Annotated in this window: 106 protein-coding genes and 1 tRNA gene (2 of these 107 running past the window's edge); 44 read left to right on the top strand and 63 right to left on the bottom strand. The window is 69.7% G+C overall.

Annotation, left to right across the window (positions count from 1 at the left end; genetic code table 11):
- The 3 genes in view from sdhB to KF837_24565 are tightly spaced (at most 15 nt apart) and all read left to right on the top strand, a layout consistent with a single transcriptional unit that may run on beyond the window.
- A protein-coding gene (sdhB, locus tag KF837_24575; GenBank protein ID MBX3230521.1) for a succinate dehydrogenase iron-sulfur subunit crosses the window boundary here: on the top strand, window positions 1–545 show its 3' portion. 241 nt of this gene lie to the left of the window's left edge; only the last 545 of its 786 coding nucleotides appear in the window; its start codon lies beyond the left edge, outside the window; its stop codon occupies window positions 543–545.
- Between the two features lie 15 nt (window positions 546–560).
- Window positions 561–1,064, top strand: a complete 504-nt coding sequence (locus tag KF837_24570; protein MBX3230520.1) for a CAP domain-containing protein — start codon at window positions 561–563, stop codon at window positions 1,062–1,064.
- 15 nt (window positions 1,065–1,079) lie between these two features.
- Window positions 1,080–1,742: a hypothetical protein gene (locus tag KF837_24565; GenBank protein MBX3230519.1), complete on the top strand. Its 663-nt coding sequence runs from the start codon at window positions 1,080–1,082 to the stop codon at window positions 1,740–1,742.
- Between the two features lie 16 nt (window positions 1,743–1,758).
- On the opposite strand, the gene KF837_24560 is transcribed toward KF837_24565, so the two are convergent.
- On the bottom strand, window positions 1,759–2,064 hold the full coding sequence (locus KF837_24560) for a hypothetical protein (GenBank protein ID MBX3230518.1): 306 nt from the start codon (window positions 2,062–2,064) through the stop codon (window positions 1,759–1,761).
- Window positions 2,065–2,254: 190 nt separating this feature from the next.
- Here KF837_24560 and KF837_24555 point away from each other — a divergent pair, with 190 nt between their 5' ends.
- Both KF837_24555 and KF837_24550 read left to right on the top strand, forming a co-directional pair.
- Complete coding sequence (locus KF837_24555) at window positions 2,255–2,494, top strand: hypothetical protein (protein ID MBX3230517.1); 240 nt, start codon at window positions 2,255–2,257, stop codon at window positions 2,492–2,494.
- 5 nt (window positions 2,495–2,499) lie between these two features.
- Window positions 2,500–3,186: a hypothetical protein gene (locus KF837_24550; GenBank protein MBX3230516.1), complete on the top strand. Its 687-nt coding sequence runs from the start codon at window positions 2,500–2,502 to the stop codon at window positions 3,184–3,186.
- Here the strand turns inward: KF837_24550 and KF837_24545 are convergent.
- Both KF837_24545 and KF837_24540 read right to left on the bottom strand, forming a co-directional pair.
- On the bottom strand, window positions 3,183–5,234 hold the full coding sequence (locus KF837_24545) for a beta-galactosidase (GenBank protein MBX3230515.1): 2,052 nt from the start codon (window positions 5,232–5,234) through the stop codon (window positions 3,183–3,185). The genes KF837_24550 and KF837_24545 overlap by 4 nt on opposite strands.
- The gene (locus KF837_24540) at window positions 5,231–6,184 is read right to left on the bottom strand and encodes a phosphotransferase (protein ID MBX3230514.1); all 954 of its coding nucleotides are present in this window, start codon (window positions 6,182–6,184) and stop codon (window positions 5,231–5,233) included. Before KF837_24540 ends, KF837_24545 begins: the two co-directional genes overlap by 4 nt.
- A 157-nt stretch (window positions 6,185–6,341) precedes the next feature.
- Between KF837_24540 and rsmG the strand changes: the two genes are divergently transcribed.
- The gene (gene rsmG / locus KF837_24535) at window positions 6,342–6,941 is read left to right on the top strand and encodes a 16S rRNA (guanine(527)-N(7))-methyltransferase RsmG (GenBank protein ID MBX3230513.1); all 600 of its coding nucleotides are present in this window, start codon (window positions 6,342–6,344) and stop codon (window positions 6,939–6,941) included.
- A gap of 25 nt (window positions 6,942–6,966) precedes the next feature.
- Entirely contained in the window at window positions 6,967–8,046 is a 1,080-nt protein-coding gene (locus KF837_24530; protein MBX3230512.1) for a hypothetical protein, read from the top strand.
- Between the two features lie 111 nt (window positions 8,047–8,157).
- On the opposite strand, the gene KF837_24525 is transcribed toward KF837_24530, so the two are convergent.
- A complete protein-coding gene (locus tag KF837_24525) occupies window positions 8,158–9,087 on the bottom strand; it encodes a bestrophin family protein (protein MBX3230511.1) in 930 nt (309 codons plus the stop codon).
- A gap of 62 nt (window positions 9,088–9,149) precedes the next feature.
- On the opposite strand from KF837_24525, the gene KF837_24520 reads away from it, so the two are divergent.
- Entirely contained in the window at window positions 9,150–11,606 is a 2,457-nt protein-coding gene (locus tag KF837_24520; protein MBX3230510.1) for an ATP-dependent Clp protease ATP-binding subunit, read from the top strand.
- 39 nt (window positions 11,607–11,645) lie between these two features.
- Window positions 11,646–12,581: an aspartyl protease family protein gene (locus tag KF837_24515; protein MBX3230509.1), complete on the top strand. Its 936-nt coding sequence runs from the start codon at window positions 11,646–11,648 to the stop codon at window positions 12,579–12,581.
- A gap of 3 nt (window positions 12,582–12,584) precedes the next feature.
- On the opposite strand, the gene KF837_24510 is transcribed toward KF837_24515, so the two are convergent.
- Both KF837_24510 and KF837_24505 read right to left on the bottom strand, forming a co-directional pair.
- On the bottom strand, window positions 12,585–13,058 hold the full coding sequence (locus tag KF837_24510) for a MarR family transcriptional regulator (protein MBX3230508.1): 474 nt from the start codon (window positions 13,056–13,058) through the stop codon (window positions 12,585–12,587).
- A gap of 2 nt (window positions 13,059–13,060) precedes the next feature.
- Complete coding sequence (locus KF837_24505; protein MBX3230507.1) at window positions 13,061–14,827, bottom strand: radical SAM protein; 1,767 nt, start codon at window positions 14,825–14,827, stop codon at window positions 13,061–13,063.
- Between the two features lie 130 nt (window positions 14,828–14,957).
- Here KF837_24505 and KF837_24500 point away from each other — a divergent pair, with 130 nt between their 5' ends.
- Window positions 14,958–16,262: a hypothetical protein gene (locus KF837_24500; GenBank protein ID MBX3230506.1), complete on the top strand. Its 1,305-nt coding sequence runs from the start codon at window positions 14,958–14,960 to the stop codon at window positions 16,260–16,262.
- 2 nt (window positions 16,263–16,264) lie between these two features.
- On the opposite strand, the gene KF837_24495 is transcribed toward KF837_24500, so the two are convergent.
- Complete coding sequence (locus KF837_24495; GenBank protein ID MBX3230505.1) at window positions 16,265–17,329, bottom strand: Glu/Leu/Phe/Val dehydrogenase; 1,065 nt, start codon at window positions 17,327–17,329, stop codon at window positions 16,265–16,267.
- Window positions 17,330–17,388: 59 nt separating this feature from the next.
- Here KF837_24495 and KF837_24490 point away from each other — a divergent pair, with 59 nt between their 5' ends.
- The 3 genes from KF837_24490 (at window position 17,389) to KF837_24480 (ending at window position 20,114) form a co-directional block, all read left to right on the top strand.
- Complete coding sequence (locus KF837_24490; GenBank protein ID MBX3230504.1) at window positions 17,389–18,210, top strand: hypothetical protein; 822 nt, start codon at window positions 17,389–17,391, stop codon at window positions 18,208–18,210.
- Between the two features lie 32 nt (window positions 18,211–18,242).
- Window positions 18,243–18,890, top strand: a complete 648-nt coding sequence (locus tag KF837_24485) for a hypothetical protein (protein MBX3230503.1) — start codon at window positions 18,243–18,245, stop codon at window positions 18,888–18,890.
- 165 nt (window positions 18,891–19,055) lie between these two features.
- Window positions 19,056–20,114, top strand: a complete 1,059-nt coding sequence (locus KF837_24480; protein ID MBX3230502.1) for a Vps62-related protein — start codon at window positions 19,056–19,058, stop codon at window positions 20,112–20,114.
- 7 nt (window positions 20,115–20,121) lie between these two features.
- Here the strand turns inward: KF837_24480 and KF837_24475 are convergent, their stop codons facing one another.
- The 9 genes from KF837_24475 to KF837_24435 form a co-directional block, all read right to left on the bottom strand.
- Window positions 20,122–20,397, bottom strand: coding sequence for a S24/S26 family peptidase (locus KF837_24475; GenBank protein ID MBX3230501.1), 276 nt, complete (start codon window positions 20,395–20,397; stop codon window positions 20,122–20,124).
- 15 nt (window positions 20,398–20,412) lie between these two features.
- Window positions 20,413–20,913: a superoxide dismutase, Ni gene (sodN, locus tag KF837_24470; protein MBX3230500.1), complete on the bottom strand. Its 501-nt coding sequence runs from the start codon at window positions 20,911–20,913 to the stop codon at window positions 20,413–20,415.
- 10 nt (window positions 20,914–20,923) lie between these two features.
- Window positions 20,924–21,538: a hypothetical protein gene (locus KF837_24465; GenBank protein MBX3230499.1), complete on the bottom strand. Its 615-nt coding sequence runs from the start codon at window positions 21,536–21,538 to the stop codon at window positions 20,924–20,926.
- Between the two features lie 195 nt (window positions 21,539–21,733).
- The gene (locus KF837_24460) at window positions 21,734–23,992 is read right to left on the bottom strand and encodes a hypothetical protein (protein ID MBX3230498.1); all 2,259 of its coding nucleotides are present in this window, start codon (window positions 23,990–23,992) and stop codon (window positions 21,734–21,736) included.
- A gap of 82 nt (window positions 23,993–24,074) precedes the next feature.
- Window positions 24,075–24,464, bottom strand: a complete 390-nt coding sequence (locus tag KF837_24455; protein ID MBX3230497.1) for a VOC family protein — start codon at window positions 24,462–24,464, stop codon at window positions 24,075–24,077.
- A 5-nt stretch (window positions 24,465–24,469) separates the two neighbouring features.
- Window positions 24,470–25,543: a DUF4340 domain-containing protein gene (locus KF837_24450; GenBank protein ID MBX3230496.1), complete on the bottom strand. Its 1,074-nt coding sequence runs from the start codon at window positions 25,541–25,543 to the stop codon at window positions 24,470–24,472.
- 11 nt (window positions 25,544–25,554) lie between these two features.
- On the bottom strand, window positions 25,555–27,405 hold the full coding sequence (locus KF837_24445) for a GldG family protein (GenBank protein MBX3230495.1): 1,851 nt from the start codon (window positions 27,403–27,405) through the stop codon (window positions 25,555–25,557).
- Window positions 27,406–27,423: 18 nt separating this feature from the next.
- Window positions 27,424–28,401 carry an ABC transporter permease subunit gene (locus KF837_24440; protein ID MBX3230494.1) on the bottom strand — a complete coding sequence of 326 codons (978 nt, stop codon included), beginning with the start codon at window positions 28,399–28,401 and terminating at the stop codon, window positions 27,424–27,426.
- Window positions 28,398–29,495 carry an ATP-binding cassette domain-containing protein gene (locus tag KF837_24435; protein ID MBX3230493.1) on the bottom strand — a complete coding sequence of 366 codons (1,098 nt, stop codon included), beginning with the start codon at window positions 29,493–29,495 and terminating at the stop codon, window positions 28,398–28,400. Before KF837_24435 ends, KF837_24440 begins: the two co-directional genes overlap by 4 nt.
- A gap of 320 nt (window positions 29,496–29,815) precedes the next feature.
- On the opposite strand from KF837_24435, the gene KF837_24430 reads away from it, so the two are divergent.
- Window positions 29,816–31,066 (top strand): trypsin-like serine protease, encoded by a 1,251-nt coding sequence (locus tag KF837_24430; protein MBX3230492.1) that lies wholly within the window; start codon window positions 29,816–29,818, stop codon window positions 31,064–31,066.
- A 1-nt stretch (window position 31,067) separates the two neighbouring features.
- Here the strand turns inward: KF837_24430 and add are convergent, their stop codons facing one another.
- Window positions 31,068–32,192 carry an adenosine deaminase gene (gene add, locus KF837_24425; GenBank protein ID MBX3230491.1) on the bottom strand — a complete coding sequence of 375 codons (1,125 nt, stop codon included), beginning with the start codon at window positions 32,190–32,192 and terminating at the stop codon, window positions 31,068–31,070.
- Between the two features lie 21 nt (window positions 32,193–32,213).
- Window positions 32,214–32,642 carry a hypothetical protein gene (locus KF837_24420; GenBank protein MBX3230490.1) on the bottom strand — a complete coding sequence of 143 codons (429 nt, stop codon included), beginning with the start codon at window positions 32,640–32,642 and terminating at the stop codon, window positions 32,214–32,216.
- Between the two features lie 99 nt (window positions 32,643–32,741).
- Between KF837_24420 and KF837_24415 the strand changes: the two genes are divergently transcribed.
- Window positions 32,742–33,932 carry a hypothetical protein gene (locus KF837_24415; protein ID MBX3230489.1) on the top strand — a complete coding sequence of 397 codons (1,191 nt, stop codon included), beginning with the start codon at window positions 32,742–32,744 and terminating at the stop codon, window positions 33,930–33,932.
- A 1-nt stretch (window position 33,933) separates the two neighbouring features.
- On the opposite strand, the gene KF837_24410 is transcribed toward KF837_24415, so the two are convergent.
- A complete protein-coding gene (locus KF837_24410) occupies window positions 33,934–35,004 on the bottom strand; it encodes an alpha/beta hydrolase (GenBank protein ID MBX3230488.1) in 1,071 nt (356 codons plus the stop codon).
- Window positions 35,005–35,124: 120 nt separating this feature from the next.
- Window positions 35,125–36,963 (bottom strand): protein kinase, encoded by a 1,839-nt coding sequence (locus tag KF837_24405; protein ID MBX3230487.1) that lies wholly within the window; start codon window positions 36,961–36,963, stop codon window positions 35,125–35,127.
- A 130-nt stretch (window positions 36,964–37,093) separates the two neighbouring features.
- Here KF837_24405 and KF837_24400 point away from each other — a divergent pair, with 130 nt between their 5' ends.
- The gene (locus KF837_24400) at window positions 37,094–37,744 is read left to right on the top strand and encodes a CDP-alcohol phosphatidyltransferase family protein (protein MBX3230486.1); all 651 of its coding nucleotides are present in this window, start codon (window positions 37,094–37,096) and stop codon (window positions 37,742–37,744) included.
- A 3-nt stretch (window positions 37,745–37,747) separates the two neighbouring features.
- Window positions 37,748–38,386 (top strand): zf-TFIIB domain-containing protein, encoded by a 639-nt coding sequence (locus tag KF837_24395; protein MBX3230485.1) that lies wholly within the window; start codon window positions 37,748–37,750, stop codon window positions 38,384–38,386.
- Between the two features lies 1 nt (window position 38,387).
- Here KF837_24395 and KF837_24390 read toward each other — a convergent pair whose 3' ends face one another.
- The gene (locus tag KF837_24390) at window positions 38,388–39,272 is read right to left on the bottom strand and encodes a phosphotransferase (protein MBX3230484.1); all 885 of its coding nucleotides are present in this window, start codon (window positions 39,270–39,272) and stop codon (window positions 38,388–38,390) included.
- Window positions 39,273–39,327: 55 nt separating this feature from the next.
- Here KF837_24390 and KF837_24385 point away from each other — a divergent pair, with 55 nt between their 5' ends.
- On the top strand, window positions 39,328–39,933 hold the full coding sequence (locus KF837_24385; GenBank protein MBX3230483.1) for a hypothetical protein: 606 nt from the start codon (window positions 39,328–39,330) through the stop codon (window positions 39,931–39,933).
- Window positions 39,934–39,939: 6 nt separating this feature from the next.
- On the opposite strand, the gene KF837_24380 is transcribed toward KF837_24385, so the two are convergent.
- The 6 genes from KF837_24380 to KF837_24355 form a co-directional block, all read right to left on the bottom strand.
- Window positions 39,940–40,713, bottom strand: coding sequence for a hypothetical protein (locus KF837_24380; GenBank protein MBX3230482.1), 774 nt, complete (start codon window positions 40,711–40,713; stop codon window positions 39,940–39,942).
- 82 nt (window positions 40,714–40,795) lie between these two features.
- Window positions 40,796–41,704 carry a hypothetical protein gene (locus tag KF837_24375; GenBank protein ID MBX3230481.1) on the bottom strand — a complete coding sequence of 303 codons (909 nt, stop codon included), beginning with the start codon at window positions 41,702–41,704 and terminating at the stop codon, window positions 40,796–40,798.
- Between the two features lie 4 nt (window positions 41,705–41,708).
- Window positions 41,709–42,143 carry a hypothetical protein gene (locus KF837_24370; GenBank protein MBX3230480.1) on the bottom strand — a complete coding sequence of 145 codons (435 nt, stop codon included), beginning with the start codon at window positions 42,141–42,143 and terminating at the stop codon, window positions 41,709–41,711.
- A 14-nt stretch (window positions 42,144–42,157) separates the two neighbouring features.
- The gene (locus KF837_24365; GenBank protein ID MBX3230479.1) at window positions 42,158–42,544 is read right to left on the bottom strand and encodes a hypothetical protein; all 387 of its coding nucleotides are present in this window, start codon (window positions 42,542–42,544) and stop codon (window positions 42,158–42,160) included.
- Window positions 42,545–42,819: 275 nt separating this feature from the next.
- Window positions 42,820–43,425 (bottom strand): hypothetical protein, encoded by a 606-nt coding sequence (locus KF837_24360; GenBank protein MBX3230478.1) that lies wholly within the window; start codon window positions 43,423–43,425, stop codon window positions 42,820–42,822.
- A gap of 60 nt (window positions 43,426–43,485) precedes the next feature.
- Window positions 43,486–44,346, bottom strand: coding sequence for an SDR family oxidoreductase (locus KF837_24355; protein MBX3230477.1), 861 nt, complete (start codon window positions 44,344–44,346; stop codon window positions 43,486–43,488).
- Window positions 44,347–44,424: 78 nt separating this feature from the next.
- Here KF837_24355 and KF837_24350 point away from each other — a divergent pair, with 78 nt between their 5' ends.
- Window positions 44,425–45,003, top strand: a complete 579-nt coding sequence (locus KF837_24350; GenBank protein MBX3230476.1) for a hypothetical protein — start codon at window positions 44,425–44,427, stop codon at window positions 45,001–45,003.
- Here the strand turns inward: KF837_24350 and KF837_24345 are convergent.
- The 7 genes from KF837_24345 to KF837_24315 all read right to left on the bottom strand — a co-directional run bounded on the left by KF837_24345 (window position 44,983) and on the right by KF837_24315 (window position 50,490).
- A complete protein-coding gene (locus tag KF837_24345) occupies window positions 44,983–45,768 on the bottom strand; it encodes a homocysteine S-methyltransferase family protein (protein ID MBX3230475.1) in 786 nt (261 codons plus the stop codon). The genes KF837_24350 and KF837_24345 overlap by 21 nt on opposite strands.
- Before the next feature lie 205 nt (window positions 45,769–45,973).
- On the bottom strand, window positions 45,974–46,342 hold the full coding sequence (locus KF837_24340) for a hypothetical protein (protein ID MBX3230474.1): 369 nt from the start codon (window positions 46,340–46,342) through the stop codon (window positions 45,974–45,976).
- 66 nt (window positions 46,343–46,408) lie between these two features.
- A complete protein-coding gene (locus KF837_24335; GenBank protein MBX3230473.1) occupies window positions 46,409–47,029 on the bottom strand; it encodes a hypothetical protein in 621 nt (206 codons plus the stop codon).
- On the bottom strand, window positions 47,026–47,841 hold the full coding sequence (locus KF837_24330; GenBank protein ID MBX3230472.1) for a hypothetical protein: 816 nt from the start codon (window positions 47,839–47,841) through the stop codon (window positions 47,026–47,028). The genes KF837_24335 and KF837_24330 overlap by 4 nt, the downstream gene beginning before the upstream one ends.
- A gap of 125 nt (window positions 47,842–47,966) precedes the next feature.
- A complete protein-coding gene (locus KF837_24325; protein ID MBX3230471.1) occupies window positions 47,967–48,722 on the bottom strand; it encodes a hypothetical protein in 756 nt (251 codons plus the stop codon).
- A 145-nt stretch (window positions 48,723–48,867) separates the two neighbouring features.
- Window positions 48,868–49,755, bottom strand: coding sequence for a hypothetical protein (locus KF837_24320; GenBank protein MBX3230470.1), 888 nt, complete (start codon window positions 49,753–49,755; stop codon window positions 48,868–48,870).
- A gap of 141 nt (window positions 49,756–49,896) precedes the next feature.
- A complete protein-coding gene (locus KF837_24315) occupies window positions 49,897–50,490 on the bottom strand; it encodes a Uma2 family endonuclease (GenBank protein MBX3230469.1) in 594 nt (197 codons plus the stop codon).
- A gap of 297 nt (window positions 50,491–50,787) precedes the next feature.
- Here KF837_24315 and KF837_24310 point away from each other — a divergent pair, with 297 nt between their 5' ends.
- Window positions 50,788–52,569, top strand: a complete 1,782-nt coding sequence (locus tag KF837_24310; protein ID MBX3230468.1) for a serine/threonine protein kinase — start codon at window positions 50,788–50,790, stop codon at window positions 52,567–52,569.
- A 5-nt stretch (window positions 52,570–52,574) separates the two neighbouring features.
- On the opposite strand, the gene KF837_24305 is transcribed toward KF837_24310, so the two are convergent.
- The 6 genes from KF837_24305 to KF837_24280 form a co-directional block, all read right to left on the bottom strand.
- Entirely contained in the window at window positions 52,575–54,650 is a 2,076-nt protein-coding gene (locus tag KF837_24305) for an ABC transporter ATP-binding protein (GenBank protein ID MBX3230467.1), read from the bottom strand.
- Window positions 54,635–57,280 carry an ATP-binding cassette domain-containing protein gene (locus tag KF837_24300; protein MBX3230466.1) on the bottom strand — a complete coding sequence of 882 codons (2,646 nt, stop codon included), beginning with the start codon at window positions 57,278–57,280 and terminating at the stop codon, window positions 54,635–54,637. Before KF837_24300 ends, KF837_24305 begins: the two co-directional genes overlap by 16 nt.
- Window positions 57,281–57,286: 6 nt before the next feature.
- Window positions 57,287–58,378 (bottom strand): HlyD family efflux transporter periplasmic adaptor subunit, encoded by a 1,092-nt coding sequence (locus KF837_24295; protein ID MBX3230465.1) that lies wholly within the window; start codon window positions 58,376–58,378, stop codon window positions 57,287–57,289.
- 114 nt (window positions 58,379–58,492) lie between these two features.
- The gene (locus KF837_24290; GenBank protein MBX3230464.1) at window positions 58,493–59,482 is read right to left on the bottom strand and encodes a PEGA domain-containing protein; all 990 of its coding nucleotides are present in this window, start codon (window positions 59,480–59,482) and stop codon (window positions 58,493–58,495) included.
- A 182-nt stretch (window positions 59,483–59,664) separates the two neighbouring features.
- Window positions 59,665–59,847, bottom strand: a complete 183-nt coding sequence (locus KF837_24285) for a hypothetical protein (protein MBX3230463.1) — start codon at window positions 59,845–59,847, stop codon at window positions 59,665–59,667.
- Between the two features lie 199 nt (window positions 59,848–60,046).
- Entirely contained in the window at window positions 60,047–60,244 is a 198-nt protein-coding gene (locus KF837_24280) for a hypothetical protein (GenBank protein MBX3230462.1), read from the bottom strand.
- A gap of 319 nt (window positions 60,245–60,563) precedes the next feature.
- Here KF837_24280 and KF837_24275 point away from each other — a divergent pair, with 319 nt between their 5' ends.
- The 7 genes from KF837_24275 to KF837_24245 all read left to right on the top strand — a co-directional run bounded on the left by KF837_24275 (window position 60,564) and on the right by KF837_24245 (window position 70,436).
- A complete protein-coding gene (locus KF837_24275) occupies window positions 60,564–61,937 on the top strand; it encodes a hypothetical protein (protein MBX3230461.1) in 1,374 nt (457 codons plus the stop codon).
- A gap of 31 nt (window positions 61,938–61,968) precedes the next feature.
- The gene (locus tag KF837_24270) at window positions 61,969–63,513 is read left to right on the top strand and encodes a hypothetical protein (protein MBX3230460.1); all 1,545 of its coding nucleotides are present in this window, start codon (window positions 61,969–61,971) and stop codon (window positions 63,511–63,513) included.
- 67 nt (window positions 63,514–63,580) lie between these two features.
- Entirely contained in the window at window positions 63,581–64,735 is a 1,155-nt protein-coding gene (locus KF837_24265; GenBank protein ID MBX3230459.1) for a trypsin-like serine protease, read from the top strand.
- Window positions 64,736–64,921: 186 nt separating this feature from the next.
- On the top strand, window positions 64,922–65,614 hold the full coding sequence (locus tag KF837_24260; GenBank protein ID MBX3230458.1) for a hypothetical protein: 693 nt from the start codon (window positions 64,922–64,924) through the stop codon (window positions 65,612–65,614).
- A gap of 53 nt (window positions 65,615–65,667) precedes the next feature.
- Window positions 65,668–68,937, top strand: a complete 3,270-nt coding sequence (locus KF837_24255) for a lantibiotic dehydratase (protein MBX3230457.1) — start codon at window positions 65,668–65,670, stop codon at window positions 68,935–68,937.
- A gap of 168 nt (window positions 68,938–69,105) precedes the next feature.
- Window positions 69,106–69,699, top strand: coding sequence for a DUF4065 domain-containing protein (locus KF837_24250; protein MBX3230456.1), 594 nt, complete (start codon window positions 69,106–69,108; stop codon window positions 69,697–69,699).
- A 314-nt stretch (window positions 69,700–70,013) separates the two neighbouring features.
- Entirely contained in the window at window positions 70,014–70,436 is a 423-nt protein-coding gene (locus tag KF837_24245; protein ID MBX3230455.1) for a Fic family protein, read from the top strand.
- A gap of 8 nt (window positions 70,437–70,444) precedes the next feature.
- Here KF837_24245 and KF837_24240 read toward each other — a convergent pair whose 3' ends face one another.
- From KF837_24240 to KF837_24230, 3 genes are all read right to left on the bottom strand, one after another.
- Window positions 70,445–72,190: a serine/threonine protein kinase gene (locus KF837_24240; GenBank protein ID MBX3230454.1), complete on the bottom strand. Its 1,746-nt coding sequence runs from the start codon at window positions 72,188–72,190 to the stop codon at window positions 70,445–70,447.
- Between the two features lie 46 nt (window positions 72,191–72,236).
- Window positions 72,237–73,754, bottom strand: coding sequence for a sigma 54-interacting transcriptional regulator (locus KF837_24235; protein MBX3230453.1), 1,518 nt, complete (start codon window positions 73,752–73,754; stop codon window positions 72,237–72,239).
- A gap of 205 nt (window positions 73,755–73,959) precedes the next feature.
- Entirely contained in the window at window positions 73,960–75,336 is a 1,377-nt protein-coding gene (locus tag KF837_24230) for a serine/threonine protein kinase (GenBank protein ID MBX3230452.1), read from the bottom strand.
- A 165-nt stretch (window positions 75,337–75,501) separates the two neighbouring features.
- Here KF837_24230 and KF837_24225 point away from each other — a divergent pair, with 165 nt between their 5' ends.
- The 4 genes from KF837_24225 (at window position 75,502) to KF837_24210 (ending at window position 79,330) form a co-directional block, all read left to right on the top strand.
- Window positions 75,502–76,986: a GMC family oxidoreductase gene (locus KF837_24225; protein ID MBX3230451.1), complete on the top strand. Its 1,485-nt coding sequence runs from the start codon at window positions 75,502–75,504 to the stop codon at window positions 76,984–76,986.
- The gene (locus tag KF837_24220; GenBank protein ID MBX3230450.1) at window positions 76,983–77,438 is read left to right on the top strand and encodes a hypothetical protein; all 456 of its coding nucleotides are present in this window, start codon (window positions 76,983–76,985) and stop codon (window positions 77,436–77,438) included. Before KF837_24225 ends, KF837_24220 begins: the two co-directional genes overlap by 4 nt.
- Window positions 77,435–78,322, top strand: a complete 888-nt coding sequence (locus tag KF837_24215) for a LysR family transcriptional regulator (GenBank protein ID MBX3230449.1) — start codon at window positions 77,435–77,437, stop codon at window positions 78,320–78,322. Before KF837_24220 ends, KF837_24215 begins: the two co-directional genes overlap by 4 nt.
- Window positions 78,323–78,394: 72 nt before the next feature.
- Entirely contained in the window at window positions 78,395–79,330 is a 936-nt protein-coding gene (locus tag KF837_24210) for an MBL fold metallo-hydrolase (protein MBX3230448.1), read from the top strand.
- Window positions 79,331–79,335: 5 nt separating this feature from the next.
- On the opposite strand, the gene KF837_24205 is transcribed toward KF837_24210, so the two are convergent.
- Window positions 79,336–80,502 carry a hypothetical protein gene (locus KF837_24205; protein ID MBX3230447.1) on the bottom strand — a complete coding sequence of 389 codons (1,167 nt, stop codon included), beginning with the start codon at window positions 80,500–80,502 and terminating at the stop codon, window positions 79,336–79,338.
- Between the two features lie 86 nt (window positions 80,503–80,588).
- On the opposite strand from KF837_24205, the gene KF837_24200 reads away from it, so the two are divergent.
- Entirely contained in the window at window positions 80,589–81,065 is a 477-nt protein-coding gene (locus KF837_24200; protein ID MBX3230446.1) for a hypothetical protein, read from the top strand.
- Window positions 81,066–81,073: 8 nt separating this feature from the next.
- On the opposite strand, the gene KF837_24195 is transcribed toward KF837_24200, so the two are convergent.
- Window positions 81,074–81,144, bottom strand: a tRNA-Gln gene (locus tag KF837_24195).
- 69 nt (window positions 81,145–81,213) lie between these two features.
- On the opposite strand from KF837_24195, the gene KF837_24190 reads away from it, so the two are divergent.
- Entirely contained in the window at window positions 81,214–81,852 is a 639-nt protein-coding gene (locus tag KF837_24190; protein ID MBX3230445.1) for an MBL fold metallo-hydrolase, read from the top strand.
- A 5-nt stretch (window positions 81,853–81,857) separates the two neighbouring features.
- Here the strand turns inward: KF837_24190 and KF837_24185 are convergent, their stop codons facing one another.
- Window positions 81,858–83,999 carry a TIGR02266 family protein gene (locus KF837_24185; GenBank protein ID MBX3230444.1) on the bottom strand — a complete coding sequence of 714 codons (2,142 nt, stop codon included), beginning with the start codon at window positions 83,997–83,999 and terminating at the stop codon, window positions 81,858–81,860.
- Window positions 84,000–84,119: 120 nt separating this feature from the next.
- Here KF837_24185 and KF837_24180 point away from each other — a divergent pair, with 120 nt between their 5' ends.
- Window positions 84,120–84,500, top strand: a complete 381-nt coding sequence (locus KF837_24180; GenBank protein MBX3230443.1) for a PilZ domain-containing protein — start codon at window positions 84,120–84,122, stop codon at window positions 84,498–84,500.
- Here the strand turns inward: KF837_24180 and KF837_24175 are convergent.
- From KF837_24175 to KF837_24145, 7 genes are all read right to left on the bottom strand, one after another.
- The gene (locus tag KF837_24175; protein ID MBX3230442.1) at window positions 84,484–85,794 is read right to left on the bottom strand and encodes an amidase; all 1,311 of its coding nucleotides are present in this window, start codon (window positions 85,792–85,794) and stop codon (window positions 84,484–84,486) included. The two genes, KF837_24180 and KF837_24175, sit on opposite strands and share 17 nt — an antisense overlap.
- On the bottom strand, window positions 85,791–86,975 hold the full coding sequence (locus KF837_24170) for a deoxyhypusine synthase family protein (protein ID MBX3230441.1): 1,185 nt from the start codon (window positions 86,973–86,975) through the stop codon (window positions 85,791–85,793). The genes KF837_24175 and KF837_24170 overlap by 4 nt, the downstream gene beginning before the upstream one ends.
- A gap of 15 nt (window positions 86,976–86,990) precedes the next feature.
- The gene (locus tag KF837_24165; GenBank protein MBX3230440.1) at window positions 86,991–87,581 is read right to left on the bottom strand and encodes a GNAT family N-acetyltransferase; all 591 of its coding nucleotides are present in this window, start codon (window positions 87,579–87,581) and stop codon (window positions 86,991–86,993) included.
- A 75-nt stretch (window positions 87,582–87,656) separates the two neighbouring features.
- Window positions 87,657–87,998: a hypothetical protein gene (locus KF837_24160; protein ID MBX3230439.1), complete on the bottom strand. Its 342-nt coding sequence runs from the start codon at window positions 87,996–87,998 to the stop codon at window positions 87,657–87,659.
- Between the two features lie 5 nt (window positions 87,999–88,003).
- On the bottom strand, window positions 88,004–88,303 hold the full coding sequence (locus KF837_24155; protein ID MBX3230438.1) for a TRL-like family protein: 300 nt from the start codon (window positions 88,301–88,303) through the stop codon (window positions 88,004–88,006).
- Between the two features lie 229 nt (window positions 88,304–88,532).
- Window positions 88,533–89,087: a hypothetical protein gene (locus KF837_24150; GenBank protein MBX3230437.1), complete on the bottom strand. Its 555-nt coding sequence runs from the start codon at window positions 89,085–89,087 to the stop codon at window positions 88,533–88,535.
- Window positions 89,088–89,263: 176 nt separating this feature from the next.
- Complete coding sequence (locus KF837_24145) at window positions 89,264–90,265, bottom strand: hypothetical protein (GenBank protein ID MBX3230436.1); 1,002 nt, start codon at window positions 90,263–90,265, stop codon at window positions 89,264–89,266.
- Between the two features lie 485 nt (window positions 90,266–90,750).
- On the opposite strand from KF837_24145, the gene KF837_24140 reads away from it, so the two are divergent.
- Together KF837_24140 and KF837_24135 are read left to right on the top strand one after the other, a co-directional pair.
- Window positions 90,751–91,320, top strand: a complete 570-nt coding sequence (locus KF837_24140; GenBank protein ID MBX3230435.1) for a hypothetical protein — start codon at window positions 90,751–90,753, stop codon at window positions 91,318–91,320.
- A 68-nt stretch (window positions 91,321–91,388) separates the two neighbouring features.
- Window positions 91,389–93,500: a serine/threonine protein kinase gene (locus tag KF837_24135; protein ID MBX3230434.1), complete on the top strand. Its 2,112-nt coding sequence runs from the start codon at window positions 91,389–91,391 to the stop codon at window positions 93,498–93,500.
- Window positions 93,501–93,514: 14 nt separating this feature from the next.
- Here KF837_24135 and KF837_24130 read toward each other — a convergent pair whose 3' ends face one another.
- Complete coding sequence (locus tag KF837_24130; protein MBX3230433.1) at window positions 93,515–94,459, bottom strand: HD domain-containing protein; 945 nt, start codon at window positions 94,457–94,459, stop codon at window positions 93,515–93,517.
- A gap of 273 nt (window positions 94,460–94,732) precedes the next feature.
- Between KF837_24130 and KF837_24125 the strand changes: the two genes are divergently transcribed.
- On the top strand, window positions 94,733–96,166 hold the full coding sequence (locus KF837_24125; GenBank protein MBX3230432.1) for a hypothetical protein: 1,434 nt from the start codon (window positions 94,733–94,735) through the stop codon (window positions 96,164–96,166).
- Here the strand turns inward: KF837_24125 and KF837_24120 are convergent, their stop codons facing one another.
- Complete coding sequence (locus KF837_24120) at window positions 96,167–98,692, bottom strand: amidohydrolase family protein (GenBank protein ID MBX3230431.1); 2,526 nt, start codon at window positions 98,690–98,692, stop codon at window positions 96,167–96,169. It lies immediately after the preceding gene.
- A 125-nt stretch (window positions 98,693–98,817) separates the two neighbouring features.
- Here KF837_24120 and KF837_24115 point away from each other — a divergent pair, with 125 nt between their 5' ends.
- From KF837_24115 to KF837_24105, 3 genes are all read left to right on the top strand, one after another.
- Window positions 98,818–100,314 (top strand): radical SAM protein, encoded by a 1,497-nt coding sequence (locus KF837_24115; GenBank protein MBX3230430.1) that lies wholly within the window; start codon window positions 98,818–98,820, stop codon window positions 100,312–100,314.
- A gap of 47 nt (window positions 100,315–100,361) precedes the next feature.
- Window positions 100,362–100,706, top strand: coding sequence for a hypothetical protein (locus KF837_24110; GenBank protein MBX3230429.1), 345 nt, complete (start codon window positions 100,362–100,364; stop codon window positions 100,704–100,706).
- 169 nt (window positions 100,707–100,875) lie between these two features.
- Complete coding sequence (locus tag KF837_24105) at window positions 100,876–101,613, top strand: hypothetical protein (protein MBX3230428.1); 738 nt, start codon at window positions 100,876–100,878, stop codon at window positions 101,611–101,613.
- A 2-nt stretch (window positions 101,614–101,615) separates the two neighbouring features.
- Here the strand turns inward: KF837_24105 and hflX are convergent, their stop codons facing one another.
- The 3 genes from hflX to KF837_24090 are packed head-to-tail and all read right to left on the bottom strand — an operon-like array spanning window position 101,616 to window position 106,279.
- Window positions 101,616–102,965, bottom strand: a complete 1,350-nt coding sequence (hflX, locus tag KF837_24100; GenBank protein ID MBX3230427.1) for a GTPase HflX — start codon at window positions 102,963–102,965, stop codon at window positions 101,616–101,618.
- 18 nt (window positions 102,966–102,983) lie between these two features.
- On the bottom strand, window positions 102,984–104,477 hold the full coding sequence (locus KF837_24095; GenBank protein ID MBX3230426.1) for an AAA family ATPase: 1,494 nt from the start codon (window positions 104,475–104,477) through the stop codon (window positions 102,984–102,986).
- Window positions 104,477–106,279 (bottom strand): type II/IV secretion system protein, encoded by a 1,803-nt coding sequence (locus tag KF837_24090; GenBank protein MBX3230425.1) that lies wholly within the window; start codon window positions 106,277–106,279, stop codon window positions 104,477–104,479. Before KF837_24090 ends, KF837_24095 begins: the two co-directional genes overlap by 1 nt.
- Before the next feature lie 49 nt (window positions 106,280–106,328).
- Between KF837_24090 and KF837_24085 the strand changes: the two genes are divergently transcribed.
- Both KF837_24085 and KF837_24080 read left to right on the top strand, forming a co-directional pair.
- Window positions 106,329–106,517: a hypothetical protein gene (locus KF837_24085; GenBank protein MBX3230424.1), complete on the top strand. Its 189-nt coding sequence runs from the start codon at window positions 106,329–106,331 to the stop codon at window positions 106,515–106,517.
- 166 nt (window positions 106,518–106,683) lie between these two features.
- The gene (locus KF837_24080; GenBank protein MBX3230423.1) at window positions 106,684–107,490 is read left to right on the top strand and encodes a TlpA family protein disulfide reductase; all 807 of its coding nucleotides are present in this window, start codon (window positions 106,684–106,686) and stop codon (window positions 107,488–107,490) included.
- Window positions 107,491–107,585: 95 nt separating this feature from the next.
- Here KF837_24080 and KF837_24075 read toward each other — a convergent pair whose 3' ends face one another.
- Window positions 107,586–108,338 (bottom strand): polysaccharide deacetylase family protein, encoded by a 753-nt coding sequence (locus KF837_24075; protein MBX3230422.1) that lies wholly within the window; start codon window positions 108,336–108,338, stop codon window positions 107,586–107,588.
- Between the two features lie 316 nt (window positions 108,339–108,654).
- Here KF837_24075 and KF837_24070 point away from each other — a divergent pair, with 316 nt between their 5' ends.
- Both KF837_24070 and KF837_24065 read left to right on the top strand, forming a co-directional pair.
- Window positions 108,655–109,548, top strand: coding sequence for a sensor histidine kinase (locus KF837_24070; protein ID MBX3230421.1), 894 nt, complete (start codon window positions 108,655–108,657; stop codon window positions 109,546–109,548).
- 155 nt (window positions 109,549–109,703) lie between these two features.
- Window positions 109,704–109,892 carry a hypothetical protein gene (locus KF837_24065; protein MBX3230420.1) on the top strand — a complete coding sequence of 63 codons (189 nt, stop codon included), beginning with the start codon at window positions 109,704–109,706 and terminating at the stop codon, window positions 109,890–109,892.
- A 6-nt stretch (window positions 109,893–109,898) separates the two neighbouring features.
- Here KF837_24065 and KF837_24060 read toward each other — a convergent pair whose 3' ends face one another.
- The 4 genes in view from KF837_24060 to KF837_24045 are tightly spaced (at most 11 nt apart) and all read right to left on the bottom strand, a layout consistent with a single transcriptional unit that may run on beyond the window.
- Window positions 109,899–111,041, bottom strand: coding sequence for a hypothetical protein (locus KF837_24060; protein MBX3230419.1), 1,143 nt, complete (start codon window positions 111,039–111,041; stop codon window positions 109,899–109,901).
- Window positions 111,038–112,213: a PEGA domain-containing protein gene (locus KF837_24055; protein ID MBX3230418.1), complete on the bottom strand. Its 1,176-nt coding sequence runs from the start codon at window positions 112,211–112,213 to the stop codon at window positions 111,038–111,040. The genes KF837_24060 and KF837_24055 overlap by 4 nt, the downstream gene beginning before the upstream one ends.
- A gap of 11 nt (window positions 112,214–112,224) precedes the next feature.
- Window positions 112,225–113,100, bottom strand: coding sequence for a peptide chain release factor N(5)-glutamine methyltransferase (gene prmC, locus KF837_24050; protein MBX3230417.1), 876 nt, complete (start codon window positions 113,098–113,100; stop codon window positions 112,225–112,227).
- A protein-coding gene (locus KF837_24045) for a phosphomannomutase/phosphoglucomutase (protein MBX3230416.1) crosses the window boundary here: on the bottom strand, window positions 113,097–114,203 show its 3' portion. The gene runs 294 nt beyond the window's last position; 1,107 of the gene's 1,401 nt are visible here — the last part of the coding sequence; its start codon lies off the right edge, out of view — the gene reads right to left on this strand; its stop codon occupies window positions 113,097–113,099. The genes prmC and KF837_24045 overlap by 4 nt, the downstream gene beginning before the upstream one ends.

Raw genomic sequence — 114,203 nt, 5'->3', positions numbered from 1 at the left:
AGGTCCGCCAGGCCTGCTCCGCGCTCATCGATCAGGTCGCGCCGAACGGGGAGACGGTCACGCTCCAGCCGATGACGAAGTTCCCGCTCATCCGCGACCTCATCGTCGACCGCGCGCGCATGTTCGAGGACCTCAAGCACATCAAGGCGTGGGTCCACCTCGACGGCTCGCACGAGCTCGGCCCCGGCCCGCGCCAGGCCTCCGACAACCAGGAAGAGGCCTACCCCCTCTCGCGCTGCATGACCTGCGGCTGCTGCCTCGAGGCCTGCCCGCAGATCCCGGTGCAGGACGCGAACGGCAAGAGCAGCGGCTTCATCGGCCCGGCCGCGATCAACCAGGTGCGCCTCTTCAACCTGCACCCGAGCGGGAAGATGCACGCGCCCGAGCGCCTCGAGACGCTGATGGAGCCCGGCGGCATCGCCGACTGCGGCAAGGCGCAGAACTGCGTCGAGGTCTGCCCGAAGGAGATCCCGCTCATCGATTCGATCGCGGTCGTCTCGCGCCAGACGACGAAGCACATGCTCTTCGGCTGGCTGCTGAAGTAGCTGTATGCTCCCTGCATGCGCGGGGGCATCACGTTCTTGTCGAGCGCCGCGTTGAGCCTCGCGCTCGCGAGCTGCGAGACCGAAGACCCGACCCAGCTCCGGAGCGGGAGCCCGCTCCGCCGGCGCACGAACAACGCGCCCGCCGTCACCGCGACCGGCAGCTCCGACGCCGAGAAGTGCTTCAAGATCGTCAACGAGTACCGCGCGCAGAGGGGCGTGCCCGCGCTCGAGCGCTGGTCCGCGGGCGAGCGCTGCGCCGACGGCGAAGCACAGAGCGACGCGAAGAGCGGCAAGGCGCACGGCGCGTTCCCCTCCTGCGAGCAGCTCGCTCAGAACGAATGTCCCGCTTATCCTGGATCTCTCGAAGAGGGGCTCCCCGAGTGCCTCGCGGACATGTGGGCCGAAGGGCCCGGCGGCGGGCACTACGAGAACATGGCGAGCCGGAAGTACACCGAGGTCGCGTGCGGGTTCCACGAGCTGCCGAACGGCGATTTCTGGAGCGTCCAGAACTTCCGCTGACGTAAGCTCGCGTCGATGAGGCCGTCCGCGATCGCGACCGCGCTGGCGCTCGTCTTCGTCGCGGGGGGCGCGCGCGCGGCGGAGGACGGGGCGAAGCCCGCGGGTCCCGCGTACGAGCGCGAGCGCGAGCCGGAGGACGCGCCGCCGCCCGCGCCGTACGCGAAGGGGCTCGTCGTCGACGCGTCGATCGGCGCGATCGGCTTCCTCGGTCAGTTCGGCAAGCTCGCGCCGCCCGGTCCGTGGTTCCACGGTCAGATCGGCTACGAGCTCCTCGAGTGGCTGATGCTCTACGGCGAGACGGAGCTCGCGTTCACGACCACCGGGAACAAAGAAGAAGCGCCGCGCACGCGCGTGTTCTCGCTCTTCGGCTTCGGCGGCGGCGCGCGCCTCACGTGGCGCATCACCGAGCGCATCGGGATCTACGGCCAGCCCGGCGTCGGCGCGATGACGGCGCGCATCGCGCGGAACGCGCTCGGCCTGCACGGCTTCAACGACGCCGAAGAGCTCTCGCCGTGGGTCGGCTTCCGCGCCGGCTTCGAGTGGTTCCAGATCGATCGCCACCTCGCGCTCGGGCTGAACAGCGGCGTCCGCTTCGCCACCGGCTTCGCAAAATCGGGTCGTTCGAGCGACACGCCGCTCGCCCTCGACGGCGGAATCTCCCTTCGTTACGCGTTCTGAAGCGTGGTCAGCAAATCTACCAGCCGCGAAAGCTTGGCGACACGCCTGTAACAAGGCACGATCCAAGATCGCACGGAGGGAACATGCGCCGAGTCGCGTTGCTGGTGTCGATGATGGGTCTCGGCGCGGTCGCCACGTTCGGTATCGTCGCCGGCTGCGGAGGCGACGACGATCCGGCCGCGATCCCGGACGTCGACGGCGCGGCGTCGAGCTCGGGCGAAGGAGGATCGACCTCGAGCACCTCGTCGAGCGGCTCCACGCCCGACGACGCGGGCACGTCGTCGAGCGGATCGACGCCGGTCTCGAACCCGCGCCAGCTCACGTGCGGCGCGGCGACGTGCGATGCCGGTGGCGGCGGAGGCGGCGGCGGAGGAGGAGGCGGCGGTGGCAGCGGTTACTGCTGCGTGCGCCCGAACGGCGGTGAGGCGACGTGCAGGAGCGGCGGCTTCGGCGGCGGTGGCGGTGGTGGCGGCGGCGGTTGCAACAACCGCGGACCCGACGCCGGTCTCCGCATGGAGTGCGACGAGAAGGCGGACTGCACCGACCAGCGTGACCGCTGCTGCTTCATGCGCACCGACGAGGTGCAGACGGAGTGCCGCCGCTCGTGCACCACTGGCGGCGGTCCGAACACGACCGTCCATCCGCAGGTCTGCAAGACGAGCGAGGAGTGCGGCGACGCCGGTGCGTGCGCCGAGAAGACCTGCAACGGGTTCAAGTTGTTCGTCTGCGGCCAGCCCGCAGGCTGTAACTGAGAGGCATGATCATGGGACGTATCACCTTCATCGTCGCCGCCCTCGCGCTCGTCGGAGGCGCGAGCGCATCGATCGTCGCCGGCTGCGGGAGCGACGATCCCGCCGCGATCCCGCCGCCGCCGGAGGCAGGCGCGAGCTCGTCGACCTCGTCGTCGAGCGGCGATCCCGGCTCGAGCACCTCGTCGACGAGCAGCAGCACCAGCTCGTCGGGCGGCGAAGACGCCGGCGACGCGGGCCCCACCCAGCCGACCGGTCCGACGTCGAACCCGGCCCGCTACACCTGCGGCTCGGTCGAGTGCGATGCAGGCGGTGGCGGGGGCGGGGGCGGGGGCGGCGGTCCGCACGTCTGCTGCGCGCGGCGCAACGCGGCGGAGAGCACGTGCACGCGCTCGAACAGCTGCAACAACACCGGCCAGGACGGCGGGCTCCAGATCCAGTGCGACGAGGAAGCCGACTGCCCGGGCCAACAGCGCTGCTGCTACGTCCGCCAGCAGCTCGGCGGCGGCGGAGGCGGCCTCACGTCGTTCAGCACCGAGTGCCGCAACCAGTGCCGCGTCGGCGGCCCCGGCTCGCCGGCGCTCCCGCGGTTGTGCAAGTCGAACGCGGAGTGCGGCGACGCCGGCGCTTGCGCCGAGAAGACGTGCGACGGCTTCAAGCTGTTCGTCTGCGGCACGCCCGACGGCTGCAACTAACCGACGACCGAGAACATCCGCGCGCTGCGGGCCGGCACTTCGATCACGAAGCCGCCGGCCTGCGCGTCGATCCGCGCCGCGTCGCGGGAGCGCGGCAACAGGTCGACGATCGACCTCACGTTCGCGCCGAGCCCCACCGTCGCGAGGACGGCGGTGGGCTCGGGGTTCATCACGAAGACGACCTGCGGCGCGCCCGCGTCGTCCTCGTGCACCGTCACGTGGACCGTCGGCGGATCGACGGGGAAGGTCGGGAGCCCGAGCTCGTCGACGTAGCGCGCGACGAGCGCGTCGGCGCGCGCGGGATCGTCGAGCGGCTCGAGGTCGAGGCCGCCGACGTCGTGCGGGCGATCGAGCGTGCGCATCGAGCCGTCGCGCGACGGGATGGAGGGGCCGATCGTCACCGCGGTGCCGCGCGCGTGCGCGTCGCGCAGCGTGTCGAGCACGTCGCGCTTGAGGCCGCCCGCGGTCGTGCAGACGATCCACGACGCGCCCTCGATCGAGGACACGAGCGCCTCGCCGCCGGCGTAGGCGAACGGGACGCCGCGCGCGAGCAGCGCACGCTCGAACGCGCGGACGAACGACTCTCCGACGATCGGCGCCGCTCCCCCGCCGAGCCCGAGGTCGTCCTCGAAGGAGGCCTCGAGCGGGCCCGCGCCGGCGACGTTGAAGAACGTCGGCGTCACCGGACCGAACGCGTGCGTCGCGCGCGAGAGGCGGCGGAGCGCGCGCGGCACGACGAGCCGCACCGGCGCGCGGCGGCGGAGGGTGTGGAAGCGGACCTTGTCGAGCGCGGCGATGAGCGCGCGGTAGTCGTCGGCGAAGCGGCGCGGGAGGCCGTGCTCGTCGATCGGCGCGCCGACCCAGCGATCGCGATCGACCGCCATGTACAGGTTGAAGCCGCGGAGCCCGTACGCGAGCGCGGCGCACAGCGTGTAGAGCGAGTCCGCCTCGTCGAGCGGCGGGAAGAACGGCGGGAAGCCGGCGCCGACCTCGGCCCCGAAGGCGGGCGCGCTGCGGCCGACGCTCCGCACGGCGAGCTCGCCGGTGCGCCGCAAGATCGAGAGGTGATGTTTCGGATCGGCGGGGTGGTAGTAGTCGAGGCCGACGAGGTCGACGACCTTCGCGATGCGCCCCGCGTTCAGCGCCGTCGCCGCCTCGCCGAGGGGGAGGTTGTGCATCGTCGGCACCGACGCGCAGCCCGCGTTCTCGAGCGCCTTCGCGAAGCGCGCCATCGCCTCGGCGAGGAGGTGCTCGTGGAACTCCATCCAGTCCATGTGGCGCGGGAGCTCGTCCGCCGTCGTCGCGTCGAAGCGCTGCGGCGGCGCCGCGGTCGCGAACGTGACGTTGGCCTCGTTCCACGCGTCGCGGAGCGCCTTCGCGCTCGAGTACTTCTCGCGGAGGAACGCGCGGAAGAGGCGGATCGCGTCGGGGTGGTAGTCCTGATCGTAGGGCCCGTCGCGGAAGTAGAGCGCGCCCTCGTTGTCGATCTGCCACATCACGATCGGGCCGTGCGGGTACTGGTGCTGCGCGAGCACGCGCCCGACCGCCTCGAACCACAGCGCGGCCTCGTCGTGGAAGGCGTCGCTCGCGTAGCTCGGGACCGGGAACGCGCTCGGGACCATCGGCAGCACGACCGGGTTGTCGCGCGGCGTCCGCGCCTGGCACTCGCGGTCCCACACCACGCGCTCGGGCAATCCGAAATACGTGAGCTCTGCGTTGATGTGAGGGCCGGGCCGGCAGATGACGTAGAGCCCGCGCTCGTGACAGAGCTTCATGAAGCGGGCGACGTCGAGGCGCGCGAAGCTCTGACCGAAGTCGAAGTCGCCCTGCGAGGTCTCGTGCACGCCCCACGGGACGTAGGTGTCGACGACGCGGAGGCCCATCGCCTTCATCGCGTCGAGGCACGGCGCCCAGTGCTCGGGGGCGTGGCGCCAGTAGTGCATCGCGCCGGCCCAGAGCGGGAGCACCTCTTCGCGTTGCGCGAGGAGGAGCCCGTGGGGATGGATCTCGACGGTGCGCGGCGGCGGCGCGTCGGAGCCGCGGCTCATCCGAGCTCGTCGCCCAGCGTGCGCCGCAACATCGCGTGGAGGGCGGCCATGTCCGGATCGTCCGGCGCGAGCCGCGCGAGCGCGCCGCCGACCTTCGCGATCGTCGGGGTGACGAACTTGAGGAACGACGGGTTGCCCTTCTGCCGATCGATGAACACGAAGCGCCCCGCGTCCTTGAGCTTCCGCTGCACGGTGACGAGATCGAACTCGGCGGGGAGGCCGTCGTACGCGCAGCCCGCGGCGGCGGCGTAGTCGCGGAGGCGCGCCTCGACGAAGGCGCGATCGAACTCCTGGTAGCTGTCGTTCAAGAGCGCGACGAGGTCGTAGACGCGCGGCCCGAGCAGCGCGTCCTGGAAGTCGATCCAGACGAGGCGCTTCTCGTCGACGACCATGAGGTTCCGCGACTGGTAGTCGCGATGGACGAACCCTCGCGGCAGCGCGGCGACGCGCTCGGCGAGCCGATCGGCGATGCCGTTCCACGCCTCCACGTCGGCGGCGGCGAGCGGCTTTTCGCGCGCGTCGAGCCCCCACTCCTTGAAGTGCTCGATCTCCCAGCGGAGCAGGTCGAAGTCGAAGTGGCGGCTCCCCACGACGCAACCTCGCGGGAGCGACGCGAGCTCCTTCTGCGCGCGCGCGAGGTCGGTGACCGCCTTGCGGTAGAGGTCCTCGCGATCGGCGGGGCGCTTGAGGAGCCAGTTCGCGAGCGTGTCGTCGCCGAGGTCTTCGAGGACGAGCCAGCCGCTGTCGGTGTCCTCCGCGAGGATGCGCGGGACGTCGACGCCGCGATCGGCGAGGAGGTCGCGCACCTCGAGGAACGGCCAGCGCGTCCCGGCGTGCGCCTTCTGCACCTCTTCGGGGCGGCCGCCTTCGGGGACGAACATCGCGACCGCGGTCTTGCCGCCGGGGAGCGTGAGCCGGAAGTACCGCCGCGTCGAGGCGCCCCCCGACATCGCGACGGACGCGACCTCCGCGCCGAACGTGCGCTGGACGAGGGCGGCGAGCGCCGCTTCGCTGGCGACGGCCGTGGGCTGGCTCGGGGACGGGGCGACGTAGCTCACGGGAGGAAAACCCTTACCTTTTCTGGGCCGGGGGCGCCACACTCACCGCATGGAGCTCCTCGCGGAAGCGGGCGTCCCGGAGGCTCGGCGCGACGCGATCGCGCGCTGGCTCGATCTCGTGCGGACGTGGAACGCGCGCATCGATCTGACCGCGGCGAAGGGCGATCGCGAGCTCGTCGATCTCATGGTCGCCGACGCGCTCGTCCTCGCGACGAAGATCGCAGACGGCGCGCGCGTCGTCGACGTCGGCAGCGGCGCGGGCGCGCCCGGCTTCGCGCTCGCGCTCCTCCGTCCCGATCTGAAGGTGACGCTCGTCGAGCCGCTCGCGAAGCGCGTCTCGTTCCTGCGCACCGCGATCGGCACCCTCGCGCGAACGGACGTGGAGCTCGTGCGCGCGAAGGCCGACGACGTCGTGAAGGAGCGAGGTCGCGCGTTCGACGTCGCGATCTCGCGCGCGACGCTCCCGCCGCCGGAGTGGCTGCCGGTCGGGCTCTCGCTCGCGCCCGTCGTGTGGACGCTCCTCGCGCGCGACGAGCCGCCCGCGTCACCGAACGCGACGCTCGACGACGACCTGACCTACACCTGGCCGCTCGGCGGCGCGGGGCGTCGCGCAGTCCGTCACCTGTTGCAAGACGCTACGTCTCGCTGAGGCGATGTCATGCAATGCTGCGCCGATGTTCGATCGCGGCGCCGCGCAGCTGCGCGTGGAGAGGCTCTGGAAGCTTGGCGCGAACTTCGGGACCGAGCGCGGAACGAACCGCGTCTACCTCGACGAGATCGTCAGCGATCGCATGCAGCTCACGTCGGGCCTGCAGGTCCTTCGTGACGAGCTGCAGTTCGCGGACGCGACGCCGCCGGTGGCGCACGACCGCGAGGCGTGCACGGCCGACTTCACGATCCCCTCCGTCGTCACGACGCTCGCGTGCACCAACTGCGGCGATCGCATCCACTACGGCGAGATGGATCACTACCAGCGCGTCGTCGCGAGCCGCTTCGCGACGCTCTCGGAGGTGGGCACGCTCAAGCCGGAGGCGTTCTCGCCGACCGGCGGCGGCACCGACGACGGCGGCGTGCTCGCGCACGTCACGTGGGCGCACGCGCTCGACGACGCGCTCCGGGCGCGCCTCTACGAGGGCAACTCCCAGAGCTACGTCCTCTGCGCCTTCGATCTCAAGACGCACGTGGGCCGCGACTACATCGACGGCACGACCGTCTACGGCAAGACGCGCGAGTCGCTCTGGCGCGAGCCGCGCGCGGCCTGCGGCGCGGTGATGGCGACGCTCCAGAAGTTCGACGGCGAGAGCGACGTCCACAAGCGCATCCGCACGAACCTCGGCGAGGCGGGCTACGAGCTCCTCGCGAAGAAGGGCGTGAGGTCGGAGGAGGGCGTCGAGATCACCGCCGCGGTGGCGGGCGCGATCGTCGCGGTGCAGGGCATCTACGACACCGCGCGCGCGTTGATGAAGGAGATGGACGAGCGCGGCATGGCGCACCTCACCGCGTCGATGACGATCAACCGCCCGGGCATGCCGGACCTGGTCCTCTACCTCGCGCGCGCCACCGTCTTCGGCGGCACCCTCACGACGCAGGGCTTCGGCGTCGACGCCTCGAAGTACGGCGGCCGCCTCGTCCAGATCCGAGACGAGAAGCGCCTCCAGCTCACCTACGACGGCATCACCGACGACAACTTCGAGATCGTCACCCAACCCTACGCCGTCCGCGAAGTCGCCCGAGAGCGCGACATTTATGTCTAGTTCGAGAGGGCTCTGCCCTCTCGAGCTCTCCCGCCGGGGGCCGTCGCGCGAAGACGCGCTCCGCGCCCCCGGGCCCCCGAGAGGGGCTCGAGAGGGGTTCGAGAGGGCCTCCTAGACCATCACGCCCTTGTTTGCGGCGGTCTTGGGGGGGATCTCGTCGCCGATGCCTTCGCGGAGGTTGCGCTCGATGGTGCGGGAGATCGCCTTCAGCGGCAGGTCGTTGATGTCCATGCCGAAGGGTTGCTCGAGCTCGTCGCCGACGCCGTCGAGGCCGAAGAAGCAGTACGAGACGATCAGGACGACCACCGGCGTCGCCCACTTGATCGCGTCCATCAGGCCGAAGGGCAGCGCGATGCAGTACACCGCGACGATGCGATGCAAGAGGACGGTGTACGAATACGGGATCGGCGTCGTCTTGATGCGCTCGCACGCGCCCTGCACGTCGGTGAGGACCGAGAGGGAGTGCTCGAGCAGCGGCGCGTGGTACACGTGCACCCAGCCCTTGCGGCGCGCCTCGAGGAGGCGGTTGCCGATCCGCTGCAGCATCGCGATCGGAACGTTGTCGACGCCCTCGTAGCGCTTCGCCTCCGCCTCCGGCAAGACGCGCGCGATGCGCGGGAGCGGAGCCATGTCGCGGAGGTGGTAGCGGAGCGCGTGCACGTACGCGATGACGTAGCGGACCATGTCCTTCTGGAAGGTCGAGAGCTCCTCCTGGTCCGCGTCCGGCGCCTCGATGAAGGTGACGAGCTGGCGCGCGAAGTTGCGCGTCTGGTTCACGAGCGTGCCCCAGAGCTTGCGGCCCTCCCAGAAGCGGTCGTACGCGGCGTTGTTGCGGAACCCGAGGAAGATGCCGAGCGGGAGGCCGATGAGCGTGAACGGCGTCGTCGTGATCGAGTAGTGGAGCTGCGGGATCGCCTCGTAGAGGTACGTGACGACCGTCGCGAGGAACGTGACCCCGGCGGTTCGCAGCCAGATGTGGGGGAGGGCGAAGCCTCCGAGCAAGACGGTTCGGATCCAGGACGGCTTGGCTTCGACCCACATCGCGTCCCGTGTCTATCAGGCTTTTTGGCCCAGCGCGGCAGGACATGCGATCCCGGAAAGCCATGCGGCCCGCGGCTCACCCGATCGCCCAAAGAGAGCAGGATCTTGCAGAAATTCGACGGATCGCGGAGGCGTCTGCGCGGGAGCGCGGTCAAAAAGCGACCACGACGCACCTCCTCGCCGCGCTCGCGACGGGGCGCGAGGAGGCGGCGCAGCTGCTCCTCGAACGCCGCCTCGACGCCGAGGTCATCCTCCGCGCCGCGCGCGTGACGACCGACGACGCGCCCGACGGCATCGCCCGCGCGATCCAGCGCGCGAAGGACGTCGCCGGGCGCACCGGAGCACGCGGCGACGCGCGCGCGATTCACCTCCTCTTCGCGCTCTGCCAGGAGCCGGGGACCGCCGCCCACCGCACGCTCGTGCAATGCGGCGCCGACATCACGCGCCTCCGCACCGCGTCGATGCAGCTCGCGATGGGCCTCGCGCCGCCGCGCCGCCCGATGCCCGTCCCCGCCCTTCGCACGATCGTCGCGTCGCCGCCGCCGCCTGCCTCGACGCGTCGCAGCGGCGTCGTCCCCGTCGCGATGCCGGTGCCCGCGAAGCCGAAGGTCGCGCCCGCGAAGCCGGCCCCGCTCCCCGCCAAGGCGAAGAAGCAACAGAAGGCGACCGTACCGACGCCTCGCTTCGAGCTGGACGCGAAGCAGTACCCGCTCCTCACCGCGATCGGGAAGAACCTCACCGCCCTCGCCGCGAGGGGCGAGCTCGATCCGGTCGTCGGACGCGAGCCGGAGATCGAGCGCGTGCTCGACGTGCTCGCGAAGCGTGAGCGCAGCAACGCGTGCCTCGTCGGCGGACCCGGCGTCGGGAAGACGAGCGTCGCGCGCGGGCTCGCGCAGCGGATCGCCGACGGCGACGACGTCGCGTGCTTCGAGGACAGCATCGTGATCGGGCTCGAGCCGACCGCGCTCCTCGCCGGGACCGGCGTGCGCGGCTCGCTCGCCGAGCGCATCGCGCAGGTGAAGAGCGAGATCGCGAAGGCCAAGGCCGAGACGCCGCCGCGCCGCGTCCTCGTGTTCTTCGACGAGGTCCACGTCCTGTTCGGGCCCGACGCCGGCGACGAGGCCGCGTCCGAGCTCAAGCTCGCGCTCGGACGCGGCGACATCGCGTGCATCGGGGCGACGACGGAGCACGACTACCGGCGCACGATCGACGCCGACCCCGGGCTCGCGCGGTGCTTCACCCCGATCGAGGTGACCGAGCTCGGACCGGAGGAGGCGATGCTCGCGACGATGGGCGTCGCGCCCCTCTTCGAGAAGCATCACGGTTGCACCTTCAGTGAAGACGCGATCGCGAAGTCGATCACGTGGAGCGTCCGCTACCTCCCGAACAAGGCGCTCCCCGACAAGGCGGTCCAGATCCTCGACCTCGCCGGCGCGCGCACGCGGCGGCGCGGCGAGAAGAAGGTGGAGGCGGAGCAGGTCGCCGAGGTCGTGAGCGAGCTCGCCGGCGTGCCGGAGGAGCGGCTGCTCGAGACCGACGCGGAGCGGCTCCTCCGGATCGAGGAGCTCCTCGGACAGCGCATCGTCGGGCATCGCTTCGCGCTCGAGAAGATCGCGACCGTGCTCCGGCGCAACGCCTCCGGGTTCCGATCGCGGCGCCCGATCGGGACGTTCCTCCTCCTCGGCCCGACCGGCGTCGGCAAGACGGAGACGGCGAAGGCGATCGCGGAGTGCCTATTCCACTCCGCGGACGCGATGACGCGCCTCGACCTCTCCGAGTACGCCGAGTCCCACGCCATCGCGCGCCTCGTCGGCGCGCCGCCCGGCTACGTCGGCCACGACTCCGGCGGACAGCTCACCGAGTCGGTGCGGCGGCGGCCGTACCAGGTCGTGCTCCTCGACGAGATCGAGAAGGCGCACCGCGACGTGCTCGAGGGCTTCCTCGGCGTGTTCGACGAAGGGCGCCTCACCGACGGCCGCGGCCGCACGGTGGACTTCACCAACACCGTCATCCTCCTCACCTCGAACATCGGCGCCGAGATCTCCCCCGTCGCGCACACGCGCGGACGGATCGGGTTCGGCGCGCCGCGCCGCGATCACGCCCACGAGGAGCGCGAGACGAACCGCTACCGCGAGGCCGTCACCGACGCGGCACGAAAGGCGCTCCCGCCCGAGCTCTTCAACCGCCTCGACGAGGTCCTCGCCTTCGCGCCGCTCACGCGGAGCGACGTCGCCGAGGTCGCGCGGCGCATCCTGAGGACGCTCGCGCGCGACCTCGAGAACGCGCGCGGGGTGAAGCTCGACGCGAGCGCGGCCGCGGTCGACGCGCTCCTCGACGCGGGCGGCTTCGATCCCGAGATGGGCGCGCGACCGATGCGGCGCGCGATCGGGCGGCTCATCGAGGCGCCGATCGCGGAGATGCTGCTGAAAGGTGAGCTCCGCCGCGGCGACGTCGCGACGGTGGACGTCGAGGACGGCGCGATCATCGTCGATGCCGTGACTCCCGGCTCCGCAGGCTAGGCTTTCGTCATTCGTCCGCTCCTCCTCGTCCTCGCGCTCGTGTTGCTCGGAGGCTGCGCCGAAACGGCGTCGTCGTCGAAGCCGCGCCTCGCCGCCGCGACGCCGGGGAAGCTCACGAAGCGCGCGCTGATCCGCTACGACATCCGCGGGCGGCCGTTCCCCCTCCCCGTCGTCACGGGCCACGTCGCGGGGCAGCCGGTGCTGATGCTCGTCGACACCGGCGCGAACTCGCACGTGATCGCGGGGTGGCTCGCGCGCAAGCTCGGGCTGCCGATGAAGAAGCTCGGCGACATCGGGACCGACCACGTCGGGAAATCGATCGCCGCCTACCGCCTCGACGGCGTCGACATCGCGATCGACGACTGGGGCAAGCTCGCGACGACGACGCTCCTCGCGACCGAGGTCCCGCCCGTCATCGAGAAGCTCGGCATCGGCGCCTTCATCTCGCCGCAGCGCCTCGAAGAGGAGGGCGACGCCGTCGTCCTCGACCTCGCGAAGGGAGAGCTCCGCTCGGCGTGGTGGGACGAGAGCCTGCGCGAGATGGCGGACAAAGGGGTCCGCCTCTTCGACGTCGATCAGGGCCGCACGTGCGAGGACTCGGAGGGACCGGTGCGCGGGCTCGCGTACGTGATGCCGTCCGTGATCGAGCAGCAGAAGGTGTCCTTGCTCGTCGACACCGGCGCGCAGCACTCCGACGTGTTCATCGGCTCGTCCGCCGGCCAGCGGCTGCTCCCGCAGAGCACGCCCAACAAGGAGGCGATGTACACCGCGTCGGGCCCGATCACGGCGCGGAAGATCGCGAACGCGCGCATCACGACCGGCTCGTTCAGCGTCACCGCCAACGTCGATCTCATCCAGGGCGCCGCCGACGCGTCGTGCCCGCGCGACGGCGTCCTCGCGATGGACGTGCTGCGCTCGTGCTCGCTCCTCTTGGGCCGGACGAGGATCGTCGGCCGCTGCGCGCCGTCGAAGTAGCAATCAGCGATCGGAGCGCGCGAGCTCTTCGGCGATGGCGGCGATGACCGAGCGCGCCGCGTCGATCGTGGCCGGCTCGATCCGCGAGAGCGCGCGGCGCACCGCCGCCTCGACCGTGCCCGCCTGCGTCGCGTCGATCTCCTCGCCCGGCGGCAGGAGCGCGAAGCGCGAGACGCGCGCGTCGGCGGGATCGCGCTCGCGGCGGATGAAGCCGCGCTCGGTCAGGCGCTTCAGCACGCCGGTGAGCGTGCTCGGATGGACGTGCACGAGCTCCGCGAGGCGTCCCGCGGCGATGTCGGGATAGCGGCCGATGAGCCGGAGGATCACGCGCTGCATCCCCGTGACGCCGAGCTCGACCTCCATCCGCTTCGAGCGACGCTGGAGACCGTGGTCGAGCGCCCAGAGGACGCGCATGAAGTCGAGCGCGGCGCCGAGCGCCGCCGGGTCCATCTTCGCGCGTGACGACCTGTCCGGCATCGTCAGCGCGCCACCAGCGGCAAACGAACCCGCTTCGCGGTCACGGTGCCGAGCGCGGGAGCGAGCGGGAGGTCCTGCCCCTTCGCGTAGACGGGGTGACGCCCGCGCGTCCGGTTCCACTCCGCCACCGTCGCGGTCGCCTTCATCTTCTCGACGACCTGACGCCAGCCGACGCCGGTGTTGTACGCGCAGAAGCTGATCTCCCCCATCTGCGTGCCGTACGGGATGATGCACATCTCGGTGCGACGGAAGTCGTAGTTGTAGAGGTCCTGGAACCACATCCCGGCGACGAAGAGGACGCGCCAGCGGAACTCGCCCGCGTCGCTCTCGTGCTCGCCGACCGCCTTTCCACGCGCGCCAGTCTGGCTCAGGAATTGTTTCACCAGCGTTGCGAACGGCACCGGCGACCGCGCCGCGTCGAAGCTCTTGAGCAGCGCGAGCACGAGCTCGGCGAGGGTGAACGCGCGGCCGCCGGCGGCGTCGGTGACGTCCTGGAGATCGGAGAGGAGCGCCTCGAGGTCGAGGAACTCGGTCAGCGGCACCGCGCGCTTCGTCTCCTTGTCGACGAAGAGGATCGTGCCGATCCCGCAGTTCGGGTGGCAGCCGCACTTCATCGATCCCCAGTCCGCGCGCTCGCCGAGGAGGTGGTCGGTGAGGTCGCTGAACGGCCCCATCGCCGAGAGCGGGAACCAGTCGCGGAGCGGCTCGGTGTGGCCGGTCTGCTCCTTCACGTCGCGCGCGAGGTGGGAGAGGGTGTAGCGCTGCCGCGCGCGCACGTCGTCGGCGACGTCCTCGTCGCGCCCGGTGAAGCTCACCGGCTGGAAGGAGACGACGGTGACCTTGTCCGCGTTCTCGATCGCGAAGTCGATGATGCGCCCGACCTCGTGGTCGTTCACGCCGCCCACGACGGTGACGACGAGGATGACGTCGATCCCGGCGGCGTGGAGGTTCTCGATCGCGCGGACCTTCACGTCGTAGAGGTTCCCCACCTTCCGGTGCGCGTTCACCTCGTTGCCGACGCCGTCGAACTGGAGGTACGCCATGCGGAGGCCGGCCTCCTTCGCCTCGCGCGCGAACGCGGGGTCCTGCGCGAAGCGGACGCCGTTCGTCGCGCACTGGACGGCGAAGAAGCCCTTCTCGCGCGCGTAGCGGACGGCGCGGAGGAAGTGCGGCGACAGCGTGGGCTCGCCGCCCGAGAACTGGATGCTCATCTGGCGGCGCGGCTGCACCGTGAGCGCGTCGTCGAGGATCTTCGCGATCTCGTCCCATTCGAGCTCGTGGACGTAGCCGACCTGGTTCGCGTCCATGAAGCACGGATCGCACATCATGTTGCAGCGGTTCGTGAGGTCCACCGTGAGCACGCTGCCGCGGCCGTACTGGATGCTCGAGGAGCCGTGCTCGCGGAGCGACGTCGGCGGCGAGCGGAAGTCGCGGCCGGGGTAGAGGCGCTCGATGCGGCGGAGGAACTCGGCGTCGATCGCCATCACGTCCTCGAAGGCGCCGTGGGTGGGGCAGGTCTTCTTCATGAGGACCTTCCCGTCCTCCTCGACGATGCGCGCGCGGATCTCGCCGGGGCGGCCGTCGACGAGGGTGCGGAGATCGCGCTTGCCGGAGAGCACGTCGGCGCGGACCTCCGCGACGCAGCGCGGACAGAGCGAGTCGGTCTCGCGCGGGAACCCGAGCTCGGGGAACGATCGCTCGCGGCGCTTGAGGAGCGGACCGGGCGCCCAGGCCGGCTGCGGCGCCGGCCGCTCCACCGCACGGTTCAGGCGCTGTACCCACGGCCAGAGCCGGCGCGCGGCTGCGCTGAGGGTGCGTTCGAGCACGCGAACACGTTAGTACAGAATGGCTGTTGTATCGCGATCGTCGTGAAGTGCCGCGCTAGACTCGCGCGCCGTCATGCGTGTCCCGCTCGTGGCCCTCGTCTTCGTCGTCGGTTGTGGAGGGCCCGCCGCGGCCGCGAGGCCGGCGGCGGCGCCCGACGATCCTGCCGCGTTCGATCGCGGCGAGGACGAGGTCCTGCGCGACCTCGCCGCGATCGACCGGCGCTTCGCGCGCCGCGCGCGGATCGAGCCGTCCGAGGACGACCTCCGCCGCGTCGCGATGGCGGCGATCCTCCACGAAGACCCGACCCTCGCCGTCAACGACGGGCGCATCGATCCGTTCTCGTTCGACGCCCGCGCGCGCGGGCTCGACGCGGTGAAGCAGAAGCTCGCGAAGCTCCCCCCCGGCGGCGCCGAGCGCGAGCTCGTCGCGCGGCTCGTCGACGGCGAGTCGGCGCGGCTCGAGGAGGAGCGCGCCATCCCCCGCTCCGCGAGCGCGCTCGTGCGCGCGATCGTCGAGACGTGGTCGGCGCCGAAGGACGAACGCGAGGCGGCGGAGGACGATCGCTGGCTCGCGCGGCGCCTCGGCGAGCTCACCGCCGCGATGACGGAGGCGGCGGACCCGGCCCGCGCGCTCGACGTCGTGCGCGCGCGCGAGCTCGACGACGCGCTCGACGCGCTCGAGCACATCGCGTCGGCGCCCGGGTTCGTCGAGACGACGAAGGCGCTCGTGCGCATGCGCGACGCGCTCGAGGAGATCGCGTCGAAGCCGGCGGCGAAGGCGGCGCGCGACTGGGAGGTCGTCGCGCGGCGCCTCCGCGCGCAGGTCGGGGTGACGGCCTCGCCCGAGGAGCTGTCGGCGGCGTTCGCGGCGCTCGAGGCGGAGCTCCGCGCGAAGGCGGAGCCGGCCGTGAAGGCGGCGGGGCTCGGACGCGACGCGCTCGGCGACGCGCTCGACGAGCAGCTCTTCGTCCAAGGCGCGTGCGTCGACGCGGTGCCGGGGTCGCGCGTGCGATCGATGGCGGCGCCGCGCGAGCGCGAGCCGGCGTGCCACCTGCGGAAGCTCGCGGCGGGGGTCGATCAGGCGCTCGCGCTCGCGGCGATGCACGACCACGTCGTCGTCGCCGCGTGGGCGCTCGACGTCGCGCGCGGCGCCGGCGCGATCGCCGACGTCGAGGCGAAGCATCGCCTCCTCGTCCCGGTGCTCCCCGACACGCTCGGCCGGCTCGAGCGGATCGCGCTCGCGCGCCCCGCCACCGCGATCGGCGCCGGCGTCGCGGTCCGCATCCTCGCCGCCGGCGATCCCGCCGCGCGCGCGAAGGCGTGGTCCGCGCTCGGCGACGTTCCCCTCGACATCGCGGAGCGCGAGCTCGCGAAGTAAGGTCAGGTCTTGGGCGGGATCGACTTGCTGATCTTGGCGAGCTTCTCCTCGACGATCATGTCGGCGATGCGGTAGGTCGGCGTGCCGGTCTTCGCGCTGCGCTCGGCGATCTCGTGGATCGTGTCGAAGATGAGCATCGTCTTGGCGCGCGACTTCGCCGCGTCGTAGCCGAGGACCTCCTGCGCGACGTTGACGAGGCCGCCCGCGTTGATCGCGTAGTCGGGGGCGTAGAGGATGCCGCGCGCGTGCAGGTCGTCGCCGTGGCGCGGCTCCGCGAGCTGGTTGTTGGCCGCGCCGGCGACGATCTTCGCCTTGAGCTTCGGGATGCTCTCGTCGTTCATCGCGGAGCCGAGCGCGCACGGCGCGACGACGTCGCAGTCGATCGAGAAGATCTCGTCGAGCGGGACGATCTTGGCGCCGAACTCGCGCTGCGCGCGCTCCGACTTCAGCGGGTCCATGTCGGCGACGGAGATGGTGGCGCCGGAAGCATGCAGCTCCTTGCAGAGGTGGTAGCCGACGTGGCCGACGCCCTGGACCGCGACGTGGACGCCTTCGAGCGAGTCCTTCTTCATCCGGAACTTCACGCAAGCCTCGATCCCGCGCCGCACCCCCAGCGCCGTGAACGGCGAAGGATCGCCCGAGCCGCCGTGCGCGGGCCCGACGCCGGTGACGTGTTTCGTCACCGTGCGGATGACCTCCATGTCCTCGAGGCCGGTGCCGCTGTCCTCGGCGGTGATGTAGTGGCCGCCGAGGTCGTCGACGAACTTGCCGAACGCGCGGAACATCGCGACGCGATCGAAGTGCTGCTGCGGACGGATGAGGACGCTCTTGCCGCCGCCGTGGGCGAGCCCGGTGATCGCGGCTTTGTAGGTCATGCCGCGGGCGAGCCGCAGCGCGTCGATGACCGCCGCCTCGTCCGTGTCGTACGGGAGGAAGCGGCAGCCGCCGAGGGCGGGGCCGAGCCGCGAGTCGTGGACCGCGACGATCGCCTTCAAGCCCGAAGCCTTGTCGTGCTTGAAGTGAACCTCGCCGTAATCGTAGGCCCTGAGGTGTCCGAAGAGATCCATCGGCGACCTCGTTAGCACAGGGATGGGCCCGCCGTCCGTGTCTCCGCTACGATGAGGGGATGCGCGCCACGTCGAGGCTCGGGCTCGGGATCGCCGCGTGCGCGACGGTGGCGGGGTGCTCGCTCCTCGTCAGCTTCGACGAGCTCCCGCCGGACCCCCTCATCGCGACCGGCCCGCTCGACGCGGGGACGCGCGACCGGACCACGCCGCCGCCGACGGACGACGACGACGACGTCGCGCCTCCGATCGTCGACGCGGACGCGGCCGTCGACTGCGCGCCGAACGACGCGGGCATCGTGGGGACGAGCCTCCTCGAGGACGAGCTCACCACGAACAAGGACTTCTTCGCGCCGGCGGCGGGCTTCCCGACGACGTGGTCGTACGACGCCGGCTACGTGCAGACGAGCCTCGACAACCTGCCGGATCAGGCGATTTTCACGAAATATCAGGACGTCGGGGACGTCGCGGTGGACGTCCTCGCGACGTCGACGCAGGTCGACAACGCCATCACCCCGATCGCGCGCCAGGTCTTCGTCACGTTCGGGACGAAGATCGAGGGCGGCGCGCTCTCGGCGGTGGGGTGCGGGATCGAGCTGCTCCAGGGCGGCCAGCTCTTCACGAGCGTCGTGCGCCTCGCCGGCCAACCCGGCGCGGTGCAGACGACGAGCCTCGAGCGCACGACGCGAGCCGCGGTCGCGGCGGGGGAGGAGTTCCGGATCCTCGCGGAGGTGAAGGGCGGGACGCTCCGCTGCCGCGCGATCATCAAGGGCGTCACGACGACGGCGACCGGGACGGTGGGCGCGCTCACGGGCGCGCTCGGATTCCACGCGAATCAGACGAAGGCGCGCTTCCGGCAGGCGCGTTTTTGCAAGCTGAAGTAGCGCGTTCGCGACATGGAGCTACCATCGGGCCCATGCGTCCACTGTCCGGCCTTGCGCTCGGCGTCGCCGTGACGGTCGTCCTCGCAGGATGCTCGCTCCTCGTCTCGTTCGACGAGCCGGCGGAGCAGTCCCAACGCGTCGTCCCCGGCGACGACGACGACGACATTCCGCGCAACCCGAGCAGCAGCAGCTCGTCGAGCAGCGGCTCGTCCTCGAGCAGCTCCTCGTCGTCGAGCGGCGACACGCCGGACGCCGCACCTCCGCCCGACTGCGTCGCGGATCCGGCGGTGCTCGCGGCGATCAACTGCGGGGCCAAGCAACGCGTGAACTGCGGGAGGAACTTCGTCGCGGGCGACCGCCCCGCGTCGGTCGCCGATACGGACCTCGTCGACTGCACGGACGGAGTGCCTCGCTGCGTGAAGAAGTGCGCGAACGGCTGCGTCGGCATGCCGAGCGGCTACGACGATCAGTGCGATCCGTGCGCCGACAAGGCGAACGGCGTCTACTGCCATCGTGACTTCACGGGCTACCCGACCGACGAGCAGGCGGGCTTCCAGTTCGCGGGCGAGTGCAAGGACGGGAAGCACGTGAAGGTCTCGCCCTGCGGCAACGGCGCTTCGGGGCGCTGCGAGTCCGCGTGCACGCGCCCGGACCCGGTCTTGCCGTCCTGTTGCAGGTAGGCGCGCGCAATCCGCGCAACGAAACGCGCCGTGATGACGGGGGTTTACCCCTATGGATCGGCGACCGTCCTTTCCAATTCGCGCAAACGACGTCGTAACCGCTCGAAATCAGGTCGCTCTACGCCGGCACCGGCCGTGCACTGACCCGTCTTCGTGAAGACGACGATGGCAACGGTTCGGGCGATGGCGGCGATGATCTCCCTCGGCGTGGCGGCGTGCGCGGCGGACGCCGGAGACGAAGGGCCGGGGTCGCTCTCGGACGCGACGGAGATCGAGGACATCGAGGGCGCGAACGAGGACGCGGACGACGACGTCGTCGCGGACAGCGCGTTCGACGTGGACCCCGACGTCCAGATGAGCGCGCTCGCGAAGTCGCCGGACAACGACGCCGTGACGCCGGCCGCGACGCAGGACCAGCTGATCAAGACGTTCGCTCCGCACCTCCATCTCCACGCCGACGATCCGTACCGCCCGTCGAGCGTCGACTGGTACCTCGCGCGCGTGACGATGCGTTACAACCACAAGAACTGCCCCGACCACGAGATCTACCCCGTCGGCAAGGTCACGCAGCAGAAGCTCGTCGCCGCGACGCACGAGGACAACGGCTCGTTCTGCCGTCACGACGGCGGCAAGAAGGTCGCGGCGACGACGCACGAGGGCTTCTTCCTCGAGATCGTGAACGAGGCGACGCGCAAGGGCTCGCCGCGGAGCGACTGGAAGTCCTACGCGGTGTGGCGCCCGCAGGCCTCCGGCCTCGTGAACATCGAGTACTGGATCTTCTATCCGTACAACGACGGCTTCTCGATCTTCAATCACGAGTCCGACTGGGAGCACGTGCGCGTGACGATCGATCCGAAGGCGAACGGCGGCCAGGGCAAGGCGACGGAGGTGAAGCTCTCCGCGCACAAGGGCGGCACGATCGTGAAGGCGAACGATCCGAAGCTCTCGTGGGACGGCACGCACCCGGTCGCGTACGTCGCGAAGGGCACCCACGCGAACTACCTCGCCCCGGGCACCTACGCGATCGAAGGCACGCACGGCATCGCGAAGGACACGACGAAGGCCGCCGCCGCGGCCGCCGTCTGGAAGACCGAGAACGCGGTCGTGAACATCGGCACGCGCGCGAAGCCGAAGAACGGCCAGGTCTTCGTGAAGTTCTGGGGCCGCTGGGGCGAGATCAACGACATCCCGGAGACGAACGGCATCACCCGCCGCTTCCCCTGAGGCTCGCTCAGCGCCGGACGCGGAGGCAGACCCGACCGAGGACGTCGTGCGGCGACGTCCAGCCGAGGGCTTCGCGCGAGGTCGAGAGCGCGCCATCGCCCTCGAGCGCGATGCGCCCGCTCCCGTCGCGCGCGGCGACGCGCTTGACGATGCGGCCGTACTGCGGGTGCATCACGACGACGACGTCGCCGATCCGGCACGGCCGATCGATCACGACGACGAAGTCGCCGTCGACGAGGGTGGGGGCCATGCTCGGACCGTTCACGCGGACGACGCGAAACATGCGCGCTCGTACAACTCAGAGGTCCGGATAGACGACCTCGAGCGACGGCGGATACGGACACACGGCGCGCTTCGTCTTCACGGACTTCGTCTCCCAGAAGATCTCCGCGAACTGATTCACGAGCTCGAGGAGCTTGACCGCGTCCTCGCGCTTCACGCCCTGCTTCGCCGCACCGGCGGCGAGCATGATCGAGTGCGTCAGATCGTGGAGCTGCGGATACTTCTGGAGCTGCGGCGCCTTGAAGTAGTCGCCCCAGATCACGCGGATCTCGTCCTTCACGTGGGCGGCGTGCTGTTCCTTCTGCGCGACCGCGCGCGCCACGCTGTTGAGGAACGCGACCTCGTCGTCGCCGCGATGGGCCTTCCAGTCCTCGATGATGTCGATCATGCGGACGACGGTGAGGGCGGAGATGAGGATCGGCCCCGGGTCGTAGATCTTGCAGGGGATGTCGCAGTGCGCCGCCGCCTCGGGGACGAGGCCGTGGCGGTGCGCGAAGGAGAGGAGGGAATGGAGCATCGGAGTGGCCTCAGGAGGTGGGGGTGTTGGACAAAGCGAGCGCGACGGCGCGCTGCGCCGCGTTCGCGCGATCGAGGAGCGGCTGGAGCGGGACGCCGCCGAGCTCGGCGAGGGCCGGCGCGAGGTGCCGCCCGCACGAAGCCCGGAGGAGCAGCGGCGCACTCGGGTCCTCGGCGACCCTGACGAGCCGCTCGAACGCCTCGAGCAACAACGCATCCGCCCGCGCCGCGCCCCCCTCCCGCCGCTCCAACTCCGCGAGATTCTGCGCCGCGATAACGAACAGCATCGGCGCAATCCGCATCGCCTCCCCCACCGCGCGGGCTCGAGCCGCCTCGCTGCGCGCCTCCCCCGCCGCGCCGACATGGACTCGGGCTGCCTCGGTACGCGCTTCCCTCGCCGCGCCGACGTGGACTCGGGCTGCCTCGGTGCGCGCTTCGCGCGATGCGCGGTCGAGGATTCGGGCTGCCTCGGTGCGCGCCTCCTCGTAGGAGACTCGCGCCGCGCGGAGCTCCCCGCGCGCGAACGCCGCGTTCGCCGCCTCGGTCAGCTCCCGCCACCGGACGTCGACGCGAGCGGTGTTCTCCACCCCCTCGCCTTCGCCGTGCCCGCACGCGTCGGTCGCCATCGCGGACTGACACTATTGATAATGAAATTCAAGATCAATAAGTACTACCTTCGCGACGATTCGTGTCACGGAGGGCGTAGACCCGAGCAACGCACGAAGGCCCGCACGATCGCGAATTCGAGCCGCCGACGAGCCCCACACCGCCTGCAAGCACCGGTGAAATGGGCAGAGCGCGATTCGAGGCGCAGGGCGCGCTCATTCTTGGTGCAGCGCGGACTCGAGCACGAGGCCGTGGAGGTGACCTGCGGCGGTGCGGAGGAAGAGGTGGCGATCGCCGACGCAGGCGAGCTGGCGGATGACGCCGCCGACGTCCCAGACGCCGAGACGCCCGCCGGCCGCGTCGAACGCGAGCACGACGCCTCCTTCGCACGCGACCGCAAACCAGTCCGCGCCGGTGGGCGCGGACAGCACGCGCGCGACGCCGGGGAGCTCGACGCGCGCGCGGAGCTCCGCGCGCTCCAGGTCGAAGAGCTCCACCTGCGGTAGCCAGAACGACAGCGCCGCCGCGCTGCCGCCACCGAGCAGCGCGCTCACGACCGGTCCCTCGCGCCGCTTGGGGTGTCTCGTGAACGAGAAGCCGCGCCGCCGCGCGCCGGTGCGCGGGTCCCAGATCGTCGCGGCGCCGTCGAGCCCCACCGACAAGAGCTCTTCGCCGATCGGATGCAACGCGACGACCGCGGCTCCGTGGGCCTTCCACGCGCGCGCGGGCGCATCGAACGCCTCGCCGATCACCACGATGCGCCCGTCGGAGAGCCCGACGCAGCAGCGAGCCGGCGGCGGCGCGAGCGACATCGCCTCGACGAGCCCCGACCCCCACGCGCGGTGAATCGACGGCGCGCCCTCGGCCGGAAGATGCACGAGCGGTCGCGCGTCGTCGGGCAAGGGGCTGTTCGGATCCACCGCCGCGAGGAACGCGCCCTCGCCCGCCGCGACGAGCTTCCGGACCGCACCGTCGAGCCGCACTTCCTCGCGCGCCCCGCCGCCGGCGATCGCGACGCGGGCGATCGCGCTCTCCTGCGCGATGGCGTTCGGCGACGGACGCCACGTCGTGGCGACGGCCACGGTCGCGCCGTCATGGACGATCGCGACGACGTCGCCGCGCGGTCGCGCGCACGTCCAGCGCCGGTGGCCGCCGGCGTCGGTCCCGACCAGCTCTCCGTCGCCGATCCACACGAGCCCGCTCGGCGTCGCGCCGACCGCGCGCACCGGCGCCTCGAGTCTCGCGAGCCCCGTGCCCGGTGCGAAGGACGCGAGCGCGTGACGCGCGAGCGAGCCGGCCGCGTCGACGGAGACGATCGCGTCCCCGTCTCCCACGACGCCGGCGATCGCGGCGCCGTGGGCTGCGATCGTGCCGAGCGCGGCGCCGCTCTCTGCGTCGATCGAGCGGAGCCGCCCGTCGATCGTGCCGGCGACGAGACGCGCGTCGTCGAGCCACGCCAGCGCGGTGACCGCGCGGCCGTCGCCCGGCGCGATCGCGACGGTGCGGCCGTCGCCCAGCGCGACGATCGCGACGCTGCCGTCGCCGTAGGCATGGCTCCACGCGCAACGCCGGCGATCGGGCGACGGCGCCAGCGAGCCCTCGAGATCGACGACCGGAAACACATGCTCGAGCGCGACGCCGCGGATGCACGCGCCGTCTTCGAGGGCGTGCACGTCGATCCGAGCGCCGCCGCGATCGTCGACGCGCAGCACCGCGACGCCGTCGCCGGTGAGGAACGCATGACGGAGGTACGGCTCGCGCGGCGCGTACGCATCGCCGATCGTCCAGCGGCGGCGCGGCGTCGGTCGCAGCTCCCAGCACGACAGCTCGCCGTCGATGCAGAGGAGCGTGTCCGCGTCGATCAGCGCGAGCCACTCGGTGCTGCGAAGGCTCGGGATCACGACGCGCGACGCGGGAGCGGCGAGGTCCCACACCGCGATCCCGCCGTCGACGTTCGTGCCGACGGCGACACGCGAGCCGTCCGGCGCGATCGCGAGACGTCGCGGCGTACCGTCGAGCACGAGGCGCGAGCGCGGCTCACCGGTGGCGAGATCGCTCCACTCGATCGCGTCCCCGCCCCGCGCCGCGTGCGCGTCCCCGCCCCGCGCCGCGTGCGCGTCCCCGCCCCGCGCCGCGATCGCGACGCGCTCGCCGGCACGTGCCAGCGCGACCGCGTGCGTGCCCGCGACGCGACGGCGCCAGAGCGCGCCCGCCGCGGCGAGCGCCGGACCGCTCGCATAGCGCAAGCCGCCCGCGGCGCGCGACTGCAGCCACGCGGCCGCCGCGCTCGCGATCGTGAGGTCGGCGGAGATCTCGGCGCGCCGCGCGAGCGCGATCGCGCCGCCGAGCTGCACCGCGGTCCGACTCGACGCGAGCACGCTCCGCAGCGCCTCGTCCGCAGTCTCGGCGAGCGCCGCGTCCTCGCCCGCCTCCAGCCGCTGCAAGACGGCGGCGAGCTGTTCCTTCGTGGTCACGCGTCGACGCTCGCGCGCACGCCGTCCGAACGCAAGTCGGCCGACGGCCGCGGGCGCCGCCGGTCTCCCGCCGCTGTAGCGGTCAGGCGCGCTTCGGGCCGAGGATGCAGAAGCCGTTGCCGAACGGGTCGCTGCAGAACGCGACCGGGCGCGGGCCCATGTCTCGGTACTCCGCCTCGATCGAGCCGCCCTCCGCGCCGACGCGCGCGAGCGAGGCGTCGAAGTCCTCGACGTGGAGGTCGAGGTGGACCGGCGTCCAGTGGCGCTCGTAGCGGCGGACGTCGTCGCCGGCCGGCGCCGGCTTCGATCCCGCCGCCTTCGCGTGCATGCAGACGGTGGCGTTGTTCGCGTCGAGGATCGCCATCGTCGGGAACGGGCGCGCCGTCTCGACGAAGCCGAAGACGCCGCCGTAGAAGCGGAGCCCGGCCTCGAGATCGGGGACGTCGATGCTGACGTGGACCGTGGGGCGCACGCCGATCAGTGGCCGTGCGGATCGCCGCCGTGCGGATCGCCGCCGTGCGGGTCGCCGCCGTGCGGATCGGGCGCGGCGGTCGGGGCCGCGCCGCCGCCGTCCTTCGGGGCGCCCGCGTCGGCGGCGCGCTGGAACTTCGTGACGTCGGCGGTCGCCCAGTCGGCGGTGTAGGACGGGATCGCGTAGATCGTCGGGGAGCCGTCCTTCATCGCCCAGCGGTTCGTGCCGGTCGAGACGCCGCCGACCTTGAACGAGTAGGTGCCGGCGCCGTCCTTGAGCTTCACCGTCACCTTCGACTCCGGCTCGTCGAGGCCCGTCTCGGCCGTCGTCTTGCCGTCACCGAAGTCGTCGGCGGTGAGGGCCTTGAAGGCGCGCACGGCGTCCTTCACCTTCTCCTCGTCGTACCGATCGATCGGCTTGCCGTTCACGGTGCCGGCCCACTTGTCGCCGTCCTTCGTGAAGGACAACACGGTGACCTTCTTGTCCGCGCCCGTCTTCTCGATCGTGAGCTGGTTCGCGTTCGCGTCGTCGAACTTGAAGATCTCCGTCTCGCGGAAGCCCTTCACGTCGCGCGTGTACAGGTAGCTCGAGTAGCCGCTGATGGCGTAGATGGCCGGCTTGCCCTCCACCATCGCCATCTGCCCGCGCGCGCCCGAGGCGCCGAAGGTGATGTCGGTCTTCTTGTCGGCGCCCTTCCAGGTGACGACGTGGACCTGCTTCTCCTTCGTGAAGTCGTAGTCCTTCTTCGAGTCCTCCGTCGGCGCCGGCGCGATGACCTCCTTCGCCTTCAGGTCCTTCAGGTTCTTGATGACCTGGTCGACGTTGGTCTGGTTCGCGGGGGCGGCGACGGGCTTCGTCATCTCCCAGGTCTCGCCCTTCTTCTCGAGGACGATCTCCTGCTTGTCCGCGTTCTGGATGCTGACCTTGTCGATGTCGTCCGGCGCCTTGATCTCGGGCATCTCGGCGGCGGTGGTCTGCGCGTTGCCGATCTCCTTGTCCTTCTTCTGCGCCATGTAGATGGCGCCGCCGAGACCGGCGAGGACGAGGACACCGACGTAAAGCTTCGTGCTTCCGCTCATGACTTCTTCTCTCAGGCCTCGAGGAGTGCGACTGCGTTTTGACGGCGGGTCTCGCGAACGCGCCACAGGATGAGGCCGATCGCGATGAAGAGCGCGGGGACGCCGAGGGTCATCGTCCCCTCGATCCAGTACTGCTTCGTCTTGCGCTCCTTCTTGATGCGGTCCTCTTCCTTCTTGAGCTGCTCCTCCGTCATCTCCTCGCCCGCCTTCGGCTTCACGACGTCGCCGTACGCGAGGTTGGGCTCCTGGAGGATCTTCGCCGAGGCCGCGAGGAGGTCGACGTCGCCCGTCATCCAGTCGAGGAGGTTCTTCGTCTGGAGGATGAACGTCGTGCCGATGAGCTGGACGTACGGACCCGCGACCGACATGAGGAACTCGTCGCCGCCGGCGCCGCCCATCATCATGCCCATCTGCCCGAGGTCCGGGCCCTGGCCCGAGCGGACGAACGGGTTGACGAAGAACTGCGCGGACGACAAGACGAGCACGCGCGCGTTGTTCGACGACTCGGCGGGCGTCTCGACGCCCATCTTGTCGCCCTCGGGGAAGGCCGTCTTCAGCTTGCCCTCCGCCGCCGCGGCGATGCCGAACTGCTGGAAGTTGCCCTTCGGACGCCACTGGCGCGCGGGCTTGAGGTCGACCGTGTCGCCGGTCTCGACGATCGCCGCGGGCGTGGAGTGCGCGATGACGCGGAGCTTGTCGCCGAGCTGCGGCTGCTTGTCCTTCTTCAGCGTGAGCGACGAGGCGAACGGGAAGGACGCCTGCGGGATGCGGAAGAACGCGGCGAAGCTCGTGTCGAGGAGGACCTCGTCGCCGGTGAAGCGCGAGTCCTCACGCACGTCGAGGATCTGCGGGAAGATCATCGTGCGCGGGCCGGTGAGGGTGTCGACGCGGACGCGGAACGAGCGACCGAAGTCGAGGACGACGTCCTTGTTCATCTCGATGCCGTAGCCGGCGGCGAGCTTCTCGAGGCCGTGCGTCTCGAGCTTCGCGTTCATCGTCGCGTCGCCCGCCTTCACGTTGACCGCGCTCGCGAGGATCGCGAGGCTCTTGCCGCGCATCACGAACTGGTCGATGCGGCGGAGCTCCTTCTCGGTGAGCTCCTTGCCCGGCTGGGTGATGAGGAGGCCGTCGAGCGTCTCGTCGATCTCGTCGTCGCCGCCCTTCAGGTCGACCTCCTTCAGCTCGTAGAAGGGGAAGTACTGGCCGATGATCGCCTGGATGGTGGGGCCGCCCTGACGGCCCTGACCCGGCACGAGGTTCGGCTCCGAGAGCTTGATCTCGTCGTGACCGGTCAGCATGCCGATCTTGTGCTTCGTCTTGTCGCCCGCGTCCTTGAGCTCGCGGATCTTGTTCGTGATCCAGAACTCGAGGCCGGTGTTGTTGTCGGGAGAGAGGACCGGGATCTTCTCCTTCTGCGTCTTGTACGTGAAGACGAGGCCCATGTAGCCCTGGGCCACCTCCGCCTTGTCCTCCGTGTCCGAGCCCTCGACGCGCTGGAGCTTCTGGAGCCCGGCCTCCTCGGCCTTCTTGCGCTCCTCCTCCGTCTTCGGCTCGATGATGACGTAGTCGAACTTGCCCGCGCCCGCGTCCTTGTACTGCTGGAGGAGATCGCGAAGGTCGCGCACGAACGCGTCGAGCTTGGGGAGGCCGCGCGTGACGTACGCCTCGACCTTGATCTGCTCGCCGTCCTTGATCCCGCGGATGAGGCGCCCGCTGCCCTCCGACAGCGTGTACTTCTCCGCCTTCGTCATGTCCTTGCGCCAGTACATGAAGTAGCTGAGCGCGTTCACGCCGACGACGATCGCGGCGATGATGAACAGCAGCGCGCCGCTCTCGGTCGCGGCCCTCTTCTTACGTTCCATGGCCATGGCGATTGCTCCTCAGGCCCACTTACGGCGCTCGAGCGCGTGGAACGCGACGAGCAGGCAAAGCACGCAGATCGAGACGAAGTAGACGATCGCGCGCGAGTCGATGAGGCCGCGCGCGAAGGGCTCGAAGCGCGACTGGAGACTGATGAAGGCGATCGCGTCGCCGGGCCAACCCTGGAGCGACTCGACCGCGGAGACCTGACCGATCGCGTAGAGCAGCGTCAGGGTCAGCATCGTGGCGAAGAAGGAGAGGATCTGGCTGTCGGTGAAGCTCGAGTACATGAGCCCCATCGCGACGCCGGTCGCGGACAGGCAGAAGAGGCCGAGCATGCCGACCCAGAACGCGCCCCAGTCGAGCTCGCCGAGGTGCCACGGCCACTTGAACATCGCGATCGGGTAGAGCACGACGAGCGCGAGCTGCACGGTGAGGATCGCGAGCGCGGCGATGAACTTGCCGAGGATGACCTCGGAGTCCTTCACCGGCATCGTGATGAGGAGCTCGATCGTGCCGACGCGCTTCTCGTCCGCGAGCGCGCGCATCGTGAACAGCGGGATCACGAGCGCGCAGAGCGCGAACGGCAGGAAGTCGAACATGCGCTGCATGGTGACGCGGTCGACCTGCCAGAAGCCGCCCTTGTACATGTAGAAGAACAGGCCGAGACCGACCATGCTCGCGCTGATGACGATGTACGTGATGACGGAGTTGAAGTAGCCGGCGAGCTCGCGGCGCGCGATCGTCCAGATCATGCTCGCCGTGCTCGGGCGGTCGATGACGACCTTCTCGCGCGGGCCGGCGGCCGCCTCGGAGGTCTTCAGCGGACGCGTGGCGGCCTCGTCGGACTCGTCGTCGTCGCCGTCGTCGTCGTCCGAGCCCTCTTCCTCGTCGGACTCTTCTTCTTCCTCGTCCTCGTCGCGCTCGTCACGCTCGTCGGCCTCGGCGGCGGCGAGAGGCTTCTTCTTCGTGTCCTTCTCGATCGTCTCGCTGCTCATTTTTCGTCCTCGTCTTCCGAGTCCTCGTCCTCTTCGTCCTCGTCCTCGTCGTCCTCTTCTTCCTCTTCTTCTTCACGAGCGTTGCGCTCGTCCTTGGCCGCGCCGAGCTGGCGGTTGCGCCGCTCGTCACCGATCGTGAGGTGGCGGAAGACGTCTTCGAGGGTCTGCGTGTCGCGGTGGAGCTCGAGGAGCACCCACCCCTTGTCGGCGATGAGGCGGAAGAGCTCCGGGCGGAGATCGGTCCCGTCCTCGCCGGAGAGCTCGTACGAGTGCGCGCGCTCGTCGGTCGGGAGCTCGCTCACCTTCTTCACGCCGGAGAGGCCGTTCAGCGCGGTCTCGACCTCGGACTGCTTCGGGAGCGCGCCCTTGCCGCGGTACGGCGAGTCGCCGGTCGACTCCTGGATCGACACGACGTAGCGGACGCGGCCGCTCTTGGCGCGGATCTCGTCGAGCGGACCGTCGGCGACGACGCGGCCGCGCGACACGATGATAGCGCGCGCGCAGGCGGCCTCGACCTCCTTGAGGTTGTGGGTGCTGAGGAGGACGGTGCGGTCCTTGCCGATCTGCTTCAGGTAGTTGAGGAACTCGGTGCGCTCGTTCGGGTCGAGGTCCGAGGTCGGCTCGTCGAGGATGAGGATCGGCGGGTCGTGGATGAGCGCCTGCGCGAGGCCGACGCGCTGCCGGTAGCCGTGCGAGAGCTGGCGAATCTCCTTCGAGAGCGACTGCGCCAGGCCGCAGATCTCGACGACGCTGCGCGCGCGCGCCTTGAACTTGCTCGCGTCGATGTTGCGGATGCGCGCCGCGAACTCGAGGTACTCGAAGACGGTCATCTCCAAGTAGAGCGGGGCGCGCTGCGGGAGGTACCCGAGGCTCGCCCGCACCGCGAGGGTGTCGTCGAAGACGTCGTGACCGCGGACCTTCGCCATCCCGCCGGTGGGCGAGATGAAGCAGGTGAGGATGCGCATCGTCGTCGACTTCCCGGCGCCGTTCGGCCCGAGGAATCCAACGACCTCACCCTTGTTGACCTCGAAGCTGACGTCGTCGAGCGCCTTGTAGGCGCCGTACCGCTTGGTCAGGCCGCTCGCATAGATCATCACGTCGGTGGACACTGAATCCTCCGTCTCAAGTTCAAGTCACGAGCCCCTCGGAGATTTCCGCTGGGCCCGCCGCGAACGAGCTACCTAATAGATTTCTTCCCGAGCCCCAAGGTCTAACGCGCCAATGACGCCTTGCGTCACACCGACCTCCCGACTGCGTCTCAATCGGTTCCAGTGCTGGCGCAACGCGGTCTCGTGCGCCAAGGGGACAGGCCCTCATGAGCCCCCTCCGTTCGGCGAAAGCCTTGGCGCTTCTTGCAGTTCCGCTCGCGGTCGCATGCTCGATCGCCACCTCGCGCGGAGTCGGTGACGACGTCGTGGACCCGCCGCTCGGCGAGGACGAGGCCGCGATCATCAACGGCGTCCGCGACACCGGGCACCCCGCCGTCGTCGCGCTCACGATCACGCGGCCGCAGAGCAGCGGCGCCAACACGTACTCGTCGTGCACGGGCACGATCGTCCAGGTCAACCCGGCGACGAAGGTCGGCTACGTGATGACGGCGGCGCACTGCGTACGGGGCGCCTCGACGGTGTCCGTCATCCAGGGCTCCGATCGCACCGAGGCCGCGAAGATCATCACGTACGCGTACATCGATCACACCGTGCACCCGCAGTACAACGGCGCGACGACGTCGCCCTACGACGTCGCGATGATCCGCGTCCTCGGCGTCGACAGGACCACGCCCGTCGTCCCGATCCTCGTGCCCGACGGCCTCCGCCAGGGGCAGCGCGTCACCTCGGTCGGCTTCGGCCGCACGGTCCGTCCGAACGTCGTGACCGACGCCGCCGCCAACACGGCGAAGAACCGGATCGACGGGAGCATCGCGACGCTCACGAACACCGAGGTCGGCGTTCGCTACGACAACAACGGCGACATCTGTCAGGGCGACAGCGGCGGCCCCGTCCTCGCGGTGGTCAACGGCAAGGAGTACGCGGTCGCGGTCCACTCGTACGTCACCGGCGCGTGCGTCGGCATCGGCTACAGCGTGCGCGCCGCGACCTACCGGACGTTCTTCCAGGGCATCATCGATCAGCCCGCCCCCGAGCAGACGTGTGAGGTCTGCCGCAAGACGGTGGGCTCCGGCACGCAGGTCTGCGGCGAAGCGCGCCGCGCCTGCCTCGCGGACGAGCAGTGCAACGGGCTCCGCCTCTGCCTCAGCAAGTGCTCCGCGCAGGCGACCGACGCCGGGCTCCTCCCCGACGCGGGGCCGATCGACGAGTGCCGGAAGGCGTGCTCGGTCGAGTTCCCGTTCGGCGCCGCGCCGTACAACACGCAGCTCAGCTTCTGCTCGTGCAACGCGTGCGAGTCCGCCTGCGCCGGCGACACCGCGTGCGCGGCGGTGCCGGCCTGCGGGATGACGCTCGTCGCCGCGGGCACGACGCCGACGGCCGACACGTGCAACACCTGCATGAACGGCGGCTGCTGCGCGGAGCAGGAGGCCTGCGGGAAAGACGGCCACTGCTACCGCTGCGCGCGCACGCCGGAGACGCCGGGCTGCGACGACGACGTGCTCTACCAGCGCCTCATGGCCTGCAAGGCCGCGAGCTGCAGCGGCGAGTGCCAGTGAGCTAATTCGACGACGGCGCCGGCGCGGACGTCGTCGTCGTCATCGCGGGGGCGAGCTCGCTCGCGACCGGGCTCTCGGGATCGACGAACGTCTTCAGCTCCTCGCTGACGCGGCGGACGTACTGCTGCTTCACGTGGAAGGGCAAGAACGCGCTCTTGAAGCCGCTCATGATGATCTGCTTGAGGTCCGTGAGCGTGAAGCCCATCACCTTGTGACAGAGCCACAGCTCCTTCGACACGGTCGTGTCGGTGACGAGGCGGTTGTCCGTGTTCACCGTCACGCGGAGGCCGAGGTTCTTGTACAGCTTGATCGGGTGGCTCACGAGGTCGCGGATCGCGCCCGTCTGCACGTTCGACGACGGACAGCACTCGAGGCTGATGCGGTGGTCGTTGACGTAGTGGAGGAGGTCGCCGTCCTCACGCAGGCGGCAGCCGTGGCCGATGCGGTGCGCGCCGCAGACGTGGATCGCCTGATGGATCGACTCCGGGCCGTAGGCCTCGCCGGCGTGGATCGTCACGTTGATGTTGTTGTCGCGGACGAGCTGGAACGCGGCCTTGTGGTGCTTCGCGGGGTGGTCGTACTCCGCGCCGGCGAGGTCGTAGCCGACCACGCCGCGGTTCTTGTACGCAACCGCGAGCTCCGCCATCTCGAGCGAGCTCTCCGCCGACACGTTGCGGATCCCGCAGATGATGACGTTCGACTCGATGCCGTACTGGTCGTGCGCCGCGCGGAGGCCCTCGAGCACCGCCTCGACGACGGTCGTGAGCTTGAGGCCGCGCCGGGTGTGGAGCATCGGCGAGTAGCGGACCTCCATGTATCTTACATTCTCATTCGCGGCGTCCTCCGCGAGCTCGTAGGCCGCGCGCGTGAGGGCCTCCGCGTCCTGCAGCACCTTCAGCGTCACGTCGAACGCCTTCAGGTACTCGACGAGCGAGCCGCAGTTCTGGCCGAGGTTCATCGCCTTGCGGAGGCCGTCCTCGTTCGTCGCCGGCAGCTCGATGCGCCCCTTCTCCGCGAGCTCGAGGATCGTCCGGAGGCGCAGCGAGCCGTCGAGGTGGACGTGGAGATCGGTCTTCGGGAGCTTCTCGATGACCTCGAGGGGCAACAACGTCGCGGACACGGTCATGCTCCCTCTTACCACGCCGCGCTACTGGCACTGTTCCTTCTTCACGCAGGTGCCCTTCCCTTCGGCGCACGCGCTCATCAAGCGCGTGACCGTCATCTCCGACGACTTGCAGCAGCACGAGCGCTCCTCGCACGCGGCCATCGGGACGCACGCCCCCTTCATCGTCGTCACGCACTCGCTCTGCCCCGCGAACGAGTGCTTCTTGCCGACCTTGCAGCAGCACTGCTCGGGAGCCGGCGCGCTCACGCCGGGCTTCTTCGCCGCGACCGGCGCCTTCGCCGGGGCCGCGGTCGCGGGCGGCAGCGCGAGCGTCGGCGCCGGCGCCGCGTCGATCTCGGCCTCGACCTCCGGAGTCGCCGTCGCGACCGGCGCCGCGTCGATGACCTCGCTCTTCTTCTCGGACGGTTTGCAGGCGACGAGGACGAGACAAGCGAAGGCGACGCGCTTCATCCGACGCGTTGTGTCAGAAATCGCCCGAAATGAGAAATCAGAGTCTCAATTCGGCCATGGCTTGACCCGATCCAGATCGCTGGCACATTGCCCTCCCACATGAGCCTCCGTTTCCCCACCCTCCTCGGATGTGCTGGAATTGCGGTCCTTTCTGTCGCGTGCGGCATGGCGCCGGACGAAGGAACGACGTCGGAGTCCGCGCTGAACGAGCCGGCGTGGACGCCGCACAAGCCGGCCGATCCGGCGTCGTGCCCGGGGACGGCGGTGGCGGGGAAGCTCTCGCTCTACCTCATTCCGCCGCCCGTCCGGCTCGACTGGTCGACCCCGAACCGCCTCATCGGCGACGCGATCCGCGCCGAGATCCAGGGCGGCGCGCTGGAGCGACAAGGGAAGGTCGGCCTCGGTCACTCGATCGGTCACGTGCACATGCAGCTCGACTGCGGCGAGCACAGCGTCCCGCTCACCGGGCAGACCGGCGGCTCGGGCTCGTGGCAGTCGGCGCTCGACGGCTTCGGCATGCTGCTCCGCGCGTTCGAGGGCTCGATGGACGCCGCGACGCCGGCGTCGTCGGCGAAGATCAAGGAGGACGTCCGCCTGCGCGAGCAGAACGGGCTCATCTCGAAGATGTCGTTCCTCGTCAACGAGGGCGTCTGCAAGCGCGTGAAGGAGTTCCACGACGAGTACGTCGCGCGCCGCGCGTACAGGAAGTACGGCGGTCACTTCCGCGGTCGTCGCTTCGAGGGCGCGGGCTGCGCGATCTGGGGCGCCGACGTGCTCGACGTCGCGGGCCTCCTCCGCCGCTCGGTCTACACGCCGGTCTGGACGCAGAGCATGATGGTCGGCGAAGGCCGCTTCTCGAACCTGTTCGGCGCGGACCACTACGAGGCCGGCTCGAACCTCGTGTGGCGCGGGCCCGACGGCGAGAGCGTCATCTGGCCCGCGGGCGTCGACATCCCGACGAGCGGCTGGCCGATCTGGCCGGCGAGCCGCCGCCTGAGCTCGTGGACCGGCCCCGAGGACGACGCGTTCGGCATCACGGAGGCGAGGGGTCCGCTCGAGCGCCAGCTCCCGTTCAGCATCTACGACCCGATGCTCATGAACGACTGGGCGGAGCGCGTCTGGAGCGACGCGAACGCGCACGGCGCCGCGACGTCGATGGAGACGACGTGGACCGCGAGCACGAACGGCCGCTCGCACGAGATCACGACGGATGCACACTGCACGCAAGCGCAGACCATCCCGTTCGATCGCGACAACGACGACCTCTTCAAGGACTCCGACGAGCCCTGAGCTACGCTTGCGGCGGGACGAGCTTCGCGACGAAGTCGTGGAGCGCGCGGTTCGCGATCTCGCTGCGCACCAGCAGCGCGAAGTGCCCGGCGTCGAGCGCGACCAGCTTCGCGCGCGGGTGACGCGCCGCGTACGCGCTCGCCTCCCAGAACCCCACCATCTCGTCGTGGCGTCCATGGATGAGGAGCGCGGGCACGCCCGCGTCGGACGCGGCCGGATCCGCGCCCGACACGAGGACGAGACCGGCGAGCTGTCCGCGCAGCCGCGGCGCGAGGTGGGACGCGCCGTAGCCGCCGTTCGAGAGCCCCGCGAGCACGATCGTCGTGACGCCGCGCGCGCGCAGCGCCTCGATCGTGCGGCGCACGGTGGCCTCTCCGTTCTTCGATCCCCAGTCGCCGATCCAGCGCGTGGAGGGGCACGCCGTCAGGACGCCGAGCGGCGAGACCGCCTCCGCGACCTGCCAGCACGGGAGCGAGAAGTTGCCGGCGTAGCCGTGGAGGAAGATCACCGCGCTCGTCGGGCGCGGGCTCGCGCGCGGCTCGATCACCACCGTGTCGAACGCGTCGGGGCTCTGCATGCCGAGGTACGTCGCGACGACCGGCGAAGGCACGTCGCCTTCTTGCGCGTGCATCTTCGAGTACGCCTCGCGCATCGCGGTCGGGACCTCGGCCGCGTCGTCCACGAGCACGCCGCTCGCGAAGAGCACGCGCGCGCCGGGGAGCGCGAGGTCGCGCTCGTCGACGACGCGATCGACGAAGCGCGCGTCGGGCGAGAAGTGGAGCGTCGCGCCTTCTCCGGCGGTGCAGCCGCGGACGAGCGCGATCGCGAAGAGCGCCACCACCGCGCCGCGCGAGATGCCGCGCGGCCACGTCCGCCCGAAGACGCGCCGCTCCTGCCTCTCGCCGGTGGGCAGCGTCATGAGCCCGCCGAGGAGGAGCCCGAGGCCGGCGAGGTACGCGACGCCGGACCACGTCGGCGATCCCGTGAGCATCAGGAGGACGACGCAGAGGTACGGCAACGCCGCGAACCACGCGCCGATCTTCACGAGCACCTTCAGCGCCGCGTTCGCCATCCGCTTCTCCCGCCGGGATCGATAGGGATGAGATGCTCGTGAAACAACCGGGCTTGGGTCGAGCGGTCGCGCGCGCGATGCGGACGGTCTTCCCCGACGCTCGGCCGTCGCTCCGTCGCTTCAGTAGCGGTCGTCGATGGGACCGACGCGCGGCGTCGCGGGGGCGGCGGCGTCGGTCCGGGGCGGAGCGGCCACCGGTGGAGGCGGTGGAGGTGGTGCAGGTGGGGGAGCGACCACCGGCGACGACGGAGCGGTCAACGGCGGGACCGCGTCCGAGGGCTTCGTCACGAGGAGCGGCGGGTCGGGCGTCTTCGGGGCGCGGCTCAGCACCGCGAAGCCGATCGCGACGATCGCGATCGCGATCGCGGTGGCGGACACGGCCCAGGGCAACATCGACGCGCGCGGCGGATGGATGCGCGCGGTCGGCGCCTGCACGCGCGGGATCGCCGCGAGCTCGTCGCTCGGCGCTGCGCCGAGCGTGGGCGGCCGCGGCTTCATCGATCCCGACGCGGCGGGCGGACCGCTCGGATGCGCGGCGACCGCCTGCATCGACCCGCTCGGACGCGGCGCGGGCGCGACCGCCTGCATCGACCCGCTCGGACGTGGGGCGGGCGCGACCGCCTGCATCGACCCGCTCGCGCGTGACGGCGTCACCGCCTGGTAGGAGCCGCTGATGCGTGGGGTCGAGCCGCGAAGGTCGATGTTCATCACCGACGTGTGCTCCTCGGGCGTGGGCGGCATGACGCGCGTCGCGTGGAGCTGCGTCGTCTCCTCGATCGCCTCCGGCATCACGGGCGGGGGCGAGCCGCCGGTCTCGATCACGTTGCGGAGCGCGCTCCAGCCCGCACCGCTCGGCGCCGGCGGCGCGTCGTTCGTCACCGGCGTGACGCGATCGCGCGTCTGCGTGGTCTCGCCCTCGGAGAAGGCATCGTCGATGTCGGCGAGGTTCCGGTCGGTCCGCGTCTGCTCCTCCTCCTCGATCACGCGCGGCACGCGCGGCGTGTCGTCGCCGAGGACCGGGACGCCGACCAGCGTCAGCTCGTCCGCGCGCGGCAGGTCGGGTCGCTCCTCGCCGAAGAGCGTGCGCGACGTCGCGCAGATCGCGTCGCGCATCGCGGCCGCGTTCGGCCAGCGCAGGTCCTTGTCGTGCGTGAGCGCGCGATCGACCAGCGCGGCGAGCGCCGGATGCGCGCCGGGCAGCACCCCCGCGAGCGAACGCGCCGGCTCCATCGCCGCGAGCATGACGATGTGCTGCGCGCTCTCGCCCTCGTGCACGATCGCGCCGGAGAGGAGCGTGAACATCGTCGCCCCCACCGACCAGAGGTCCGTGCGCTCGTCGATCTGACTGACGCGACCGCTCGCCTGCTCCGGGGGCATGAACGCCGGCGTCCCGAAGACCATGCCGGTGTGGGTGTCCTTCGATCGCGTGAGGGTCGTCAGCTGCGCGAGCCCGAAGTCGAGGATCTTGAGCTGCCCCTCGCTCGTGAGGAACAGGTTCTCCGGCTTGATGTCGCGATGGACGATCCCGTTCTCGTGCGCGGCGACGAGGACCTCGCAGACCTCGCGCGCGATCGCGAGGACGATCGGCGCGGAGAGACGGCGGCCGCTCCGCTCCCAGAGGCGCTCGACGACCTGCCCCTCGAGCAGCTCCATCACGAGGAACGCCGAGCCGTCGTCGTCGACGTCGTCGTCGATGACCGCGACCGCGCCGGGGTGGCCCACCGCGTTCGCGACCTGACCTTCGCGCCGGAACCGCGTGCGGAGGTCGCCGCGGATCGAGAGCTCGGGGTGGAGGACCTTCAGCGCGACGCGGCGGCCGTTGCGGTGGGTCGCGGAGTAGACGCACGCCATCCCGCCCACGCCGAGGAGCGACTCGACGCGGTACTTGTCCTTGACCATCGCGCCGACGCGGCGCCGCGCCCACTCGATGAAGTCCGCGTCCCCGCCCGTGCCGGTCATGCCTCGGGCGTGAGCCTACTACCAACGTCGATTCGTCACCCACCGCCGTGATCCGAGGCCTCTTCGTCTCATGCGATCCGCGGGTACACTGTTCAGCAGGTGGGGCGATGAATACTCTCGACGAGCGAGCATGGGCACGACGACGACGGACGCGCCGGCGAAGGCCGAGAAGAAGAAGCCGTTCTCGCTCATCCGCTCCTTCGCGCTCGCCGACGTCATCACGCTCGGCAACGCGTTCTCCGGCATGGGCGCGATCCTCGCGGCGATGGGCTACGTCGCCTCCGCGGACCGCACGCTCATCTGGGTGGCGCTCGTCCTCCTCCCGGTCGCGCTCGTCTGCGACGCGATGGACGGCGCGGTCGCGCGCTGGCGCCGGAAGTCGTCGCCGCTCGGCGCCGATCTCGACTCGCTCGCGGACATCGTGTCGTTCGGCGTCGCGCCGGCGACGCTCGGCTTCGCGCTCGGCCTCCGCGGCGGCTGGGACGCGGTCGTCCTCTGCTACTTCGTCGCGTGCGGCATCGGCCGCCTCGCGCGCTACAACGTGACCGCGGCCTCGCTCTCGGACGAGAGCGGCAAGGTGAAGTACTACGAAGGGACGCCGATCCCCTCGAGCCTCCTCCTCGTCATGATCTTCGGCGTCGCGTTCGGCACCGGCGCGGTGCACGAGGACCTGTGGCTCGGCGCGGTGGCGCTCGGTCCGTGGATCGTGCATCCGCTCGTCGCGCTGTACGCGATCAGCGGGTCGTTCATGATCAGCACCATCCGCATCCCGAAGCCGTAGCGCGTGTACCGGACGCCGGGGGTTCGGACGAGCAGCGAGCGCCAGCGCTGCCTCTACTGCGGGCGAGAGCAGCGCCCCGGCGAGGAGTGCGTGCCGTGCCGCATCCTCGTGCCGCCGGCGGCGAGCGCGCACTACCGCGCGACGCTCTGCGCGCGCTGCGGGAACCCCAACCTCACGCGCCTCGCGCTCGGACCGAACGACGCGGAGGTCGATCATTGCCTCGGGTGCCGCGGCGCCTTCGTGAGCTCGGGCGCGTGGACGGCGCTCCTCGACGCGATCGCCGCCGGCGAGGCGCTCGACCTCGCGCGCTTCGGCGAGCGCGTGGAGTCGCCCTTCCCGCTCGTCCGCTGCCCGGTGTGTCGCTACGAGATGGAGCGCGCGCGCTTCGCGGGGACGAGCGCCGTCGTCATCGACGTGTGCAACCAGCACGGCACGTGGCTCGATCGCGGCGAGCTCCCCGCCCTCGCCGCCTTCCTCCGCGGCGCGCCGGACGCGCAGGCCTCGCCGGCGGGGACGAGCGACGAGGAGGTCGAGCGGTACATCATGCGCGAGCTCGTCCGCGCGGAGATCACGCGCGACAAGGCGCTCTACGACGCGCTCCACGCCCGCCTCGCCACGCTGCGGCGCTCGCGACGCTGGTGATTCAGAGCCGCCGGAGGATCGTCGCGACCGCGCCCTGCGCCGCCCGATCCGCGCGCCAGTGCTCGCGCGCCCAACCCGCGAGGAAGCGCGCGTAGTCGGCGTAGGCGATCGGATAGAGCGCGCGCCACTCGGCCTCGAGCGCGCCGGCGTCGACGGCGGGCTGCGCCGCGCGGAGGTGCGCGAAGTAGGCGTCGAGCGCGCGGCCCGGCTCCGGCTCGTCGAGGAGGTACGCGACGTCGCTCATCCCGCAGCCGCCGCCGGCGTACTGGAAGTCGAGCGCGGCGACCGCGCCGTCGTCCGCGAAGCAGAAGTTCGCGGGCTTCGCGTCGCCGTGGACGATCGTCTGGAAGCGCGCGCCGCGGAGGAGCCGATCGAGGATCGGCGCGGCGCGGCGAAGCGCGGCGTCGTCGATCGCGCGGAGCTCGTCGGGCCGCGTCGCGAGGTGCCAGTACGTGCCGGTCTCCCAGAGCCCCGCCGGCGCCACGCCGACGAAGCGCGCGTGGAGGCGCGCGAGCCAGGCGAGACATGCGTCGAGCTCGGAGGCGGAGAGGCGGCGCCGCCGCCCGGCGAAGCCCGCCGCGTCGAGGTCCTCGAGGACGAAGACCCATCGGCCGCCGCCCGCGCGCGCGTCGCGGAGCGCGGGCACGCGGCTCGGGCAGCGCGCAGCGTAGTCGCGGTACCAGACGTGCTCGACGTCGTACGAGCGGCACCGCCGCGCGTGCGCGACGTCGTTCGCGCGCGCGGGGGCGCGGGCCCACTTCACGATCGCGGTGGTGCCGTCGTCGAGGTGGGCGCGGACGATCTCGCCGTAGCCGCTCCACAAGGACTGCACCCGCTCGGTCTCGACGACCCGGCCGGCGAGCACACCGAGATCGACGGCGTCCACGCCGCACGCTTATCAGGCTTTGAGCGGTTCCCACCTGTGTTATGGCGAGAGAGGCATGACTGAACTCCAAGTGCTCCTCGATCGCCACGTCGCCGCGCTGACCCAGGCGATCCTCGAGTCGATCAAGGAGCTCTCGATCGACGACTTCGCCGCCCTGAGCGAAGACGCGCCGCCGGCGCCGAAGCCGACCACGGCCACGATCACGTCCGCCGCGCTCGACGACGTCCTCGCGCTGCTGTCGTCGCATCAGAGCGGCCTCCGCAGCGAGCAGATCCGCGCCGCGCTCGGGATCGAGAAGCGCGCGCTGCAGCGGCTGATCGCGGACGGGCTCGAGGGCGGCGCGATCGTGAAGAGCGGCCAGCGCCGCGCGACGCTCTACTTCGCGCGGACCCCCACCCGGCCCGCCGCGGAGCCCGCCGCCCCCGCGCTGTCGGAGACCGAGACGTCGATCCTCGAGCACCTCAACGAGGCGGGGCCGAAGGGCTCGAACCTCAAGGCGTGGATCATCTCGACGCACGGCGAGCTCGAGGCGGAGGAGCACGCGCGCTTCGAGCGCGAGGGCCTCGCCGCCTTCGAGGCGCTCGAGACGCGCGGCACGATCACGAGCCGCTTCGGCGGACCCGCGCGCGGAACGGTCTACGCGCTCGCGCCCGCGAGCTGACCCGCGTCAGCGCTGCGCTTCGCCCTTCATCGCGCAGAGCGAGAGGCACGACAGGAGGCCGGTGCCACACCACCCGCCGTCGTGCTGCTTCCGGCACTTCGCCTTGCATGCCGCGGCGGCAGCGGGTGTCGTCGGGCGCTGCGCGTCGATCGCAGCGCGCGACTTCACCGCGGCGCGCCGATCGTCGCAGACGCCGTAACACTCGTCGGCCCAGCGCTCCGTCTCGACCGGCCGCACCGTCGCCGACATCTTCTTCACGAACGCCTTGCACGCGTCGAAGCCGCTCTTCGCCGCGAAGCACTGGTCCGCCGCCTTCATCGCCGCCGCCTCGAGCTGAGGCAGACGGCGCTTTCGACAGCGCTCCTCGCAGTGGTACGTGAGCGCGGTCGTGACCTGCTCGACGCTCGACGTCGGTCCGCCGAGGAAGAGGAGCGAGTCGATGCGCGCGCCCTCGGTGCTCACGATCGCGTGGTCCGCGTAGTACGCTTGGAAGTCGGTCGCGAACGATTCGAACTGCTCCGCCTTGCAGACGTTCTCCGGCTCGAGCCAATCCCGCTCGCAGCGCTCGGCGATCGCCTCGAGCTTCTGCTCCGACGCGAGCACCGCGTCGTCGGCGCGCTCGCGCACGGCGGGATCTTCCGGCGGCGGCGCCGGCGCGGGCGGCAGGACCGCGACCTCGGGAGCGTCGGGCGGCGGAGGTGGAGGCGCGAGGTGAACCGGCGCGCCGGCGGCGGCGCAGCCGGCGAGGGTGAACGCGATGGCGGCGACGCGGACTCTCATCAAGCCGTTCCTGACACCTGCTCCTGACGATACGCCCTCCCCGCGCATTCACGCCACCCTCGACGGCAAGACGCTGCTCCGCTCAGGCGCTGCCGGCGCGCACCATCCGCTCGAGGAGGGCGTCGACCTCGGCGGACGGTAGGGTCCGCTGGTCGTCGAGCGCGCCGTTCATCCACGGGAACACCGCGTGCGCGTTCCATCCGCGCTGGATGGAGCTCGGACCGAGGAGGACGACGCGCTCGCCCTCGAACGAGGCGATGTCGGCGGGCACGCCCTCGTTCCAGATCCACGTGCGTCCGTGATCGGTGGTGTCGAGCTCGCCGCCGGGGCGAAGCGCGGACCAGTTCGCGAGCTGCCAGTCGCTCGTGACCGATCCGCCGCGCGGCACGATGCCGGGGATCCGATCCGGCCCCTCGCCCGCGAGCTGCTCGAGCAAGCGGAGGTGCAGCTCGAAGTTGTCGCCGATCCCGCTCATGCGGAAGCGGAAGCCGCGCCGCGACTTCGGGTGCAAGACGAGGAGCGGCTCGTCGTCGAGCACCTGCACGATCTTCCCGAGGAACCCGTAGCGCTCCTGATACCGCTTCAGCTTCGCGGCGAGGGCGGGCTTCTGCGGGAGCGTGCGGCGCAGCTCCGGCGAGCGACCGAGCGCGGCGGCGATCGCGCGCTCGGCTTGATGGAACGCCTCGGACAGCTCGCGCGGATCGGCGGGGCCCTCGATCGACTCGAGCTGCGCGAGCGCGTGATCGAACACCGATCGCGGGAAGCGACGCGGATCGGCGCCGCGTTCGACGAGCGCGCCCGCGAGCAGCGCGAGCGAGCCGACGCGCTCGAGCGGGTACTTGCCGATCCGCTCGTCGAGGCTGTCGATCATCTGGTCGAGCACCTCACGGTCGGCGTCGCGCGCGAGCTGGAAGAATGCGCCGACGATCTCGTCGATGGGCTCGCCGCCCGCGAGCGCGTCGTCGAGTGCCTCGAGGATGTTCTCCGCCATGGGCTCAGCGTGCCACGATCTTGCCGCGCTCGCTCGACACGATCGGCACACCCGAGCCGAAGATCGTGAGCTCCGCTTCGTCGCCGCGGAGCACGAAGCGGCCGCCGGCGAAGACGCCCTCGGTGAGCTCGAACCGCCGCTCGCCGCTGCTGCTGCTCCCGCTCCCGCTCCCGCTCTCGCGGCCCTCGATGCGCGTGCGCGCCTCCCCTTCTCCGATCGGCGTGAGCACGACGTGGTCGCCGTCGATCGCGATCGTCCAGCGCTCGGCCGGCGCCACCACCTGGTAGCTCGCGGCGGGGAGGTCGGTGCTCGGCGACGGCGGCTGCCGTGCGCGATCGAACGTGCGATCCACGACGAGCACGGAGCGCGGCGTCGAGGACGACGGCGCGCTCGACCCGGCGCACGCGGCGAGGGCCAGGACGGCGAAGGCGAGCTTCATCCCCCGAAGCGTAGCTAGTTCGCGGCGACGACGTCGGGGACGCGGCTGATCGCGTTCGAGAGCGCGATGAGGGCGACGCGCTCGCGCTGGTCGCCGCGGGCGTTCGCGGTGGCGGAGGCGGTGCCCGCGGCGGTGCCGAGGATGTGCCCCTTCTTGCGATCGCTCACCGCGATGCTGATCGCGCACGTCGTCGGATCGTTCTTCGTCTCGATGATCGAGAGCGCGATGGTGACGGGGCGGCGGACCTGCTTCGGATCGATCGTCTTGATCGCCTCCACCATCGCCGCGCGGAGCGTCGCGCGATCGATGCCCGCGTCGTCCGCCGGCTGCGCGATCGTCGAGATCGTGATCGGCTCCGCCGCCGCTGCGGCCGCGTTGCTGACGCCCGGCGAGAACGTCATCGCTGCCGCACATACGAAGAGAGCTGCGAAGCGCTTGAGCATCTGCCCGCCGCATGAGCAATCGGTGGACCACTCTTGCCTACATCGCAAGTGCGTGAAACGTCGACCATAGCGACGACCGCGCACCTCAGATCACAGCGGACGCCGGTCCTCGCTGAGGACTCTGCTTCGGCGAAGTGATGGAAACGGTTCGTAAAATCGACGTCGCAGGAGATCGTTCTGGCGTGCACGGTCGCGGGTGCTACGGGAGCTTCGCGCCTCGCTCGCTATCGCTACTACGGCGTCGACGTGCAGCGGAAGGAGCCGCGCACCGTAGCGAGGGCGCTCCAGATCGGGCTCGCCGGCGCATGCGGTGAGAGGCTCGCGATCACGACGCGGCGCTCGCCGCACGTGAACGTCTCCGCCTCGAGGTGGAGATCGAGCGTGCGCCGATCGCCGAACGCGTCGATCGTGCGGACCGTTCCACGAAGGCGGCCGTCGGCGCCCTCGGCGATCGTCGCGACGTGGAGGCTCGGATCGGACGGCGCGCCGGTCACCGCGCTCGCGAGCCCGGTGAAGTAGGTGTGGAGATCGGACGCGAAGACCTCCGGTCCGATCGCGGGCGTCCCTTCGAGCACGAACGCGAACGAGTAGGTGAAGTACGTCGGCGACGACGGATCGAAGAAGCGCGGCGCGAAGCGGAGCTCCTCGACGCCGCGGTACGGGATCGAAGGCGCGAAGCCGAGCGGGAACGGGATCGTCTCGGCGCGCCAGCCGTCGGGGATCGGCCAGGAGAAGGCGGGGCCGGTCTCGACCGCGGACGCGGCGGACTCGGCGGCGACGGGCTCCGCGGAGCAGCCGGCGAGGAGGACGAAGGAGAAGGAGAGGAGGAACGAACGCATGCGGACGCAGTACGACGTGGCTCCGTCCTCGTCGAGCGCACGTTGCTCCGAGACTGGTCGCTACGAGCGACCAATCAGCCGGCGGCACTCTTCGCCGAACGGCGCGAGCTCGACACCCGGGAACGTGCGGCGGAACAGCGACACGTCGAGCGACACGTCACGCGGCCGCGGCTCGCCCGGCACCTCGCGCCGCGACGCGCGGACGATCGCGGACGCCTCCACCCCGAGCACGTCGGCGAGGACGACGCCCATCTCCCAGCGGCCGATCCGCTCCGCTCCCGCAAAGTGGAGGAGGCCGGTGAACGACGACGCCGCGATCGCGCGGAGCCCCTCCGCCGCCGTCCGGAGCGAGAGCGGCGTGCGCCACTCGTCGTCGAAGAGGCGCAGCTCCGTCCCGGCGCGGAGCGCGCGCACCTGCGTATCGAAGAACCCGACGCGATCGTTCTTCGACGGACCGAAGAGGAGGCTCACCCGCACCACCGCGCCGTTCGGCGCCGCGAGCGCCGCGCTCTCCGACTCGAGCTTGGTGCGCCCGTAGACCGAGGTCGGCTCCGCGCGCGCGGCTTCGTCGTACGGCGCGCGCTCGCCGTCGAAGACGAGGTCGGTCGACACGTGCACGAGCCGCGTCCTCGTCGCCGCGCACGCGCGCGCGAGGTTGGCGGTCGCGTCGACGTTGATCCGTCGCGCCCGCTCGGGGTCCCGCGCGCAGTCGCTCATCGCCGAGAGCGCAGCGGTGTGGATGACGACGTCGGCGCGCGCGTCTTCGAGCGCACGTGCAGCCGCACGCGGCTCGGCGAGGTCGATCGCCCCCTCGCCGCGCCCCGGCCCCCCAAACGCCACGACGCGATCGCCGCGCTCGGTGAGCGCAGCCACGACCCAACCGCCGAGGAGCCCGGTCGCCCCGGTGACGACGACGTTCATCGTCCCTTCACGTCCCTTCACGTCCCTTCACCGCGTCGAGCTCCATCGCCGCATGCTATTCCGCGTTCGAGCGCCTCCGTGAAGGTGATCTTCCTCGACATCGACGGCGTGTTGAACTCGCAGGCGTGGCTCGACCGCGCCCGCGGCGGGGCCGCGGCGGCGCTCCTCGATCCGTCGCTCGAGGCGAGCTGGCTCGACATGCTCGATCCGGAGTGCGTCGCGCGCCTCGATCGTCTCGCCGCGCGTCACGACGCGAAGGTCGTCATCAGCTCCTCGTGGCGCCTCATGCTCGCGCCGGAGACGATCGCGCGCATGCTCCGCGAGAAGGGCTTCAACGGCGAGGTCATCGGCGCGACGACGCGCCTCGAGGGTCTCGTCCGCGGCAACGTCACGGAGCGCGGCCATCAGATCGCGCACTGGCTCGCCGCGTCCGCGAGCGTCGAGTCTTTCGTCATCCTCGACGACGCGACCGACATGGCTCACCTCGGCGCGCGCCACGTCCACACGTCGTTCGCCGTCGGCCTCACCGACGCGGACGTCGAGCGCGCGAGCGAGCTCCTCGCGCGGGGCTCGGACTCGAGCGCGGGCTCAGGCTCGGACTCGGGCTCGGGCTCGGGGTCGGGGTCGGACTCTGGCTCAGGCTCCGAGCGAGCGTAGCCGCGCGACGTGCGCAGGCCCTGTCCCGCAGCACGCGCCGACGATGCCGGCGCCGGCGCGGACCCACTCGGCGGCGAGCGCGGCGTAGCGATCGGGGGCGACGCCGTAGCCGTTGGCGTACGCGCCGAACGGTGCCCCCACCTTCGCGATGCGCTCGACGTACGAGCGCGTGATCTCCGCGCCGGTGCAGCACACGAGCACCGCCGACGCCCCCGCGGCGACGCAGTCACGCGCGGCCACCTCCATCGCCGCCGGCGTCATGAGCGCGCCATCCGGCCCCGCCGTGAGCGCGACCCACGTCTCGAGCCCCGCCCGGACCGCGCACTCGACGGCGACGCGCGCCTCACCGGCGTGCGGGAACGTCTCGCAGACGACGCGCGAGATCCCTTCTTCGACGAACGCCCGCGCGACGGCGTCGTGAGCGCGGCGCGCCTCATCGCTCGACGGCGAGAGCTCGGGCCGATAGCAGTCCTCGACCGGCGCGATGCTCCCGATCACACGCGAGCCGGCCGCCTCGCGCGCGAGCCGCACCGCTTTCCCCAACAGCACGCGCCACTCCACCGGAAAGACGCCGGGCTGCGTGCGAAACGTATTCGCGCGATGGAGCTCGGCGCCCGCGCGGACGTAGTCCTCGTGGATGCTCCGCACGACATCGGGCGCCGCATCGATCGCGTACGCGCTCCACCCACGCCCTTCCGTCGACACACCACGCCGCTCGAGCTCCGTCCCCATCGGCCCATCGAGCAGCATCAGCGTCACGCCCATCGCGCGGAAGTCTATCCAAGCAACCTCACGCACCGCCCCTCCGCGCGCACGATTCGGGGCGCGCGCGGAAGGGCCGACCGCGCTTTGTGATCTCGCGCGTCCCTTGCCCGGCCGCGGCTGCTAGACCCGCGTGCTCGCGGGCCACCTCCAGCGCGCGCGACCTGCACTCGTTCCACCCGAGGGACGCGACGCTCTCGTTGCTGCGCTATCGCGACACTGCGGCAGGTACCGGTTTGTCGGGAATGAGCGACACTTCGAGTGGCCACCCCCCGACGAACCGGATCCATGCATCAGCGCCCTTCGAGCGCCACTCGATATGAAGGTGGTAACTCCCGATCGTAGGCGGTAGGCGGAGCGCCATCGCGCGCGTCCGCGTGCGTTTCTTGGCCGGCGTCTGCGGGATGTGAACCTCTCCCGGCGTCTCCGCTCCGTCGTCACGACGCCAGAGTATCCGCATCTCGAAGTCGCGATGGAGCTCGTCGTCTGTCACTTCGAAGTACATGTGCATCTCGACGGGAATCGGCTGGCCGAGAGCGTCCTCGGGCACTTGCAGGCTCTCGATGAGCTGCGTCATGCTGAAGTTATTCGTATCGCGATCGAGGGACGACGCTCGACAAATCGCGATGAGGTAACAGTTCATTTACGCGGCCGCGTCGAGTGTCACTTCAGGTGAAGTCTCGAGGTTCATGGTCCCAACGACGTGCATCCTGATTTGGAACGAAAGCGTGGTCGTCGCACCACCAGCAAACGCGATCGAGTACCCGCCAATTTCGAACCCCGGAAGCTCTCTCATCGACGCGGACTCGCAGATGTCGAGCGAGGCGACGGTGCTCTGGGAGTACGGCGCGGCCGAAGCGAGGACAGCCTCAACAGGGCGCACGTGCTCGTTGAAGAGCAGGTCGACCGCCTCAGCCGCACCGACGCCAGCCGTAAACCGCTGCGGCGGACCAAGCCGAACCTCGTTCGCCTCCTTGGCAGCAAACAGCTCCAACTCGCGTAGCGTGCGCGGGTTCTCCCGGCGCAAGCGGGACGCGAGAGCACGAGCAGCCATCGCAACGCGTGCAGCATCCCCCTCGGGCACAACAGGTGCCTCAAGCAGACGGAAGAGGAACTCGTCCGCATCGCGAACTACCACGCCGATGGGCGTTCGGTGCGCGCCGCCACGCCCCGAGCGGTGCTCGATCAAGCTGTAGAGCCGGTCTCCCATCGCGTCTCCCATGGAATGCGCATTGTACATGACGAACGCCAGCGGCGGCTTCACCAACCGCAGGCCTCTCCGATCATCTTCTCCAAAATCGGAGCCACAAACCCTGCTCGTTCGTACAGGAACCCCGCGCATCTCCCGCGAAGCTCGTCGGTCATCGACCATTCGCGAGGCACGGTACTCAGAATCTCCGATGCGTCGTTGCGCGTGAAAGTTTCCAGCTTCGCGGCGAGCGCCTTCACTCCTTCCGTCGTCATCCACCGCTTGAACTCAGGGAATAAGCCAAAAATGCGCTCATCCTTCACGCGCTCAATGGTGAAACACGGCTTGCTCAGCTCCGATCTGCCGCACTTGATGCACTCGGTGAAGTCCATCGCGATCAGCTGGACGCGTCCAGGAGCGTCGCCGTCGGCGAAGAAGACGTTGCGGTGGTTGTGGTGGGGCTCAGGCTCGCGCGGCTCGTAACGATCATGATTTCGCGTCCACGTGTCGAGAACTACGAGAGCAGCCACAACGTCCGGATTCTCCGTGGCTTCGAGCTGCTCTTCGTCGCCACCCCACGTCTGGCCCGACACCTTCCGGCTCGCCAAGCTCGGAGCCTCGGCTCGGCGCACCTTCCGCTGCCCCTTTATCTCGTCGATCAGGCTGAAGTCTCCATGACGGAGAACGTGAAGGTCGAACGTCGGTGCACCAAGCCAGTGAGCGAGCTTGGTGCCGATCAGGTCGCACGCGAGAGCATGCGGACCGCTCTCGCTGTCGGCGAGCTTCACGAACGCAGCACCCGCATCAGTCTCGACGTGCAACGGTCGGGTACTGGTGTTGATGACCTCGTAGATCTCTTCGACCGAGGTCGGCGCCCACTGCCCCATCCCGCCGCCATCTTACGCTGGCGGGCAGCCGCCCGCTGCTTCGTCGACCGGATTGTCACCCGCGCATTGCCTTTCATTGCCGCACACCACGGATCACCGTGACGTTCGTCCTTTGCGCGCGATAGTTACTGCATGTACCGGCCCGCGCGCTCGCGGGCCTCCTCCAGCGCGCGCGTAGCCTCGTCGGTCGCCGCGGCCGCTTCGTCGAGCGCGTCGGACGCGGCGGCGAGCGCCTTCGCCGCCTGCTCGAGCGCTTCCGCCACCTGCGCGAGCGCCTCGTCCGCGGAGATCACGGCGCCGTGCGCCGCGACGAACCACGTCGCGCTCAGGTCGATGCCGGTCGTGTCGTTCGCGTCGAAGCTCTCGCAGAGGCAATGCTCCGCCACCGCGCCGTTGCCGACGACCTTCACGCGACCGAGAGAGACCGCCGCCTGCCCCCTCGTCGCGGACGAGATCCCGAGGATCGTCGTCTTCTTCGTGCTCCCGCGCTCGTTCCACCCGAAGAACGCGACGCTCTCGTTTCCGCGCTCGACCTCGAGGACGTAACGAGCGCCGCGCGCCAGCTTCAGGTCGAACGTTCCGTCGGCCGCGACGACGGCGTCGACGTCGCCGTTCACGTTGACCTGCCCTTTGGGCCCAAGCCGGTGAGCGACGACGTGAAGCTGCGCGTCCCCGTTCGTGACGCCGACGCTCTTCGTCTTCGTCTTCAATCCACCGCCGCTCTCCTCACCGGTGTCGAGCCGCCCGGAGATCGTCTGACGGTCCTCTTCTTGTGTGGTGGTGCCCTCCCCGCCATCCCCTTCCTCGCCCGCGCACCCGACAAGGGCGAAGACGGCAAAGAGAGCGACGGTGGAAGCGATGACAGACGAGCGATGGTTCATGCGAAGACATGAAGCGACGCGCGTGCCCGCCACACCGACCGCAAATCCCCAATCCATTCGCCGCCCATCGCGTCATCACCGACGCCCCCACCCCCCGATCCCGCCCCCACCCCGCGTCACCGCCGACGCGCTGGCGAGTGGCTGCTCATCCGTCGAGGACCTCGTCGATGCTCCGCGCGACAAGGATCCTCTCGAGCCAACGCACGATCTCTTCGTGCGACGCAGCCCGAAGCCGGCCCCCAACCTCGACGCCGAGCGCTCCGAATTTCTTCTCGAGCTGGAGCTCGAGCGTCTCCCGCATCCCCTTCTCCACCCCCTCTTCGCGCCCCTCTTCGCGCCCCTGCGCAACTCCCTGTTCGATGAGCTCGCGCTTCCATTGCTCGACGAATTCTTGGCTGACCATGAGGAATTCTCTCGCTTTTTGGGTTTGACTCTCGCGTGCTTCGGGAAGCAACCGTAGCACGATGTCCAGAGCGAGACCGCGCTCCGGCGCGTCTCGAGGGAGCGCGCGCAGCTCCGCGAACGCGTCGCGCAGCACGCGGCCCGCGCCGAGCAGGCGCAGGAGCAGCGTCTCGCGCGTCGCAGGCAGCTCACCAGCGACCACGAGACGAACGAGGAACCCGGGCGCGCCGCGGTAGACACCTTCCGGCCAGTCGACGTCGCGCACGAAACCGAGCTCACGAAGCGCCTTCGACGGACAGCCACCGCAGAGGAGCCACAGCCGCGGTGCCTCCCTGCGCGACTTCCTCCGGCGACGAAGCTCGATCTGCTTCTGCATGCAACGAAGGACATCCTCGACCGACGGCGCTCGATGAAAGAACTCGAGCAACCCCGGCCCCTCCGCAGCGAGCCGTTCCGCCAGACCAAACGCCGCGAGCTCCCCCAGACGCGCCGGATCGGGCACGTACATGAGGTCGACCCATTGCGACCGCGCACGAACCTCCAGCTGCTCTTTGACCGTTGCGCCATGAGCGAGGATCGCCAACCACGTCTCTTTCGCGAGCTGATCGAAGGGCGTCCCCGTCGTCTTCATGGTTCTCGACGCCACACGCACGCGCCATTCCATCGACCGCAACGAGTGTTCTTGCGCACTTGCCACGTCAGCCACCTGGCACGTGCCGATCAGGGCCAGGCCAGGGGCCACCCCAAGCCCCCATCGTTGACGCGCCGAGCCCTACGTCAGGCGCATGATGCCGTCGACCTGAGTCATCCCTTCATAGACGTCGTCGACGTCCAGTCGGGCCTCGATGGAGCGGAGCGCCAACCTCTCGCCGACGACGGCAAACGTCGTCGTCCAGCTCCCGTCGGGATTGCGGAGATGACTCTCGATCAGCGGCTTCCGATACGAGACGAGGACGTACTCCTTCAAGCTCGAGAGGCTTCGATAGTGCTCGAATTTCCCTCCACGATCGTAGCCCTCGGTGCCCTCCGATAGGACCTCCACGATGAGCGTCGGGTTCGTGACGGAGTCCGGATCCTCGCTGTCGCGTTCGAGCTTCCCGCAGACGACGAACCCGTCCGGATACGTTCCCTTTCCGGAGGGCGTGCGCACGCGGATATCGGGGCTGTCGACGACGCACCCGCAGCTCGACGGGAGGCTCGCCTCGATCCCGCGACGCACACGGGTCCCCATCCGGCCGTGCTCGATCGTACCGCCGGCCATCGCGTAGACCTCGCCGTCGTAGAACTCGTGCTTCGTCTCACTGCTCGCTTCGCGTGCAGCGTATTCGGCGTAGGTGAGCTTCGGCTTCGGAGCCGCGGGGGACATGCTGAAAGCGTAGTCGCTGGAGCGGCTTCTCGGCCAGGGCTCCTCACTCTGCAGAGGGCGGCGCCGTCACGTCCGCATCAGAGCGCGAGCAAGCACGAGACCTTGCTCGATCGAGGCGAGCACACCATCCGGCGGAGGATGCTCGGAAGGAGGTGCGTGCACGACGGGAGCTCGCCGGCCTGCCACCCACGCCCGCGCAGAGGTGCACAAACAGGACGCCCGCGTGGTCGTTCGGTACGATTGGTCATCGTCGTGGGTGGTTCGGAGGACAATGACCGCATCGGTGCGTACCGCGTCATGGAGCGACTCGCCACCAGCGATACGGCGGACGTGCTCCTCGCGAAGGCCGAAGGCCCGATGGGCTTCGAGCGCACCGTCGTCCTGAAGGTCCTCCTGGAACACCTGATGTCCGACGAAGGCAGCGCGGGCGCCTTCGCCCGAGAAGCCGCCGCTTACGCGAGGCTCGCGGACCCGGCCATCGTCACCCTCTACGAGTTCTCGGAGCACCGCGGGCGGCTCGTGATGGCGCTCGAGCACGTCGACGGCGCGCCCCTCGCCGACGTGCTCGCGGTCCTCGCGCAGGCGGGGCGCTCGCTCGACGACAAGACGGCGCTCTACGTCGCGCAGCGGATCTTCGCGGCGCTCGCGACCGCGCACCGCGCGCCGATCATCCACCGCGACGTCAACCCGTCGAACGTCCTCCTGAGCTGGGACGGCGAGGTCAAGCTCACCGACTTCGGCTTCGCGCGCTTCATGGGCGCGACGCACCAGAGCGCGTTCGGGATGATCAAGGGGACCTTCGGGTACATGGCGCCCGAGCAGATCGAGGGCGGCGCGATCACGTCGCGAACGGACATCTACGCGGCGGGGATCGTGCTCTGGGAGCTCCTCACCCATCAGACGGCCTTCGTGCGCGGGCGCCTCTCCGAGATCGAGGCCCTCACGATGATGGCGGAGCCGCAGCTCGCGTCGCTCGACGAGCTCCGCCCCGACCTCCCGCAGCGCCTTCGCAACGCCGTGACGCGGGCCCTGCGCCCGAGATCGGAAGACCGCGACGTCTCGGCGTCCGAGATGGTCTCCATCCTCCGCGGCCTCATTCCGACGGACATCGGACGAGAGAAGCTCGCGACCTGGCTCGAACAGCTCCGCCCCCATCTCGCGGTGGCGTCGGAATCGGAGGCGGAAGAGGAGGACTCGACCGTCTCCGCCTACGAGCCCCCGCGCGCGAGCCGACCCGACGTGCCACGCGCAAAGTCTTCCTCGGGCACGTCCGAGACGGCCTTCTCTCCTCACGTAACGGCGAAGCTCGCAGAGCAGAGTCGCCCCGCGCTCGCCGTCCGCCATGCTCCCGCTCCCATCGAAGAGACGACGCAGGTCATCCCGCAACCGCCTCCGCAGCCTCAGCCTCGCCCTTCCGCGCCCGAGCCGACGTTCGAGCCCGCGCCCGTGACGGCGCCGGTGCCCGCCACGCCGCCAACGCCCGCCGCGCCGCCCCCGTGGAGCCCTCCGGCCGGCGCAGCCACAGCCCAGCCCTCGTGGGCTCCACCGATCATCACGACAGCACCGCCCCAACCGACCGGAGGAAGGCGCACCGGCCTCATCGCCGGCCTCGCCCTAGGCCTCGTCGTGCTCGGAGGCGCAGCCACCGCGATGTTCTTCACATGGCACCGCACGGTCCCCCCCGTCGTTCCACCGGCCACGGCATCGCCGGCAGTCGCGGCATCGAGCGTCCCGACCCCGCCCGAGACGACTGCATCGACTTCGACGTCATCATCGGTAACAACGGTATCCTCGACCCCTCCCGCAGTGAGCGCCTCGGCCCCCCCGCCGCCTCCGACCGCATCATCGGCGCCTCCCCCCGAACCGCCGGCCCCCGCGGTACCTCCCGACATGACGCTCCTTCGCACCGAGGGCTCGAACGTCGGTCGCCGCATCTTCGTCGACGGCCGCTCCGTGGGTCAGACTCCGAGCTCGGTGACGGTAAAATGCGGCCCCCACGAGCTACGCATCGGAAGCTCCGGCGTCGTCAAGCAGATGGACCTGCCGTGTGGTGGTGAGGTCACAGTCACCGATCGATGACCTACTCATCGGTGCGAAATGACCATCAGCGTGCGTCCGAAGCGTTTCACGGCCGCCATCGCCGTCGTCAGCGTCTCGGGATCCAGCGTGCCAAAGCTCTCGTCCAAGATCAGGAGATCGGCGTCTTGCATCACCGCGCGCGCGATGAAGATGCGACTCCGCTCGCCATGGGAGAGCCTCCAGCCCGTGTCGCCGACCACTTGATGGATCCCAGCCGGCATGCGGTCGAGGAGCGGACCCAGCTCGAGCGCCCGGCACACCTCTTCGGCCGACTGGAGCTCGATCGCGGAGGCGGGCCAAGCGCGTCCCATGAGGAGGTTGAAAGCAAGTGTATTTTGAAAAATATGATTTTCATGAAATTGCGGTGAAGAGACGATGTGGCGCCGCCAGACCGAAGGCCTGACGCTCGGCTGATCGATCCCTCGCAACATGACGAGACCAGCCGTGGGCTTGCGAAAGCCCGTCAGCACGGACGCCAGCGTCGACTTGCCTCCGCCGGAGGGACCGGTCACGAGGAGGCGGTCCCCCGACCGGATCTCCAGGTTGAGGCCGTTCAAGACTGGCGGACGGTCCGCCCCGTACGAGTAGCGGAGGCCGGATGCCTGGACGATCACGTCGCCATCGTCGAGCTCGCCTTCGGGGAGCTGCGTTACGTCGGGGTTGCGTGGGACGACCGCCTGCTCGAGGACCCGACGGAGCAGCCGCAGGCTGACGGGCCAGCGGAGCAAGCGTAGCCCGCCGCTGATGAACTGGCCGAGCGCCTGGCTCGCCGCGTACCCGGCGATGAACGGTACGAGATCGAGGCGCATCGTCGGCGCGCCGACCAGGTGACGGAGCTGGAGGAGCACGAGGATGAACAGCCAGACGCGCGGCGCAGCCGTGAGCGCTACCACTCGAAAGTCCATACGCTGGGCCAGCTCGGTGTAGACGTGGAGTGGCTCGTCCTCGCCCTGGTGCCAGTCGCGGCGTTCGAGCTGGATGAGGCGAGTCTGATGCCCCAGGACGCGCTCGACGAAGACGTCTGTCAGCTTCACGCTCGCACGGATCGTCTGCAACGAGATGCGGAAGGTGTCGTAGATGAGCGCAGCGATCAGACCGCAAAAGACCACGAGGACAGCGGCCGCGAGCGCGTCTTGCGTCGTGAGGTAAGCCACCGCCAACGCGACGATCACGAACGTGCTGAGGGCGTGGGCGATGTCGAGCACCGACAGCTGATCGACGACGGCAGACTCTGCGGCGAGCGCGAGGTTGGCGCCGACTCCATCGCGCCGCGCGGAGTCGGTCTCCAGGCGCAGCGCGCCGGCGAGGAGACGTCGCTTGAGGGCGCCGCTGAGCTCGATGTTGAGCTGCCCGACGTTGAGCGCGAGGAGCGCAGTCACACCGGTCTGGAGCGCCATGGCGAGCCCCCACCCGAGGATGCTCGCGCGATCGACCCACCCCGCCATCGCGATTCGAGCGAGCAAGAGGGTGGCGGCCACCGCGACGACGCTCTCGACGATCATGAGCGCCAACGATCCGGAGAGCCGCTTGCCAAACGCCTGGCTCGCGAGCTCCGTCATGAGCGGCTGCTCGGCTGCGACGCGGATCGGAGCGATCATGAAGAACGGCTTGCCTCGAGTCGGAGGTAGCTTCGTGCGAGAGCGTTCGTAAATCTCGCGCGCGACGGGGAACTCGCGGAGGAAGCTCGGGACCTCCGCCGGCGTCTCGAACCGTTCACGGAGGCAGCGCGCCAACTCGCGCACGGGCACGGGCACGAGCGTACCGTCCACCGCGAGCAGCGTGATCCGTCGCGCGTTGCCGCGCACGACGAAGAGCACTCTTTCGGCGGGGACGATCGTGATGAGGCCCGGGGCCAGTCGCTCGAGCGCCGACGGAAGCTCGTCCCCGCTCCCCTCCTCGAGCTCAGCGTCGACGCCCAGGAGCTCGCAGGCCGCCTCGAGCCACGCCGCGTTCGGCTCGCCCAGAGGGAGCACCGCGCTCCGTATCGGCAGGCGCGCCTCCACCGCCAGAGCTGGCAGTCCATCGCGGACCGAAGCCATCGGCCAAAGGAGTGAGTCGAGCGGAATCACCGGCGCGTCCATGTGCCGTCGGCGTCGTTGTCGACGAGCGCGACGCCGGACTGGACCTCGACATAGCGCCACCGACCGCCGCCCCAGACGCGATCTTGGTTGTGCCAGTCGGCCTCGAAGAGATCGCGGAAGCGGCTCGGTCTCTTGAGGAGCTCGGCCGGGACGCCGTCCTCCTTGATTCGGCCGTCCTCGATGACCAGGACCCGATCGAAGCCCTCGGCGTGCTCGACGTCGTGCGTGACGACGAGCAAGGTCTGTCGCGAGAAGGTCTCGCGCACCGTGCGCATCATGCGCGCACGCGCCGAGCGATCGAGCCCCCGAAACGGCTCGTCGAGCAGCGCGAGGCGCGGCGCGGGATTGAGGAGGCCGCGGGCCAGCCGGAGTCGCTGTCCTTCGCCCCCCGAGAGCAGCATGCCGCTGCTCCCGATGCTGGACATCAAGCCGCTCGGCAAGCGCTCGACGACGCCGACGAGATCGGTGACCTCGAGCGCGCTCTGGGTGGAGCGAAAACCCGCGTCGGGGTGCCCGTAAGAGAGGTTGTAGAGGAAGGTGTCGTTCCATAGGAACACGCTGGGATCCAGCCACGCCGTCTGCCGGCGCAGCCGCTCGAGCCGTGCTCGGGTGAGCTCCTCACCATCCACGTAGATCTTCCCCGCCGCCGGAGAGTGGAGCCCGAGGAGCAGGCTGATCAACGTGCTCTTCCCAGCGCCGGAGCGGCCGACGACGGCGATGTGCTCGCCCGGGCGGATGTCGAGACGTACCTCGTCGAGGATGGGCTGCCCGGACGCCATCACCCTGACGTCGTCGAAGCGAAGGCCGACGCCGCCGGCGCGCGACTCCGGCGAAGCGCTCTCTCGAGGCGGCGCCACCGCATTCCGCAGCGGCTCCATCGCGCGACGAAGAGACACGCCGTAGAGCGGAAGCACCTGCACTGCACTGATGATCCCCGCCGCCGCGGCGGGGAGGCGGACTGCCCAGAACATCAGGATGAGGAAGCCGGCTCCGTGTGAGAACGCCGTGACGCCGCGCCAGAGCATCGCGACGATGAAGAGGTACGTCACGCCTTGCTCGAGGAGCATCGTCGCGGTGTGGAAGACCAGCCGCTCGCGTTGCGTCGTCACCCAGGGGATGAGTCGCAGGCGCTGCTCGCGGACGAGCGCCCGCTCGGCGCCGTGCACACGAACCGGGACGCTCCCGAGCAGAGCGTCCTCCATGACGTGGAGGATGCCAGCCTCGTTGGACTGAACCTTGTTCTCGAGCTCCTCCCCCTTGGACCGGACGATCATCGCGAAGATCGCCGAGAACACGGTGGAGCCCACCGCCATGACGGCGATCCAGGGATCGAGCGTCGCCATCGCCGCGACGGTGAAGAGGAGATCGACGCCGCTCCGGAAGGCGCCCTCGAGGACGGAGGGGAGCTCGCGAGCGCCGGGGATACTTTGCACGCGCTGCGCGAGGTCCGAGGTCGGTCGCGATCGGATGAAGGTGTCGTCGAGGCCCGGGAGCGATTCGAAGAGGCCGATCCGGAGCCTCGTCTCGAGCCGACGGCCGATGCGACGAAGGAGGAGAAAGGTCACACATTCGATCGCGAGGAGCCCTCCGAACAGCGTCGCGAGCCAGACGAGCAGACCGACCTTCTGGGTCACTTGCGAGAAGAACGCCGAGCTCGAGAGCGAGGCCCTCACGGTCAGGACCTCGACCAGCGAGACAAGGCCCGAGAGCGCCGCGAGCGCGGCGATGAGCGACATGAGACGCGGGAATGACCGGCCACCGAGGCCTCGCATCATCTGCCAGAGCGAAGGCTCCGGCTCGGCGACGGCGCGGACGAGGCTCTCCGGCACGCCTGCAGCCGGGAGGCGCCCATTGGAGCTCGGGCTCACCGGCGCAGCGTTGGCGAGCAGGATGTTGCCCGTGAGCTGCACCGTGCCGTTGGGCCCTTCACGGATCGACCAGAAGCGCTCGGGGATCTCCTTTGCCCTGCCTTCGTCGCTCGCGGCCTCGAGGGCCTTCTGGAAGAGCGCCCCCGTCCAGCTCGGTCTCCTCGTGCCGACGATCCCCTCGATGAACCGCGCAGCGGCGTCGAGGGCAGCGATAGAACGCCACGTGCCGCTACGCGCCGACGCGAGCGCTTGCACGGCCGCTTGGCGGCCGGCGAGCCGCGTGACGCGATCCAGAAGGCCCTGCGTGAACGAGGACTCCATCGCCCAGGCCACGAAATCGTCCGGGCTGAACGATTGGGTGTGAGACTTGAGCCATCGGAAGAGGCTCCGCTCGTGCATCCAAAGGCGCCCGTGCGCAGGATCCATGACATTCCAGTATTTCCCGATACGTCGCCAGAGGACGACGAAATGGGTCGTGTCACCGGCGGCGACCGTCACGGCGATGGCGGGCAGCCTCTTGCTCGCCTCTTCGAGGACCGACTCCGGCGGCAAGAGGTGCTGGATGCAGTCGATCCCGAGCTGGTTTCCCAGGTCTTCGAGCGCATCGATCGACGTCCCATCGACGTCGGTGTGACACGCCTCGCGGAGCCGCTCGTAAGAGACCGCGAGGCCGACCCCCTTGAGGAAGCAGGCCATCGCCGCGACGCCGCAGTCCATCGACGAGATCTGGACGACCTCCGGCGCGAGGAAGAATCGACCCATCGCAGCTCAGGGGCCAGCGATGCTGGGAAGGTCGGCCGGTCCGCGCATGGGCGCGCTCTTCGCCGGCGCGAGCTTCTGGCCGGCTTGGCGTAAGAGAAACTCGAGCGGCGAGACCTCTGCTACCGCGACCTCGACGTCGCCCGTGATGCCGTTCACGAGCGGAATCCGAGGATTCTCTTCCACCACCTCGAGCTCGACGCGCACGGTTCCGTCGCGTGGCTCGCTGCCTGCGCTGAGCACTCGTCCGTGGAGCGTGCCGAACTGCGTCCATGGACGCGAGGTGACGCGCATCTCGGCGCGCTGCCCTTTCGTGACGAGCCCGACGGCGTCGTCCGGCGCGAAGCGCGCGACGATGCGGAGCGATCCCGCCGGGACGATCGTGGCGACCTTGGCTCCAGGATCGAGGGTCGACCCCGCGGCGAGCGGCACGACGTCCGCGAGCGTGCCCGTGACCGTAGCTCGGACCGTTCGTCGCTCGACCTCGTACGCGAGCTCGGCGACCTTGGCTTCGTCCACCCGGATCTCGGCCTCGAGCGACGTCTGCTGATGACGGAGCGAAGCGATGCGTGCGTCTCGATCGCGGAGCGCGGTCGTCCCCGACGACGCCTGGAGGCTGACCTCGGCGGCGCTCGCCGCGGCCTGCGCGGACGTCTGCTGCACCTCGGAGGCGGACCGAAGCTTGTCGAGCTTCGACGCGAGCGCTTGCTCCGCGAGCTTCCCGACGACCTCGTCCTCGCTGCGCTTTCCTGCATGGGCCGCCTGGGCGACGGCAGAGCGAGCACGCGCCGCCGCGACGCCCCGGCTCACGTCGACGCTCTGCGCGTCGCGCGCGAGCTCTTCGGCAGCGACTTGTTCGACGAGGCTCGCCAGCTTGGCGCGATCTCCGACGAGACGTGCCTCGAGCTCGCGTCGTTGCAGCTCGAAGCTCTGTGCGTCGAGCACGAAGAGCACCTCTCCTTGCGAGACGGAGCGGCCAAGCGAGAGGCTCGCGGCGACGACGACGCCGGCGACCGGGGCCTGAACCGGGATCGGATTGCTGCTCGTCTCGACTCGACTCGACGCCGAGACGACATAGAGCGTCGTCTTCGCGAGAACCATCCACGCGAGCCAGACACCCGTGAGAACGACCAGTCCGATCGCGATCACGAGCAACGCTCGAGGCCGATCCCTCTCGACCGCTCGGAGCGTTCGCGCGAACCCTGCCACGACTCCCTAGAAGCTCCCGCTCAGCGCGGCCGTCCCGACGCCGAATCCCACGCGAACGGAGGACGACGCAGCCGCGCTCTTCTTCTTTGAAGAAAACGTGAGATACGTCGAAACACCGGCGGCGACGATGGCCGCTCCGAGGAAGACGTCCGTCAAGATGGCGAACGTCTTCACGTCCGACCTCGCCGATTGGAGCTCCTCGGCGGTCACGCGGTACTTCTGCGTTACCGCGTCGTATTCCCTCGATTTACCAAGCGCCACGACGCCCGTGCCGAGGGCACCGCCCGCGAGGACCAGCGTGGCTCCCCAGCTCACCAGCGGGGCGATGCTGACCTTCTCGTGCGACTGAACGACCACCCGCGGTGCCGCGGTGGCGACTTCGAGATCGAAGGAGACCCTTCTTGTCTCTCCGCCCGCGAGCTCGATGACCCGGCTCTGGGGGCTACGACCGGCGAGGGTGACGGTGATCTTGCGCTGCCCCGTGTTGACGCGAACGGGCGGAAGCGGAGTCCGCCCCACAGGGCGATCGTCGATGCTGACCTCGACGCCCTCTTCGGAGGCACGAACATCCAAGAACGCGACGCGATCGCGAAGTCGCTCGACGCGCGATTTGACGTCGGTGAGACGTTCCGCAGGCACCTCCGAACCTCCCTCGGAGAGATACCGCTCGAACGCCTCGAGCGCTCGCGTGTAGTCCTTCAACTGCTGATGGACGACGCCGACGTTGTAGAGGAGGCGATAGCTCGGCGACAGCTCATAGGCGCGGTTCAGCTCGACGAGCGCCGCATCCAACTGGCCATCGTCCGCGAGCTCCAGCGCCCGCTTGAAGCGGCTCCGCGCTTCTTGCTGCGCCTCCGTCTCGGCCGCAGCCTCTTGGCTGGCCTGAGGTGCCTCCTCGCGCTCCGGCTCCGGCTCGGCGCCGAGCACCGGCGCGGACACCACCAGCTTCGCTACAACGATCGCGACGGCCAAACTCCGTCGCTGGCCACCGATCAACCGCGCTCCTTTACGGGGAATCATCCAGCTCCGCGCGCTCCGCGAGAGTCGAGGACGTTCATCAACGGGATGCGAGGTCCGCGACCGGTGTGTCCACGATTTCGGACAAACTTCATACCCAGTCACATGGTCGGGATCAAGGCGAGGGTGAACGCGACGGTCCACCCTGCTGCGATCACACCTTAGCCGCCGATGGGTTTGGTATGGTTCGGCATAGGCGGAAGACTCCAGATCTTCAGACTCTTCGCCGACAGCCCGATCGATTTTCCATCGGGAAGGTCAACACCACCACGCACATGCGTCCGAATGCGCTTGACGTTCAGGGTAAGGGCGGGGGAGGCGGGCGTGTCGGTCATATCGCTCATTGGGTTGCCTATTGAGGTGTTGGTTGGGTCGGCCCAACTGAGTTTTCTCAGAACTTCCGATTCGTTCCCGCGTGCACTGCCGGTTCACAAGCTGTGGACGGGGGATTCACTGGACGTTGACCGCCGGTCGCGAGGCTCAAGGTGAGGGTGAACGCGTAGGCATTCACCCTCCACTCGGTCACCTCACCGTTCGGTCACCTCAGCGTCCGACCTGCGCGACCTTCGCGGCGATGTTGGCCTTCTGCTCGTGCGGCTTGGGAGGAATACTTCCGATCTTCTTGCTCGCCGCCGATTGGCCCTGAGTCTCCCCTGAACCACCACGCACATGCGTCCGAATGCGCTTGACGCTCAGGGTGAGGGAAGCAGGCGTCTCGGTCGTGTCGGTCATGTCGTTCATGGGGTTGCCTCGCAGTGTTGGCCGGTGAGTTGGTGTTTGGGTCAACTGCAAGCGCGAGGCCAACTGAGTTTCTCAGAACTTCCGGACGATGCTGGTTGGATCGTGCACTCCCGTGCATTGTCGGTTCACAAAAGTGTGGACGGGGGGTTCATCCGGTTCACTGGACGTAGACGGGAGGTTCACGCGGTTCACTGGAGGTTCACGCGGTTCACGGCGTGTAGATGGTCATCCGACACGCCGCGTATGAAACGTTCTTCGTTCTCAGCCTTCTCCGGCGGGGTATCGAGCTGGCGCGGCACCTGCTAGGCTCGCGAGCCTCATGCACAAAGGTAGACTGATCTATGCTCTTGGTGCGCTAGCTTCCACTCTCGGCGCGCTGGCAAGCTGCGGTGACGACACGATCGACACCACTCCTCCCGATGGAGGGGCTCCCGATGGATCAGTGCCGGTGGTAACGACGGACGCCACCACCGGCGATGCGACGGCGACGTTGGATGGCGGCGGCGGGGTGCGAGCCGTCGCGTTGAACGGCATCACTGCCGTCGAGAGCCCGATACGGTTTTGCTTCTTGGCCTCGAAGTCGGGACCGCCGACCTTGGCCGACGCGGTGGATTCGCCGGCTCTTCCGTCCACCGGCCTCGCCGCGGGTACGCTCGATCGAACCACCCTGCCAAGCGCGTTGGTCGATAGCTACGTCAAGATCGTCGTGTACTACGAGGACTCGTTGGCGGCCTTCGGTGTCGCCGACAAGTCGTGCAAAGAGCTCACAGCGATGTCGGAGCTCGCAGAGCCACCGACGATCGAGCTTGATGCCGGCAGCGATGCCTCGGACGACGCTGGGCCCGATTCGGACGCCTCCGACGATGCGGGCGACGAGCTCGACGCCTCCGACGACGACGCCGGCGACGAGCTCGACGCCTCCGACGACGACGCCGGCGACGAGCTCGACGCCTCCGACGACGCCTCGGACAACGCGAGCGAAGGCGATGGTGTCACGGTTCCGATGGGCGGCTCTGGGGCGTTGCGGCTCGTTCAGTACGCCGACTTCGACATTTCGGAGGAGGTCATCCCCCCCTCCACGATCAAGGCCGATGCGCTCTACCTGCTCTATGCGTCGGGATGCACCCACCGGCAGTCACCGAACCACTCCTTCACCATTTGCAACAACGACGAGACCTACTTCGAGGTCTTCGGTACGGAGCCATACACGGACTTTTATGCCTGGCTGATCGAGCTCGATACGTCGAGCCCGCCCTCGCCGAGCGGGCAATCTCGTGTGCAAGCGGTGCTTGGTTCCGACGTTTGGCGCCAGTCCGAGCTCTTTGAGCACCAGACGGTCGGTGTGACGTATGGGGATGCATCGGTCGAGGTGCAAGGACCTGGTGGCAATCCAGAGGATCCGGACGCAGGGACGTTCCCGTACATCAGGGCCAGCGCGCCGGCCCACCCAGCCACCCTCGTTCCGTCGCTCACGAACGCCACCGCGTTCTACCGGATTCTTCCGTACTACGACGCGCAACTGACCCTCACGAAGGACGCTCTGGAGCTCTCCGGGCTCACGAACGATGATCTCGCTACCACGTCGACAGTGACGCTCGTTCCGCTCGGCAGCGGGGCAGACGAAGAGGAGAAGTTGCCGGACGGCAAGCTCAATCCTCGCTACATCGGCTTCCGCATCATTCTCAACAAATAGATAGGGAGCAGGCTTGCGCTCTCCGATTGTCGTGTGGCTCACGCCGCTCGCGCTCGTGCTGCTCCAATGCACCTCCATCACGTCGAAGACGGGATATCAGTGCCAGTCGACCGACGATTGCAGCCGCAGAGGTGCGGAGTTCGCTTCCACCACCTGCAAGGATGGGATTTGTCAGGACATCGTTGGGAAGACACCGCCGAGCACGGTATGCGCTTCGAACCGTGACTGTCTTGGCGGCACCTTGCGTTGCGTCAAGGGAGAATGCCTCGAGTACCCATGTGACGTTCGCGGAGACGTCGTCGACGAGGAGGGCGTGCTGCTCGGCGTCTTGCGCCCCTCCACCCCAGAGAGCGTGGGCGTCGATGTCACGCAAGCGCTGCCAGCCTTGCTAGGTTTGCTCGCCGATCAGTGGAACCTGAACGCGGACGACCTCAAAGAAGATGGCGTGCCTCATGTGGGGTTGCTCATGTGCGACGAGGGTAAGATCGAGGAGGCAGCCGACCACTTCGAGAAGCTCGGCGTAAAGGCGATCGTCGGCCCACTGACGGAGCCCGCGCTGGTTGCGCTCCGCAACACGCTCAAGACCAAGATTCCCATCTTGTCTCCAACGGGCGACTCGCCGCGCTTCAAAGAGGCTTTTGGTGCCGATCAACCGTGGTTCTGCAGCTCCAACCTGGCGGACGCGGTGGGCGATTTCGCCGACCTCATCAAGAAGGTCGCCGCTGCGACGGCGGTGGATCGCGGGCGTCCGCCGACCGTGGCCTTTGTCCACAACAGTTGGTCCGACGGAGAGACGACCTTCTTCAATCGAACAAAAGCGGCGCTCCCGGTCGACCTCGCCGTCTCCGAATTGGACGTCAACACCGACCTTACGAAGGCGGGCCGTCCGAACCTCCTCCAGGCATCGAACCTCGCACGAGTGAGCAAACCGGACATCGTCGTGATGACGGGGGCCGCCTGGGCACGAGCGTTTGTCAACGACCTCGAGCTTCGCTGGCCGGCAAGCAGCACCAGACCCGTCTACGTCGTCATGCGGACGGTCCCCCAGCTCAACGATACGCTAAAAGCGCGGAATTGGCCGCGGAAGGTATATGCGCTGGACGTGGCTCGTGAAGGAAAACTGCAGGCGAACTATGGAGCCATGTTGGGCGTCCTTGCCGGATACATCACCGGCCAGGGAAGCGTCATCCCCACCGCGGGCGCTGCCTACAACGATTGCTTGTTGACGGCGCTCTATGGCACCTTCAAGGCGCAGACAGCCAACAATGTTTCGCCGAGCAGCCTGGGCGCTGAGCAAATCACGTCTGGCATCGCCTCGGCGGGCGCCATGGGAAGTGGCCAGATCAACCTAACCACTCTGCCCTCCGACATCGGGACCGCCGTCGGTCTCCTTCGAACCGCGAGCTCGCAAACCCAGATGACGGGGGCGAACGCCATCTACGGATTCGAGTCGAACACGCACGTGCCCATCGGCGAGGTGACTCCCTATTGCCTCTCGGCGGACCTCGGCTCTCGCACCGACACCTGGCGACGCGTCGAGTTCACGGAGGGAAGCGGTGCGCCGTCTTGCCCTTAGCGTAGCGCTCTGCCTCGCCTCCTGCGCTCCTCCACCATCAGAGGACGCGGAAGCCGACGCGGGGCGTGTGCGCTCTGCCATCTTCCGCGGCAGCGACTCCCCGAGCACGGAGGACTTCGTGCCCCTCATCAAGACCAGCTCGGGCATCTGCACCGGAATCCTCGTCGCGCCCAGGCTCGTGCTCACGGCACGCCATTGTCTCGGTCCGAGCGTGAACATGCCTGTCGGGAACGACCAGAGCACGTGCTCGCTCAATTTCTTGGTCCAACGTCCGGAGAGCTTCAAGGTGTACCTCGGCCGTGACCAGCTCGCGCCGATAGCGGTGTTGGAGGTGAGCCGCGTTTTTGTCGATAACGCAGGCACCAGTTGTGAATACGATCTTGCCGTGTTGGAGTTGAGCGAGCCCGTCGCGGGCCTCGCGGTGCGTGCGCTCCAGCTCGACGCTCCGGCGCAGAAGGGCGAGGTCGTCGAGGGTATCGGTTTTGGTGCATCCGCAGCCGGACTTGGTGAATCGTCGTATATCCGGCAGAAGGCGACGGGGACCATTCTGCCTCTCAACGACGACGGCGACATCGATCAGGGTGGCGAGACGAAGAGCCCTTCCGGCTCCACCGTGACCGTCGGCGGGGGATACGTCCTCACCGACATACGAATCTGCATTGGAGATAGCGGTGGCCCGCTTCTGCGTGCCTCCAATGGCGACCTGCTAGGCATCCTCCATGGCTTCCTCGTCGGAGCGAACGGCGACGTGGACGACTGTGACAACGGCGTGAGCTTGTACGTTCCCCTATGGCGGCACCGCGAGTTCATCGAGCGCGTATTTCAAACACAGGGCATCATGCCCACGCGCGCGGGTCGGAATCATCCTCCGGCGGAGGTTGGGGGAGGTTGCGTTCAGGACAACGACTGCCACTCCAACTATTGCGTAAAAGTTGGAAACAACGACACGACGTCCATCGAAGGCACGTGCTCGCGCGAATGCAAGACCTCGGCGGATTGCCCGACTCCGATGGAGTGCGTGCCCGCGAAGATCAAGGGCAAGGATAAAGATGCGGGCGCCGACGAGCCTCCGGAGAGCACCCCCGTTTGCCTCGCGCCCTTCCCTCCGCCGCCGGAGTCGTGCGACGTGTCTTCGTCGTCCAACGGTGGAAGCGCGGTCATCGTCTTCGTCGCCCTCGTCCTCGTGCGCCGTCGGCGCTCGACGCGCGCATCACTGAACTAACCTCGAGCCTCGCCGATGCGCACGAACGGACGGCTCAGCGACTCTCTCCCCAAGCTGGCGGATCGTTACGAGCTCGGCTCTTCACAGCTCCGCGTGAGCCCCTTCTGCCTCGGCGCCACCGGCGATCCTCACACGGTCAGCGCCGCGTACGACGCCGGCATCAACTTCTTCTTCGTCACCGCCGACATGCACTGGCCCTTCTACGAGGGCGTGCGGCGCGGGCTCGCCACGCTGCTCCAGCGCGGCGGAGGCGTTCGCGACGACATCGTCGTCGGCGTCGTCTCGTACGTGACTCAGCCCGAGTTCTGCTTCGCGCCTTTCATGGAGGCGCTCGAGTCGATTCCAAAGCTCGAGCGGATCGATCTGACGATCATGGGTGGCGTCTACTCGACGGACTTCATGGTGCGCGCTCGTCAATATGCCACGCACCGCGATGGCATCGTCCCGGGCGCCCGCAGCGTCGGCGCCAGCTTCCACGACCGGGCTGCTGTCGTCATGGCCGTCAACCATGGCATGATCGACATCGCCTTCAGTCGCTACAATCCGGCGCACTCCGGCGCCGACGTTGATCTCTTCCCTCATCTCGTTCCGGATCGGCGTCCGCTCCTCTACGGATTCAGCAACACCTTCGACTACGTCGGACCGGAACGTTGCGAAGAGCTGGGGCTCACGAGCGACAACTGGCGACCGGCGGTCACCGACTACTATCGGTACTCGCTGACACGCCGCGAGCACGACGGCATCCTGTGCGCCCCCGACAGTCCCCAGCAGCTCGAGGAGCTCGCACGTGCCATGGAAGCGGGCCCGCTCAGCGAGAAGGAGGTCGGCTACCTCCGCGACCTCGCCGACCTTGCCTCCGGAAACGCGACGCTGACGTAGCTTCGAGCGCTCTATCTTTCAGCGATCGGCGAGCGTGATCGATGAAGGAATTCATGACCAAACCAGCGACGTTCGTTCCCTCCGGCTTCTTCGCGCTGCGCACGCCGCTCTTGCCGCGCGCCGTCCTCTCCACCTTCAGCGCAGGGCTCGAGGCCTCGCGGGTCGAGACGAAGGAGGCGAAGGACCCCGAGCTCGCCGGCGCCCTCGAGCGCGATCGCGCGACCTTGCGAGCGCGGCTGCGAGCTCTCGTCGAAGATCCGGTCGTCCGGGAGGCGCTGTTCGTCGCATCACCGTCGCTCGACGACGCCGTCACGGCGTGGCTCACGGAGCCGACCAGAGAGCGCGCGCGCGGCGTCGAGGAGGTCCTCGTCCGCTACCTCGGCCGAATGACGGCGCGCTGCACGCCGTTCGGGCTCTTCGCCGGCCTCTCGACCAGCGCGCTCTCCGCGAGCCGGAAGACCGTGCTCGCGGAGCGCGCGAGCTACCGGCGTGCCTCGCGCCTGGACATGCACTACCTGAGCGCCCTCACGGAGGAGCTCGGGCGCGATCAGGAGCTCACCTGGTCCCTCACGCACGTCCCGACCACCGGCCTCTATCGAGCTCCCGGGCAGCTCCGCCACTACGAAGGACGGCCCGATCCGAAGACGCGCGCGCTCGCGTATGAGCTCCTGTCGCTCGCGGAGACCGGACCGCTCACGGCGCTCCTCGCGCGGGCTGAAGGAGGGGCGCGTCCCGCCGAGCTCGTGGAGACGCTGGTCTCGATGGGGCATCGCGAGGCCGACGCCACCGCCTACGTCACCGCCGTCATCCAAGCGCAGACGCTCGTCTCCGAGCTCGAGCCGCCGATCACCGGCACGCCCGCAACCAAAGTGCTCATCGAAACACTAGGCAAGAGCCCCGCCGGAAGAGCGCACGCCGAGGCGCTGCGCGAGGCCGACGCCGCGCTCGGCGCGATCGACGCATCCGGGATCGGAGGCAGCACGTCTCGCTACCGAGACGTCGCGACGACGCTCACCAAGCTCCCGGTCAAGGCCGAGCTGGCGCGGCTCTTTCAAGTCGATCTCTTCAAGCCGCTCGCGGAGCAGGGGCTGCCTGGCTCGGTCCTGAACGAGATGCGACGGATCGTCGGCGTCCTCGCGCAGCTGACGCCGCGACCGCCGTCCGGAGATGCGCTCGCGAGGTTCCGGTCTGCGTTCATGGAGCGCTTCGAGAGCGCGTGGGTCCCCCTCGCTGACGCGCTCGATGAAGAGAGCGGTATCGGCTTTCCGTCTCATGGGAACGAGACCGGCGATCCTGCTCCGCTCATCGACACGCTCCCGTTCCCGAACGATCCATCCCCGCCGGTCACGCCGTTCGGAGCGAGAGAGCAGCACCTCGTACGGAGGCTCGGCGAGCTCACGCGCAGCGGCGCGCGGGAGTGGGTGCTCGACTCGCGAGACCTGAAGGCGCTGTCTTCGGACGTTCCTGCGAGCCTCCCCGAGGCGCTGGCGATCATGACCACGATCCTCGGGAAGAGCTGGGACGCGGTGGACAAGGGGGACTTTCGCCTGACCCTCGATGGAGTGGCCGGCCCTTCGGGCGCCACCCTCCTCGGCAGGTTCTGCCACGGCGATCCGGAGCTCTCGCGCCATATCCGCGAGCACATCGCCGCAGAGGAGGCGCTCCACGACGATGTCATCTTCGCCGAGGTCGTGCACCTCGCGGAGGGGCGGCTCGGCAACATCCTCGGGAGGCCCGTCCTTCGCGGATGGGAGATCCCCTACCACGGTCGCTCCGGCGCCCCCGCCGATCGGCAGCTCCTCATCTCCGACCTGCTCGTCACCGTCATGGGCGATCGCGTGGTCCTCCGGTCCAAGAAGCTCGATCGCGTCGTCGTTCCGCGCCTGACCAACGCTCACAACTGGCCTGCCGCGAAGCTCGAGATCTACCGCTTTCTATGCAGTCTACAAGCACAGGGACAGACCGCGCTCGGCTGGAGCTGGGGTGCGCTCGAGAGCGCCCCGTTCCTCCCCCGTGTGCGCGAAGGCAAGACGATCCTGTCATCGGCGAGCTGGAACCTCTCGCGAGAGGAGCTCGAGCCGCTCGAGAAGGCGCGCGGCGACGAGCGCTTCGCACTCGTCGCTCGCCTCCGCGCGGCGAGGGACCTGCCGCGGTGGATTGGGGTCGCGGACGCCGACAACGTGCTGCCGGTCGACCTCGACAACGTGATGTTCGTCGAGAGCTTCGTCGAGCTCGTCAAGGGGCGCGCGAGCGTGAGGCTCATCGAGCTCCCCGACGAGGACGACCTCGTCGTCGAGGGACCGGAGGGCCGCTTCGACAATGAAGTGATCGTCCCGTTCGTCCTCGAGCGCGCTCCGCTCGAAGCCGGGGCCGCGGACATCACCGCCGACGCGCCGCGAGCTCGCGCAGCCACACCCGTCGTACGCAAGTTCGCCCCGGGATCGGAGTGGCTCTACCTCAAGGTGTACTCGGGGACCGTCACCGCGGACTCGCTCCTCTCGGACTTCGTCGCCCCCGTCCTCGAAGAAGGCCGCGCGTCGGGGGCCATCGAGAGCTGGTTCTTCATTCGCTACGCGGATCCCGCGACGCACCTTCGCGTCCGCTTCCGAGGGAGCCCCGAACGACTCCTCGGCGAGACCCTCCCTGCCGTCCATCAGGCCATCGCGCCCTATCTGGAGAACGGCAGCGCGTGGAAGCTGCAGCTCGACACCTATCATCGGGAGGTCGAACGCTACGGCGGACCGAACGGGATCGAGCTGTGCGAGCAGATCTTCGAGGCCGACAGCGACACCGTGCTCGCGCTCGTCCAGGCGCTCGAAGACGATGACGATCGCTGGCGCCTGACGCTGCGAGGACTTCACCTCTTGCTCGTCGATCTCGGCCTCGATCTGGAGGGTCGGAGGTCGTTGCTCCGCGCCTTGCGCACGGACTTCGCCGCGGAGCACCACGTCGGCGTCGGCGATCCGAACAAACCGAGCCCGGAGTCTTCCTGGTTCGAGCAGGCGCTAAGCCAGCAAAGTCGCAAAGAGCGCTCCGCCGTCGATGCATTGCTGCGCGCGCCCGTCGGCGGCGATCATCCGCTCGATCACGCGTTTTCGATTCTTGCAACGCGTTCGACGAAAATCGCGCCGTTCGCCGAGGAGCTGCGCAAGCGCGCGGAGAGCGGTGACCTCTCGATGTCCCTCCCCGACATCGCGGCGAGCTTGCTCCACATGCACGCCAACCGCTTCCTCCGCGCCCGCCAGCGCGCGCAGGAGCTCGTCTTGTACGACGCCCTCCTCAGGTTCTACGACTCCGAAGCCGCGCGCCAGCGCTCGAGATAGTCTTGACACTGAACGTAAGATCAGTATACTAAATGGTGCGGAAGAGCTCCAAGTTGGCGTAATCGTGGCTAATTTCCGTGACCGTCGCCGGGATTGCGATAGATTCACTCAAGGTGTGGCGTTGTCGAGTGGAACGACGACAACGGCGGACCCGAGGACGGAGGAAACGTGACCTCGTTCAGTCTACCCACCAGTACTGATCATGCCGCGCTCACCCTCGCGGACTGGATCTGTGCAACTGCACCGAGCCAGCCTGATCTGCTCACCCATCTCAAGCTCCAAAAGCTTGCGTTCTACTGCTACGGAGCGTTGCTCGCGTTCGGTTTGGAGCGGGAGCTCGGAACGATCGAGTTCCAAGCGTGGAAGCATGGCCCGGTGTCGCCTGCGATGTATCGCAAGTTTCAACCGTGCGGCCGCGAACCCATTCTCTTCCAGGTGCACAAGCCATCACTCGATGTGCAGGTGGAAGCGGTAGCAAGTGACGTCGTGAACGTCTATGGACGGCTCACCGCCTGGCAGCTGCGTGAGGAGTCACATCTCGAGAATCCTTGGACATCGGCGTACGATGACACGTCCCGCAATGTGATTCCTGCGGAGCAGATGCGTGAGCACTTTCACGCGAAATTCTGCTTGGGCGTGGTGCAGTTTCCAGAACGACTCTTTGGCGGGTCCAGTCTGCGTCTGGATCGGATTCCGGTACCTACGTTCCGCTCCCTGCGAGAGATGTCGATCGCAGCGACACGCATTCTTGGCCCGGCCTAAGTGCCAAGGGTGTGCAGGTAACTGCGCACGCGTCTCGCCTCGATACGTCGACTGCAAGCGCACGCCGCTGTGCGAACTTGTCGATCCCGGACTGCTCGTATTTACCGAGCAGTTCCACACGCTCGACGAATACAAGGTGCTCCACGAGCGGCTTCTTCGAGGAATGCGAAACCTCGATAGCAAGGAGGGCGAGTTGTTGTCCGAAAACGAGGACGACTTCCTCGTCGAAGTGCGCGAAGCGCATCTCACCTTGTTCGAGTACGCCATCCCGTCGATCGCTGGCCGCTTGAGGCGACCATGGGAACGAGCTGGCTATGGCGGCTCAGGGGCGCCACGAACGCGAAGGTGTACGCGCTGAGCTCATCCCTGCAGGGATCGGCACAGCCTTCCGCTTGGCGACATGTCCGAACGACGGTTGGACATTCGCGACGCGTGCAGCGGCGTTCCTCGCGAGCTTCTTTCGCGTCCACCCGTTTGTCGACGGCAACGGGCGCGTCGGCAGGTTGTTCGTCAAGAAGATCTGCCGCAAGGAGCGAATGGGCATCCGGAGTTGGACGCTGACGACCAACGACCGACGGCAGTACATTCGAGCACTCGAGCTCGCACACGAGGCACACGACAAAGGACAAGAGACGAAGCTGAGCGTCGTCGAGTTGCAGCGGTGGATCGAAGTGCGCGCCTACCCTCTTGTCGACGATTCAGAATTGAACGCTGCAGATGACGACACGCTCGTCTAACGCGGCGACTACTTCTTCCAGGGGTCGCTCTCGTCGAGGAGCTTGCCCGACGGCGGCGGCTTCGGCGCCGGGACGGGGGACGGCGCAGGAGCTGGCGCCTGCGAGGGCGCGGCCGAGGGGCGCGCGGAAGGGCGGCCGCCGACGGGCTTGCGTACGTCGGGCGCTGGGGCGGGCGCGGTGGCGGGGACCGTGGCCGAGGAGAGGGCGGCGGGGCTCGGGTCGAGCGTGACGTCGACGGTCACTTCGGGCTCGTCCACCGAGACGAGGGAGCTCTTCGGCTGGAAGCCCTCCGCCTCGACGCGTACCCGATGCGTGATCGGGCCACGCTGCACCGTGATCGAGCCGGGGTTCGAGTCGAGCGGCGCGTCGTCGAAGTACAGCTTCGCGTTCGCCGGCTGGGCGCGGAGCGTGAGCACGCACGTCGTCGCGGCGGGCGTCGGGTCCGACGTTGGAGCCGTGGAAGGCGTCGGGGTCGTCGCGACCGGTGCCTGCGGGCGCGCGAACACGATGCCCGCCACGACAACGGCGGCGGCGAGGCCGGCCAAGGAGAAGAGCAGCGCCTTCGACTTCGGCTGCGTGACCGGGAGCGGGTCCGCCGTCGAGGACCTTGCGATGAGTGGGCCGGTGTTCCCCGGGCCGGTGTTCGAACCCGTCCCCGTGCTGTTCGGGCCCGTGTCCGAGGGCAAGAGGGCGATCTTGGAGGAGCTCTCCGGCATCTTCGGCTGGGCGCGGATCGCCTCGCGCCGGTCTGCAACGAAGGTCTGGATCTTCTGCCGCTCGGTGGCGAAGAGCTCCGAGACGACGGCGCCGAGCTCCGCGGTCGTCATCTCGTAGTCGAGGTTGTCGCGGAGCCAGTCCTCGAGCGCCGCGTGGAACTCCTCCGCCGTCGCGTAGCGGTTCGTGGCCGAGAGCGCGAGCGCCTTCATGCAGATCACCTCGATGTCCGGTAGGACCCTCGGGTTGATCGACGATGGGAGCGGGATGTCGCCCACGGAGACGCGACGGAAGATGTCGCTGTCCGAGAGCCCCTTCCACAAGGGGCGGCCCGCCAGCGCCTGCCAGAGCATCACGCCCACCGCGAAGACGTCGGCGCGGCGGTCGACGTTCTTGCCGCCGAACTGCTCCGCCGCCATGTAGGCGCACTTGCCTTTGATCATCCCCGTGCGCGTCTCGGCCGAGGAGTCCGCCGCCTTCGCGATGCCGAAGTCGAGGAGCTTCACCGTACCGTCGTACGTGACCATGACGTTGTGCGGGGACACGTCTCGGTGAACGACGTTGAGCGGTGAGCCGTCGACGTCCTTCAGCTCGTGCGCGTGATGCAGGGCGAGCAGCACGCGCTGGAGGACGTGAATGGAGACGCGGAGGAAGAGATCGGGCTCGCCGTTCGCGCCGTCCGAGACCGTCGCCGGCCGGCTCCAGAACCGCTTCGAGACGGCCTCGAACGCCTGGCCGTCGAGGTACTCCATCACGATGAACGGGAGACTCGAGTCGACGCCGACCTCGGTCGTCTTCACGATGTTCGGGTGATTGAGCCTCGCCGAGAGCCGCGCCTCCTGGAGGAACATCCTCACGAAGTCGGCCTCCTCCGAGAGCGCGCGACGGAGCCGCTTCACGACCATCAGCTTGTCGGAGCCGCTCGGCTGCTGCATCGAGACGAGGTACGCCGTCGCCATGCCGCCGCGACCGAGCTCGGCGATGGGGGTGATGAGACCCGCCTCGATGGCGTTTGTCGGATCGGGTGCCACAGCCGCCATGGAAGATGGAAGGTACGCTCAACCCGCGCGCGACGTCCAATCGCGACTAGCTCTGGAGCCCGTACTTCCGGATCAGGCGGTAGATGTAGGTACGGTTGACGCCCGCCTCCTCGGAGACCGCGGGGACACGATCGCGATGCTTGGCCATCATGTTCTTCAGGTACTCGCGCTCGCCGAGCTCGATCCACTTCTCTCGGAAGGCGCGGAAGTCCCCCTCGAACGGAACGCCCGTAGGGACACCGGAGAGCCCCTGAACCACGGAGGTGAGCGGTGGCGCGTGGCTCGGCGCAGCCCCCTCCGGAGGCGCAGAGCCCGGGAGCGGCATCGCCGAAGCCAACGCGCCCGCGCCCGCGACCGCGACCGGCACGGGCGCGGGAGCCGGCACGGCGGCGGCGGCGGCTGCAGGCGCGGCGGCGGCGGGCGGTGCGTCCTGCGGGCCGGTCTCGCGCTTCTTCGTCGTCTCGTGGAGCGCGCTCGTGCTCCGCATGCTGGACGGCCGAGGCATGTCGCCGAACGCCGGCGGCCGTTGGGTCGGAGCGCGGCGACGGCCCACGCTCGTGGGAGTCTCCGCGCCGAACGACGGCCGAAGCTGCGCGCCGACCTTCGCCTCGCCGAGCGCACGCGCCCTCTCGACCGCGTTCCGCAGCTCTCGGACGTTGCCGCGCCACGGCATCTTCGACAGCTCTTCGACGAAGGCGGGGCTGAGCTCCGCGCCTCCCGCGAAGTAGCGAACGAGGAGCTCGATGTCCTCGCGACGCTGGCGCAACGCCGGCACCACGACCGGGAGCACGGCGAGGCGGAAGTAGAGGTCCTCGCGGAAGCGGCCCTGCGCGACCATCGCGAGGAGATCGCGGTGCGTCGCGCTGACGAACCGCACGTCCACCTTGCGGTGATGGCTCTCCCCGAGCCGGCGAACCGTGTGCTGCTCGAGCACGCGGAGCAGCTTCGGCTGCATCGCGAGCGGGACCTCGCCGATCTCGTCGAGGAACACCGTGCCGCCGTTCGCGCTCTCGATCGCGCCCTCGCGCACGGTGTTGGCGCCGGTGAACGCTCCCTTCGCGTGCCCGAACAGCTCGGCGTCGAGCAAGTTCTCGGGCAACGCCGCGCAGTCGACGACGACGAAGGGACCCTGCGACCGGAGCGAGCTCTCGTGGATCGATCGCGCGACGAGCTCCTTGCCGGTCCCGGTCTCGCCGCGGATGAGGACGGACGCGTCCGAAGGAGAGACGCGCGCGAGGTACGCGAACAGCTCGCGCATGATCGGGCTCTGCCCGACGAGCGAATGGAACGTGTCGGTTCGCCAGAGCTCGATCGGCAGCGACGGTCCCTGCTCGTAGTCGACCTGAAGCACCGTTCCGCCGATCGTGATGCTCGCTTGCGACGACACGCTGGTCTCGCGCACGCGCACGCCGCCCACGAACGTCCCGTTGAGGCTCCCGAGGTCGCGGATCCACAGCCCGTCGTCGCGGGGATCGAGCTCCGCGTGAAAGCCCGACACCGCCGCGTCCTCGATCACCAGATCGGCGTCCGCCGACGCCCCGACGACCATCGCCCGATCGATCACCGCCTCGAAGGGGCCACCGGCTCCCGTCCACGAAATTCGTGGGAAACGACGATAGGATACGACTACCCTTTCATCGTCTGGTTCAGCGACAGCTCGCATGTTGGTTACGTCCCCATTCGTCGAAACCGCGACCTCCCGCCGCGACCCAGCACCAAGCTACCCACGTGGGGGGTGCAGCACAACCGTGAGCTGAGGCTCGATCGCCTCAGTGGTCGGTGCTTGCGTCGCGCGCGCCGGAGACGGTGACGGGCGACGGATCGACGCCGCGTGTACGCTCCAGCTTGCCGGCCGACGCGCTCGTCGGCGTTCCGCCCCTCGCCACGCCGGCCAGCGCGGCGAGCGCGACGATCACGACCGCGAGGATCGCGATCCCGATCGCGAGCTTCGGTTTCGCGGGAGGGCCGAGGTTTGTCGAACTGGTCTGGAGCGGATCGAGCGTCTGCTTCAGCGAAGCCCCCGGCTCGCTCCCGACCGAGCGGATCGTCTCGCTCGGAGCTTTCCTCGCCCCGGTGTCGGCGACGCGCGGCCCGGTACGTCCGGTGTCCACCTGCGTGGCTTCGGTCCCGTCGATCTGGTCGGCGAGGGCCGAGAGCGACGGAAGCCCCGACCACGGATCGAGGTCCGGCGAGGAGCGGGCGACCCGCGGCTTCGAAGACGGGACGGCGAGCGGGTTCTTCGCGAGCCGCGCGAGCCGCGCGACGATGGACCCGACCTCCGGCGGCGCGAACGGCGCCAGCTCGGCGACGAGGTCGTGGACGCTCGCGTACCGGTCTTCGGGTTTCTTCGCGAGGCACGTGTCGACCACGCGGTCGAGCCCCGCCGGGACGTCCGAGCGGAGGCTCGAGAGCGGCCGGTGCGGCTGCTCGCGCACCGAGATCGCGAGCTGCACGACGGTCTCGGCGTCGAACGGGACCTCGCCGCCCGTCAGGAGCTCGTACATGACGACGCCGAGGCTCCAGATGTCGGAGCGCAGGTCCACGTCGCGCGACGACGCGAGCTGCTCGGGCGACATGTAGAGCGGCGAGCCCATCACGCTGCTCGTCTGCGTCAGCGAGCGAGAGCCCGGCTTGCTGATCTTCGAGATCCCGAAGTCGAGGACCTTGACGAGCTCTTGCCCGCTCTCGTCGCGGTGGAGGAAGAGGTTCGCCGGCTTGATGTCACGGTGAACGATGCCCCGCGCGTGCGCGCTCGACAGCGCGTCGCACGCCTGCACGATCCAGCCCACGACCTCCGAGACCGGAGGCTTCGCGCCGTCCTCGACCTTCCGCGCGAGGTCCCCGCCCTCGAGGTACTCCATCACGATGAAGGGGTGGCCCGAGGAGCGAAGGCGTCCGACGTCGAAGACCCGGCAGACGTGCTCGCCCTTCACGAGCGCGGCCGCCTTCGCTTCGCGGACGAACCGCTCGATGACGGCCTTCTCCGCGCCGGTGGCGAGCACCTTGAGCGCGACCGGCTGCTCGAGCTCGAGGTGGAAGGCCGAGAAGACGATCCCCATCCCGCCGCGGCCGACGACCTTCGTGACGCGGTACTTCCCTTCGACGATGTCGCCGGGCGCGATCGGGTCCGAGGAGGAGGCGGTCACGGGAAGGGGCCATTGTACCGCCCGGCTTCTGCGGACACCAGCCGCTGAATCGTGGGAGTCGCCCCGGACGATTCGTCGATTTGCTCCCACGGTGCGTCGCACGATCCGATGCGGTGGTCGAACTCCGGGACCGCGGGCTCGGACGAAGTGGTATCTCGTCGAGTGATGCTGCTCGACGCTCGCACGCTCGCGGCAAATTCGGTCCTTCGTGCGGACATCTGCATCATCGGCGCGGGCGCGGCCGGCATCACGCTCGCGCTCGAGCTCGAAGGAGCGGGGCTGTCGGTGTGCGTGCTCGAGAGCGGCGGCCTCGTGGTCACGGAGCCCAACAAGGACCTCACGCGCGGACGCGTGCTCGGGATCGAGACATGGCAACCCGACGAGACGCGCGCGCGTGTCCTCGGGGGTACGACCGCGCTGTGGAGCGGCTGGTGCCGGCCGCTCATGCGCGAAGACTTCGAGCCTCGCCCCTACATCCCCGACAGCGGCTGGCCCTTCGGCTACGACGACCTCCTCCCCTACTACGCGCGCGCGCACCAGACCGTCGAGATCGGCGAGATGGAGTACGACCCGGAGGTGCTGGCCCGCACCGCCGACAGACCGCTGCTCCCGCTCGAGCCGAGCGGGCTCGAGACGCGCGTCTATCGCTTCAGCCCGCCGACGCGGTTCGGCGAGCGCTATCGCTCCCGGCTCGACGGCGCCGCGGACGTCCGCGTCTACTTGAACGCCAACCTGCGGAAGCTCCGGCTCGCCCGCCGCGGCGCTCCGATCTCGCACCTCGAGTGCGCGACGCTCGACGGCGGACGCTTCACTGTGGAGGCCGGGCGCTACGTCCTCGCCCTCGGCGGGATCGAGAACGCGCGCTTGCTCCTCTGCTCGAACGACGAGCAGCCGGAGGGGATCGCGAACGGCAGCGGGCGGGTCGGAGAGTTCCTCGAGCACCCGCACCTCTACGGGAGCGGCTCGATCCTGTGGAAGGACGCGCCGAACCTCGACTTCTACGGAGGGCTGCCGGTCCGCTCGACCGTCAACGGCGTCCCGCGCGACGTGCGGGTCATCGGCGCGATCGGGATCAAGGCGCCCGTCCGCGCGAGTGAGGGTCTGCCGAACCTCAGCGCGACGCTCGCGACCGTCCCGCTCGACACGCCCTCCGGCGTCATCGGCCTCGACACCGCGGCGGCGCTCTTGGGTCGGAAGGGAGTGCTCGGCGCGGCGCAGATGACGTATCGCTGCGAGCAGACGATCGCCCCCGACAGCCGGGTCATGCTCGGCGCCGACCTCGACGCGCTCGGAATGCCGCGCGTCGAGCTGCACTGGAACCTCTCCGAAGAGAATCGATCGGCGATCCGTCGTTCGCTCGGCGTCTTCGCGCGTGAGCTCGGGCGCCTCGGGCTCGGCCGGCTCTGGGACGTCCACCTGACCGACGCCCCGCTCGTTCCCGCCGGAGGCGCGCACCACATGGGCACCGCGCGCATGAGCCGCGATCCGGCGAAGGGCGTCGTCGACGAGAACGGACGCGCGCACGAGGTCGAGAACCTCTACGTCGCCGGCGGCGCGGTCTTCCCGAGCGGAGGAGACTCGAACCCCACCCTCACGATCGTGGCGCTCGCTCACCGCCTCGCCGATCACCTGAAGGGAGCGAAGGCATGACCCCGCGCGCGCTCCTCGCCCGACGCGATCTCCTCAAGGCGGTGTGCGCCGCCGCGGGGACGCTCGCGCTCCCGCACCTGGCGGCGTGCAGCTCGAGCGAGGACGACGTCGAGGCGCTGCCTCCGCTCCCGTCGCTCGGCGAGGAAGACCGCCTCGTCGTCCTCGACTACTTCGATCCCGATGATCGCGCTTATGCCGTTTTCATCGGAAAACGCTACCTCGCAAGCATCGCCCCGGACGCGAAGGCGCAGCGGCTCCAGCTCGTGGAGAGCTTCACGCGGGTGGAGGCGCTCCTCGCGACGCGCGAGAGCTACGAGGACGTGACGGCGATGGTCCAGGACAACGTCCGCCGCGACTTCGAGGCCGGCGCGACCGCGACCGTCGACGGCTGGGTGTTCGCCCGCACCGAGGTCGATCTCTGCGTGCTGCTCGGCGACGGCGACGACGAGTGAAGCGAACGACGTATCGCTGGGACGACCTGAAGGTGCTCCTCGAGCTGCTGCGGTCGGGGAGCCTCTCCGGCGCGGGGCAAGCGCTCGGCGTGAACGCCTCCACGATCGGACGTCGCCTCGAGGCGCTCGAGGCCGCGCTCGGCGTGCAGCTCTTCGAGCGCACCGCCGACGGCGTCGTCGCGACCGCCGCCGCCGACGCGCTGCGCGACGCGGCGGAGGCGGTGGAGCGGAGCGTCGTGAACGTCGACAACGTCCTCGACGCGCTGGAGGCGGCCCCGGAGGGGACGGTGCGCATCAGCGCGCCACCTGCGATCTGCACGCATTTCATCGCCCCTGCGGTCGCGCGCTTGCGCCGGCGCTTCCCGCGGCTGCAGGTGCAGCTCGACGCGTCGGCGGAGCTCGCCGACCTCACGCTGCGTGAGGCCGACGTCGCGGTGCGCCTCGTCCGCCCGACGAGCGGCGATCTGTTCGCGATGAAGCTCGGCGACAGCCCCACCGTCGTCTTCGTCGCGACGGACGCGCGCGTGCCGGAGCCGCTCGCCGATCCGAACGACGTCGACTGGATCACGTGGACGACGCACGACCTCCCCGACGCGCGCTGGGTGAAGGAGTCGGTGAAGGAAGAGCGCGTCGCCGTGCGCGCGAGCTCGCTCGAGGCGCAGATGGCCGCCGCCCGCGGCGGAGCAGGAGCGCTCCTCCTCTCGCGCGCGTTCCGCGGCGTCCCCGGGCTCCGCGAGCTTCGGCTCGCCCCGGCGCTCGAGCAGCGCCTCGCCGCCCGACCCGATCCGGCGCTCTGGCTCGTGACCCACCGCGCCCTCCGCCGGGTCCCGCGCGTCGAGGCCGCGTGGGAGCTCCTGCTCGAAGAAGGCCGCCGTTTCGCTTAGTTGCGGCGCCTTTGCGTTCCTGCAAAGGGGCTCCGCGTCCACGCATCGATCGTCACCGTTACGACGTAGGGCATGTCGAAGATCGCTCTCCTCGCCCTTCTCTCCGCTCTCGCCGCCACCGCATGCGTGGAGGAGTCGAGCGCGCCGGTCGAAGCCGAAGCGCCGGTCGAAGCGCCGGTCGCGACGCCGGTCGAAGCGCCGATGCCGGTCGTCTCGCTCTGCTGGGTGGAGACGGCGCACACGAACGTGCTCGGCTCCGCGACGGCGTCGGGCATCGTGGTGCGGCACGCGAAGGGGACCGTGCTCGTCGACGCTGGCGCGAGCACGAGCTACGACGCGGAGATCGAGCCGTACTCCGGCAAGGACCGCGCGTTCTACGAGGCGATCCCCGCGATGATGAAGCCGCGCGCGCCGCTGCCGGCGGTGCTCGCCGGCATGGGCATCCGCGCCGACGAGATCACGTCGTTCCTCCCCACGCACGTTCACGTCGATCACGTCGGCGGGATGATGGACATGCCGGACGTTCCGGTGCTCCTCACGCCGCCGGAGGCCGAGCTCGTCCGGCGCGGCCTCGACGAGACGCTCTTCGAGATCGTCCCCGCCCACGCCCGCCGCCTCGCCCCGCTCGTGAAGGAGATCGAGCTCACGGACCAGCCGCACGAAGGCTTCGCGAGGAGCTTCGACCCGTTCGGCGACGGCACGATCGTCGTGGTGCCGCTCCCGGGCCACACGCCCGGCAGCGTCGGCGTCTTCCTCGATCTCCACGACGGCCATCCCATCTTCCACGTCGGCGACACGGTGAGCACGCTCGCGCAGCTCGAAGCAGGCGAGCCGAAGGGCTTCCTGATGGCGGACACCGACTCCGATCCCGACGCCACGCTCGAGCGCGTCGGCGACCTCCGCGCCCTCGCCGCGCGCGCTCCGAACGTCCGCATCCTCCCCGCGCACGATCGCCGCGCGTGGCAGGCCATCTTCGGCAGCCCCGGCAGCTGCATCGAGGCGCGCTGACGCCCTCAGCGCACGCGGACGGGCGTGCTCGTCGAGAACGTGCTCGTCGCGACGCCGAGCGCGCCGGCGTAGCCGTTGAGCCCCCAGCACCAGAGCTCGTCGCCCTCGACGATCGCGCACGAGTGATAGAGCCCGAGCGCGATCTTCGTCGCGCGCGCGGGGAGCCCGACGACCTTCTGCGCCGTCGTCTCGCGCTGGATCTCGATCCCGTGACCGACCTGCCCCGTGAGCGCGAGGCCCCAACATGCAACCTCACCGTTGCGTGTCAACGCGCAGGAGTGATAGCCGCCGGCCGCGACCGCGACCGCAGGCGCGTCGAGCCCGCGCACCGCGACCGGCCGCGACGCGTCGCCGACCGCGCCGCTCCCGAGCTGCCCCATGTCGCCGCGCCCCCAGCACTTCACGCCGCCGCCGTCGACGACGGCGCAGGAGTGCTCGTGACCCGCGCTCGCGGCGATCGCGCGCGCGCCGAGCGTGACGGTCACCGGCCGCCGTCGATCCTGCGTCGAGCCGTCGCCGATCTGACCGCGCTCGTTGTTGCCCCAGCACGTGACCGCGCCGGTGGCGAGGAGCGCGCACGTGTGAGCGCTCGCGGTCGAGACGGAGGCGACGTTGCGCAGCCCGGGCACCTCGATGGGGACGCCGCTCGCGATCGAGCCGCCGTTGCCGAGCTGTCCGACCTCGTTCGCGCCCCAGCAGCGGAGCGCGGCGCCGACGATCGCGCAGCCGTGATCCGCGGCGAGGGCGATCGACGCGACGCCGCCGTCGAGCCCGACGACACGCGCGGGCACACGCTGCTGCAAGACGCCCGAGCCGATGCCGAGCTGCTTGTTCGTGTTGAGGCCCCAGCACCACACCGCGCCCGCGCTCGTGCGCGCGCACGCGGAGGCTCCGCCGGCCGCGACCTGCGCGACGCCGCTCTCGAGCCCCGGCACCGGCAGGGGCAGCGCGGAGTCGTCGCTGCCGCCGGTGCCGAGCTGTCCATCGTGGTTCTCGCCCCAGCACGTCGCGGCGCCGGCGCTGGTGACGGCGCATCCGTTCGCCCAGCTCCCGCTCACGTCGCGCACGCGGAGCTCGGCGCCCGTGAGCGCCGAGTCGTCGCTTGCGGGCGCAGGCGCGACCGAGCCGCAACCCGCGACGACGAGGGCGGCGAGGACGAGCACGGTGCGCATGCCCGCGAGCTACCACCGGCGCCGCGCGTCGAATCTGAAACCACGCTCTTGCACGGCGTGCTTCGCGGGATAAGGTGGCCCCCATCATGATGAAGAGCTGGCTTGGCGTGATGGGTCTCGTGTGCATGATCGGCTGCTCGAGCGACGACGACGCCGACGCTCCGCCGGCGTCGCCGTACGAGCCGCTCTACTCCGTGAGCGTGTCGTCGAGCGCCGACACCACCAAGCTCGACGGCTTGTGGGAGACCGCGGTGAACAACGGCGGCGCGAACCTGCTCGCGCGCGTCCAGTTCAAGGACGGGAAGATCCTGTTCGCGAGCCGCTGCTCGGGCGACGGCTACGAGACGGTGACCGTCGGCATCACCGTCAACGCGACATGGGACGACAAGTCGATCACGGTGTCGGACGCCGGCGGCCAGGACAGCAAGACCTCGAACAGCTCCACCGGCAAGCCACCGGTCCTATGCATCGCGCAGCTCAAGGGCCCGGGCACTTCGCCGTACGCGATCGAGGACGCGAAGCTCGAGACCCTGGGCTACACCTTCACGAAGGTCGCGGACTGAGCTCGCGGTTCCGGCGCAGGGATTCGAACCCCGATAAGAGGATCCAAAATCCTCTGTCCTGCCATTAGACGACGCCGGAAGGACGCGTTCACGCTAGCCCACGCGGCATCGTTTGCAAGAGGAGCGCGCGTGCTATGTCGTCGCTGTGATCAGCGTCGAGACGTTTCCGACGGGGCCGCTTGGGTGCAACTGTTCGCTCGTGATCGACGGTGCGTCGAAGCGTGCGATCGTCGTCGATCCTGGTGGTGACTTCGAGCGTATCGCGGCCAAGCTCGACGCCGCCGGTGCCTCCGTCGACGCGATCGTCCATACGCACACGCATATCGATCATGTCGGCGCTACCGCGCCGCTTCAGCGCAAGAGCGGCGCGCGGGCGTGCATCCACGAAAGCGATCGCTTCCTCTACGATCTCCTCCCCGTGCAAGCCGCCATGCTCGGCATCGAGCTGCCCGAGACCGTGGAGATGGAAGGCTCCCTCACCGATGCGTCGAGCTTGAGCGCCGGCGCCGTCGAGATGGGCGTCCTCCATACGCCCGGACATACGCCCGGCAGCGTCACCTTCGTCGTGAAGACGCCCGACGCCACGCACGTCTTCAGCGGCGATACGTTGTTCCGACGCGGCATCGGTCGCACCGATCTCTGGGGCGGTGACTCCGCTCAGATCATGCGCTCGCTGAAGGAGCGCATCCTCGCGCTCCCCGACGACGCGATCGTGATCGCCGGGCACGGGCCCAACACCACGATCGGCGAAGAGCGCGCGGCGAACCCGTTCCTCCGCCGCGCTTAGAGCGCTCAGAGCTCGGGCGGCGGTGAATCGGGAGAAGGCGACGGATCGGGCGCGGGGGCCGGCGCGGGTGCAGGGGCCGGCGGCGTCTCGGTGGTCGTATCGCCCGTCGGCTCGGTGCCCGGCGACGGTTGCGGCGCCGGCTTGGGCTTCGGCTTGGGCTTCGGCTTCGGCGCAGGTGCCGGCGCCACCACCGCCGTCGCCGTCGCTCCACCCGCGTCGGCCGCCGCGGCGGGGACCGCGGCGTCGATCGCGGGAGGCACCGCCTCGGGCGTCGCCGCGTCGGGCGTCGCCGCGGGGACTGGAGTCGGAGGCGGAGGCGGCGTCGAAGAAGCCGGGACCACCGGCGCGCTCTCGGTCGGCGCCGTCGGCGGGGGCGGTACGTCGGTGCCGCCGCCGCCCGAGGACATGCTCTTGTAGACGAACACGCCGCCTGCCGCGACGAGCACGACGACGACGAGGCCCGCGATGAGGCCGGTCGAGCTCTTCTTGTCCGGCTCGCGGATCGTCGCGCCGATCGGCTTCGCGGGGGCGGGCGGCGGGGCCGAGCGCACCGGCGCCGGTTGCGGCGTCGCGCTCGAAGGCGCGGCCGCGCTCGCCGGCGGCGGCGTCGAGACCGAGGCCTTCGACATCACGACCGTGTCGCCCGACTGATCGCCGTCCTTCTTCTCGGACTTCGGCTCGTCCTTGCTCTCGGCCTTGGGCTCGGCGGCGGCGCCGACGCCCTCCTTCATGTTCACCGTCGCGCCCTTCGTCGCGAAGAGCGGATTGTTGCCGATCTCCTCCATCGAGCCGCCGGCCTCGCGCAGCGCCTCTTCGAGGAGCTCCGCCGCCTGCTTCATCATCGTCGGCTCTTTGACCGGCTCCTCCGGACCCGTGCTCGTCGGGAACATCGGGCTCGCCGCCGGCTTCTTCTTCTCCGCGACGGTCGGAGCGTCGGCGCCTCCCTCCTTCTTCGAGTCCGCGTCCTTCTCCGAGACGCCGCCGAGGAACGCGTCCGCCATCGTCGCGGGCGGCGCCTTCGGCGTCGCCTCCCCGACCGGCGGCGCCTTCGGCGTCGCGAAGAACTGCTGCGTCTCGTCCGTCTCGAGGTTCGGGCTCGACTTGGTCCCCGGCGGCGGGCTGTTCGCCGCCGGCGCCACACCCATCATCGTCGCCTTGCGCGGGTTCAACGCGGGTCGCGGCGCCGCGCTCTTCGCGCCGGAAGCCGACGCCGACGAGGGCGGAGCCGGCGGCGCGGACGCTGCCGCCGGCGCGGACGCTGCCACCGGCGCGGACGCCGGAGACACCGCGGCCATCGCCGGCGTCGTCACCGCGGTGGACGGGTTGTTCGCCGCCGGCGCGACGCCGAGCATCGTCTGCGGCTTGATCTTCACCGGCGCGGGCGGGCCGCTCGCGGCCGCGGCGCCCGGCGTGGACGCGGGAGCAGGCGCAGGCGCCTTCGTCGAAGGCGGCACGAGACCCGGCGGCACGCTGCCGAGCGGGAGCGTCTTGTTGCCGGTGAAGCCACCGGCGCCCGAGGAGCCGGTCGCGGCCGGACGGCTCGCGGCGCTCGGCGTCTTCGACACGGCCGGCGACGACGACGGAGCAGCGGGCGCCGGCGCGGGACCGCCGAGGCCCTTCGCCGTCGCGGGCGTCGCGGAAGGAAGCGACTGCGACTCCGGCACGGGCGGCGCGGAGACGATCGTCGACGACGACACGCCGCCGACGCTCGGGCTCGGACCCGGACCCGGCGCGGCGCCCGGCTGCGCGAGCGTCCTCTCGTCCTCGAGCGCGGCGGGATCGGAGGTGTACGCGCTGCCGGCGTCGGCCTTCGTCGCGACGAGCTTGTCGATGACGGCGCGCGACGAGTCGTCGAGCTTGATGAACTTCACGCCCATGCCGGCGGGCTTCTCCGACGCCGCCTGCGTGGGCTCGCGCTTCCACACGACGCGACCGACGCCGGAGATGACGCTCTTGTCGCCCGCGAGACGGATCTCGAACTTGAGGAGCGTCCCCGGAGGGAACGGCGTCGGCGTCTTCACGAAGATGCCGCCCTTGCTCACGTCGTGTGAGTGGTTCTCGATGAACTCGTCGACCGTCGCGCTCTTGTAGCGAACGTTCAGGCTGACGACCTTCGCTCGCTTGTCTTTGCGCGTGTCGTTGCTCATCGGGAGACCGTCATCCTAACCGAGGCGCATCCAAAAACGCCAACACGCGGCCGAAATGAAGGACGAGCCGCACAAGAGCTCGGCCCTTTCGGCGCTGCGACATGGTATCTTCGCACGCCGGTGTCGGATCCGACGAAACCGCACTTCCGCGCGCACGGCCGTCGTCCTGTCCGCATCGCGGTCACGCTGCGCGGCGAGCGCACGGCGTGGGAGCGCGCCGGCACGGTCCTCGACGTCCACATCGCCGGCGCGGGCGTGGAAACCGACGAGCCGCTCGTCGCGGGCGACCGCGTCACCGTCGCGTTCGCGACGCCGACGCGCTGGGACCCGCTCGTCATCAGCGCCGTCGTCGTGTGGGCCCACGACCGAAGGCCGAAGGACGAGGTCGACGTGCTCGGCCGCCCGAAGCAGAGCGCCCGCTCCGGCCTCGCGTTCGACTACGAGTCGCCGGAGTCGACCCTCGCGATGTACGAGATGATCGAGTCTATCGGCTTCGAGTGAAGGCGAGCCGCCGTCCGAGCGCGAGGACCGCGTCCTCGGAGCCCGGGGGTCCCAGGATCTGGAGCGAGCGCGGCAGCGCGGGCGTCCCGGGGAACACGCCGAACGGGATCGCGAGCCCCGTCGCGTCGACGAGGTTCCCGAGCTTGCAGAAGCTCATCGCGCGCACGGCGAGCGCGGCGCGACCGTGACGCGGCGGCTTCATCGTCACCGTCGGCGACACGATGAGCGCGCCGGAGCTCCACACCTCGTCGCACGCCGCACGCAGCGCGGCCCGCGCCGCCGCCGCGCGCGGTTTGTCGCGATGGACCGCGCGCATCGCCGTCACCGCGGCGAGGAGGATGCCGGTGTTCGGATGAATCCTCCGATCGAGGCGCCCGTTCGAGAAGAGCCCGATGAACACGGCCGGCAGCGCGGCGGGGAGCGGGAGCTCGTTCGCGCGGACGAGCTCGCCGAAGTGCGCCGCGAGGTACTCCGTGAACACCGCGTTGACGCGCGACGGCGACGGCAAGCGCTCGCCGAGCGACCAGCCCACCCCCGCCTCGTGAAGGCACGTCGCGACGTCGGCGACGAACGACGGCCACTCGTCGTCGTGCGCGCGATCGGGCGCCCACACGACGACACGATCCGGATCGACGCGCGGCGCGGGGTGCTCGCTCCTCCGCAGCGCGCCGCGGACCGCGTCCACCACCGCCTGCGCGCCTTCGACGTCGCGCGCGATCGGGCCCATCCCGCACATGTCCCAGAAGAACGGAGGAAGTCGTGGAAAGTGGTGATACCCGACCGGCCACGCCGCGGTCGACAGGCGCAACCCGACCACGCCGCAGAACGCGGCCGGGCCGCGGATCGAGCCGCCGAAGTCCGAGCCCCACTCGAACGCGGCCATCCCGTCCGCGACCGCGGCCGCGCCGCCGCCGGTCGAGCCGCCGGCCGTGCGCGACGGATCGTGCGGGTTCCGCACCGGCCCGCGCAGGTGGTTGTCGCTCTCGGTCGAGAACGCGAGGTCGCAGAGGTTCGATTTCCCGAGCAGCACCGCGCCCGCCTCCGCGAACGCGCGGTAACAGTGCGCCGACGACGCCGGCACGCGCGCACGATGGCGCCACGATCCGCCGGTGGTGCGGATCCCCGCGGTGTCCCACGTGTCCTTGAGCACGTACGGCACACCCGCGAGCTGGCCCGACCGCGCGCCGCCCTCCGAAGCTTCGACCGGCGTGAGCACGGCGTGGAGCGCGTCGTTCCGCGCCGCGATGCGCGCGCGGCATCGCTCGACGTCGTAGGACGCGAACGGCCGCGTCACTTCTTCTTGGCCGTCTTCTTCTTCGGGAGATCGAACTTCACCGTCTCCACGAGCTTCTTCCGCCGCTTCTCGACCTCGCCCTGGAGGTTCTTCACCGCCTTCGCGCGCACGTCGAAGAGCCGCCGGTGCTTCTTGTGCACGCGCGGATCGGAGAGCAGCGCGTAGGTGAGCCACGGGAACACCGCGGTGACGTCGCAGTGGCAGTACACCGAGCCGTACTGCACGCTCTCGGCCGAGACCTTGCCCCAGGTGTGCCCTTCGCCGGCGGGGCACGAGCTGAGCGCGCCGTTGTCGACGGGATCGACGCAGAACTGCACGTCGAAGTCGAAGCCGTGGGTGGGGACGCCGAGGATCTGGTCGAGCAGCGGCTCCCCCTGCAGCGTGTAGTTCTTCGGCACCCCGCCGCCGAGGATCCAGATCGCCATCTTCTTCTTCATCGTCCCGAAGCAGTGGTGCTGCATCGCGCCCATCTCGAAGACGTCGTCGTTCACGTCGATCTCGAGCTTGAACGCGTCGCCGAGGAGGCGCTTCAGCTTCACCGCGTTGAGGAAGATCGATCCGTCCTGCACCGCGCCGACGAAGATCGGGACGCCGTGCCGGTACGCGGTCGCGATGAGCGACGGCGACTTCACGCCGAGCGCGTCCTCGATCCGCGCGATGTCGCGTCCGAGCAGCCAGTGCAGCTCGGTCGTCGTCATCTTCTTCTGGTAGTCGGGCGACGTCATGAGCGCGCTGAACAGCTTGTCCGTCTCGAGCAGCGTCTCCTCGTGGAACCCGAGGTCGTAGATGCGGATGATGCGCGCGAGGCGGTAGGTGATGTCGCCGCCGTTCGGGTCGATCTCGCGGATGCGATGCCCGATCACGCGATGCGCGTCGTGGTACAGGTTCGCGCCCGTCGTCGTGATGCAGTCGATGAGCCCGCGCTCGATGAGCGGGATGATGCACGACTGATGCAGCCCCGCCGGCGTCATCGCGCCCGACATCGTGAGGAACGTGCACGTGTCGTCCTGCGACGATCGCCGCATCAGCTCGAACGCGGTGCGCTCCTGCCGCCCGACGTAGGCCGGGAACATCCGCTCGATGATCTCGACCGGCGTCTCCTTCCCGGTGATCCCGACGGGGTGGACGTCCCGCTGCCGCTCGAACCCTTTACGAACCGACTGCTTCTGCGTGCTCGCCATCTTCGAGCGAGCACGCTACCGCGTCAGACGAAGCTGCGGAAGGAGCCGTGACGCGCCGAAGTCCTCGCGCGTGATGTCCATGAAGAGCTCGTCGTGGCGCTCTCCGCCGACCTCGATCGCGCTGCGGAGGCGGCCGGCGTCCTTGAAGCCGGCCTTCAGGTACGCGCGGTGCGCGCGATCGTTGAACGCCCAGTGCTTCAGGTGGATCGCGTGCAGCCCCAGCAGCGTGAAGGCGTAGTCGACGAGGAGGCGGATCGCCTCCGTGCCGTAGCCCTTGCCCCACTCCGTCTTCTCGCCGATGCAGACGCCGAGCTCGGCGGTGCCGCGCTTGTGGTCGACGCCTTTCAAGCCGAGCGAGCCGATCAGGCGCTGGCCGTCTCGCAGCACGATGCCGAAGGTGGGGTTGTAGCGGTCGCGGCGGACGCGCTCGATCCACTCCTCCTCGTCCTCGATCCCGAAGACCTGTCCGATCGCGCCGAGGTGCGTCGTCACCTCGAGATCGCTGAGCCATCGCGCCATCAACGGCGCGTCGGAGCGGTCGAAGTGACTCAGGTAGACGCGATCGCCGGCGACGATCTCGGGACGGAAGGGCGCGCTCGTGGACACACAAACGAGCATGCCCCGTCCACGCTCGCGCGTGAACAGGGCATGTTCGGAAGCGCCGAGGCGCTCGCCGTCAGCTCACTTGCCGTGCGCGACGGTGCAGCCCTGGGTGTAGATGCCCAGGATGTTCGTCGAGTGGAACTCGATCGAGTGGACCTCGGAGACGCCGCCGGCCTTCTTGGCCGCGTCGAGCGACGCGTCGCCGAACGCCGCGAGGCCGAGGATGCCGGTCGCGCAGGCTTCGCCGTTCTTGTCGCCCGTCTTACCGGGGCCCGACGTCTCGTTGATGTTGATGCCGTGCGGCACCTGCGTGCCCGTGTAGAGCGAGCCGTAGGGGTAGCCGCCGCCGAAGCCGCAGCCGATTGCCACGAGAGCGAAGGCCGCGCCGACGCCCGCCTTGAGGAGCTTGGTGGTCGTCATGGCGCTCACTTACCGTGCACTTCCGTGCAGCCCTGGGTGTAGATGCCGAGGATGTTGGTGCCGTGGAACTCGACCGAGTGGAGCTCGGTGACGCCGCCAGCCTTCTTGGCCGCGTCGAGCGACGCGTCGCCGAACGCCGCGAGACCGAGGATGCCCGTCGCGCAGGCCTCACCCTTCTTGTCGCCCGTCTTGCCGGGGCCCGACGTCTCGTTGCGGTTGATGCCGTGCGGCACCTGCGTGCCGGTGTAGAGCGAGCCCGTCGGGTATCCCCCGAGGAAGCCGCAACCCATGAGGATGACACTCATCACTCCACCAGTCGCAATCTTGAGCAAGTTCTTCGTCGACATCTGAGCCTCCCAGGAGGGTGTTTGGTACTGCAGGATTGAGTCTTTGTCGTTTTCCGCAGCGTCAAACCGCCCGCGCGGACGTCGATAATTCGAGGTAGCCCTCGAGGAGCGGCCTGAATACACGACGACCTTCCCCAAGATCAACCTCCGAATGCGACAGCAGGGCTGGCGGTAAGGCACAGCGCGGCTACTGGGCAGGAGGTGCCCCTGGGAAAGGATTCTTGGGTCGGGTGGCATCGAGCCGAAGCCCGATGGTGACCCCCCGGACGTAATAGTCCGGCCCGAACCATCGCCACAAGTATTCGGAGTGTCCTTTGATGTCCAGCCGAATTCTTCCGAGGCGCACGCCGAAGCCGGCCTCGACGCCGGGCGAGAGCATTTGGACGCTCGGTTGCGCGTGCATGATGTCGACCGACAGGAACTGAACCCGGAATTTCGCTTCGAAATCGATGGGTCCGACGTGGATGCCGCCGCCGAGCTTCTCCTCGAAGAGCGACCAGGAGAAGGACTTGGCGTCGAGGATGCGGAGCGAGGTCCGCGACGTCGCGGCGATGTAAAAGGGCCCTTTGAACGAATTCGTCGTGTAGCTGGTGCCGAGCCCGATCTCGCTCGCGAGCGGGGCGCCGTGCTCGAAGTTGCGGCGATCCGTGATCGGCGTCGTCCCGGTCGCGCGACGCGACCAGATCGGCCCGATGTCGAGCTGATACGAAACGATCGACCGGTACTGATCGAAGAGCTTCACCGAGTTTGTGGCCTGCTTCGCCGGGCCGTCGGTCTCGGGCGAGCTCGTGACGTCGGGCCGACCCGACGACGGGCCGCTCGTCGAGGGCCCAACGAGCCCCTGCGCCGACGCCTCGCGCGCGGCGAAGAGCGCGCCGGCCGCACACGCAAAGGATGCAAGATGACGCAGACTTCCGGTCATGGCGTGGCGACCGGCGGCGTCGGCGGCGTCGGTGTGCTGGGGAGCGGCGTCGGATCCGGGAACGGCCCGAACATCTCGTCCGCGATCTTCCGGCAGTCCTTCTCGATGCGCGGATCGAACGGCTCCGGCGGGTGAGGATCCGCGTCGTACATATGGGCGCAGCGCGCGACGAAGGTGCTGATCTCCGGCCTCACCCCGATGCGACCGTAGCTGTCGAGCGTGAACACGAACCCCATCCGCTGATCGGCGGTGAAGCGGCGGTGGACCTCGTGTTTGCCCTCGAAGTACGAGTACGCCTGCGTCCGGTTCGTGAACTGGCCGAGCGCGGCGACGTACCGCGAAGGATCGGCGAAGCGGTACACCGGCAGCGCCTCGCCCGGCGGCACGCCGAGCCACTTCATCCCCTCGACGATCGAGGCGTTCGGGTTCGACGCCTCGACGTCGATGACGGGCCCGCCCGCGTCCGCGATCGCGAGCATCGCCATCTCGGAGCAGAACAGCTTCGAGTGCTCCTTGCTGTCGAAATAATTGTCGAATTCGACGCCTTCTTCGAATTTCTTGCGCGCCCACGCCGCGATCTTGTCGCCGTCGGCGCCGGGCGGCGGATCGAAGATCTCCGCGTAGAGGTTCGGCGCGATGTACTCGAACAGCGGGCGCCGGTACATCTTGCCCTTCACGTTGTCCATGATCCGCGAGCGGATCGGGAAGGTCTTCACCTCCCCCGTCACGTCGTAGACCCAGGGCTCGCCGTTCTCGACGCTGAGGATCGCGACGTGCGTGAACGGGTAGTACTTCTTCACCAGCAGCGGGAACACGAAGCTCGTGGAATCAGGCGATTCCGTGAGGACGAGCTGCCCCGAGCGCAGCGCGAGGCCGTTGTAGGTCGCCGGTCGCGCGGGATCGACCTTCTTGTCGAGCACCACCACCGGCGGCAGCTGCCGAGTCGCGCAGCTGGCGACTGTCAGGACGGCGAAGGCGGCGAGGGCTAGCGGCCTCATACCAAAGGGCTCTCAACGTCAGGGGCTTCGCCCCCGACACCCCCACCCCAGACACGGCCCTCGCGCTTTGCGCGAGGGGCGCTGCGCGCCCGCATTCGCGGCCGCTTCTGGGGCCCCTTGTCGAGGTCGAGGGTGGACTGTAGGGGTTCGGCGGCGTCGGGGGGCGTGGGGTCTGCGGCGTCGGGCGGTTCTGCGTCCGGTGGGGCTGCGTCTGGTGGTGCTGCGTCGGCGTCGGCGTCGGGGGGCGGGGGAGGGTCGGCGAGGGGGAGGGCCGAGCCGTGGGTGCCGGGGCGGTAGTTCGAGCGATCGTTCGGGCCGGGGGGCGCGAATTGGGCGCGCATGCTGTCGGGGACGTCGATGCACGCCGCGATCGCGAGGACCGCAAAGAGAACGACGGCCAAGGTGCGGCGCGGCATCGCGAGCGCGGGGTTTACTCCGAAAGATCCATGGTTGGCTACCGTTCTTTGGTCTAAACAGCCGCGGAGATGAGAGGTTTCGCCCGCCTGCTCGTGCTCTTGGGCGTGCTCCTCGTCCCGCTCCTCGCCGCGGGGAGAGCATCGGCGCAGGTGCACTGGGACGCCTCGCTCGAGGCCGGCGCGACGAAGCGGTTCCTCACGCGCCGCCCCGCCGGCGTGAAGGACACGCTCCTCGGTCCCTCCGCGCAGCTCGCTTCGCACGTCGCGCTCCTCCCGCTCGTGCACGTCGGCGCGTACCTCGGCGGCGACGTCTCCCCGCAAGCCGGCGCGCGCACGCGCTTCTTCGGCGACGGCGGCCTCCACCTGAAGGGCATCATCCCGTTCTTCCCGCGCGGGACGCGCGGCTGGATCTTCACCGGCTTCGGCTACGCCGGGATGGGCCAGGGGCGCCGCGGCGGGGGCTTCTTCGAGGTCCCGTTCGGATTCGGTGCATCTTACAAGCTTCGGAAGCCGTGGGAGCTCTTCGCCGAGCTCGGCGGCAAGGTCGGCTTCGCGCACTGGGGCAGCGCCTACGCCGGTGGAAATACGATCGATCGCCTCGCGCTCGGCCTCTCCGTCGGAGTCATGCTCGACCTCTAGTAGCTAGCGCGCCGCGGCGGCGGCCATGCTAGGTTCCGGGTCTCTCGTTCTCCTTATGAATTTCCTCGATGGCGGGCCCTGCTGACGACAAGCCGACCAAGGCGCCGGGCTCTAACCCGAAGGGAGTCACGCCCCGCGCCCACTCGTCGCGTCCCGGCGGCGCGCAGACGGTCCGTCCCCCCGCCCGAGCGGCGAAGGGCCTCATCGGCCAGACGATCAGCGATCGTTACAAGGTCGAGCGCCTCCTCGGCGAGGGCGGCATGGGCGCGGTCTACCAGGTCGAGCACGTGCTCATGCGCAAGCGCATGGCGGTCAAGGTGCTGCACCCGGAGATGACGCGCCTCCCCGAGGTCGTCGCGCGGTTCGAGCGCGAGGCGATGGCGGCGGCGCACATCGAGCACCCGCACGTCGTCGCGGCGTCGGACTTCGGGAAGCTCGAGGACGGCTCGTTCTTCCTCGCGCTCGAGTACGTCGAGGGCAAGAGCCTCCGCGACTCGATCGCGGCGGGACGCCTCGACCTCGGCCGCGCGCTCCACATCGCGCGCCAGATCGCGGCCGCGCTCTCGCGCGCGCACGCGCTCAAGATCGTCCACCGCGACCTCAAGCCCGAGAACGTCATGCTCGTCGATCGCGACGGCGATCCGGACTTCGTGAAGGTCCTCGACTTCGGCATCGCGAAGGTCCAGATCGGCGAGCTCACCGCCGGCGACGTGGAGAAGAGCGCGCCCGGCCCCGGCCAGCCCGTCCTCACGCAGGCGGGCATGGTCTACGGCACGCCGGAGTACATGGCGCCGGAGCAGGCGCTCGGGCAGCCGGTCGACGCGCGCGCGGACCTCTACGCGCTCGGCATCATCATGTACGAGATGCTCTGCGGCGTGCGCCCGTTCAACGCGGAGAGCAAGGTCGCGCTCCTCGGCATGCAGGTCACCGCGCCGATGCCGCCGATGAACACGAAGGCGCCGGACGCGAACATCCCCGAGGACGTCGAGCACCTCGTGAAGCGCCTCCTCGCGAAAGAGGCGAACGAGCGCCTCGGCGACGCGAAGGAGCTCATCGAAGAGCTCAGCGCGATGATGCGCGAGCTCGTGAACTCGGGCTCGATCGACATCGCGTACGCGTCGCAGCCCGGCGGCCGCCTCGGCACGAACCCGAACATCATCAGCGGCTTCGGACCGGCGGTGGACGTCCCCGGCGCGATCCCGTCGAGCAAGCCGCGCCTCCGCGATCGCGAGAGCGATCGCAACCTCGCGAACGGCACGAAGGAGACGGACCCGAAGTTCGCCGGCGCCGCCGCGCTCGCGGATCCGGTCGGCTTCCTCGGCGGCAAGGCGTGGATGATCGCGGCCGCGGGCGGCCTCATCGGCATCCTCGTCCTCGTGATCACGATCGTGGTCGTCCTCAAGAGCGGCGCTCCGAAGGACGCGGACGACGCGAGCACCGGCCTCGTCGCGACGCCGGGCGACGCGGGCAAGATCGCGGAGCCGACGATCGACGAGCGCGTCGCCGCCGCGAAGGCGGAGATCGACAAGGGCAACTACGGCTCCGGCATCGAGGCGCTGCAGAGCCTGCCGCCCGACGCGCAGAACCGCGAGGACGTGCACAAGGCGCTCTTCAAGGCGTACAGCCAGACCGACAAACCGCGCGAGGCGATGCGCGAGGTCGGCCTCGTGATGAAGGCGAACCCGAGCTTCGATCTGCGCGGCCCCGAAGGGGTCACCCTCCGCCAGGAGGTCCGCAACACCGCGCTCCTGTGGGGCCAGCCGAGCGCGAACAAGGGCGCCGTCGACGACGCGTGGGCCCTCCTCGACGGCGAGCTCGGCGCGATCGGCTTCGACGATCTCTACGACATCGGCTACGGCCAGTCGGGCGTGAACTACCCGAAGGCGGTCGAGCGCGCGAAGGCGGACCTCGCCAAGGCCGACAAGAGCAAGATGAGCCCCGCCCTCGCGATCACGGTGGAGCTCCACGCCGCGGAGAAGGTGAACAACTGCATGGCGATCCGCGGCATGCTCGACCGCGCGGTGGAGCGCGGCGACGAGCGCACGCTCTACGTCTTCAAGACGCTCGCCCCGCCGCGCTTCGTCGGCCACTTCCGCCCGAAGGACATGCTCGGCTGCATCCACGAGGGCTCCCTCGTGAAGGCGACGACCGACCTCGAGGCGCGCCTCAAGAAGAAGTAGGCGCGCGGCGCGCTTCAGATGCCGAAGCGCGCCTTGTCCTTCGCGATGAGCTCGACGTAGTACTCCGAGGGCTGGCGCTCCTCGATCTCGTTCTTCGCGATCATCTCTTCGAGCAGCTTCTTGATCTCGCCGATCTTGCGCGACGGCGGGATGCCGAACGCCTTCATCACCGCGTCGCCGACGCCGGTGGGGAGCGGCGGCAGCTTCGCGTCCTCCGCCGCGAGCTGGGTGATGCGCGCGGCGAGCTCGTCGATCTGCTGGAGCCCCTTGCGCTTCTTCTCCGGCCGCTTGGTCGTGATGTCCGCGCGCGCGAGGCAGAGCAGATCGTCGAGGTGCGCGCCGAGCTCGCGCGCGAACCGGCGCACCGCGCTGTCGGTCCAGCCCGGCTCGTACTGGTTCGCGCGGAGGTGGTGGAGCACGAGGAAGCGCACGGTGTCGCGGAGCGCGGGCTCGGGCGAGAACATGCCGAGGCGCCGCTCGAGCTTGTCGAACATGCGCGTCCCGACCTCGGCGTGACCGAGGAAGTGCACCTTGCCCTGCGGATCGATGCTGCGCGTCTTCACCTTCCCGATGTCGTGGAAGAGCGAGGCCCACCGCACCTCGAGGCGCGGCACCGCCTGACGCACGACCTGCTTGGTGTGCTTCCAGACGTCCTTGTGCCGCCACTCGCCGTCGCCGAACCCGACCATCGCGTGGACCTCGGGGAACACCACCGCGAGCACGCCCGCGTCGAGCAGCGCGTCGAACCCGACCTCGGGGTCTTCGCCCATGACGAGCCGATCGAGCTTCGCCCGCAGCTCCTTCGGATGCGCCGCGAGCGCCGCCCGTACGTCGTCCGCCGGCAGCGCCTGCAGCATCTGCAGCAGCTTCCCCTTCTCGGCAGAGACGGCAGCAAGCTCGATCGCGTCCATGACGCGGTCGACTCCATGGGTGGTGACGGGGACGACGATCTGAGACATGAGCAAACGCCTTAACAAGCCCCAGAAGCGGCCGCCCCAGCGGGCGCGAAGCGCCCCGGCGTCTTCGCCGGGCCGTGTCTGGGGCTGGGGGTGCCGGGGGCGAAGCCCCTGACCGCAACCGAGACCCTTAGCATGAGGCTCCGAACGGAAAAAGCGAGGCCGTGCTGGAGCTCAATGTGGGGGCGCCGGCAGGGTGTCGCGGCTCACCACCTGGGAACCCCCGCGCGCCCCGTGTGTCACGATCTCGGCGAGCCGTACGAAGGGATGTCGCTCTTGCTCCGCCGCGCATTCGCCCTCCTCATCTGTGTCACCGGCTGCACGCGCGTTGCCGCGACGCCGACGTCCAGCTCCGACGACGCCGGCCCCACCACCAAGCAGGCGACCTCCGGCGTCGCACCCGACGACGACGCCGGCGCGATCGCCGACGCCGGACCCCCCGAGGTCGCGCAGCTCGATCCCGACGGCGACGACGATCCGGAAGACCCCGGCACCGGGACCGCCCCCACCTCCGGGCGCTGGGAGAAGGTGGGCACGCCGCCGCTCGCGCTCACCCGCATCTGCGATCTCACCCCGTTGCACGGCGCCCTCTACGCCGCCCACGCCAACCAGCCGCTCGGGACCGACGGCGCCACGATCACGCGCTACCGCCCCGGCGCCGAGCGCCCGTTCTCCGTCGCCTTCGACTGGAACCGACCCGGCGAGCCGGTGAAAGGCGGCGGCGCGGGGCAGGGCTTCGTGCGCGTGCACGCGATCGACGGCCGCCTCTTCGTCCCCGACGCCGACCCGCCCTACGGCGGCCTCGGCCTGGTCGATCACGGGACCGAGGGCTATGTGTTCGTCTCCGACGACAAGGGCACGTTCGCGAAGGCGCGCGCCCCGCACTTCCGTCCGCCCGCGGCGCCGGACCTCTCGCCCGACGGCGGCGCGCGCGCCGGCGCGGGCGTCCTCCCTCGCGCGTACCACGTCCTCGACACGATCAAGTTCCGCGGCTCGTACTGGGCGTCGACCGGCTCGGTCCCGCCGAAGCAACAAGCCTGGCGCGGCGACTCGCCCGGCGCCCTCCACCGCGCGAGCCCCGACGGCGCGCGCTGGATCTACGAGACCGACTACCCGTTCCCGTACAAGGACGGCGTCTGGCGCCTCACGTACATGGTCCGGTTCAAGGACCGCCTCTACGCCGGCATCCAGGACTACAACGGCCGCGAGCCGAACGACTTCATGTATTTTACACCTGACGGCACGAGCGCGATCCGGCACGAGGACGCGCATCCGATCCGCGTCACGCGCACCGGCGCGGCGGGGACCTTGCGGTGGTGGGTCGACACGCGCGCGAAGCCGCATCGGCTCTACTGGCTCGCGTGGACCAAGACGGAGGGCATCGGCCTCTTCGTCACGACCGACGGCGACACGTGGTCGCGACTCCCGATCCCGCCCGAGGCCGGCGTGCCCACCGACGTCACGCGCTTCCGCGACGCCGTCGTGATCCTCACCACCAACGGCCTCCATCGTCTCGAAGAGGACGGCACGACGACGGAGATCGCGCTCGTCGACCCCTCCAACCCGGACGTGGGCACGCGCGCGGACAAGAAGTCCAAGTCACCGTTCGAGGTGACGGACTTCTTCTGTGTCGCGCCGCTCGCGGTCCTCGACGACGTCCTCTACGCCGGCGGCCAGCGCGGCGGCGCGCTCTATCGCCTCGCGGAGTGACTACGGCGCGTCGGGCAGGTCGTCCTTGCTGCGCGGCCAGATCTTGCGGTTGGCGTGCGAGAAGGAGCAGATGCCGACGACCTTCGAGAACTCGTGTCCGAGCGGGAAGGTGTTGTCGAGCTCGTCCCAGAGGAAGTCGTCGACGCGCAGCTTCAGATCGCCGATCCCGAACTCGTCGAAGTCTTGCGGCGCGTCCGAGTTCTGGACCGTGACCGCGATCGGCCCGTTGATCTGGCAGAGCATGCCCTCGAGCTTCTCGGCGTCGACGCTGGCGTTCACGACGTAGACCGAGGGCGCGACCGTGATCGGCCCGAACGGGAGCGACGTCGCGGCGTCGACGATCGTGACCTTCGGGTTCTCGATCTGGCTCTGCGTCCCCTGGAACTCGGTGTAGTCGCCCTCGAGGTCGACCACGTTGCCGACCTTCACCGTCGGCGCGGTGCCGAACGTCGCCGCGAAGAGGCCGCCCCACTCGTTCACGTTCGGGTCCTGGACCTGGAAGCCCATCGGCGAGCCCTTCGTCTTCACCGCCGTCACGACGAGGCCCTTCACGATCACGCGCGACTTGCCCGGCGGCGGGTGGCCCACCGCGGCCGGGTTGCGGATCTGCGTCATCGACACGGTGTACGTGCACGCCATGTCGCCGGGGTTCGGCTGATCGTCGCACGCGTCGCAGACGGCGCCCTTGCCGTCGCCGTCGCCGTCGGCCTGATCGGGGTTCGGATCCTCGACGCAGTTGTCGGCGTGGTTCGGGACGCCGTCGCCGTCCATGTCGTCGGCGTCGGGCGGGGTGCAGCTCTCGCCGCTCTCGAGCGGGCACCGGTCGCACGCGTCGCCGACGCCGTCGCCGTCGGCGTCGCCCTGCTTGCCGCCGTCCATCGGACGGATCGGGTTGAACGTGCTCGGGCAGTTGTCGTCCGCGTCCGGCACGCCGTCGCCGTCCTTGTCGCCGGCGGTGATGCCGGCGTACACCGACGCGTTCGGATCGGTCGCGGTCGGACCGCGCACCGGCTCGCACGACGGCTCGTTCTTCGGCGTCTCGTCCTTGCACGTGAAGAGCGGGTAGAGCTCGCGGCCGACCTTCTCGAGATCGGCGAGCGTCTTCTTGCCGTCAGTGTCCTTGCTCACGCACGCGCGCTTCGTGATCCGGCAGACGGCGAGCGCCTCGCAGTCGTCGTCGCCGATCTCGGAGAGGAGCTCGCTGTCTCCGTAGAGCGTCTTGCCGCCGCGGAGGACGAGGATCGTGTCCTCGACGCCCGCCTCGATCACCGCGCGGTACTCCTTCGCGTCGTGGCTCGCGTCGAAGATGACGACGTCGGCGACGAGGCCGGCCTTGAGCTCGCCGATCACGCCGTGCGTGCCGGTCGCGTAGGCCGCGTTCGCGGTCACCGACTGCCAGAGCTGGCGATCGGTGAGGACGCCGTCGAAGTAATTCTTGTTCAGGTCGTCCGCGCACTTCAGCTCGCGCGCCATGTTGAGCGAGCCGGAGAGGAGCCAGTCGGTGCCGAGCGCGATCGGCACGCCGAGCCGCGCGTAGAGCCCGATCGGCGCGGTGTTGCCGTAGAGCGAGACGTTCGAGCGCGGCGACCAGATGAGGATCGAGAGGTCGTCGCGGTACTTCTTCACGTCTTCGGGCGTCACCGCCACGCCGTGCACGACCGCGGTCTGGCGCTGGATGAGGTCGTTCACCCCGTCGCTCTGGCAGGTGAACTCCGCGTGCGCCTCTTCGTCGATGCCCTCCGCGATGTGCGGGAGGTAACCCTTCATCGACGCGATGTCGGTCGCCTTCTTGCGGCTGCTCGAGAAGCCGGCGCACGTCTTCGAGAGCGCGCCGCCGCTGTCGCCGAGCGGGAACGTGTCCGAGACCGCGAGCGTGATCGGCAAGCTCTCGGTCTGCTTCGCGTTGGAGTCGATGTTGCGGAGGAAGCGGTCCGCGCCGCTGCCCGCGCCGCCGCCGCTCGCGGTCGACGTGACGCCGCTCATGATGAAGCGGAGCTCCGCCGCCTCGACCGCGTTCTCGAACTTCGGCGCGTTCTGCGGGATCGGCGTGTGCGAGCGCTTGCCCTTCCGCCAGTCGTGACGATGCTCGTAGCGCTCCTCGCTCGCCGGCAAAGGCGGGTTGTTCGCGAACGAGATGTGGTCGTGCGCGTTGATGAGCCCCGGCGAGATCACGACCTCGGTGCAGTCGATCCGCGTCGCGTCGTCGTAGCCCGGCGCCTCTGCGCAGTCCGGCGCCGCGCACGCGATGATGCCCTTGTCGTCGATCAGGAGCTCGCCTTCGGCCGGACCGGCGGGGAGGAGCAACGTGCCGGTGATGAGCTTCTGCGCGTCGCCCTTCTTCGCGACCTTGCAGAGGTGCTTCGTCGCGGTGCCGTCGGGGTTCTCCGTCTTCTCCGTCGTCGGCCTGCCGCCGTCGATCTCGCCGGGCGGGACCTTCACGCCGGACGGGTTCACCTGATCGCTGCAGGCGACGAACAAGAGGAGGGCGGCGACGGGGCCGGCGGCACAAAGACTGCGAAGGCGCATGGGAGGCGGCGTCTTCTTAGCGCCAGAAGCTGAAAGCGCACGTGGATCCCGTTCCTCCGGGTGAAAAATGTCCCGAAAGTCCTCGAAGTCCTTGCAGAAACGTCACCGCCTCCTAAAGAAGAGGCATGTCGCGCCTCCACGACCGCATTCGCACCCGGCTCGCCGCCGAGGTGGGGCGGCTCGACAAGCAGGCGCCGTTCACGGTCGCGCTCCTCTATCCGTCGCCGTACGCGGCGGCGATGAGCTCGCTCGGCTACCAGCGCATCTACCGCGCGATCCAGGAGGAGCCGGGCCTCGCGTGCGAGCGCTTCGTCCTCGACGACGAAGCGGAGCACGATCTGTCCGCGCAGGCGCGCCCGATCTCGTACGAGTCGCGCCGCGGCCTCGACGAGCTCCCCGTCGTCGCGGCGAGCATCGCCTACGAAGGCGAGATCGCGGGCCTCCTCACGATGCTGGAGGCGGCCGGCATCCCGCCGCTCCGCGAAGACCGCGACGACCGTCACCCGCGCGTCGTCGCGGGCGGTCCCCTCACCTTCTCGAACCCGCTCCCGCTCGCGCCGTTCTGCGACGCGATCGTCGTCGGCGAAGCGGAGGTGCTCGTCCTCGACGTGCTGCGCGTGCTCGAGCGCGCGCCGCGACGCGAGGCGGCGTGGGAGGAGCTCGCGTCGCTGCCGCACGTCTTCGTCCCGGCGCACCACGGCGAGACGTTGCCCGTCGTCGCGAAGGTGCCGGACGAGATGATCCCGGCGTGGGCGCCGATCCGCACGCCGCACGCGGTCCTCTCGGACATGTTCCTCGTCGAGACCGAGCGCGGCTGCTCGCGTCGCTGCACCTACTGCGTCATGCGGCGCTCCACGAACGGCGGCATGCGGCTCGCGCCGAAGGAGAAGATCCTCGGCCTCGTCCCGGAGGACGCGCGCCGGGTCGGCCTCGTCGGCGCGGCGGTGAGCGATCACCCGAAGGTGGTCGAGATCATCAACACGCTCGCCGATCGCGGCTGCGAGGTCGGGCTCTCGTCGCTCCGTCCCGATCGGCTGAACGAAGACTTCGTCGCCGCCCTCCGCCGCGGCGGCCAGAGCGTGCTCACCACCGCGATGGACGGACCCTCCGAGCGGATGCGCGAGCTCCTCGAGCGGAAGGCGAAGGAGAAGCACCTCTTCCGCTGCGCCGAGCTCGCGCGGAAGCACGGGATGAAGCACCTGAAGCTCTATTTGATGATCGGCCTCCCGGGCGAGAGCGACGACGACATCGACGAGTGCGTCCGCTTCACGACCGAGCTCACGAAGCTCGCGCCGATCGCGCTCGGCATCGCGCCGTTCTGCGCGAAGCGCAACACGCCGCTCGACGGCCAGCCGTTCGCGGGCATCGACGTGGTGGAGCATCGCCTCGATCGCCTCCGCCGCGGCCTCCGCGGCCGCGCCGACGTCCGCTCCACGAGCGCGAAGTGGGCCTGGGTCGAATACGTCCTCGCGCAGGGCGGCGCGGCCGAGGGCCTCGCGACGCTCGAGGCCGCCCGCGCCGGCGGCAGCTTCGCGGCCTACCGCAAGGCCTTCGCGAAGCTCGATCACGGCAAGGGCAAGACGCAACGCACCCGCCGCAGCCTCGCGATCGCGCAGGTGTGAGCGCCGTCGGTCTGGGTGCCGGGCGCCGCGATATACTCGCGGGCGCGATGCGGCTCGCGCTCCTCCTCGTCTTCTTGCCGCCGGCGGCGGCGACGACGCTCGCGTGCAACTGCGCGGAGACGGGCTCGCCGGTGGAGATCGCGTCGTCGACGCTGGACCGCGAGCCAGAGCTCCGGCTCACCGGCGACGCGCGCCTCGAGTGCATGCGCCGCGACAAGGCGAACCGCTGCGACGTGTACTGGATCGTCCCCGCGAAGGCGGGCACCGTCACGATCGCCCTCGACTTCCCCGACGGCGTCCGCGTCGAAGACGTCATCGAATACGGCACCGACGACGCCTACCCATGCCGCGGCAACATCCGCCCAGTCCACGACCACATCACACGCTTCTGAGAAAGTGCCCAACCGCCGCTCCCAAGTGCAAGACGCAAGCACCTCTCGGGGGGGCGGGAGAGCTCGAGAGGGCAGCGCCCTCTCGAACAAGAGCCACCGGCAAGGTCATGTGATCAGCGACTCCGAGACGATTCATTTCACCCCGATTAACATCGGGTAAGCTGATCCGATGCGATGGTCTTCTCTTCTCGTTGGCGCGTGCGCGTTCGGTGTCGGCATCCTGGCCTGCGTGGGTGACGAGGTCGCGCCGGGCGCGGTTCCACCCGACGGAGGCGGCGCCGCGACCGAAGACGGATCCAGCTCGAGCAGCACCTCGAGCACCTCGAGCACGTCGAGCACCTCGAGCAGCAGCAGCGGGAGCTCCGGCGCCGACGCGAGCAGCAGCAGCAGCACGACCGGCGGGCCGGGAACGCCCGCGCTCTACATGTTCGTCACGAGCAAGGAATACAACGGCTCGATGGGCGGCGTCCTCGAAGCGGACAAACGCTGTCAGGCCGCCGGCTCGCTGCTGCGACCGGCCGGGAAGTTCATCGCGTGGCTCGGCTCGGCCGATCGGCCCGACATGGCGCCGCTCATCCCCGCCGGCCGGACCTGGTACGCGTCGAACGGCACCACCTTCATCGCTACGACGGAGGACCTCCTCGGCGGCGCCGGCCTCAAGCACCAGGACTTCGAGCTCGATGAGACGGGCAAGAAGATCGCCTCGAACGCCCCCGTCTGGACCGCCGTGACCGCAACCGGAAAAGCAAGAGCCGTCAACTGCAACAACTGGACGACGCTGCTGCCTGGCCAGAACGGAGCGATCTCGTACCCCGCCACCAAGGGGCCGAAGTGGACGGAGGACGGCAACAACGAGCGGTCCTGCTCCTTCGAGAGTCGCCTCATCTGCGTCGAGGTGCTGCCTTGAGGTCAGGCCTTTAGCTTGCTCCTGATCCGGCCGATCGACTCCGCGTCCGCGCGCCAGCGCACGATGACGCCGGCCTCCTCCCACTGCTCCTCGACCACGCGCCCCGCGTCGTGCATCTCGCTCAGGATCCCCTGGCGATCGTACGGCACGGTGAGCGCCACCTCTTCGTAGGCCGCCTCGAAGATCGCGATGATGCGCTCGCGCACCGCCGCGACGTCGGCGGGATCGCGCGCCGAGACGAGCCACGCGTCGGGGAAGCGCGCGCGGAGGAGCGCGACCTCCTCCGGCGGAAGGAGGTCGATCTTGTTCATCACGAGCGTCGACGGCACGTCAGCCGCGCCGATCTCCGCGAGCACGTCGCGCGTCACCTCGAGCTGCGCCGGCCACGACGGGTCCGCGGCGTCGACGACGTGGAGGAGGTGCGACGCCTCGAGCGCCTCGTCGAGCGTCGACTTGAAGCTCGCGACGAGGTCGTGCGGCAGCTTCTTGATGAACCCGACCGTGTCGCTCACGAGGATGCGCGGCTTCGCCTCGGGATGGAGCGCGCGCACGGTCGTGTCGAGCGTCGCGAAGAGCTTGTCCTCGACGTACACCTCGCTCGCGGTGAGCGCGCGCATGAGCGACGATTTTCCCGCGTTCGTATAGCCGACGAGCGCGACGCGGCGCGCCTGGCGCCGGTGGTAGCGACGCACGTCCTGATCGCGCTGCACCGCCGCGAGCTCCTCGCGGAGCTCCGCGATGCGGTCGCGGATCTTGCGTCGATCGAGCTCGAGCGCCGCCTCGCCCGCGCCTCGCCCGCGCTGCCGCTCCTTCCCGCCCGGCGACTCGCGGAGCCGCGGCGCGGTGTACGTGAGCCGCGCGATCTCGACCTGCAGCCGCGCCTCGCGGCTCTTCGCGTGGCGATGGAAGATCTCGATGATCACGCCGGTGCGGTCGAGCACCTGCACGCCCGTCGCGCGCTCGAGGTTCCGCGCCTGGCTCGGCGAGAGATCGTGGTCCACCGCGACGAGGTCGACCTTCGCCGTCGCCGCCGCCCCCTCCGCTTCTTCGACCTCCGCCTCCTCCTCTTCTTCTTCGCGCCTCAAGCGTGCCTTGTCGCGCCGCTTCGGCGCGGAGGACTCGAGGCGACCGCTGCCGCCGGTGATCTCGGCGAGCTCGTGCAGCTTGCCTTCGCCGATGACGGCGGCGGCCTCGAGGTGCGGGCGCGGCTGCGTGATGCGCGCGACGACCTGGTAGCCGAGCGTGCCGACGAGGCGACCGAGCTCTTCGAGGCTGGAGGCGAGCTCGAGGTCGTCGACGCGAGGGAAGTGGACCGCGACGAGCACGGCCTTCGGGCGTTCTTTGCCGGACAAGGAGCGCGAGTCTAGCCGCTAGCTCTCGAAGAGGTCGAGCACGCGTCGATCGGCGGACGCCTTGCGCGCGCGGACGCGGCCCCACGCGCGGAGCGCCTGGATCTTCTCCTCGTAGAGGGTGGCGAGCGGGACGATCTCGCGCGCGGCGGCGCGGAGGTCCTCCTCGAGCAGCTCGCGGCGCTGCGCGAACGCGCGGAACAGCGCGCTCGCGATCACCTGCTCGAGCTCGGCGCCGGAGAAGTGATCGAGCGGCTTCGCGATCGCGGCGAGGTTCAGCCCGTCCGGCCGGCGGCCGCGGCGGCGCAGCGTGAGCGCGAGCACGTCCTCGCGCTCCTGCGGCGACGGGAGGTCGACGAAGAAGACCTCGTCGAAGCGGCCGCGCCGCGCGAGCTCCGGCGGGAGGTGCTCCACCTCGTTCGCGGTCGCGGCGACGAAGACCGGCGCGGTGCGCTCTTGCAGCCAGGTGAGGAACGCGCCGAAGACGCGCACCTGCCGCGCGTCCGCCATCCCGCCGCCGGTCGCGCCGAGCCCCTTCTCGATCTCGTCGACCCACAGGACGACCGGCGCGATCGCCGTCACCGCGCGCAGGCCCTCGCGCAGCGCCTGCTCCGGCGACGCGTTCGCGAACACCGCCGCGAAGTCGAGGCGCACGAGCGGGAGGCCGAGCACGCTCGCGGCCGCCTTGCTCGCGTGCGACTTGCCACACCCCTGCACCCCGCAGAGGAGCATCCCGCGCGGCTCGGGCAGACCGTACGCGCGCGCGTCCTCGCCGTAGGCGCGCACGCGCGACGAGAGCCACGCCTTCAGCACGTCGAGGCCGCCGACGTCCGCGAGCGGCACGTCGTCGTCGACGAGCTCCAGCGTCGCGCTCTTCTTCAGCGCGCGCCGCTTCTGCGCGATGACGCGCTTCAGCGCTCGTGCAGCATCGCACGAGCGCACGCCGTCGCTCGCGACTCCGGCAGGTGCGTCGCCGGCGTCGATCTCCGCGCGCGCGAGCGCGAACGCGCGCGCCGCCTCCGACATCGTGAGCCCCGCCGCCGCGCGCGCGAACGCGCCGGTGTCCCAGCCGCGCCGCTCTTCCTCCGGCACGAGCATGAGGAGCGCGGAGAGCTCGTCGCGGGTGGGGAGCGGCAGCTCGATCGCGGCCGCCTCGCGCTCGAGGTCGGGCGGGAGCTCGATCACGGAGCCGAGGAGGACCACGATCGCGCGCCGCGCGCCGAGGCCGATCTCGCGGAGGAGCCGCACGACGTGGGGATCGGCGAGGTAGGGCGCGGGATCGAGGAAGACCATCACCTCCTGCTCGGCGGAGCCCGCCTCGAGCGTCGCGCGCATCGAGACGTCGCTCGTCGTCGCCCAGTACGTGGTACGGAGGCCCAGCGCCTCGCACGCGACGTCGACGAGCTGGCGCGCGCGGCCCTCTTCGCCCGTCGCGACCGTGATCAGCGTGAAGCCGGCGCGGAGCGCGCGCTGGAGATCGGCGCCGAAGTCGTGAGTCACGCCCGTCGGGTGCATCAGTCGTCCACCGTCACGCGGAGCACCTCTTCCACCGTCGTCAGTCCTTTCCCGAGCTTCCGCAGCGCGGCCTCGCGCAGCGTGACGAGCCCGTCGTTCCGCGCCTGCGTCATGATCTCACGCGCGCCGGAGCGCTGGACGACGAGCTTCCGGATCTTGTCGTCGACCGACATGACCTCGAACACGCCCGTGCGCCGCACGAGCCCGGTCCCGCGGCACTTCACGCAGCCCTCGCCCGCGGCGACCATCAAGCTCGGCGCCTGCCCCGCCGCGACGAGCGCGTCGACGTCCATCCCGAGCATGCTCATCTGATCGGGCGTGAGGAACGTCTCGACGCGGCAGTCGGCGCAGACGAGGCGCACGAGCCGCTGCGCGATCACGCCCACGAGCGTCGACGCGAGGATGAACGGATCGACGCCGAGCTCGAGCATGCGCGTGATCGCGGTCGGCGAGTCGTTCGTGTGCAGCGTCGCGAGGACGAGGTGGCCGGTGAGCGCGGCCTGGGTCGCGATCTGGGCGGTGTCCTCGTCGCGCACCTCGCCGACCATCACGACGTCGGGGTCTTGCCGCAGCACGTGGCGGAGCGCGTCCGCGAAGCCGAGGCCGATCTTCGGCTGGACCGAGACCTGGTTCAGCGAATCGAGCACGATCTCGATCGGGTCCTCGATCGTGACGATGTTGATCTCCGGCGACGCGATCGAGCGGAGCGCGGAGTAGAGCGACGACGTCTTGCCGCTGCCGGTCGGCCCCGTGACGAGGATGAGCCCGTTCGGGCGCGCGAGGAACCCGCGCGCGGCGGCGAGCTGCGCGTCCGTCATCCCGAGGTCGCCGAGGTCGCGCTCGACGCTCTCGGGATCGAAGACGCGGATGACCATCTTCTCGCCGAACGCGACGCTGATGGTGGAGACGCGGAGCTCCACCTCGCGGTTGCCGCGCGCGGTCTTGATCCGTCCGTCCTGCGGGCGCCGGCGCTCGGCGATGTCCATCCGCGCGAGCATCTTGATGCGCGAGAGCACCGCGGGGTGCACGACCTTCGGCAGGGTGTGGACGCGATGGAGGACGCCGTCGATGCGCATGCGCACCACCGACTGCTCGCGCTGCGGCTCGATGTGGACGTCGGAGGCGCGTTGATCGAGCGCGTAGTGGAGGAGGTATTCGACCGCGTTGACGACGTGCTGATCGTTCGCCTCGATGTCCTCGACGCGCTTCAGCTTCACGTAGCGCTCGAGGTTCCCGATGTCGACGCCGCCGGAGACCTGCTCCTCCGCGCCCGCGACCGCGACGCGGAACCCGTAGAAGTCGGTGATGAGGCGCTGGATGTCCGACGGCGTCGAGATGACGAGGACGGGCCGTCGCTTCACGTACTGGACGAGGTCGTCGACGAGGCTCCTGTCGTACGGGTCGGCGACCGCGACCGTCACGTTCGTGTCGTCGGCGCCGATGATGAGCGCGGTGTGCCGGCGCGCGAACGGCCGCGAGAGGAACTGCGGCGCGAGCTTGGCGTCGATCTTGAGCGGATCGAGATCGACGAACGGCAGCCCCGCCGCGCGCGCGACCACTTCCATCACCGCCTTCTCGCTGACGTGCGAGAACATCGCCGCGATGACCTCGGCGGGATGGACGATCGCCTCCGTCGGCCCGCGCTGCCCCGACTGCGGCCGCCCGATCCGCTGCCGCACGATCCGCGCGCGCTCCCGCTCCCCGCGGACCTGCGCGTCGCGCGCCTCCTCCTCGCCGAGCACCCGCGCGGCGACGAGGAGCTTGCAGACCGCATCGAAGCTCAGCGCGCCGGTGCCTGCCACGCGGGCGAGGTTAGCAGGCCAGCACGCGGCGACGTGCTACTCTGCGTACATGCCGACGCCGAACGCCGCGCGCCCCCTCGACCCCGTCGCCGAGGCCGTCGCAAACGCGCTCGAAGACGAACGTGAGGCGACACCGGAGGAGATCGAAGCGCTCCGCGAGGCGCGCGCCGACGGCCGTCTGATCCCAGGGCACGAGATCACGGCACGCCTCGCCGAACGCAGCCGCACCGGGAGATGAGCCGCGAGGTCGATTGGAGCGTCCTCGCGCGAAGCGATCTCGAGCGCATGCACTGGAAGGCGGCGATGGTCGTCGACGCCGGGATTCAGCTCTTCGCCGAACGGGGCGAGTGATCCGTTACACGTGAGCCGTTCCCCCGTGCGCTCCCTCGTGCAAGACTTGGGGCGTGGCGAAGGAAGAAGAAGAGGACGCGACGGAGCGCGACCGCGAGGAAGACGACGACGCCGATGACGAGGCGCCGGAGAGCGAAGAGCCCGCGCCGAAGCGTCGTGCCGCGAAGGCGAAGAAGGAGGAGCCGAAGGAGCAGCCCGCGATCGCGCTCGCGCCGATGGCGCACCTCGCGTTCGTGATCGCCGCTGCGGTCGGGGTCTACAGCTTCGTCTCCGTCGCGAAGGAGGGTGAGATGCGTCGTCGCTGCACGCCGACGTGCATCCTCCGCCCCAACTACGTCGGCTACGAGCGCAAGGCGCCGAGCTTCACGCTGAAGGACATCAAGGGCCACGACGTCTCGCTCGAGAGCTACCGCGGCAAGGTCGTCGTCCTGAACTTCTGGACGAAGACATGCGGCCCCTGCATGGAGGAGATGCCGGAGATCGCCGACCTCGCGCGCATCTTGAAGCCGCAGAGCGACGTCGCGGTCGTCACCGTGTCGACCGACGACACGGCGCAGGAGGCGATCGACACGCTCAAGTCCGTCCTCCGCGAGAACGAGCCGCCGTTCTCCGTCTTGATGGATCCCGACGCGAAGATCGTGCGCGGCAAGTACGGCACGAGCCTCTACCCGGAGACGTGGATCATCGACAAGGACGGCGTCATCCGCGCGCGCTTCGACGGCGCACGCGAGTGGTCCAACGCCGCCGTCGTCGAGCTCGTGAACCAGATCCGCATCGGCGGCTACTGCCCGGTCGAGTCGAAGAACGGCAAGCTCACGGGCCCGAGCGCCGGCGTCTGCGAAGGCCTCAGCGGCGGCTGAGGCTTGCTTGTTCGAGAGGGCTCTGCCCTCTCGAGCTCTCCCGCCGGGGGCCGTCGCGCGGGGACGCGCTCCGCGCCCCCGGGCCCCCGAGAGGGCTATCGGCGGGGTCCGGTTTTTTTGCGGGCGCGGGCGCGGTGTTGGGGTGGGGAGGCTTCGACCTCGCGGAGGTAGGTCGGCATGTCGACGACGACGTAGCCGGCGCGGTTCGGGCGCGCCGGGTCCCAGCGCTTCGCGGCGAGGTAGTCGAGGAGGCGTTCGAGGAGGCGGATCGAGCTCCAGCGGATGTCGTGGAGCAGGACGACGCCGCCCTCCTTCACCGCGAGCTGGTGCACGAGCTCGCGGTACATCGCGTTCGTGTCGTCGCGCTCCATGTCCTTCGTCTCGACGTTCCACAGCACGATGTCGAGCCCGCGGTCGCGGACGGCGCCCTGCCCGAAGTCGTCGAGCTGGCCGTAGGGCGGGCGGATGAGGAGCGGTTTGTTGCCGAGGACGCGCTCGATCGACGACGCGCCGCGGTCGATCTGATCGAGCACCTGCGTGTGCGTGATGTTCGTGAGGAGCGAGTGATCGTGGGTGTGGTTCCCGATGAGGTGCCCCGCCGCCGCCGTCTTCTCGAGGACCGCGCGCGACGCCGCGGCGCGCTCCCCGTCCCCGTCGAGGTAGCGACCGATGACGAAGAACGTGGCCTTCACGTCGTGCTTGGCGAGGAGCTCGAGGACGCGCGGCGTCGTCTCGGGGAACGGCCCGTCGTCGAACGTGAGCGTGACGATCCGCCGTTTGTCGCCGTGCCGCCGATGCGGCCCATCCGCGATCTGCCAAGCCTTTGCGATCGAAGCCTCGGGGTTCAACCGCGGCCAAGGCCCGACGGCCACGGCCTCGGCGGTCGACGGAAGGACCGGAAGCTCATGAGCCGGCGCAGGCGCAGGCGGCGGCAGCGGCGCGACCGACGCGGAGGTCGCAGGCGTAGGCGGCGCCGAGCGCGGATGGATCTCCACCCACGTCCCCGCAGCGAACGACGTCGCCGCGACCAATGCCAAACCCAAACGCCGCATTTCCGTGCGCCGCAAGCGTCGCATCCCACATTGTGCGCATACAAATTCCCCGCTAGAGACGAGAACTTGGCCGGCGGCCGGCCGCAGAACGCCACATGGTAGGGTTTCGCCGATGATCGAGGCTCCCGATCTGGTCCTCCCCGACCGCATCGCGCTGACGGACCCCACTCCGTTCCTCGCCGCCGTAACGCGCACGCCGACGTTCCACAAGAACCTCGACACGCTCGACGTCGTCGAGATGTGGGCGCTCGTCGCGCTGTGCGCCCTCGCGCGACGCGAGCTTCACGACGAAACACGCTCCGACGTGTACACGCGCGGTCAATCCGGCGCCGGCCGCTTCGCGCACGCCGTCGGCTTCGCCGCGGCGCGCGACGGTCAAGACTTCGGCGCCTCCCAGGTCGACCGCACGGTCGCGATCCAACGCGTCGCGTTCGGATCGTCGGCGGAAGCGGTGGCGGGACGCATCGCGAGGCTCGCCGTTCCCGACGACGAGGAGTCGGAGTCACGAGGAGCGCTCGCCTACGTCATCGACGAGCTCCTCCGAAACGTCCTTCAACACAGCGGCGATCCGCTCGGCGCCGTCATCGGCGCGCAGCGCATCGAGGCGGGCAAGGGACCGTACACGCGTCCGACCGTCCAGGTCACGGTCGCGGACAGCGGTCGCGGGATCGCCGAGAGCCTACGCCGCTTCCACGACGTGCCCGACGCGAAGGTCGCTCTCGAGAAGGCGATCCGTCCGCACATCTCCGGGACGTTTCCCGAGGGTCAGACAGGGAGCATCGACAACGCAGGGCTCGGTCTCTTCTTCACGTCGGAGATGGCGAAGCTCACCGCGAGCCGGTTCCTCCTCTCCACGCGCGGCGGCGCGCTGCTCCTGACGAGCGACGAGCACGAAGGCACCCACGAGCTGTCCTTCCTGACGCCCGACGCACCGGCTATCCCGGCACGCTCGCCGTCTTCGAGCTGCCGCTCGAGATCCAGGATCGAGACGCGCTCCTTCAGGTGATCCGAGAGCGCGCCTCGGAGCGCACGCCCGCCGGGACACGCCGGACGTGGCTTACCTACGAGGCGCCGCCGAGCGGTGTCACCGTGTACGTGATCCGAGATCGGGTCGGGGACGCAGCGGCCGCCGCGCGCCTCGGCGAAGAGCTGCGCAACCGAGTGGCCGGAGGAACGGCCGTCGCGGTGGACTTCGCCGGGATCGAGATCGCCACGCAGAGCTTCCTTCACGCGCTGCTCTTCCACGCCGTCCGCGTCGGCTGGGCGATGAGCGCGCCGATCCACGTCGTTCATGCGTCGTCGGCGATCCGCAGCGGGCTCGACTACCTCGAGAGCTACGCGCTGAAGTAGCCGTCGCTACGGATAGATCCCCGGGACGCGGGCCTTCGGGGCCCAGCCCGGGATGCGGTGCGCGTCGGTGGCCCAGGTGGTCGCGAAGGCGTCGCGGACCACGAGCTCGGCTTGTTTGCCGCGGGGGGAGAAGCCGAAGCCGGGCTCCTGCGAGACGTCGTCGGGATCGGCGTAGAGGCGCCAGACGAAGAAGCCCATGAAGTAGGGCTCGTCGAGGAGCGGCGCGAGGAGCCCGCGGTACGCGTCCGCCTGCGCGTGCTCGTCGATCGGCACCTTCCCGATCTCCTCCGGCCACAGCCACGGCTTCACCGCCGGATCCGGACGCGTCGTGTACCCCACCTCCGTGAAGAGCACCGGCTTTTGCCACGCCTCCGCGAGCGCGTGCACCTTCGCGCGTACGTTCTTGCCGCCCTCGAGCAGCACGTCGAGGCCGGAGCCCTCCTTGTCCGCCAGCGGATAGAACGCGTTGATGCCGATCACGTCGAGCTCGCTCCACACGAGCGTGTGGTCCGCGTCGTCCCAGTTCGCCGAGTACGTGATCGGACCGCGATAGACCTTCCGCAGGCGACGGACCAGCGCCGCGAACGACGGCGCGTGCGCGGTCGTCACCCACGAGCGGAGCTCGACGCCGGCGGAGAACAGATCGACCCCCGACTCCTCCGCGACCTCCGCCCACGCCGTCACGTACGCCTCGTAGCTCCGCGTCCACTCCTCCCATCCCGCCTCCGTCGGCGGATCGATCTTCGCGCGCCAGTCCCCCGACTCGACCCACAGATGCGGGACGAGCATGACCCGGAGCCCGCGCTCGCGCGCCATCCGGATCGCGCGCCGGACGTCCTCGCGGTTCTCGCGGAACGGCTTCTCGAAGGTCGGATCGACGCCGCTCCCCTCGAGGTTCGACACGCGGCCGAACGGCGTGAGCGCGATCCAGCGCGCGCCCATCTTCCTGCATTCGTCGAGCGTGCGGCCGTACGCGGGCGAGCCGTAGCCGACCCCCGGGTGGTAGCCGTTCTCGATCGGTCCGATCGTGAAGCCGCGGATCCCGTCCTCACCCGCCAGGCGCCACCCGTCGGGCGCCCCCGACGCGATCGCGCGACGCGACGGCGCCGCCAACATCGCGATCGCGGCGAGGACGAGCGGTCGGATCAAAGGTCCACCCCGAGGCCGACGCCCACGCCGAAGCGCATCCACACGCTCGTCGCGTCGCGCGGGAAGCTCCGCGTGTCGCCGAACGCGGGCTGGAGGTGCCACGTGAGCGGGAACGCGGAGAGGCGGAAGACGGAGCCGAGCGAGTAGTCGAGCGCGGCGCCGAAGAGGAACGCGGGGCGGAGCCCGGTCGAGGGATCGCAGCTCGCGATGAAGACGTCGCTCCCGAGCTGATCGTGCGAGAGCCCCGCGAAGCCGACGCCGGTCATGCCGCCGAGCTTCAGCTTCGAGGAGAGCGGGAACATCGCGGTCGCGACGCCGAAGGCCCCGAGCGCGGTCGCGCTCTGCTCGTTCGGCATCGCGCAGAGGCTCGCCACGTCGTTCGACGCGCCGCTCTCGTTGCCCCAGCTGTCGCCGGAAACGGTGAAGACGCCGCCGACCGCGAGCGCGCCGCGCCCCAGCGCCGCGACCCGCACCGTGACGAGCCCGAGGAACCCCGGCCCCGCCGCGCCGCCGATCGAGCCGAAGCGAGGCGCGACGAGGGAGAGCGCGGCCCGGACCGAGATCGCGCCTTCGCCGTCACTCGCGTACGGGTTCGCGGGCGGCGCCGGCCGCTCCGCCCCGCCCTCCTTGAGGTGCGCCACGACGTGCACCGCGCGCCCGTAACGCGCCTCCAGCTTTTGCTTGTAAGGTACACCCGTCGGGGCGGAGACCTCCACCGTGTGCGAGCCGTGCATCACCGTGACGCTGAGCGGCGTGACGCCCGGCACCTCCTTCCCGTCGACCGTGACCGTCGCGCCCGCCGGCGACGACGTCACCGTGAGCGTGCTCGGCCGCTTCTTCAGCGCGTCGAGCTGCGCGGACGCCTCCTCGCGGTCTTCCTTCGGGAGGTTCGGCGTCGCGAGGTAGCGCTCGAGGAGCTCCGCCGCCTGCTCCGGTTGATCGAGGCGCAGGTGACACTTCGCGATGTTCCAGAGCTCGAACGGCGGACCGCCGAGCCGGTACGCCTCGTCGAACGCGCGGATCGCGTCGGCGTAGCGGCCCTCGCCGTAGGCCTTCGCGCCCTCGCGATCGAGCGCCCGCGCGCGGGAGAGGTCCTTCGGCTGCGCCGGCGCGGGCGGCGCGAACGCGAGCGCGGCGAAGAAGCAGCAGACGGCGAGGAGAGCCCGGCGCAAGGCCGTCGATTCTACGCGGGCCGGATCCCGCTGACGACCCGCTCGATCTTGGCGTAGTCGCGATCGACGCGGACCTCGCGGTAGCCGCGCTCCGCGAACAGCGCCACGGCAGCCTCCGCCTCGCCCGCGCCGATCTCGAGCGCGAGCACCCCCTCCGCCTCGAGGTACGCCGGCGCGCCGTCGAGGATCCGCCGCACGAGGTCGAGCCCGTCCGCGCCGCCGTCGAGCGCGAGCCGCGGCTCGAAGTCCCGCACGTCCGCCATCAGCCCGGCGATCTCGCCGGTCGCGACGTAGGGCGGGTTCGCGGTGATGACGTCGAAGCGCTGCGGCGGCACCGCGGCGAAGAGGTCGCTCTCGACGAACGCGACGTTGTACGCGCCGAGCCGGTACGCGTTCGTCCGCGCGACCTCGAGCGCGCCGGCGCTCACGTCGATCGCGACCACGCGCGCGGTGGGCCGCTGCCGCGCGATCGCGATCGCGACGCACCCGCTGCCGGTGCAGAGATCGAGGAGGCGCATCGAGAGCGAGACGTGGGCCGATCGCGCGAGCGCGCACTCGACGAGCGCCTCGGTGTCGGGCCGCGGGATCAAGACGCGCGGATCGACCTGGAACGTGAGCCCGTAGAACTCGCGCGTGCCGCGCAGGTACGCGATCGGCTCGCGCGCGCGCCGCCGCTTCACGAGCTCCCGCAGCTCCGCGAGCTCCGCGCCCTCGAGCGGCCGCAGCGACTCGATGATGACGCGCGTGCGATCGATCCCGAGCGCGTGGGCGACGAGGACCTCGGCGTCGAGGCGCGGGTTCTCGATCCCGCGCGCGCGAAAATCGTCGGTCGCCCACTTCACGAGCGACCCGATCGTCCAGGTCTTCGGCGCCTCCGCTTGCGTCATCCGCCCAGCTTCGCGCGCTCCGCCGCCACCACCGCCTCGACCTCCTTCTTGATCGCGTCGAGCTCCTCTTGCGTCCCCGCCTCGAACCGCATGACGAGGACGGGCCCCGTGTTCGACGCGCGGACGAGGCCCCACGTCGGAGCGGTCCCCTTGCTCGCGAACGAGATCCGCGCGCCGTCGATGTCGAGCACCTTGTTGCCCTTGTCCTTGAAGTGCTTCGTCACCGCGGCGACGACCTGGAACTTGATCGCGTCGGGGCAGTCGAGGCGGAGCTCCGGCGTCGTGAACGTCTTCGGGACGTCGGCGAGCATCTCGGAGAGCGGCCGCGGATCGTTCGCCACGATCTCGAGGAGCCGGAGCGACGCGTAGATCGCGTCGTCGTAGCCGCGGTAGCGATCGGCGAAGAAGAGGTGACCGCTCATCTCCCCCGCGAGGAGCGCGCCGGTCTCCTTCATCTTCGTCTTGATGAGCGAGTGGCCCGTCTTCCACACCACCGGCTCGCCGCCGTGCTTCGCGATGTCGTCGTAGAGCGTCTGCGAGCACTTCACCTCGCCCAGGATCGTCGCGCCCGGCTTGTCCTTCAAGAGCGCGCGCGAGAAGAGGATCATCAGCTTGTCGCCCCAGATCACCTCGCCCTTCTCGTCGATCGCGCCGAGGCGGTCCGCGTCGCCGTCGTACGCGAGCCCCACCCGCGCCCCGGTGTCGCGCACGCGCTTCACGAGCGCGGCGATGTTCTCGAGCACGGTCGGATCGGGGTGATGGTTCGGAAAGTTCCCGTCCATGTCGCAGAAGAGCGGATCCGGCTCGAGCCCGAGCGCCCTCATCGTCTTCACCGCGAGCGGACCGCCGGCGCCGTTGCCCGCGTCGAGCACGAACGCGAGGCCCTTCCCCTTCGCTCCTGAAAAATCGAAGCGCGTCTTCATTTCGGCGACGTAGGCGTCTTCGACGTCCTTCTGTTCGACGCCGCCGCCGGCCGCGTCCGCGCCGAAGCCCTCCTCGATGTTCGCCTTGAGCGCCTGGATGTCGGGGCCGAAGAAGCTCGCCTTCCCCCGCATCATCTTGAAGCCGTTCTCGTCGCCGGGGTTGTGGCTGCCGGTGATCAT

This window comes from Labilithrix sp., assembly GCA_019637155.1.
Classification (GTDB): domain Bacteria; phylum Myxococcota_A; class Polyangia; order Polyangiales; family Polyangiaceae; genus Labilithrix.
The sequence above is the reverse complement of the archived record's forward strand: the minus strand, read 5'-3'. Positions and strand labels throughout refer to the sequence as shown.

Excerpts from the sequence above, each read along its gene's own strand:
- KF837_24570 (MBX3230520.1), top strand. The coding sequence starts at position 561 with ATGCGCGGGGGCATCACGTTCTTGTCGAGCGCCGCGTTGAGCCTCGCG.
- KF837_24565 (MBX3230519.1), top strand. The coding sequence starts at position 1,080 with ATGAGGCCGTCCGCGATCGCGACCGCGCTGGCGCTCGTCTTCGTCGCG.
- KF837_24555 (MBX3230517.1), top strand. The coding sequence starts at position 2,255 with ATGGAGTGCGACGAGAAGGCGGACTGCACCGACCAGCGTGACCGCTGC.
- KF837_24550 (MBX3230516.1), top strand. The coding sequence starts at position 2,500 with ATGATCATGGGACGTATCACCTTCATCGTCGCCGCCCTCGCGCTCGTC.
- KF837_24545 (MBX3230515.1), bottom strand. The coding sequence starts at position 5,234 with ATGAGCCGCGGCTCCGACGCGCCGCCGCCGCGCACCGTCGAGATCCAT.
- KF837_24540 (MBX3230514.1), bottom strand. The coding sequence starts at position 6,184 with ATGTCGGGGGGCGCCTCGACGCGGCGGTACTTCCGGCTCACGCTCCCC.
- rsmG (MBX3230513.1), top strand. The coding sequence starts at position 6,342 with ATGGAGCTCCTCGCGGAAGCGGGCGTCCCGGAGGCTCGGCGCGACGCG.
- KF837_24530 (MBX3230512.1), top strand. The coding sequence starts at position 6,967 with ATGTTCGATCGCGGCGCCGCGCAGCTGCGCGTGGAGAGGCTCTGGAAG.
- KF837_24525 (MBX3230511.1), bottom strand. The coding sequence starts at position 9,087 with ATGTGGGTCGAAGCCAAGCCGTCCTGGATCCGAACCGTCTTGCTCGGA.
- KF837_24520 (MBX3230510.1), top strand. The coding sequence starts at position 9,150 with ATGCGGCCCGCGGCTCACCCGATCGCCCAAAGAGAGCAGGATCTTGCA.
- KF837_24510 (MBX3230508.1), bottom strand. The coding sequence starts at position 13,058 with ATGCCGGACAGGTCGTCACGCGCGAAGATGGACCCGGCGGCGCTCGGC.
- KF837_24500 (MBX3230506.1), top strand. The coding sequence starts at position 14,958 with ATGCGTGTCCCGCTCGTGGCCCTCGTCTTCGTCGTCGGTTGTGGAGGG.
- KF837_24495 (MBX3230505.1), bottom strand. The coding sequence starts at position 17,329 with ATGGATCTCTTCGGACACCTCAGGGCCTACGATTACGGCGAGGTTCAC.
- KF837_24490 (MBX3230504.1), top strand. The coding sequence starts at position 17,389 with ATGCGCGCCACGTCGAGGCTCGGGCTCGGGATCGCCGCGTGCGCGACG.
- KF837_24485 (MBX3230503.1), top strand. The coding sequence starts at position 18,243 with ATGCGTCCACTGTCCGGCCTTGCGCTCGGCGTCGCCGTGACGGTCGTC.
- KF837_24480 (MBX3230502.1), top strand. The coding sequence starts at position 19,056 with ATGGCAACGGTTCGGGCGATGGCGGCGATGATCTCCCTCGGCGTGGCG.
- KF837_24475 (MBX3230501.1), bottom strand. The coding sequence starts at position 20,397 with ATGTTTCGCGTCGTCCGCGTGAACGGTCCGAGCATGGCCCCCACCCTC.
- sodN (MBX3230500.1), bottom strand. The coding sequence starts at position 20,913 with ATGCTCCATTCCCTCCTCTCCTTCGCGCACCGCCACGGCCTCGTCCCC.
- KF837_24465 (MBX3230499.1), bottom strand. The coding sequence starts at position 21,538 with ATGGCGACCGACGCGTGCGGGCACGGCGAAGGCGAGGGGGTGGAGAAC.
- KF837_24450 (MBX3230496.1), bottom strand. The coding sequence starts at position 25,543 with ATGAGCGGAAGCACGAAGCTTTACGTCGGTGTCCTCGTCCTCGCCGGT.
- KF837_24445 (MBX3230495.1), bottom strand. The coding sequence starts at position 27,405 with ATGGAACGTAAGAAGAGGGCCGCGACCGAGAGCGGCGCGCTGCTGTTC.
- KF837_24440 (MBX3230494.1), bottom strand. The coding sequence starts at position 28,401 with ATGAGCAGCGAGACGATCGAGAAGGACACGAAGAAGAAGCCTCTCGCC.
- KF837_24435 (MBX3230493.1), bottom strand. The coding sequence starts at position 29,495 with ATGATCTATGCGAGCGGCCTGACCAAGCGGTACGGCGCCTACAAGGCG.
- add (MBX3230491.1), bottom strand. The coding sequence starts at position 32,192 with ATGACCGTGTCCGCGACGTTGTTGCCCCTCGAGGTCATCGAGAAGCTC.
- KF837_24420 (MBX3230490.1), bottom strand. The coding sequence starts at position 32,642 with ATGAAGCGCGTCGCCTTCGCTTGTCTCGTCCTCGTCGCCTGCAAACCG.
- KF837_24415 (MBX3230489.1), top strand. The coding sequence starts at position 32,742 with ATGAGCCTCCGTTTCCCCACCCTCCTCGGATGTGCTGGAATTGCGGTC.
- KF837_24410 (MBX3230488.1), bottom strand. The coding sequence starts at position 35,004 with ATGGCGAACGCGGCGCTGAAGGTGCTCGTGAAGATCGGCGCGTGGTTC.
- KF837_24405 (MBX3230487.1), bottom strand. The coding sequence starts at position 36,963 with ATGACCGGCACGGGCGGGGACGCGGACTTCATCGAGTGGGCGCGGCGC.
- KF837_24400 (MBX3230486.1), top strand. The coding sequence starts at position 37,094 with ATGGGCACGACGACGACGGACGCGCCGGCGAAGGCCGAGAAGAAGAAG.
- KF837_24385 (MBX3230483.1), top strand. The coding sequence starts at position 39,328 with ATGACTGAACTCCAAGTGCTCCTCGATCGCCACGTCGCCGCGCTGACC.
- KF837_24380 (MBX3230482.1), bottom strand. The coding sequence starts at position 40,713 with ATGAGAGTCCGCGTCGCCGCCATCGCGTTCACCCTCGCCGGCTGCGCC.
- KF837_24375 (MBX3230481.1), bottom strand. The coding sequence starts at position 41,704 with ATGGCGGAGAACATCCTCGAGGCACTCGACGACGCGCTCGCGGGCGGC.
- KF837_24370 (MBX3230480.1), bottom strand. The coding sequence starts at position 42,143 with ATGAAGCTCGCCTTCGCCGTCCTGGCCCTCGCCGCGTGCGCCGGGTCG.
- KF837_24365 (MBX3230479.1), bottom strand. The coding sequence starts at position 42,544 with ATGACGTTCTCGCCGGGCGTCAGCAACGCGGCCGCAGCGGCGGCGGAG.
- KF837_24360 (MBX3230478.1), bottom strand. The coding sequence starts at position 43,425 with ATGCGTTCGTTCCTCCTCTCCTTCTCCTTCGTCCTCCTCGCCGGCTGC.
- KF837_24355 (MBX3230477.1), bottom strand. The coding sequence starts at position 44,346 with ATGAACGTCGTCGTCACCGGGGCGACCGGGCTCCTCGGCGGTTGGGTC.
- KF837_24345 (MBX3230475.1), bottom strand. The coding sequence starts at position 45,768 with ATGGGCGTGACGCTGATGCTGCTCGATGGGCCGATGGGGACGGAGCTC.
- KF837_24340 (MBX3230474.1), bottom strand. The coding sequence starts at position 46,342 with ATGACGCAGCTCATCGAGAGCCTGCAAGTGCCCGAGGACGCTCTCGGC.
- KF837_24330 (MBX3230472.1), bottom strand. The coding sequence starts at position 47,841 with ATGGGGCAGTGGGCGCCGACCTCGGTCGAAGAGATCTACGAGGTCATC.
- KF837_24325 (MBX3230471.1), bottom strand. The coding sequence starts at position 48,722 with ATGAACCATCGCTCGTCTGTCATCGCTTCCACCGTCGCTCTCTTTGCC.
- KF837_24320 (MBX3230470.1), bottom strand. The coding sequence starts at position 49,755 with ATGAAGACGACGGGGACGCCCTTCGATCAGCTCGCGAAAGAGACGTGG.
- KF837_24315 (MBX3230469.1), bottom strand. The coding sequence starts at position 50,490 with ATGTCCCCCGCGGCTCCGAAGCCGAAGCTCACCTACGCCGAATACGCT.
- KF837_24310 (MBX3230468.1), top strand. The coding sequence starts at position 50,788 with ATGGAGCGACTCGCCACCAGCGATACGGCGGACGTGCTCCTCGCGAAG.
- KF837_24305 (MBX3230467.1), bottom strand. The coding sequence starts at position 54,650 with ATGGACGCGCCGGTGATTCCGCTCGACTCACTCCTTTGGCCGATGGCT.
- KF837_24300 (MBX3230466.1), bottom strand. The coding sequence starts at position 57,280 with ATGGGTCGATTCTTCCTCGCGCCGGAGGTCGTCCAGATCTCGTCGATG.
- KF837_24295 (MBX3230465.1), bottom strand. The coding sequence starts at position 58,378 with ATGGTTCTCGCGAAGACGACGCTCTATGTCGTCTCGGCGTCGAGTCGA.
- KF837_24285 (MBX3230463.1), bottom strand. The coding sequence starts at position 59,847 with ATGAGCGATATGACCGACACGCCCGCCTCCCCCGCCCTTACCCTGAAC.
- KF837_24280 (MBX3230462.1), bottom strand. The coding sequence starts at position 60,244 with ATGAACGACATGACCGACACGACCGAGACGCCTGCTTCCCTCACCCTG.
- KF837_24275 (MBX3230461.1), top strand. The coding sequence starts at position 60,564 with ATGCACAAAGGTAGACTGATCTATGCTCTTGGTGCGCTAGCTTCCACT.
- KF837_24260 (MBX3230458.1), top strand. The coding sequence starts at position 64,922 with ATGCACTGGCCCTTCTACGAGGGCGTGCGGCGCGGGCTCGCCACGCTG.
- KF837_24255 (MBX3230457.1), top strand. The coding sequence starts at position 65,668 with ATGACCAAACCAGCGACGTTCGTTCCCTCCGGCTTCTTCGCGCTGCGC.
- KF837_24245 (MBX3230455.1), top strand. The coding sequence starts at position 70,014 with ATGGCGGCTCAGGGGCGCCACGAACGCGAAGGTGTACGCGCTGAGCTC.
- KF837_24240 (MBX3230454.1), bottom strand. The coding sequence starts at position 72,190 with ATGGCGGCTGTGGCACCCGATCCGACAAACGCCATCGAGGCGGGTCTC.
- KF837_24225 (MBX3230451.1), top strand. The coding sequence starts at position 75,502 with ATGCTGCTCGACGCTCGCACGCTCGCGGCAAATTCGGTCCTTCGTGCG.
- KF837_24220 (MBX3230450.1), top strand. The coding sequence starts at position 76,983 with ATGACCCCGCGCGCGCTCCTCGCCCGACGCGATCTCCTCAAGGCGGTG.
- KF837_24210 (MBX3230448.1), top strand. The coding sequence starts at position 78,395 with ATGTCGAAGATCGCTCTCCTCGCCCTTCTCTCCGCTCTCGCCGCCACC.
- KF837_24205 (MBX3230447.1), bottom strand. The coding sequence starts at position 80,502 with ATGCGCACCGTGCTCGTCCTCGCCGCCCTCGTCGTCGCGGGTTGCGGC.
- KF837_24200 (MBX3230446.1), top strand. The coding sequence starts at position 80,589 with ATGATGAAGAGCTGGCTTGGCGTGATGGGTCTCGTGTGCATGATCGGC.
- KF837_24185 (MBX3230444.1), bottom strand. The coding sequence starts at position 83,999 with ATGAGCAACGACACGCGCAAAGACAAGCGAGCGAAGGTCGTCAGCCTG.
- KF837_24170 (MBX3230441.1), bottom strand. The coding sequence starts at position 86,975 with ATGGCGAGCACGCAGAAGCAGTCGGTTCGTAAAGGGTTCGAGCGGCAG.
- KF837_24160 (MBX3230439.1), bottom strand. The coding sequence starts at position 87,998 with ATGACGACCACCAAGCTCCTCAAGGCGGGCGTCGGCGCGGCCTTCGCT.
- KF837_24155 (MBX3230438.1), bottom strand. The coding sequence starts at position 88,303 with ATGAGTGTCATCCTCATGGGTTGCGGCTTCCTCGGGGGATACCCGACG.
- KF837_24145 (MBX3230436.1), bottom strand. The coding sequence starts at position 90,265 with ATGAGGCCGCTAGCCCTCGCCGCCTTCGCCGTCCTGACAGTCGCCAGC.
- KF837_24140 (MBX3230435.1), top strand. The coding sequence starts at position 90,751 with ATGAGAGGTTTCGCCCGCCTGCTCGTGCTCTTGGGCGTGCTCCTCGTC.
- KF837_24135 (MBX3230434.1), top strand. The coding sequence starts at position 91,389 with ATGGCGGGCCCTGCTGACGACAAGCCGACCAAGGCGCCGGGCTCTAAC.
- KF837_24130 (MBX3230433.1), bottom strand. The coding sequence starts at position 94,459 with ATGTCTCAGATCGTCGTCCCCGTCACCACCCATGGAGTCGACCGCGTC.
- KF837_24120 (MBX3230431.1), bottom strand. The coding sequence starts at position 98,692 with ATGCGCCTTCGCAGTCTTTGTGCCGCCGGCCCCGTCGCCGCCCTCCTC.
- KF837_24115 (MBX3230430.1), top strand. The coding sequence starts at position 98,818 with ATGTCGCGCCTCCACGACCGCATTCGCACCCGGCTCGCCGCCGAGGTG.
- KF837_24110 (MBX3230429.1), top strand. The coding sequence starts at position 100,362 with ATGCGGCTCGCGCTCCTCCTCGTCTTCTTGCCGCCGGCGGCGGCGACG.
- KF837_24105 (MBX3230428.1), top strand. The coding sequence starts at position 100,876 with ATGCGATGGTCTTCTCTTCTCGTTGGCGCGTGCGCGTTCGGTGTCGGC.
- KF837_24095 (MBX3230426.1), bottom strand. The coding sequence starts at position 104,477 with ATGCACCCGACGGGCGTGACTCACGACTTCGGCGCCGATCTCCAGCGC.
- KF837_24085 (MBX3230424.1), top strand. The coding sequence starts at position 106,329 with ATGCCGACGCCGAACGCCGCGCGCCCCCTCGACCCCGTCGCCGAGGCC.
- KF837_24070 (MBX3230421.1), top strand. The coding sequence starts at position 108,655 with ATGATCGAGGCTCCCGATCTGGTCCTCCCCGACCGCATCGCGCTGACG.
- prmC (MBX3230417.1), bottom strand. The coding sequence starts at position 113,100 with ATGACGCAAGCGGAGGCGCCGAAGACCTGGACGATCGGGTCGCTCGTG.